Source organism: Pseudomonas sp. 2822-17 (genome assembly GCF_002742485.1).
Lineage (GTDB): Bacteria > Pseudomonadota > Gammaproteobacteria > Pseudomonadales > Pseudomonadaceae > Aquipseudomonas > Aquipseudomonas cyclaminis.
This window is the reverse complement of the sequence record NZ_LJRZ01000049.1, coordinates 1-112,926: the sequence shown is the minus strand read 5'-3', so window position 1 is coordinate 112,926 and position 112,926 is coordinate 1. Positions and strand designations below refer to the sequence as shown.

The following is a 112,926-nucleotide window of genomic DNA, read 5'->3' as shown; positions in this document are numbered from 1 at the left end:
GCGGTTGCTCGATGCGCGCTATGAAATGGCCGGCGACCGTGCCGAAGCCGTCACCGATGGCACGGCCCACGCTTACTATCAATGGAGCGCCTTGCTGCGGGCGTTGTCGTCGTTCGAGGCCTACACCGAGATTTATCGCGATGCTCCCGGCGCCCGGCAAGTGGCGGAGTTGCTGCTGTTGCGCGCCGATGTGCCGCGCTCACTGCGGGCGTGCAGCGAGGAAATCGACCAGATCCTCGCCAGCCTGCCTGGCCTCAACGGTCGACCGGCCCAGCGCTTGGCCGCCGAGATGGATGCCCGCCTGCGCTTTACGGCCATCGATGAAATCCTTGAGGAAGGCCTGCACGCCTGGCTGACCGACTTTATCCCCTTGGTCCGCCAGTTGGGCGACGCCATCTACAGTTCCTACCTGGAGGCTGCATGAGACTCTCCATCAGTCACGAAACCACCTACCACTATGACGACCAGGTGCGCGCCAGCATCCAGTATCTGCGCCTGACGCCCCATGACAGCGAGCGTCAGCATGTACTCAGTTGGCAACTCGACCTGCCGCGCCCGGTGCGTGCCCAGGTCGACCCCTTCGGCAACATCCTGCATGTGCTGACCCTGGACGAACCCCACGACGCCATCATCATCGGCGCCCGTGGCCAGGTGGATATCGACGAATTACGCGAGGCCGAGCACGAGAGTCAGTCGGCGTTCCCGTTCCTGCGTTGCACCCGCCTGACCGAGCCGGATGAAGCCTTGCGTGGCTTTGCCGCGCAGCATTGTCACCAGCGTCGCGACCGCACGGCGTTGATCGACCTGATGCACGCGCTCCACCAGGCGATGGTCTACACGCCGGGTGTCACCGAAGTCGACACCTGCGCCGCCGAGGCCTTTGCTGGTGCTGCGGGCGTGTGCCAGGACCATACCCACGCGTTCCTGGCCTGCGCACGCAGCCTCGGGATTCCTGCGCGGTATGTGTCGGGGTATTTGTACACCGAAGACAGCACGCACCTGGCCAGCCACGCCTGGGCCGAAGCCTGGCTCGATGACGCCTGGTACAGCTTCGACGTGACCAACCAACTGGCGCGCCCGGAGCGGCATCTCAAACTGGCGGTCGGCCTGGATTACCTGGATGCGTGCCCGGTTCGAGGCATGCGCCGTGGCGGCGGGCATGAGCAAATGCATGCCAAAGTGTTTGTGGCGCCGACGCCGCTGGTGTCCGTACAGCAGCAGTAAGCGACAAGTTGATAGCGGTTTCGGTGGTGACCAGGCTTTTGTGGTGAACGGGCTTTTGTGGTGAGTGGGCTTCTGTGGTGAGCAGGCTTCTGTGGTGAGCGGGCTTGCCCCGCGCTGGGGTGCGAAGCAGCCCCAAAACCATCCGCCGCCTAATGTCTGGCACACCGCATTCTGCTTTTATTGGGGCTGCTTCGCAGCCCAGCGCGGGGCAAGCCCGCTCACCACAGAAGCTCGCTCACCATCAACCTAACCAGCCAGTTCACTTGCTTCACGGCTGCTTACGGCTCGCCATATGCTTCAAATAGCCCACCAATAAATCCAGCTCGCTGTCAGGCAACACGCTGGCAGCGAAAGCTGGCATCTTCGCCTGTGGCCAATGCCTCAAGCTCTGTGGGTCACGGATATAGCGCTTGAGGAAATCTGCGCTGAAATATTCCGTAGGGCTGTAGGGAATATTCAGATCCGGACCCACCTGCGCATCGCCCGCGCCATTGAGGCGGTGACAGGCCAGGCAGTTTTTCTGGAAGAGTGCAAAGCCCTGGTTGATGGGATCATTCGCTGCCAGTTTCGGGTCGGGCAACAGCGCCGGAAACCGCTCCGCCACGGTCTTTAATTGTTTGATCGCCGAGACTTGGAACGGCCACTGCTCAGGGCTGATAGGCCCGGCTTGCGGGTCGGTCCACACCAGGTAAAACGGCCCGGCGCTGTGTTTGCCTTCGCCCAGGGCGGGCCACGGTTGGGCGGGGTCTTCCACCGCAAGCCAGGCGCGGGCGCCGTGCTGTTCCAGCAGCGGTGCGGCGCTGAGTTCGGCAGCGAAGCCATCCAGGGCAACCGCTTGCAGATGGCTCTGCGGTGTAAGGCCTGGTAGGAGCACCGCCAGCGGCACTGCACGATAGGTCATGCTGCGTTTGTAGGACACGTCATCGATGATTTGCACCATCTGCGCATCCGGGTGTTTGAGCAAGTCGGCGGTCTGCCAGGTCTTGCGGCTGTGGTCCAACTCGATGGTCAATTGCGCCGCAGCAGCGGGGAGGGCGAGCAGCAAGGCCAGGAGTGCGATGATCGGTTTCAAGACAGAGGCCCCGTGTTAAGTGGCGATAGGGCTCACGATACCGGAAAAACGCCCGTAAAAAGGCAGCCCCTGCAACGGGGTCGCTATGCACGAAGTCCCGGCGGGTGCTGCCAAAAGCTGCAATCCTGATGCAAAAAATGCGGAGGATAAGGAGGTTACCCAATGACCTTGGTCAAGTTGGGCAAGATCAGAATCAGTGTGGTGGCGAAAAGAATAAGTCCCGCCTGACGTACTTTCGAGTGCTTGAACATGGCTGACTGCCTTTTGTTGTTATTCCTGAGCGTCAAATACGTGCCATTTTATTTCAGTATGGCGCTTTGACGTGTCACTTTTCTTACAGCTGCTCCAGCAAAACCCGGCAGCAACCTCTTACTGATTGAACCTTAGAGCCCTCGTTCTTCGCGGCTTAGATCCATTTCATATCAGCTAATCAGTATTTCTGCTTAAAAGCGCATGAGGCAGAACGCCATCTTGGCGCCAATGCCTTGGCTAGACAGCTAAAACGATTAATCGGCTTCGGAGCTTAGGGACCTACCGTTCGTCCGAGCGTGGGGGTCAAAAGCAATGAGCGCATCCGTCATTGAAACCGTGTCAATCGGGCCTAAGGTAAGGGCACTACTGCGCAATGGTTCGAGGATGTCATGACCCAAGCTTTGATCTTTGATGCGATCCGCACGCCCCGAGGCAAGGGCAAGGCCGACGGCGCCCTGCACAGCGTCAAGCCGGTAAACCTGGTGGCGGGTTTGCTCACGGCGTTGGCGCAACGCAGCGACCTCGATACCCAGCAAGTCGATGACATCGTGCTCGGCTGCGTGACCCCGGTGGGCGACCAAGGCGCGGACATCGCCAAGACGGCCGCCCTGGTGGCGGACTGGGCCGTCAGCGTCGCGGGCGTACAGGTCAACCGTTTCTGCGCCTCGGGCCTGGAAGCAGTCAACCTGGGCGCGATGAAAGTGCGCTCCGGCTTTGAGGAACTAGTCGTGGTCGGCGGTGTGGAGTCCATGTCCCGCGTGCCCATGGGCAGTGATGGCGGTGCCTGGGTGCTGGACCCGCAGACCAATCTGCACAGTCACTTCACGCCCCAAGGCATCGGCGCGGACCTGATCGCCACCTTGGAGGGATTCAGTCGCGAAGACGTCGATACCTTTGCCCTACAGTCCCAGCAGAAAGCGGCCAGGGCCTGTGCCGACGGTTCCTTCAGCAAGTCGCTGATTGCAGTGCAGGACCAGAATGGGATTGTGCTGCTGGGCCATGACGAATTTATCCGTGGCGACTCGACGCTTGAAGGTCTGGGCAAGCTCAAGCCCAGCTTCGAGATGATGGGGCAGATGGGCTTCGACGCTACTGCACTGCGGGTCTACAGCCAGGTAGAGCGCATCAACCACGTACATACTCCAGGTAACAGCTCCGGCATTGTCGATGGCGCCGCACTGATGTTGATCGGCTCCGAAGCGAAGGGCCGCGAGTTGGGCCTGCAACCCCGGGCGCGCATTGTCGCCACGGCGGTCACCAGCACCGACCCCACCATTATGCTCACCGGCCCCGCGCCAGCCACCCGAAAAGCCCTGGCCAAGGCCGGTTTGCGCGTGGAAGACATCGATCTGTTCGAGGTCAACGAAGCCTTTGCCTCAGTGGTGCTCAAGTTCATCAAGGACATGGGCATTGATGCTGCACGGGTCAACGTCAACGGCGGTTCCATCGCCATGGGCCATCCGTTGGGGGCAACGGGCTGCGCGATCCTTGGCACCTTGCTCGACGAGCTTGAAGTGCGCCAGCAGCGCTACGGCCTGGCCACCCTGTGTGTTGGCGGTGGCATGGGCATCGCCACGATTATCGAACGCCTCTGAGCCTAAGGAATTTCTGATGACCGATGCCATTCGTTACGAAAAAGGCCAGGACCGGATCGTGGTGCTGACCCTCGACATGCCAGGCCAGAGCGCCAACACCATGAACAGTGTTTACCGCGAGGCCATGGCCGCCACGGTCCTGCGCCTGGAGTCGGAAAAGGACCACATCGCCGGTGTAATTATCACCTCGGCCAAGAAGACCTTTTTCGCCGGCGGTGACCTCAATGAACTGATCAAGGTCGACAAGGCCCACGCCAAGGATTTCTACGACAACGTGCAGCTGCTCAAAGCACAACTGCGCCGCCTGGAAACCCTCGGTAAGCCGGTGGTGGCTGCAATCAATGGTGCAGCCCTGGGCGGCGGCTGGGAGATTTGCCTGGCGTGTCATTACCGCGTCGCGCTGGACGACACATCGGTGCAGCTTGGCTTGCCGGAAGTCACCCTCGGCTTGCTGCCGGGCGGCGGTGGCGTGGTGCGTATGGTGCGCATGCTGGGATTGGAAAAAGCCCTGCCGTATTTGCTGGAAGGTAAAAAAGTACGGCCGCAGCAGGCGCTGCTGGCCGGGTTGATCAACGAGTTGGCGGTGGGCCGCGATGAGCTGCTGGCCAAGTCCCGCGCCTGGATTCTCGGCAATCCAGAGGCTAAACAACCCTGGGACAATAAGGCGTACCAGATTCCCGGCGGCACACCCTCGAACCCAAAAGTCGCGCAGATGCTGGCGATTGCACCGTCGATCCTGCGCAGCAAAACCAACGGCTGTTTCCCGGCCCCGGAGAAAATCCTCTGTGCCGCCGTTGAAGGCGCCCAGGTGGACTTCGACACCGCGCACCTGATCGAAACCCGTTACTTCACCGAGCTGGTCACCGGGCAAGTGGCGAAAAACATGATCGGCACCTTCTGGTTCCAGCTCAATGACATCAACGCCGGCCGCTCGCGGCCCCAGGGCTTTGCACCTTATGTGACTCGTAAAGTGGGTGTGCTGGGCGCCGGGATGATGGGGGCGGGAATCGCCTATGTCAGCGCCTGCGCAGGGATCGAGGTGGTGCTCAAGGACATCCACCTTGCTGCCGCCGAGAAGGGCAAGGCTCACTCGGCCGCGCTGCTGGACAAGCAGGTTGGCCGTGGGCAATTGACCGCCGAGCAGCGGGAAACCACTTTGGCGCGGATTTATCCTACGGATTCGGATGCTGATTTGGCAGGCTGCGACCTGATCATCGAGGCCGTCTTTGAAGACCGCGAACTCAAGGCCAAGGTGTCAGCCGCCGCCCAGAGCGTGGTCGGCGCCGATGCGGTAATCGCCTCCAATACCTCCACCTTGCCCATCAGCGGCCTGGCCAAGGCCGTGCCGGAGCAAGGCAGATTTATCGGCCTGCATTTCTTCAGCCCGGTGGACAAGATGCCCCTGGTAGAAATCATCAAGGGCGCGCAGACCTCGGACGAAACCCTGGCCCGAGGGTTCGATTTCGTCATGCAAATCAAGAAGACTCCGATTGTGGTCAACGACAGTCGCGGCTTTTTCACGTCGCGGGTGTTTGGCACGTTCACCAACGAGGGCATCGCCATGCTGGGTGAAGGTGTGGCTGCGCCGATGATCGAGACCGAGGCGCGCAAGGCCGGTATGCCGGTGGGGCCGCTGGCGGTTTCCGATGAAGTGTCCCTCAGCCTGATGAGCCATATCCGACAGCAGGCGGCGAAGGATCTGCAAGTCGAAGGTAAGTCGGTGCCCGGGCATCCGGCAACGGCGGTCATCGATCTGTTGGTGAATGAGTACAAGCGCACAGGCAAGGCGGCGGGAGGCGGTTTTTACGAATACCCCGCAGGAGGGCAGAAGTACTTGTGGCCTGAGTTGAAACACCGCTTTGAACGGCCCGGCCAGCGGATTTCAGCGCAAGATGTGCGCGACCGATTGCTGTTTATCCAGGCCATCGAAACCGTGCGCTGCGTGGAGGAGGGCGTGTTGATGTCCACGGCTGATGCCAACGTCGGTTCTATCTTTGGGATTGGTTTCGCGGCGTGGAGCGGCGGCGCGTTGCAGTTTATCAATCAGTACGGTTTGAATGATTTCATTGCCAGGGCGCGCTACTTGGCTGAACAGTACGGTGAGCGGTTTGCGCCGCCGGTGTTGTTGCTGGAGAAAGCGGCGAGGGGTGAAGTGTTTCGGTGATCAAGGGAGGGGCTTGCCTTGAAGGGGTGTTTCAAGGCAGGCTCTGGGTGTTCAATATTCCCATCGCCGTGTCAGGTATTTTTTATGTCGCTACGCGTCTGCATCCTGGAAACCGATATCCTGCGTCCAGGTTTGATCGATCAGTACCAAGGTTACGGGCAGATGTTCAAGCGCCTGTTCTCCAAGCAGCCGATTGCCGCCGAATTTGTGGTCTACAACGTGGTGCAGGGCGAATACCCGTCAGACGACGAGGTGTTTGACGCCTACCTCGTGACGGGCAGCAAGGCCGACTCCTTCGGCACCGACCCCTGGATCCAGACCCTCAGGACCTACCTGCTGAAGCGCTATGAACGTGGCGACAAATTACTCGGCATCTGCTTCGGCCATCAATTGTTGGCATTGCTGCTGGGCGGCAAGACCGAGCGCGCCAGCAAAGGCTGGGGCATGGGCATCCACGACTACAAACTCGACGCCAAGGCCCCGTGGATGAGCCCTGAGGTGCCCGAGTTGACGCTGCTGATCAGTCATCAGGATCAGGTCACCACCTTGCCGGACAATGCCACGGTGATTGCTTCCAGCGATTTTTGCCCGTTCGCCGCTTACCACATCGGCGATCAGGTACTGTGCTTCCAGGGCCACCCGGAGTTTATCCACGATTATTCCCGCGAACTGCTGGAGGTTCTTCAGACAACCCTGGGTGAAACGGTCTACACGAACGGCGTCGCCAGCTTGGAGCGCGACCACCACGGCGCCACCGTGGCGGAATGGATGATGCGCTTTGTCGCGCACAAAGCCTAAAGCCAGCCCGAGCGTTTGAAACTGGCCCACAGGCTGGTGCACCCCACCGCGATAAACCCGAGTACCGCAAAATAGCCGTAGTGCCATTGCAGCTCGGGCATGTTCTGGAAGTTCATCCCATAAATCCCTGCCACCGCGGTGGGGAATGCCAGGATCGCCGCCCATGCCGCGAACTTGCGCTGTACCACGCTCTGGCGCGACGCCTCCAGCAATACACCGATCTCGATGGTCTGGCTGGCGATGTCGCGCAGGGTGGTGAGGTCTTCCATCTGCCGGGTCACGTGGATCTGCACATCACGGAAGTACGGGCGCATGTTCTTGTCGATAAACGGGAAACTCAGCTTCTGCAACTCCTGGCTGATCTCCACCATCGGCGCCACATGGCGCTTGAGCCGCAGCACATCGCGGCGCAGGCCATGGATCTTCTGGATATCGCGCTCGCTCAATGAGCTGCACAGCACGTTGCGCTCCAGTTCATCGATCTCGGCGTGGATCGCCTCGCTGACCGGCTGGTAGTTTTCGGTGACGAAATCCAGCAACGCATACAGTACGAAATCTTCCCCGTGCTCCAACAACAGTGGCCGTGCCTCACAGCGTTGGCGCACAAAGCCGTAGGACGCCGAATGCCCATTGCGTGCGGTAATGATGTAGCCATTGCCGGCAAAGATATGGGTCTCGATAAACTCCAGCTTGCCGTTCTCGCGCACCGGTGAGTAAGTGACGATAAACAGCGCATCGCCGAAGGTTTCGAGCTTGGGGCGGCTGTGTTTTTCCAGCGCGTCTTCGATGGCCAGTTCATGCAGGTTGAACTGGCGTTGCAGGTTGGCCAGCTCCTGGGCGTCGGGCTCTTCCAGGCCGATCCACACAAAGTGCCCGGGCTTGGCGGCCCAGGCGGCGCCTTCATCAAGGGTGATATCAGTGACTTTCTTACCGGCGCTGTAGACGGCGGCCGCAACAACTCTACCCATGGTGCTGATCACTTCTTGTTAGGAGGACAGATGTTGGGCAGCTTAGCCTGAATGACGTTCCGTTGTAGCCGCCGTTGCGGTGCGCTTTGTGTGGCGAGCGAGCTGGCTCGTGCTGGGGTGCGAAGCGCGCCTCAACGGTGTTCAGGCGGATTGCACTTCGCGATCCATCTGCGCAATACATTCATCCATCTGCGCCTGACACGCCTGCATCAACGCCGGGACGTCATCCACCGTCAGCCCGGCTGTAGGAACTGGCGGCAACGAACGTATGAGCACATCACCACTGTTCCAGCGATTGAGCTTCATATGGACAACATAATTGCTGACGCACACCTGCACGATGGGTACGCCCGCCGCAATCGCCATGTGAAACGCGCCTTTCTTGAAGGGCAGCAGGCCCTTGCCCAGATTGCGCGTGCCTTCCGGGAACACCCAGATCGACGTGTCTTTGTGTTGCAGCGTATGGGTGGTGGTCAACATCGCACGACGCGCCTTGTGCGCATTGCCGCGGTCAATCAACACATTGCCCGCCAGCCAGAACAACTGGCCGAACAACGGCACCCATTTCAGGCTCTTTTTCGCGATACACACCGTGCGGTAGGGCACCACATTGCCGACCACGAACAGGTCATAGTTGGACTGGTGGTTGGCGATCACCACACAGGTGCCGGGCTTGTTGCGCAACGAGTCGACATCGGCCTTCACGTTCAGCCCCAAGATGCGCATTGCGGGCAGTGCATATAAACGCGCGCACAGCCGACTGTTGTCCGGGTTGAACGGCCGGCAGATACCCAGCAGCACCCCCAGCACGCCCGCCACCATAAAGTGCAGGCTCATCAACAACATACGCAGCAGAAAAAGCATCGACACGGCCTATCGGGACAAAAGGTGGCGCAGTGTACGGATGTGCACTGTCTTCGGCAATTAGCCGGGTAGAGGTCGGAGATAGGCGATGTTTAAGTGCATGTTTCAACATGTGCCAACACTGGCTGGCTAGAGCGGTTGAGGGCGTTTCGGATTTGCGTGTAAGAAAAAGCCCGACACAAGGTCGGGCTCTGGCACAGCAGGTGTGGGATTTAGCTCAGGTTGTGCCCCTGATCCTGAATAATCGCATCGTCCAAGGCTTCAAGCAGAGCCTTACGCACCTTCAGCTTAGTGTGCTTGTGGGCGTTCATATTGATCTTTTTCAACTGGCGCGCCGCTTCCAGTGCGGCCGCGTGCAACTCTTCAGGCGCCACCACCTTATCGAGGAAACCGGCCTGCAATGCGCCCTGCGGGTCAAACATCTCGGCATTGATCACCGAGCGGTGGAACGCCGACTTACGCAGGCGATCCCGCGCCAGCTCGATCCCGGCGTGGTGCATGGTCATGCCGATCGCCACTTCATTCAGGCCGATGCTGAACGGGCCCTCCACACCAATCCGGTAATCCGCCGACAGCAACAGGAACGCGCCCTTGGCCACCGCATGCCCAGGGCACGCCACAATCACCGGGAAGGGGTGCGACAACAGGCGGCGCGCCAACGTCGAGCCCGACGTCACCAGGCCGATGGCCTCTTTAGGGCCTGCCGTCATCACCTTCAAATCATAACCACCCGACAAAATCCCCGGCGTCCCGGTGATCACCACCACTGCCCGATCTTTCTCGGCCTGATCCAGCGCCGTATTAAACGCACTGACCACATCCGGAGAAATGGCATTCACCTTGCCATTGCTCAGGGTCAGGGTCGCAATACCGTCTTCGAGGTGGTAGGCAATCAACTCACTCATGACGCGGTTCCTTGTAGGACTTGTTATAGAAGAATGCAGCAGACGTTACCCACCACGCCTGCCCCGGTAAAGCGCCGTGACTGACTGGCCAGTCAGCCTTTTCCCGCATTCCCGGTCGCAAATGGCCTGCAACAGGGCACAGCACCCAGCCTAGACCATCAAAACCCTGCCCGAGATTGGCACAATCACCGCGCTGTACCGGGACCATTCCTGCATAACTGCCTAACCGCATGAAAATTCTCAAAAAAACCTTTGCCATCAGAAAGGCTTTCGACTACATTAGCGCGCCTCGACAGACTGAACTTGTTTGACGAGATACGGTGAAGTGTCCGAGTGGCTTAAGGAGCACGCCTGGAAAGTGTGTATACAAGAAATTGTATCGAGAGTTCGAATCTCTCCTTCACCGCCAAATTCGATATAAACAAAACCCCTGGTTTCGAAAGAAGCCAGGGGTTTTGTGATTTCTGGGGATTGAAAAGGCTTGGCGTCTGGATTGCCCTGTCGTCCTGTCCGTGCAGAGCGGTGCAATTTCACTGAGTACGGCAGCATCGCTTCTGGTTTCGCTGGCATAGAAGCCTGAAGGGTTTGGTATCCAGCATGTGAAACCGCTGTTGTGCTAGGGAAAATTTTTCTCTAGCATCTGCCCTCATGGCTACCCTTCACGGTGAACGAAACTGGAAAATAAAAATCTATCCCGACGACCACGCGCCGCCGCATTTTCATGTGCAGACGCCAAATGGTGAGTCGTTGGTTCAGATAGAAGGGCTGGTGGTGATCGGCTCGGGCGCTGACGCCAAGGCATTGAAAGCCGTCCTGCTTTGGGCAAAAGCCCATGTCGCTGATCTTAAGCGCGTATGGGATGAACAAAACCGGAGGAACTGACTTATGACCAGCAAGCTTCGCATCTCTGCTGTGCGACCAGTTGCCGGCAAGCATGCCTTAGAGATCGAGTGGAGTAACGGCAAGCGACACACGGTTGATCTCGTTGATCATATAAATACTTTTCCCGTTCTCAAGCCGCTTCTGGATCTGGCTCGATTCGGCCAAGCCGAGGTGGGGGAGTGGGGCTTTGATGTGACATGGGGTGATGACCTTGAACTGTCATCCGTCACGCTTCACCGTTTGGCGTTGGAGCAATCTGGCGAGGTCATGCTGACGCAGGATTTCAGAGCGTGGATGCTGAGTAACAATTTGTCCCTTTCCGCAGCGGCTGTGGAGCTGGGTTTCTCTCGCAGGACTATCACGGCTTATAGCAGTGGTGCTGCGTTGATTCCTAAGCACGTGGGTTTGGCGTGCAGGGGATGGGAGTATGAGCGCAAGGGTTATACGGGGCGCCACGCATAAGCCGGGCCTGTATTGCATAACGAAGGGCGGCCCATTGAGCCGCCTTGATTCATCCTGTGGTGACCCCGCTTCTAATGCCTATGCCGATGATGCACATCCGGAAAATGCGCATGACTATGCCTCACCGGGCTGTGCACATGCACATGGCTGTGGGGCACATCCGGATCCCACTCAAACCCATGCTCATGCTGATGATGTTCATCATGCACATGCCGATGTCCGTGTTCCGTCGCCTCATGCTGATGTTCATGGGCGTGCCGCTCCGTCAGGTGCAGCCACACGCCCACGGCCATCAGCGCTGAAGCGATCCAGAACGCCGTCGTCACCGATTCCCCCAACACCAGCATTGCAATCGCGGCACCCAGGAACGGTGCGGTCGAAAAGTATGCCCCGGTGCGTGCACTGCCCAGTCCACGCAATGCCAGTACAAACATGACCAGGCTGATGCCATACCCTAGAAATCCAACCAGCAAGATCGGCGCGAGTTGTGCCGCTCCGGGGATCTGCGCGCCGAGATAGAGCGCCACTGCCGCATTTACTACACCTGCGATCAACCCCTTGGTACTTGCGATAAACAACGCGTCGGATGCCGACACTTTGCGCGTCAGGTTGTTGTCGATGCCCCAACACAAGCAGGCGAGCGCGACTGCCAGGGGGCCTGTCCAGTCATGGCTGCTGCCACCGCCTTCGGGCCATGACAGCGCAACGCCGCCCAACACAATTGCGATCATCCCAAGCACGATTCGGCGGTCGGCGTTTTCTCTGAATACCAGCCAGGCGATCACGGCGGTCAACACCGATTCGAGGTTGAGCATCAGGGACGCGGTCGCGCCAGTGGTGCGGGTGAGGCCGAACATCAGGGCCACGGGGCCGAGGATGCCGCCGAAGGCGATGGCGCCGAGCAGCCATGGCCATTCGGTGGGGGTGAGGCCGGAGGATTTCCAGCCGCGGTCACGGACAAGGCGTACGCCGGCGAGTCCGATGCCGCTGCCGAGGTAGAGCAGGCCGGCGAGCAACACCGGTGAAAGACCCAGGCCGAGATTTTTGGCAAGCGGGGTACTGGCGCCGAACAGGGCGGCTGCCGCCAGCGCGTAAACAATGCTGAGGTTCATGGGCACTTCCTCGAAAGGTGGACCCATGATACGTCGCTCGCCCTGGTTAAATCTTCGGCAGTTAAGCGAGTAAGTCTTCGTAGAAAGCGCCGTAAGGTCTGCTCGGGTGCGCGATCTGGATCTCCAGGATCCACAACCTGGCATTGGGGTAGTGCTCGAAATCTCCCAGGTCGCCGCCGCGATGAATGGCCTGGGCGTAGCACATGCGGACACCGGTCTCTCCTTGATAGCGCTATGACATTTACTATATAGCGATTGAGGTAGCGGGCCCAAATGAAAATATCAAAGATGCAGCCCGGCCAGGCTGCCTAACACCACTGCCACGCCCGCCGCCGTATACGCCATGCGCTTCAACCACTCCTTGCGTGTGAGCAACGTAATCGCCGCCAACGAAATCGCGATCTGAATCGCGGTCATCGCCTGGGCCCAGCGGTGGTGCTGGTGCAAAGCCTGCTCTGATTTTTCATCCCATTCCCGCGAGGTGGCCTCAAGCTTTTCTGCCTGCTGGCGCACGTCTTCCTTCTGGCTTTTGTAGCGTTCGATTTCATCCTTGTAATGCGCGGCGTCCACGCCCGGAATATGGGTGGCCAGTTCCGCCAGGTTCTGGCGGCTGGATTTGGCCTGGTAGTAGTTCCACTGGTTGGCGGCTTCGGTCTTGAAGATGGCCGCGTTGTTTTTGTCCATCGCCGCTTCGCTTTCGGTGGAGCCGGCCTGGTAGCTGAGCATGGCGCCGAGGGTGGCCATCAGCGCGGTCATGACGGCGATGCGGCTGGCGAAATTGTCCCCGCGTGCGTGGGCATGTTCAGTGGTGTGTTCGATGTGTTTTTCGTGGGGGCTGGGGACTTCGAAGGCTTCGGACATGGTGGCGGCTATGAACGGACTGAGGGGGTCTGATTCTTCACCTCTGCGGCTGTCTCAAGCCTGTACGTAACGCCGAATCAGCTGCGTATACACCGCGATGTTGATCAACAACACCAAGGCACCCAGCCCCAGTTGAATCTGCGGGGTCAGCCCCGCTGGGTAGATGAGCGCAACAATGTAGTGTTCGATAAACCCGCCGCCATAGCCGTCTTGACCGGCGAGATGGCGAAGCAGGTTTTCCCAGCGCGTCAGTGGGCAGGGCAGGTGGAAAACCTCGACGGCCACGCCCCACGCGGCGGCGGGCAGGTGCAGCCAGATAACCGGCCGCCACTTTAGGGCCAGCAGCCCGCCGAACAAGACGAACAGGATGAAGCAAAGGTGGAACAGCACGAGGCTGTCGGCAGCTAGGCGGTAGAGCATTGTGTGTGCTTCAAAAGGGGGAGGGCATAGTCTAAAGGGTTGCCCGCAGGTAAGTGGGGCCGTTATTGTGCTGAATCCTTTTAGTCCTTCGCCCCAAGGATCTGTTGTGATGAATCCACCGCGTACCGTTGCCCCGATCAAGGCTGTGATTTTCGATATGGACGGGTTGTTGCTGGACACTGAAGGCATCTACACCGAAGTCACGCAGATCATCGCCGAGCGTTATGGCCGTACCTATGACTGGGGGATCAAACAGCACATTATTGGTCGCGGGGCGCAGGACTTGGCGGAGTACGTGGTCAAGGCCCTGGACTTGCCGATTACGCCGGCCGAGTTTCTGAAAATTCGCGAACCGTTGATGAGTGAACGTTTTCCCAGGGCTCTGGGCATGCCCGGTGCGGAGGCGTTGGTGCGGCATTTGAAGGCGCACAATATTCCGATTGCCGTGGGCACCAGTTCGTCGCGCAATTCGTTTGGTCACAAAACCACGTTGCACCGCGAGTGGTTCAGCCTGTTCGGTACCATTGTCACCGCCGACGACCCCGAGGTGGGCGCCGCGAAACCTGCGCCGGATATTTTCCTCACCGCCGCCCGCCGCCTGGGTGTGGCGCCGCAGGATTGCCTGGTGTTTGAAGATTCACCGTTCGGCGTCACCGCTGCGAAGGCCGCTCATATGACCGCCATCGCCGTGCCCGATGAAGCCATGGCTGACAGCAAGTACCACCACGCCGACCAGATCATCCGCAAGCTGGCGGACTTTGACCTGGCGGTTTATGGTTTGCCACCGATGTCCTGATTCACCGCAGGGCAGAAAATGTGGGACGGAGCCCCTCCCACATTTGATTTCATTGCTCCCGAACTATCAGGCGCTGAACCCGCCATCAATGGTCAGGCTGGCACCGGTGATATACCCCGCTTCCGGCCCGGCCAGGTACGCCACGAAACTGGCGATCTCTTCCACATGCCCGTAACGCCCCACCGCCATCAGCGCCATCAGGCTCTCGGCAAAATCGCTGTTCGCCGGGTTCATATCCGTGTCCACCGGCCCAGGTTGCACATTATTGATGGTGATGCCCCGCGGCCCCAGGTCCCGCGCCAGACCCTTGGTCAACCCCACCAGCGCCGCCTTGCTCATCGCATACGGCCCGCCACCGCCAAATGGCATGCGCTCGGCATTGGTGCTGCCGATGTTGATCACGCGGCCACCTTCACCCATATGTTTTGCCGCTTCCTGGGTAGCGATAAACACGCTGCGCACGTTGATTGCCAGGGTCTGGTCGAAGTCTTCCAGCTTGAAGTCTTCCAGCGGTGCGATGGCCAGTACGCCCGCGTTGTTCACCAGAATATCCAGGCGTCCAAAGGCTTCGACGGTGGCGTTGACTGCATTGCGAATCGCTGTCGCGTCTGCGCTGTCAGCGTGGATCGCCAGGGCTTTGCCGCCGGCACTGATCACGCTGTTTTGCAGTTCTTCGGCCTTGGCCGCCGAGCTGACGTAGGTAAAGGCGACGGTTGCACCTTGTGCGGCAAGGCGCTTGACGATGGCGGCGCCGATGCCGCGGGAACCGCCTTGAATCAAGGCGACTTTACCGCTGAGGTTGAGTGTGGTCATGTCGATCTCCTGGCTGTTCAAGGCGGTATGCCTTGTTGTTGGAGTCGAGTATCGACCTCACCCAACCCTACCGGTAGACCGTGGTTGCTATAGTCTGTGTAAACCAAAAGTTTAGAGTTGGTGCAGATGGAGAGCTTTGGCAGTATCGAATGCTTCGTGCGCAGCGCCGAAGGCGGCAGCTTTGCCGAAGCGGCGCGGCACCTTAGCCTGACTCCGGCAGCGGTCGGTAAAAGTGTCGCCAAGCTGGAAGCGCGCCTCGGTGTGCGGCTGTTCCAGCGCAGTACCCGGCGCCTTACGCTGACCGAAGCGGGCAAGCTGTTCCTCGAAGAGGTCAGCGGCAGCCTCACCACCATCCAGAACGCCGTGGCCAACCTGGCCAGTGCCGAAGGGCGGCCGGTGGGCACGCTCAAAGTCAGCATGGGCACGGTGTTCGGCAATCGTTATGTGGTGCCGCTGCTGGGGGAGTTTATGCGCCGCTTTCCGGATATCAGTCCGGACTGGCATTTTGATAACCGCCAGGTCGATCTGATCGACCAAGGCTTCGATGCTGCAATTGGCGGTGGTTTTGAGCTGCCCCAGGGCGTGGTGGCGCGCAGGTTGACCCCGGCGCATCGGGTACTGGTGGCGTCTGCTGCTTACCTGGCGCAGTGCCCGCCGGTAGTGGCGCCCGAGGACCTGGCGCACTGCGATGGCATCCTCATCCGCTCGCCGCAGACCGGCCGCGTACGCTCCTGGCAATTGACCAGCCGCGAGCGTGAACACCGCCCGCTGGTGCTCAAGCCCGGCATGACCATGAGCGACTCCGAAGCCGCCTGCTGTGCCAGCGCCCAGGGTCTGGGCGTTGCGCTGGTGAGCATGCCGATGGCCGTGCCGTTCCTCGGCAGCGGCGCGGTGGTGCGGGTGTTGCCGGACTGGTATGTCGACGACGGCAATATTTCCATTTACTACGCCGAGCACAAGTTACTGCCCGGTAAAACCCGGGCGTTTGTGGATTTCATCATTGAGCGGTTTGCCGAGCAGGGTTTGGCACAACAATTCAGCGCGATCTAATGTGGGACGATTCCACATTTTGGACCTTCAGCGGCCGAACATGCCGGGCCAACCAATGAACCTCTTCGGCCGTGGCGTCGCATAAGTCCTGACCTTCGACGTCGACAACCCCAACCGCACCAGCGACTCGGCAATGGTCACCGCCGCCGTCACCCCATCCACCACCGGTACTCCGGTGCGTTGTCTGATCTGCTCATCCAATCCCGCCATGCCGCCGCAGCCCAGGCAGATCACCTCCGCTTTGTCCTCGCGAATGGCCAGTTCCGCCTGGCGCACGATGGCTTCCATGGCGGCCAATGGGTCTTCTTCCAGCTCCAGGACCGCCATGCCACTGGCCCGCACTGAGGCGCAGCGTTGGTACAGACCGGCGAGTTTCAGGCGGTCTTCAATCAGTGGCACCGTGCGGTCCAGGGTGGTCACCACCGAATAGGCATGGCCCAGGAACATCGCCGTGCTGGCGGCGGCTTCGGTGATGTCCACCACCGGTACGTTCAACAACTCCTGCAGGCCTTCGCGGCCATGTTCGCCGTAGCCGGCCTGGATCACGGCATCGAACGGCTGGTCGTAGGCCATGACCCGGTCCATCACGGCAATGGCGGCCAGGTAGCTTTCAAAGTTGCCTTCCACCGATTCGGCGCCGAAGAAAGGCGTGAGCCCGACAATCTCGGTGCCCGGTGACGCCACGCCCCGCGCTTGCTGGGCGATGGTGTCGGTAATGGATTCGGTGGTGTTGACGTTGACCACGAGGATGCGCATGGAATGTCCTTGTTTAATGACTGACGTTATCGACTGCAATGCTTTCGCCGCTGACATCGGCGTAGAACGGCTGGCGTTTGGCGATCAGCAGGTACAGCAGCCCTGCAATACCGGCGCCAAACAACCAGGAAAACGGCGAGACGCTGGCAAACCCTGGCAGCAGCGCCAGCAGAATGGCGATCACGGCTGCAGGAACAAACGCTGCCACCGCGCGTAAATTGACCCCTCGGCTGTAGTAATAAACGCCTTTCGGGTCTTCGCTGTACAACTGCGGTACGTCCACCTGGCTTTTACGGATCAGCCAGTAGTCGACCATGATCACCCCGTACAACGGCCCCAGCAGCGCGCCCAGGCCGGAGAGGAAGTACACGATCACCAGCGGGCTGTTGTAGAGATTCCACGGCAGGATCAACACCGCCACAGTGGCGCTGATCAGGCCGGCACGACGGAAGTTCAGGTACTTGGGCGCCAGGTTGCTCAGCACAAAGGCGGGCGCAACGAAGTTGGCCATGATGTTTACCGCCACGGTGACGATCAGGAACGCCAGGCAGCCCAGCACGAGGAAGAAGGTATTGGGGATGGCCGCGATGATTTCGGTCGGGCTTTCGATCACCCGGCCGTTGAGTTGGAACTGCCCGCCGCACAACAGCACGGTGATCGCGGCGAACACCAGGATGTTCACCGGCAGGCCCCAGAAGTTGCCGATCTGGATCGTCCTGCGGCAGGGCGAGGAACGGGCGAAGTCGCAGAAGTTGAGGATCAGCGTGCCGTAGATCGACAGCCACAGTGCGCCACCGGCAAAGATATTGCGCCACATCTCGCCACCGCTCAGCGGCTCGCGGATCGACCAGGCAATGTTGCCGCCCGCCTGGAAGTACATCCAGCCGGCCAGCGCGGCCACCGTCAGCAAAATCACCGGTCCGGCGAAGCCTTCATAACGCCGCACCATCTCCATGCCGTAGGCCAGGATCACCAGTTGCACGAACCAGATGGCCACAAAACACGCCCAGCCAAGGGATGACAGGCCGAGGATCGAGTTGTGGTCATAGTCAGCAAACCCTGGATGAATCGCCGTCAGCAGCACGCGGAAAACCACCGAGGCCAGGTAGGTCTGGATACCAAACCAGGCAATCGCAATCACTGCCCGGATCAACGCGGGAATCTGCGCGCCGTGAATGCCGAAACTGATGCGGCTGATTACCGGGAACGGAACACCGGTCTTCTGCCCCATATACCCCGAAAGGTTCATGAAAAAGTACACCAGCGCCGCACCGATCCCCAGGGACAGCAGGATCTGCCAACCGCCCAGTCCCAACGCATATAGGCCTATCGCGAACGAATAGTTGGCGATGTTGTGCACGTCGTTGGTCCACAGCGCAAAGATGCTGTAGCGCCCCCAGCGTCGGCCTTCGACCTTGGTTGGCGCGAGGTCTTTGTTGTGCAGGCGTGGGCTGAGCACCAAGGGGCCGGGGCTTGCGGCGTCTGGGTTCAGGGCAGAGGAGGGCAGATCCAGTGCGATATTGTTCGAGAGGCTTGTACGCATTCCGGCAGGCTCCAGCACATCTGCTGGAAGTCCGCAGACGGCAAAGTGTATGTAGGTTTTGTATTTATTGTATACAAAGCGCATTTAACCTTAAGCCACATACGTGCCAGTTTCCGATCTATGAAAATCGTGGGTAATTTCGTTTTTATAGGATGGTTAAATAAATAGCTGAATTCAAAGAGATATAAATTGACCGTTTGAACAGCTATTTATTTTTTGGTTGCGAGCGGTGGATTCACCGGAGCAATCGATAAGCCGGGGAGAGTGTTACGTTATGGTGCGGGTCAAGGCAGATTGCACACATAAATGGCACCGATGGTTACATGCGTGTGTACATCTCTAACACTCCACCCAAAACAAAATGTGGGAGGGGGCTTGCCCCCGATAGCGGTGTGTCAGTCACTGATGCAGTGCATGACACTCAGCCATCGGGGGCAAGCCCCCTCCCACATTTTCCAACTGCGTCAGCCCTTAGGCCTTGCTGATGATATTCCCCGCATGCAGCCCGCATTCCTTCTGCGTGGCCTCTTCCCACCACCAACGACCCTCTCGCTCATGCTGGTTCGGCAGCACAGGCCGGGTGCACGGCTCGCAGCCGATGCTGATAAACCCACGCTCATGCAGGCTGTTGTAAGGCAATTCCAGCATGCGGATGTACCCCCAGATCTCCTCGCTGCTCATCTGCGCCAGCGGGTTGAACTTGTACAGGGTGCGTTCCGGGGTGGAAAAGGCGGTATCGATCTCCAGCGCCGCCACCTGGCTGCGCGTGCCTGGGCTCTGGTCACGGCGTTGGCCGGTGGCCCAGGCCTTCACGCCGGACAGCTTGCGACGGAGCGGCTCGATCTTGCGCACGCCACAGCATTCGCCATGGCCGTCCTTATAGAAGCTGAACAGGCCCTTTTCCTTGACGAAGGGTTCCAGCTTGCTCTGGTCCGGCGAGATCAGTTCGATATCGATCTTGTAGAAGTCACGCACCTGCTCGATAAACCGGTAGGTCTCCGGGTGCAGGCGGCCGGTGTCGAGGCTGAACACCTTGACGTTCTTGTTCAGCTTCCAGGCCATGTCCACCAGCACCACGTCCTCGGCACCGCTGAAGGAGATCCACAGGTCATCGCCGAACTGGCTGAACGCCAGTTTGAGAATGTCCTGGGCGGATTTGTTGGCGTAAGTCGCGGCGAGTTCAGCGACATCGAAGGCTTGGTTCATCAGGACGGTTCCTACAGGTCAGTGGCGCTGAGCGCTCTATAGGGGAGCGATGGTATCAAAATCCGCTCTGCGTTGCGGCGGGGAGCTTGAATCGCTAGAGTTCGGCAGTCCTTTTGCTCGCTCAACCAATAACATCCAATAGGAGTGTCTTGTGGAAATTGCCTGTCTTGACCTGGAAGGGGTGCTGGTTCCGGAAATCTGGATCGCCTTCGCCGAAAAAACCGGTATTGAATCGCTGCGGGCCACCACCCGGGACATTCCCGACTACGACGTGCTGATGCAGCAACGTCTGCGTATCCTCGACGAACATGGCCTCAAGCTCGCCGACATCCAGGCCGTGATCGCCACGCTCAAGCCACTGGACGGCGCCATCGAATTCGTCAATTGGCTGCGCGAGCGTTTCCAGGTGGTGATTTTGTCCGACACCTTCTACGAATTCTCCCAGCCGCTGATGCGCCAACTGGGTTTCCCGACTCTGCTGTGCCACCGGCTGATCACCGACGAAACCGACCGCGTGGTGAGCTACCAACTGCGCCAGAAAGACCCCAAGCGCCAGTCGGTGCTGGCGTTCAAGACGCTCTACTACCGCGTGATCGCCGCCGGCGATTCCTACAACGACACCACCATGCTGGGTGAAGCGGACCGTGGGATCCTGTTCCATGCGCCGGAAAATGTGATCCGTGAGTTCCCGCAGTTTCCGGCGGTGCACACGTTTGAGGATCTGAAGAAAGAGTTCATCAAGGCGTCGAATCGGCAGTTGAGCCTGTAAGTCATTTTGTGATGCTGATGGCCCTATCGGGGGCAAGCCCCGCCATCGCTTATCCCTCTGCCAGCAACCGCTCGTAAGGAATGCTCAAGCCTTCATGCAGCCGCTTGATCATCGACAGGCTGAGCTTGCGCTTATGGTTCAACACCTCTGACACCCGTCCGCTGGTGCCGATGAATGGCTCCAGGTCGCGAGCCGTCATGCCGAGCTGCTCCATGCGAAACCGAATGGCTTCCACCGGATCAGAAGGTGGCATTGGAAAATGTTCCGCTTCGTACTTTTCAATGAGTACGGCAAGAATCTCCAGCTCGTCACCCTCTGGCGAGCCGATCTGCGCCCCCCAGAGCTGCTCCACCCGTGCGAGCGCAGCCGTCAGGTCTTCCTGGGAATGTATGGGTTTGATGTTCATTACACGGTCTCCACATTGATCTGGTCGTACTGCGCATGGGTCCCCACGAAACGGATGAACCCAAGTTGTCGCTGATAATCGATCGCCATGATCACTCGATACTTGTTGCCGCCGACGTTGAATACAACCCTGCCGCCTTTGAGGATGCTCGCTGTCCTGAGCTCTGCCTTCAGTGCTTGTGGCGTGGGATAAGTGGTCCTCCCGTTTTGGGAGATATTGGAGGTGGTGGCGTGGAGATGCAATCTCGGAATAATTCCTGACGAATAGGCAGTCGCTTCATGTGATCCAGGAAGTAGCTGTGTACTACAGGCTTTCCAAAGTGTGTAACAAAACCCGCACCTTCGTCAGCGACTCCTGATACTCCGCCTCCCACTCGGAATCCGCCACGATCCCACCGCCGCCCCAGCAGCACACCTGGCCGTCCTTGACCAGCAAACTACGGATGGCAATGGAGCTGTCCATCTCGCCGCGCACGTCCAGGTACACCAGCGAACCGCAATACAAACCGCGTCGGGTCGGTTCCAGTTCGTCGATGATCTGCATGGCGCGAATCTTCGGCGCGCCGGTGATGGAGCCGCCGGGGAAGCTGCCGGCGATCAGGTCGAGGGCGTCTTTGTCGTCGGCCAATTCGCCGATCACGCTGCTCACCAGGTGGTGCACGTTGGGGTAGCTTTCCAGGCTGAACAACTCCGGCACGCTCACCGAGCCGGTGCGGCAGGTGCGGCCGAGGTCATTGCGCAGCAGGTCGACGATCATCAGGTTTTCCGCGCGATCCTTGGGGCTGGCCAGCAGTTCGGTGGCGTGGGCGGCGTCTTCTTCAGGCGTAGCTCCGCGGGGGCGGGTGCCTTTGATCGGGCGGGTTTCGACCTGGCGTTCGCTGATGCGCACGAAACGCTCGGGTGACAGGCTCACTACCGCGCCGTTATTCGGCAGGCTCTGGAACCCGGAGAAGGGCGTCGGGCAGGCTTCGCGCAAGGCGCAATAGGCGACCCAGGGATCACCGCTGCACGGTGCGCGAAAACGCTGGGCGAAGTTGACCTGATAGCAGTCGCCGGCCTGGATGTAGTCCTGGATGCGTTCAATGGCCAGGCGGTAAGCCGCGACGCTGAGATCCGCTGCCATGGGGCCCTGCAATGTGAAGCGTGCAGGGGCGGCGGCAACGTCACCGCTGAACAAGGTGATCAGCCGCTGCCGTTCGCTATCGGCCAGCGCCGGGTGAAATACCAGTTGGCTGGTCTGCGCCGAGTGATCACTGATCAGTGCCCAGGCATACAGCCCGAAACGCGCATCCGGCAGGTGCAAATCATCCACGGCCAGCTGGGGCAGCTGTTCCAAGTGTCGGCCAAAGTCGTAGCTCAGGTAGCCGATCAAGCCGCCGGCAAACGGCAACTCGTAGCCGTCGGGCAATCTCGCCTCACCCAGCTGTGAAAGGTTTTTCCGTAACCGCTGTAGGAAGTGGCTGCCGCTTTCGTCGGGATCCACCGCTAGAGTCGCCTCAGGCCAGGCGCTGAGCAGGTCATAACGACCGCGTTCGGCCGCCGGTCGACCGCTGTCGAGCAGCACCGCGCCGGGGGCATGGCGAATCGCCGCAAAGTACTCGGCGGGGTTGGCCCGATAGGGCAGCGGGTGTACGGAACAGGTCGACATGCGAGGGTGGATCAGCCAAGGCGCGGGGGAGGGGATTGTAGTCCCCCGTAGGGCTTGCTCCTAGGGGGGATGTCGGGGATAGACAGATTGAAGGCTGGATCAGCCCTCTACAGGGGGAATATGCCCAAACATTTCCTGCACGAACTTGACTCGCTCTTCCGGGGTTTCCGTCACGCCGGCGGCTTTCAGCGCTTCCAGTCGTGCTTCTACCGCGTGGGTGCGCAAGGTCAGGCCGCAGTCGTTGGCGATCTGGATGTTCAGCCCTGGCCGCGCATTCAGTTCGAGGATCAGCGGGCCTTTTTCCTGATCCAGCACCATGTCCACACCGATATAGCCCAGCCCGCACAGCTCGTAACAGCCAGCGGCCAGTTTCATGAAGCCGTCCCAGTTGGGCAGTTGCACGCCATCCACCGCATTGGTGGTATCGGGGTGTTTGGTGATGATGTTGTTCAGCCAGGTGCCGCGCAGGGTCAGGCCGGTGGCCAGGTCCACACCGACGCCAATCGCGCCCTGGTGCAGGTTGGCCTTGCCGCCGGATTGGCGGGTCGGCAAGCGCAACATGGCCATCACCGGGTAGCCCATCAGCACAATGATGCGGATATCCGGCACGCCTTCGTAACTGATGCTCTTGAAGATCTGGTCGGGCACCACGCGGTACTCGATCAGCGCACGGTCGCGGTGGCCGCCCAGGGAATACAGGCCGGTGAGGATGCTGGAAATCTGATGTTCGATTTCCTCATGGCTGATGATCTTGCCGGACACCGTGCGATAGCGCCCTTCGAAACGGTCGGCTACCACCAAAATACCGTCGCCGCCCGCGCCCTGGGCCGGCTTGATCACGAAGTCGCTGCGCCCGCCGATAATTTCATCGAGCTTGTCGATTTCTTTTTCGGTCGAGATCACCCCGTACATTTCCGGCACATGGATGCCGGCAGCGATCGCCCGTTCCTTGGTGATGATCTTGTCATCCACGATCGGGTACAGGCTGCGTTTGTTGTACTTGAGCACGTAGTCGGCATTACGCCGGTTGATGCCCATGATTCCCCGCGCTTCCAGGGCTTTCCAGGTCTTCCAGAAGCCGAACATTATGAGTCAGCCTTCAAGAACGCCTTGAAACGCACCAACTCGGTCAGGCGGTAGCCGCGATAACGACCCATGGCCAGCATGAAGCCCACCAGGATCAAAAGGATCGCGGGGAAGGTGAACACGAAGTACACCAGCTCGGGCACGCTCATGATCAGGTGCGCCAGGGAAGCAGCGAACAACGTACCAATCGCCACCTTGAGCGCATGGTTGGCCCCGCGCTCTTCCCAGGTGATCGACAGGCGTTCGATGGTCATGGTCAGGATCACCATCGGGAACAGCGCCACCGACAGCCCGCGTTCCAGGCCGAGTTTATGGCTGAACAGGCTGATGGCCGCGATAAGCACCACCACGAATGTCAGCACCACCGACAGTCGCGGCAGCATCTGCAACTTCAAGTGTTCCAGGTAGGACCGCAGCGACAGCCCCAGCGCCGTGATGATCGTAAACAGCACAATCCCGAAGCCCAGCTGCGTTTCGCGGAACGCCAGGGCAATCAGCACCGGCGTGAACGTGCCCAGGGTCTGCAGGCCGATCAAGTTGCGCAGGATCAGAATCACCAGCACGCCAATCGGGATCATCACCATGATCATGAACGTCTGCTGGGTTTGCAGCGGCAGGCCATACAGCGAGTATTCGAGGAAGTTGGCGTCGGTGTTCTCGTCGGTCAGCTTGGCCAGGCGAATTGCGTTCATTTCGCTGTTGTTCAGACTGAACGTCACCATGGCCTTCTTGCCGCCGTCGACCGTGATCAGGTTTTCATCGCCGGTCCACCACAGCAGGCGGTCGGTGGGCAGGCCCTGTTCGCCGGTTTCCGGATTGAAGTACAGCCAGTCATTGCCATTGAAGCTGCGCAGCCACAGTTCCGGGGATTGCGGCTGGTCGGCGACCAGGCGGATGGTGTGGACCTTTTCCACCGGCACATGGGCTATCGACAGCAGCAACTCGACGATCTTGGCCTTGTGCGGTACGGAAGGGTCGCCCGCCAGCAGCAGCTTCACATTGTCGTCGTTGAGGTTGTTGGTGCGCTTGATGGCTTCGGTAATAAAGGTTTCGACGTCGGCCGAGTGCTGGCGGATCGGCGCCAGCAGGGCTTCGGCGGCGATTTTTTCAGGGCCTTCCACGGCAATGCTGTCGCGGAAGGTCGGGCCCTTGATCTTGGTTTTTTCGCCGCTGTAACGCTTGGTCAGCACCAGGCGGTAATACAGGGTCTGGTTACCCTTGGCCCGGCGGGCAGACCAGGTGACCTTGCGGTTGCCGTCGGTACGGTTGACGCTCACCCCGTAGTTATTCGAGATAAAACTCTCATTGAGGCTGACAAAGTCGCGGCTCAACGGCGGCACGAACATCTGGATCTTTACCGGGTCCTTCGGGTTGGCGACGAACTCGACCTTGGCGTCGATGTTCCACAGGTCGTCGGTGGCGTCCTCGGTGACAGGAATGCCCAGCACGAAGATCTGGTAGGCGGTGACCGAAATACCCAGCACCACCAGGATGGCGATCAGGATTTTCAGGTGCAGGGTAAGAGAGCGCATTCGGTTTACTCGGCGGTATGAGCGTCGGCGGCGCAGGCGGGTTTGCCTGCTGCGTATTTAAGACTGGGGTCGACCAGCGCATCAAAGCGTTTCAACGCTTCGGAGCCGATCAGCAGCGGGTATTGGAATGCGCTGCGGTCAGTCAAGTTCACTTCGATGCTGCGTAAAGCGGTGCCCATGCAGATATCCAGGGCAATCACTGGTCGGGCGGTGTAGTTCTTGTCCTCATCGGGGTCGTAATCGCCGGCACGGCGCTTGATCTTGCTGACGCGGGCCAGGGGGCGTTCGATGGGGTGGGAATGGGCGGTGTCGATCGCCAGGTAGAAACGCACCCAGGATTCGCCGTTGCGCTTGAAACGCTTGATATCGCGGGCGCTGAGGGAGGCGGTCTTGGCGCCGGTGTCCAGCTTGGCGGCGACTTCCAGGTTGATGCCAGCCAATTGGGCGTATTCGTTGAGGCCATACACGGTCTTCTCGGCGGCAACGCCAAGGCCCGGTACGAACAGTAGGCAAAACAGGGAAAAGGGCTTGAGTCTCATAGATCCTGAGGCGATGCAGTGCGATGTTCAATTCAAGGCGACTGGCATTACTGCGCAAGCTCCCTCGTGCGCCGTTTCATCCAATGATGTCAGGCAAATTCGGCGGGCATTCTAACATGATGCTTTTTTGGCGCCAGCGCTGGCAGGCGGCCATGCCTTGAGAGAGGTTAGCCGTGGTTATTAGACGATTGTCGACAATGTGGATTTATTCTTTGACTATGCAGGTCTGATTAGCTAGTTTTTGCCACATTGCTTTTAAAGGTGTCGACAATATGCTGGATCAGCTGCAAACGCCGGTGGTGGCGCAGGACGATTCCCAGACCATGTCCGAGAACGTCTTCCGGCGCATCCAGGCCGCCATCGTCAAGGGTGAGATTGCCCCCGGCAGCAAGATTTCCGAGCCTGAGCTGGCGCGCACCTACGGCATCAGCCGTGGCCCGTTGCGCGAGGCGATCCATCGCCTGGAAGGCCAGCGCCTGCTGGTCCGCGTGCCTCACGTCGGCGCTAGAGTGGTGTCCTTGAGCCACGCCGAGCTGGTCGAGCTGTATGAGATCCGCGAGTCCCTGGAAGGCATGGCCTGCCGCCTAGCCGCCGAGCGCATGACTGACGCTGAAATCGAAGAGCTGCGCCAGGTGCTGCACACCCACGAACGGGATGCCGCGTTCCAGGCCGGTGTCGGCTATTACCAGCAGGAAGGCGACTTCGATTTTCATTACCGGATCATTCAAGGCGCCGGTAACCGCACCCTGACCCAAATGCTTTGCGGCGAGCTGTACCAGTTGGTGCGCATGTACCGCATCCAGTTCTCCGCCACTCCCAATCGTCCACGCCAGGCCTTTGCCGAGCACCACCGCATTCTTGATGCGATTGCCGATCGCGACGGTGAACTGGCCGAACTGCTGATGCGCCGTCATATCGGCGCGTCCAAACGCAACATTGCCCGTCACTTCCCGGACGGTGCCCCTGATAGAGGTGAGTCATGAGTTCGAATAATAAAAGCACACCCGGCCAGCGTTTCCGTGACGCGGTCGCCAGCGAACAGCCGTTGCAGGTCGTCGGCGCAATCAACGCCAACCATGCGCTGCTGGCCAAGCGTGCGGGCTTCAAGGCGATTTATCTGTCGGGCGGCGGCGTTGCGGCCGGCTCCCTGGGCGTGCCTGACCTGGGCATCACCGGCCTGGACGACGTGCTCACCGACGTACGCCGCATCACCGACGTGTGTGACCTGCCGCTGCTGGTGGACGTGGACACCGGTTTCGGCTCGTCGGCGTTCAACGTGGCGCGCACCGTCAAGTCGATGATCAAGTTCGGCGCCGCTGCTATTCATATCGAAGACCAGGTCGGTGCCAAGCGCTGCGGTCATCGCCCGAACAAAGAAATCGTGTCCCAGCAGGAAATGGTCGACCGCATCAAGGCCGCCGTGGATGCGCGCACGGATGACAGCTTCGTGATCATGGCGCGCACCGACGCCCTCGCCGTCGAGGGCCTGGAGTCCGCGCTGGAGCGCGCCGCCGCCTGTATCGAGGCCGGCGCCGACATGGTGTTCCCGGAGGCCATCACCGAACTTGAGATGTACAAGCTGTTTGCCGCCCGGGTGAAAGCGCCGATCCTGGCCAACATCACTGAATTCGGTTCGACCCCGCTGTACACCACCGAACAGTTGAAATCTGCCGATGTTTCCCTGGTGCTGTACCCGCTCTCGGCCTTCCGCGCCATGAACAAGGCCGCCGAGAACGTCTACACCGCGATCCGTCGCGACGGCACCCAACAGAACGTGATCGACACCATGCAAACCCGCATGGAGCTTTACGACCGCATCGACTACCACACCTTCGAGCAGAAGCTCGACGCGCTGTTCGCCGCGAAAAAGTAACGAACGGCCTCCCTGAATAACTACAAGATTGGAGAACGAACATGGCTGAAGCAAAAGTATTGAGTGGTGCCGGCCTGCGTGGTCAGGTAGCCGGGCAGACTGCATTGTCCACCGTGGGCCAGGCCGGTGCCGGCCTGACCTATCGCGGCTACGACGTGCGTGAACTGGCCGCCGAAGCGCAGTTTGAAGAAGTTGCCTACCTGCTGCTGTACGGCGAACTGCCGACCCAGGCCGAACTGGCCGCCTACAGCAAAAAGCTGAGCACGCTGCGCGACCTGCCCCAGGCCCTGAAGGAAGTGCTGGAACGCATCCCCGCCGACGCCCACCCGATGGACGTGATGCGCACCGGTTGCTCGTTCCTGGGCAATATCGAACCCGAGAAAGACTTCAGTGTGCAGCGCGATGTCACCGACCGCCTGCTCGCCGCCTTCCCGGCGATCATGTGCTACTGGTACCGCTTCAGCCACGACGGCAAGCGCATCGACTGCGTGACCGACGAGCCGAGCATCGGTGGCCACTTCCTGCACCTGCTGCACGGCAAGAAGCCGAGCGAGCTGCATGAAAAGGTCATGAACGTGTCGCTGATCCTTTACGCCGAGCACGAATTCAACGCCTCGACCTTCACCGCCCGCGTGTGTGCCTCGACCCTGTCCGACCTCTACTCCTGCGTCACCGCCGCCATCGGCTCCCTGCGTGGCCCGCTGCACGGCGGTGCCAACGAAGCGGCGATGGAAATGATCGAGCGCTTCTCCTCGGCCGAAGAGGCGGTGGAAGGCACCCTCGGCATGCTGGCGCGCAAAGACAAGATCATGGGCTTTGGCCATGCGATCTACAAAGACAACGACCCGCGCAATGAAGTGATCAAGGGCTGGGCGAAAAAGCTCGCCGATGAAGTGGGCGACACGGTGCTGTTCCCGGTCTCCGAAGCCATCGACAAGACCATGTGGGAGCAGAAGAAACTGTTCCCCAACGCCGACTTCTACCATGCCTCGGCGTACCACTTCATGGGCATCCCGACCAAGCTGTTCACGCCGATCTTCGTCTGCTCACGCCTCACCGGCTGGGCCGCGCATGTGTTCGAGCAGCGTGCCAACAACCGCATCATCCGTCCAAGCGCCGAGTACACCGGCGTAGAACAGCGCAAGTTCGTGCCAATCGAACGTCGCTGAAGACCGGCGATTCCAGGGTTGGAATGAGCTCAAAAGTGGGAGGGGGCTTGCCCCCGATAGCAGTGTGTCATTCAACACATGTATCAACTGATACACCGCCATCGGGGGCAAGCCCCCTCCCACATTTTGATTCCATTCCAGCCTCGGATCGGCGCAGGTCTTCCTTTTTGCAATTATCGTGACCGAGTCCTGACGATGAACACTGAATTCCGCAAACCGCTCCCCGGCAGCCGCCTGGATTTCTTCGATGCCCGAGCGGCCGTCGAAGCCATCACCCCCGGCGCCTACGCCACCTTGCCCTACACCTCCCGCGTACTCGCCGAGAATTTGGTGCGCCGTTGCGACCCGGCCACCCTTGACGCGTCCCTGAGCCAGTTGATCGAACGCAAGCGCGACCTCGACTTTCCCTGGTTCCCGGCCCGCGTGGTGTGCCATGACATCCTCGGCCAGACCGCCCTCGTGGACCTCGCCGGCCTGCGCGATGCCATCGCCCTGCAAGGCGGCGACCCGGCGCAGGTCAACCCGGTGGTGCCGACCCAACTGATCGTCGACCACTCCCTGGCCGTCGAAGCCGGTGGTTTTGACCCCGATGCGTTCGAGAAAAACCGCGCCATCGAAGACCGTCGCAACGAAGACCGTTTCCACTTTATCGAGTGGACCAAAAAGGCCTTCAAGAACGTCGACGTGATCCCGCCGGGCAACGGCATCATGCACCAGATCAACCTGGAGAAAATGTCCCCGGTGATCCAGGTGCGCGACGGCGTGGCGTTCCCTGATACCTGCGTCGGCACCGACAGCCATACGCCCCACGTGGATGCGCTGGGTGTGATCGCCATTGGCGTTGGCGGCCTGGAAGCGGAGAGCGTGATGCTCGGCCGCGCCTCGTGGATGCGCCTGCCGGAAAGTGTCGGTGTCGAGCTGACGGGCAAGCTGCTGCCGGGCATCACCGCCACTGATATGGTGCTGGCGCTGACCGAATTCCTGCGCAAACAGAAAGTCGTCGGCGCCTGGTTGGAGTTCTTCGGCGAAGGTGCCTCAGCCCTGACCTTGGGCGACCGTGCGACCATCTCCAACATGGCCCCGGAATACGGCGCCACGGCGGCGATGTTTTATATCGACCAGCAAACCATCGCCTACCTGAAACTTACCGGCCGTGAAGACGAACAGGTTGCGCTCGTCGAGCAATACGCCCGCCACACGGGTTTGTGGGCTGACGACCTGAAAGGCGCGCAATACGAGCGCAGCCTGACCTTCGACCTGTCCAGCGTCGTGCGCAACATGGCCGGCCCGAGCAACCCTCACGCCCGTGTTGCCACCCGCGACCTGGCGGCCCAAGGCATCAGTGGGCAATGGGATGACGTGCCAGGGCAAATGCCCGATGGCGCGGTGATCATCGCCGCCATCACCAGTTGCACTAACACCAGCAACCCGCGCAACGTGATCGCCGCCGGCCTGTTGGCGCGCAATGCCAACAAACTGGGGCTCAAGCGCAAGCCGTGGGTCAAGTCATCGTTGGCGCCCGGTTCGAAAACCGTGGCGATGTACCTGGAAGAGGCCGGCCTCGGGCATGAATTGGATCAGCTCGGTTTCGGCGTGGTGGCGTTTGCTTGCACCACCTGCAACGGCATGTCCGGCGCGCTCGACCCGGTGATCCAGCAAGAGATCATTGACCGCGACCTCTACGCCACCGCCGTGCTCTCGGGCAACCGTAACTTCGACGGGCGTATTCATCCCTACGCCAAGCAAGCGTTCCTTGCCTCGCCGCCGTTGGTGGTGGCCTACGCGATTGCCGGCACCATCCGTTTCGACATCGAGAAGGACGTGCTCGGCCTCGACGCCGACGGCAAGGAAATCCGCCTGCAGGACATCTGGCCGAGCGACGAAGAGATCGACGCCGTGGTCAAGGCTTCGGTCAAACCGGAGCAGTTCCGCGCCGTGTATATCCCCATGTTCGCCATCCACGAAGACACCGGCCCCAAAGTCGCGCCGCTGTACGACTGGCGCCCGCAAAGCACTTACATCCGTCGCCCGCCGTACTGGGAAGGCGCGCTGGCCGGGGCGCGTCCGCTCAAGGGCATGCGCCCGCTGGCGGTGCTGCCGGACAACATCACCACCGACCACCTGTCGCCGTCCAACGCGATCATGCTCGACAGCGCCGCCGGCGAATACCTCGCGAAGATGGGCCTGCCGGAAGTCGACTTCAACTCCTACGCGACTCACAGGGGCGACCACTTGACCGCGCAACGCGCAACGTTCGCCAACCCGAAACTGTTCAACGAAATGGTCGTGGAAAACGGCAAGGTCAAGCAGGGTTCCCTGGCGCGCATCGAGCCCGAAGGCAAGGTTACGCGCATGTGGGAAGCCATCGAAACCTACATGGAACGCAAGCAACCGCTGATCATCATCGCCGGCGCCGACTACGGCCAGGGCTCGTCCCGCGACTGGGCGGCCAAGGGCGTGCGCCTGGCCGGTGTGGAAGCGATTGCCGCCGAAGGCTTCGAGCGCATCCACCGTACCAACCTGGTGGGCATGGGCGTGTTGCCCCTGGAGTTTTTGCCGGGCACCGACCGTCACACCTTGCACATCGACGGCAGCGAAACCTATGACGTGGTCGGCGAGCGCACCCCGCGTGCGCAACTGACCCTGGTGATCAACCGCAAGAATGGCGAACGTGTCGAAGTGCCGGTGACCTGCCGCCTGGACACCGCCGAAGAAGTGTCGATCTACGAGGCGGGCGGCGTGTTGCAACGTTTTGCCCAGGACTTCCTGGAATCGGCGGCGACGGCTTAAGAGGACGACCATGGCACACGCACCGCAAATCAAGATCCCCGCCACCTACATGCGTGGCGGCACCAGCAAGGGCGTATTTTTCAGCCTCCAGGACCTGCCCGCCTCGGCGCAGGTACCGGGCGCGGCACGCGATGCCTTGTTGCTGCGGGTGATCGGCAGCCCCGACCCCTACGACAAACAGATCGACGGCATGGGCGGCGCCACGTCGAGCACCAGTAAAAGCGTGATCCTGGCCAAAAGCACCCGCGCCGACCACGACGTGGACTACCTGTTTGGCCAGGTCTCCATCGACAAGCCCTTTGTCGACTGGAGCGGTAACTGCGGCAACCTGTCGGCGGCGGTGGGCTCGTTCGCCGTCAGCGCGGGGCTGGTCGATCCGGCCCGCGTCCCGCACAACGGCGTGGCCGTGGTGCGGGTGTGGCAGGCCAATATCGGCAAGACCATCATTGCCCACGTACCGATTACCGACGGTGCAGTGCAGGAAACCGGCGACTTCGAACTGGACGGCGTGACCTTCCCGGCCGCGGAAGTGCAGTTGGAATTCCTGGACCCGGCGGCAGAAGAAGAGGGCGGCGGTGGCTCGATGTTCCCCACCGGCAACCTGATAGACGACCTTGAAGTGCCCGGTGTCGGCACCTTCAAGGCCACGCTGATCAATGCCGGTATCCCGACGATCTTCATCAACGCCGAAGACCTCGGTTACACCGGCACCGAGCTGCAAGGCGCGATCAACGGCGACCCCAAGGCCCTGGCCATGTTCGAGACCGTGCGTGCGTATGGCGCACTGCGCATGGGCCTGATCAAACACCTGGACGAAGCCGCCCAGCGCCAGCACACGCCAAAGGTCGCGTTTGTGGCCAAACCTGCGGATTACGTGGCGTCCAGCGGCAAAGCGATCAAGGCTGGCGATGTGGACCTGCTGGTGCGCGCACTGTCCATGGGCAAGCTGCATCACGCGATGATGGGCACGGCGGCGGTGGCGATTGGCACCGCGGCGGCGATTTCCGGAACCCTGGTCAACCTCGCCGCAGGCGGCATTGAGCGTAATGCGGTGCGCTTCGGGCATCCGTCGGGCACGTTGCGCGTGGGTGCCGAAGCTACCCAAGTGAACGGCGAATGGGTGGTGAAGAAAGCCATCATGAGTCGCAGTGCGCGGGTGTTGATGGAAGGCTTCGTGCGCGTACCCGGCGACGCCTTCTAAAACCCTGCACACATCCAATATGGGAGGGGGCTTGCCCCCTTCCACAGTCATAAACAGGCATTCAGACCTGCGAAACGATCAACCCTGACCCTGAGGATGCAACAACCCTAACTCACTTTGGAGATCTGCCATGAGCGCCAACGTCGACCAGAACAACCGCCCCGACTACGACCAGGTCCTGCAGGACATCGCCGACTACGTCCTCACCTACCGGATCGACTCCCCAGCCGCGCTGGACACCGCGCGCAACTGCCTGATGGACACCCTCGGCTGCGGTCTGCTGGCCCTGCGGTTTCCCGAGTGCACCAAGCACCTGGGGCCGATCATCGAGGGTACGGTGGTGCCGTTTGGTGCGCGGGTGCCGGGCACGTCGTTTCGTCTGGACCCGGTCAAGGCGGCGTGGGACATCGGCTGTATCGTGCGCTGGCTCGACTACAACGACACCTGGCTCGCCGCTGAATGGGGCCACCCTTCGGATAACCTCGGCGGCATCCTCGCCGTGGCCGATCACCTGTCGCAAAAACGCGTGGCCAATGGCGATGCGCCGCTGACCGTGCGTGCGGTGCTGGAAGCGATGATCATTGCCCACGAAATCCAGGGCGTGATCGCGCTGGAAAACTCCTTCAATCGTGTCGGCCTCGACCATGTGTTGCTGGTGAAAGTCGCGTCGACAGCGGTCACCGCCAAGCTGATGGGCGCCAACCGTGAGCAATTGCTGGCGGCCTTGTCCCACGCGTTTGTGGACGGACAGGCGCTGCGCACTTACCGCCATGCGCCGAATGCTGGCTCGCGCAAATCCTGGGCGGCGGGCGATGCATCGAGTCGAGGCGTGCGCCTGGCGGATATCGCGCTGCGTGGCGAGATGGGCATCCCCGGCGTATTAAGCGCGCCGCAGTGGGGCTTTTACGATGTGCTGTTCAGCCACACCAACAAGGACTTGGCGCTCAAGCCAGAGGACAAGCGCGTATTCAGCCTGTCACAGGCGTACGGCACTTATGTGATGGAAAACGTGCTGTTCAAGATCAGCTTCCCCGCCGAGTTTCATGCCCAAACGGCTTGCGAAGCGGCGGTGATGCTGCATCCGCAGGTGAAAAATCGGCTGTTCAACATCGATCGCATCGTGATCACCACCCATGAGTCGGCGATCCGCATCATCTCCAAGGTCGGCCCACTGGCCAACGCTGCCGACCGCGACCACTGCCTTCAATACATGACCGCCGTGCCGTTGGCGTTCGGCACCCTGGTGGCCGAGCAATACGAGGATGACTTCCACGCCGCACACCCGATCATTGATGTACTGCGCGACAAAATGGTCATCGTCGAAGATCCGCGCTACAGCCGCGAATACCTGGAAGCCGACAAGCGTTCCATTGCCAATGCGGTGCAGGTGTTCTTCAGTGATGGCACCTGCACCGAGCAGGTGGCGGTGGAATATCCGATTGGTCATCGCCGCCGTCGGATGGACGGTATTGCTTTGCTGGAAGACAAGTTCAAGGCCAACCTGGCCACACGGTTTACCGCGCATCGCAGCGCCGAGATTTTTGCGTTGTGCAAGGACCCGGCGCGGCTTGAGGCCACGCCGGTGAATCGCTTCATGGACCTGTTCGTGATCTAAAAACCTGTGCAGGACTAAAGTGTGGGAGGGGGCTTGCCCCCGATAGCGGTGTTTCAATCAGCATATGCAGTGACTGACACCCTGCTATCGGGGGCAAGCCCCCTCCCACATTGTCCTCCACTGTTGCGCTATTGAGTCAGGTTCAGGAATCACTCAAACCGCAGGATCACCCTGCGGTTGTGCTTGCTCTTCTTCTCGATCTTCTCGCAGAACACCCGGCCGATTTCCTCGGTGTTGATCACGTGGGTGCCGCCACACGGCTGGATGTCGATCCCGGCAATTTCAATCACCCGTACCGAGCCTTGGATCACCGGCGGCGCGACCGCCTGGGTGCGGGTTATCTGCAGCAGCGTGGAGTATTCCGTGGCGGCCATCGACAGGGTTTTCACCGAGTGAGCCTGTTCGATCAGCGCGTTGAGGTCGCGGGTGATGCTGTCTTTGTCGAGGGTCATTTCCGGCAGGTCGAAATCCAGGCGGCCCTTGTCGGCACTGATGCTGCAACCCGTCACCGGCGCATCGATGATCGAGCACAGCAAGTGCAGGCAGGTGTGCATTTTCATGTGCTGATAGCGCCGTTCCCAATCGAGGCCGGCATCGACCTGGACCCCCGCAGTCAACTGCTTGGGGCAGTGTTCCACCTGGTGCCAGATGATCGAACGCAGCACCGGGTCGCGTACGGTGCCGGTCACGGCCACCTGCGTCCCGTCGGGCAGGGTCAAGTGGCCGGTGTCGCCCGGCTGTCCGCCGCCGGTTGGGTAGAACAACGTGTGTTCCAGGGCAATGCCGTGTTCGCTGACGGCAATCACCCGGGCGCTGAAGGCGTTCTGGTAGGGCGCGCTGTCAAACAGCGCCAGGGTTTCCATGGTGTGCACAGACATGTTCAACCTCCGACGATCAGTGGGCTGGCTTGCAACAGGTGGCGCACCATTGCACTCAAGCCAGGGGGGGAAAGCAGGGTGATTTCAAACTCCGGACCGCAGATTTTCAGGTTCAGCGGCAGGCGTGGCAGCTGATTGCCGGCTTCAACGCGGTGCAGGCGAAACTGCAGGTGGTGACGCTCCTTCACCGTCGGTTCCAGCATCAGCCCCTGCAGAGGGTGGAAGTCGGCGTCCAGTACCGTGACCTTGTGGCTGGCATTGACCTCGCCGACCACATGCAAGCGCTCATCCAGGGCGAAGGCGCCGAGGTAGTTGCTGTGGTCCGATTCATCGTTTTTTTGCAGTTGGATCTGGTTCACCACCTTGACCTTGGTCCCGGCGGGTACGTCCTGGGTGATCACGCAGGACGGGCTGATAAACACGTTGTCGCCAATCAACACATACCCCAGCACACGGGCGCCGGAGCCGACTTCGACGTTGTTGCCCAAGCGTGGATGGCGCTTGCCGTCGGGGTTGTTGGCGATGCCCCGGGCGCCGAGGGTCACGCCGCAGAGGATGTAGCAGTCGTGGCCGATCTCGCAGGTTTCACCGATCACGGTGCCGTAGCCGTGGTCCAGCACAAAGCGGCGGCCGATGCGCGCCGCCGGATGAATCTCCGCACCGGACAGCACCTTGCCCTGATTACTGAGTTTGAGGGCGATGCGTGAAAACACGCCGTTGGTCTGGTCGGGGAAATTCCACACAAGGTGTGCAAGGCGGTAATACAGCACCGCCTTGAACGAGGCATAGGATTCCAGGATCAGCTCGCCGCGCCCGCGTGATGCCGGATCGCGGTAGGCGTAGGCGATCAGGTCTTCGGCCACCGCCTGGGCGGCGTTCTGGATCAGCGGCGCCAGGTGCGGTTCCAACTGCTTCATCTGCGCAGGCGTGAGGGTCTTGATGAGCTGGGTGAGCAACTCATCATGCAGCTGTTGCATGTCGATAAAGCCACCCATGGAGGCACCCCCGCATTCTGGCTGGTTGGAAAACCGGTTATTCAAAACTGGGAAGGTAGCTGTCGGCATTGTCGTAGACCATGGTCAACACCACCGTTTCGGGTGGCAGTTCGGGGGCGAGCCGGGCGATGGCGACCATGTTGGCAGCGGACGACAGGCCCAGGCTGATGGCGTCGGTACGCATGATGCGTTTCATCATGTCGATGCAGTCCTGGCGCGAAACCTTGAGCATGCCGTCGATCACATTGAGGTTGAGGATGCTCGGGATCAGGCCAATCGACAGGCCCTGGATATGGTGCGGCGCGTGCTGGTTCTTCAGCAGGTCGCATTCCTCCGGTTCCACGCCCATGACGCGGATCGCCGGCCAGGCGGCTTTGAGGGTTTCGCCGATACCGGTGATATGGCCACCGGTGCCGATGCCGCTGACAAAGTAGTCCACACGGCGCTCGCCAAAGGCGCGAAGGATTTCCGGCGCGGTGGTGTCGCGGTGGGTCTGCGGGTTGGCGCCGTTGCGTTGCTGGTTGAGCATCACGTAGCTGGGGTTTTCCAGCTGCAGCTCCATGCACTTTTCGCCATGGGAATTGTTGCCCCGGCGGCTGTCCGACAGCACCACCTTGGCGCCGTACAGGCGCAGCAGCTTCTGTTTTTCGGGGCTGTAGTTGTCGGGGATCACCAGCACCACTTTGTAGCCCAGCACATTGCCGGCCATCACCAGGCCGATGCCGGTATTGCCGCCGCTGGGCTCAATGATGGTTTGCCCGGAATCGCGTATCAGCACGCCCCGGCGCTCGGCGTCGAGGATCATGCCCAGGGCGATGCGCGCCTTGTGGCTGCCACCGGGGTTGAGGGATTCGAGCTTGGCGTAGACCTCGATGCCGAGGTCTTCGGAAAACTGCGCCAGCCGCACGATGGGCGTGTGGCCGATGGCGTCGAGGATCGAGTTATGCAACATCAGTCGGTCCTCGGCTCAGTACAAGGGCATGTCAGGTTCGACGTCGCGAACCCAATGTTTCATGCCGCCTTGCAGGACTTTGGTGTTGGCAAAGCCCGCCGCCAGCAGCGTACTGGCCGCTTGCTCGGCGCGGGTGCCGGCGTAGCAGATCAAGTAATGGGTGTTGTCGCGGTTGAGGCGGTCGAGTTGATCGTCCAGCTCGGCGAGGGGGATATGCAGCACCCCCGGCAACTTGCACACCTCCAGTTCGCTGGCGTCGCGCACGTCCAGCAGCACGTCGGCGCTGCGTGGGTGTTCGAGCAGTTGCTTGAGGACGCGAGGCTTGATGTAGCGTTCTTCGGCCAGTGACGGGGCGCTGGGCAGGGCGTCGGCGCACACGGCCGGCGCGATCGTTTCACTGTGGCGCAGTTCGGAACAGCACGGGCAGTCGGCGCGGCGCTTGAAGCGGATTTCGCTGAACTTCATCGCCAGCGCATCGAAACGCATCAAACGCCCGGACAGCGGCTCGCCAATGCCGATCAGCAGCTTGATGGCCTCGGTCGCCTGGATCATCCCGACCACGCCGGGCAGCACGCCGATCACGCCACCGGCGCTGCAATTGGGTGCCAACTCTGCGGGCGGTGCGCTGGGGAACAGGCAGCGGTAGCACGGCCCGCCCTTGTAGTTGAGCACGCTGATCTGCCCGTCGAAACGGTAGATGGCGCCATACACCAAGGGTTTTCCAAGCTGGACGCATGCGTCATTGACCAGGTAGCGGGTGTCGAAATTGTCGGTGCCGTCGATCACCAGGTCATAGGCGCCCACCAGTTCCAGGGCGTTATCGGCATTCAGCGCGGTGTTGTGGGCATTGATCTGGATGTGAGCATTGAGGTCTTGCAGGCGCTGTTTGGCGGACTCGACCTTTGGCAGGCCCAGCGTGCTGTTGCCGTGGACGATCTGGCGTTGCAGGTTGCTGCTTTCCACCACGTCGAAATCCACCAGGCCCAAAGTGCCGACGCCGGCCGCCGCCAGGTACAGGCTGATGGGCGAGCCCAGGCCGCCGGTGCCGATGATCAGTACCTTGGCTTTCTTCAGGTTCAACTGACCCTCGCGGCCCACGCCCGGCAGGGTGATATGGCGCACGTAGCGCTGGACTTCTTCGTTGCTCAGGGGTTCGACGTCGATGCCGCCGGACGTGGCGAGCAGCACTTCGATCCTGGCTTTTTCCGGCAATGGTTCGTCGGCCTCGATCAGCGCTTCCTCGGCGGTAAACAGGAAGTGTTCCTTGAGCTGGTTGTTCTTCTCGTGAAACAGATGCGTGCGCAACTGCGGGTGGCTGTTGCAGAGGTTTTCAATGACTTCGCGCAATGTCGATCCGGTGCTCTCAAGGGTCGATTCCGGCAGCTTTGCCACGCGAACCAGGATATCGGGGAAAGAGACAGCGTTCATGGACAACTCCGTGTGCAGGTCGTTGAAGGGTTGAAGGGCGAACTGTGTGCCATCCCAGGCAAACAGCTTGGAACCGAGAGCCTGGCCCTGGCGAACATCGACTACCAGGTAGCTCACGGGGTAGATCGGTTCACCCAGGAACAGCGCCTTGTCCTGGTCCTCATCGCTGAAATAGGCGCCGACGTCAGGGTGAGAGTGGTAGATCACCACCACGGGGTTGTCGCTGCGAAACGCCTTGTTCAACAGTAGGGTGTCGGCCACCGAGAAGGTGTAGCCGTTGGCTGCGCTGCGTGGGTACATCTCGGGGTTCTTGCGGTGCAGTTCATTCTGGATATTGCTGCCCAGGTACACGCTGCCGTCGGCGAAGACGTAGCCGCAGCATTCCTCGGGATAGCTGCGGCTGGCGTGGGCGTAGATCTGTTCCAGGGCGGTGTGGCGGAGGACGTCCATGTTTCTCTCGCGTTGGTGGGTGGTCAATTTTTCTTGGCCATGAGTTTTTCGATGGGCAACTTGGTGATCGCAAAACCGGCCAGCAGGATGGCCGAGTACAGCATCAGGTCGCGGGAAATCGCCACGCCTTCGTACCAGGCGCCGATGATCACCGCGAACACCGGGAAGACAATGAATACGAACGACAGGATGATCGGGCTCAAGCGCTTGAGCAGCATGAAGTACACGATGAACCCGCCCACCGAGGCCACCAGTCCGAGGTAGAACAGGGCGCTCCAGGAGCGCAGGGTGATGTCTTCAAAGGTGGGTGTTTCAAACCACAGCCCCGCGACGAACAGCATCAACCCGGCAATGCCGATGGGCAGGGTGTTGTAGGTGATCACGCTGATGGCGCTGCCTTTCTGCTTGGTAATCACATAGCACAAGGCATGCATGATCGCGGCCGTCAGAATCGCCAGCACCCCGAAAAACTCGGCGTGGTCCAGGTGCAGGCCCTGGCTGCGGATGATCATGTACAGGCTGCCGAAGCCGATGCCGATGCCGACCACCTGGGAAAAGTAGATGCGCTCGCGCAGGAACAGCGCGGAGAAAATCAGGATGAATACCGGCATGCAACTGAAGAGCAGGGCGGTGAGGCCGGACGAGACGTGCATCTCGCCGTAGTTGAGCAGGTAGTAGGGCACGCTGAAGTAGGACAGGGTCACGAACACGAAAAACCAGCGGCTTTCGCGAGGGAACAGGATCGGCTCGCGGCGCACCATGGCGAAACACAGGAACAGCGGGAAGGCGATGAGGAAGCGCAGGCCGGCGGAGGTCAGAGGTGGCACGCTTTCCACGGCAATCTTGATGCCCAGCCAGGTCGTGCCCCAACTCAGGCACACGATCAGGAACATCACACTGGTGATCAGCCCGGCCAGCCACTGCTTTTGGGTTTTGGTTTTGGCGGTGTTTTCGATAACGGCGGACATTGGCATCGTTTATTGCTTCCCTGAGCCGGAATTGAACTCTATATTGAACTTGTAATGAGTGATTAAATTCGGCGATTGAACCCGTAAAAGCACACTATTAGGGCGAAAGATGGCTGTCAAAACAAATATTGACATGGTGTCAATTATGCGTGAGGGCTTGTCCAACGGTCAGGGCGTGAAGTACAAGCGCCTGTCCGATGTCATGGAACGGGGCATCCTCGAAGGCTTGATTGAACCGGGACGAAAACTGCCGCCCCATCGGGTGCTTTCCGACAATCTCGGGGTGACCATCGGCACCATCAGCCGGGCCTACGGTGAGTTGGAACGCCTGGGTCTGGTGGTCGCCCGCGTTGGTGACGGAACATTCGTGCGCAAGCGTGGGATGGAGCGCCAGCGCGATGAAGGCTTTCGCAACGTCAGCGAGGAGCCGCGCCAGTACTTCGATATGAGCCGCAACATGCACATCCCCGGGCAGGAGACGGCCTTCCTGGCCCAGAGCTTCCAAACCCTGTCGACCAACGCCAAGTTCCTCCAGGACATCAGCGCCTACACCCCGGACGCTGGCCTGCCGCGCTACCGCGAAGCCGGTGCGCAATGGTTGGTGCAGCGTGACTTTCATCCCATCCCTGAACAGGTCATTTGCGTGAATGGCGGCCAGCACGGCCTGCTCTGCGCGATGATGGCGCTGCTGCGGGCAGGCGATACGGTGGTGACCGAACAACTGACGTACCCAGGCCTGATCACCGCAGCGCGCATGCTCGGCATACGCTTGATCGGCCTGGAGATGGATGACGAAGGCGTGCTGCCGAATGCGCTGGATGAAGTCTGTCGAAACCACCGGATTTCGGCGCTGTACTGCACGCCGACGATCCAGAACCCCACCACCGCCGTATTATCGGTGGCGCGTCGCGCTGCGCTGGTCAAGGTATGCCGCGAGCACAATTTGCTGATCCTGGAAGACGAAGCCCACGGTGTATTGGTAGAAGATCGGCCGCCGCCTCTCAGCCATTTCGCCCCCGAGCGTACGATTTTGATCAGTAGCCTGAGCAAGGCGGTATCCGCCGGACTGCGCGTGGGGTACGTACATGCACCGCCGGCGCTGGTCAGCCGGATCTCGGCAGCCCTGCGCTCAACCTGCTGGATGGCCACGCCAGTGACCCTGGAACTGGCCACCCAGTGGATCGAAAACGGCACGGCGGAGTACTTGCTGCGCCAGCAGATCAACGAGATCAGTCGGCGTAAAGCCCTGGTGCGTGACCTGCTCGAAGGCCTGCAATATCGCACTCACCTCAACAGCCCGCACTTCTGGATTGAGGTGCCCGAGCCGTGGCGTGCGTCGGAAATCGAGGCTGAACTCAAGCAGAACAACTACCTGATCGCCACCGCCGAGGCATTTGCCGTGGGGCAGACGGCAGTGCCGCAGTTTATTCGGGCGAGTATCTGCAATACGTCAGGCGACGATCAGTTGTTGCGCGAGGGGTTTGACGCGTTGGCGACGGCGTTGGGGCAGGGTGGTGGCCGGTTTCACCTGTAGGCCTTGGTCTTTGTGGTGAGCGGGCTTGCCGCGCGAGGCAAGCTCGCTCACCACAAAAGTGCCAGGCAGAAAATATTACTTGAAGCGCCGCTCCACACCCTTCTCCACCAGAATCTTCGCTGAAATCTCTTCAACCGAAAAATGCGTGGAATTGATGTGCGCAATATTCTCGCGACGGAACAGATTTTCCACTTCACGCACTTCGAACTCGCACTGGGCATAGCTTGAGTAGCGGCTGTTGGGCTTGCGCTCGTTGCGGATGGCCGTCAGGCGGTCCGGGTCGATGGTCAGGCCGAACAGCTTGTGGGAGTGGGCGCGCAGGGCGGCCGGCAGCGTCAGGTGCTCCATGTCGTCTTCGGTCAGCGGGTAGTTGGCTGCGCGGATGCCGAATTGCATGGCCATGTACAGACAGGTAGGCGTTTTGCCGCAGCGCGACACGCCCACCAGGATCAGGTCGGCCTTGTCGTAGTAGTGCGTGCGGGCGCCATCGTCGTTGTCGAGGGCGAAGTTCACCGCCTCGATACGCTCCATGTAGTTGGAGTTATGCCCAATGGAATGGGACTTTCCGACGGAGTAGGAGGAGTGCTCGCTCAACTCCTGCTCCAGTGGCGCCAGGAAGGTCGAGAAAATGTCGATCATGAAACCATTCGACGTTGCGAGAATCTCACGGATGTCTTGATTGACGATGGTGTCGAAAATGATCGGCCGAAAACCGTCTTTTTCAGCCGCCAGATTGATTTGTTGTACCATGGCCCGCGCTTTATCCACGCTGTCGATATAGGGCCGCGTGAATTTGGCGAAGGTAATGTTTTCGAACTGCGCGAGCAGGCTTTGACCCAATGTTTCGGCTGTGATGCCGGTGCCGTCGGAGATAAAGAAAGCAGATCGTTTCATTTGAGCCCTGGGCCTTAAGCTGATGGCGAATCTTGGATATGATAGGCGCGATTTTGCCGTCCCGCAGTGGGCCGCATTCTCACTTATTTTCCAGGTCCAGGCCACAAGCGCTGGCGAACGCTCCTACTGAGCAGCCGGCGTCCTGAGCTTTTCCAACACAGAAAGTGGAGAGATCACCTTGGTAGAGTACGTAGTTTCCCTCGATAAGCTCGGCGTCCATGATGTAGAGCACGTAGGGGGCAAGAACGCATCCCTCGGCGAGATGATCAGTAATCTTGCAGGCGCTGGTGTCTCGGTGCCCGGTGGTTTCGCCACCACGGCCCAGGCTTACCGCGATTTTCTCGAACTGAGCGGCCTCAACGCCCAGATCCACGCCGCGCTGGACGCCCTGGACGTCGATGACGTCAACGCCCTGGCCAAGACCGGCAGCCAGATCCGCCAATGGATCATGGACGCCGAGTTCCCCGAGAAACTCAACGAAGAAATCCGCACCGCCTTCGCCGCTCTGTCGGCCGGCAACCCGGATATGGCCGTTGCCGTGCGCTCCTCCGCCACTGCCGAAGACTTGCCGGACGCCTCCTTCGCGGGTCAGCAAGAGACCTTCCTTAACATCCGTGGCGTAGAAAACGTGATCCGCGCCGCCAAGGAAGTGTTTGCCTCTCTGTTTAACGACCGCGCCATTTCCTACCGCGTACACCAAGGTTTCGACCACAAGCTGGTGGCTTTGTCTGCCGGTGTGCAGCGCATGGTGCGTTCGGAAACCGGCACCGCCGGCGTGATGTTCACCCTGGACACCGAGTCAGGCTTCCGTGACGTGGTGTTTATCACCGGTGCCTACGGCCTGGGCGAAACCGTCGTACAAGGCGCGGTCAACCCGGACGAATTCTACGTACACAAGCACACTCTTGAAGCCGGCCGCCCGGCCATCCTGCGCCGCAATCTGGGCAGCAAGGCAATCAAGATGATCTACGGCGACGAGGCCAAGGCCGGTCGTTCGGTCAAGACCGTTGATGTGGACAAGGCCGAGCGCGCACGTTTCTGTCTGTCCGACGCTGAGGTCAGCGAATTGGCCAAGCAAGCGATGATCATCGAAAAGCACTACAAGTGCCCGATGGACATCGAATGGGCCAAAGACGGTGACGACGGCAAGCTGTACATCGTGCAGGCCCGCCCGGAAACCGTGAAGAGCCGCACTTCGGCCAATGTCATGGAACGCTACCTGCTGAAAGAAACCGGCACCGTACTGGTGGAAGGCCGTGCCATCGGCCAGCGCATCGGCGCCGGCAAGGTGCGCATCATCAAGGACGTGTCCGAGATGGACAAGGTCCAGCCAGGTGACGTACTGGTCTCCGACATGACCGACCCGGACTGGGAACCGGTGATGAAGCGTGCGAGCGCCATTGTCACCAACCGCGGCGGGCGTACCTGCCACGCGGCGATCATCGCCCGTGAGCTGGGGATTCCGGCCGTCGTGGGTTGCGGCAACGCCACCCAGCTGCTGAAAGATGGCCAGGGCGTGACCGTGTCCTGCGCCGAAGGCGACACCGGTTTCATCTTTGAAGGTGAGTTGGGCTTCGATATCAAGCAAAACTCCATCGACGCCATGCCCGACCTGCCGTTCAAGATCATGATGAACGTCGGCAACCCGGACCGCGCCTTCGACTTCGCGCAGTTGCCGAACGCCGGTGTGGGCCTGGCCCGCCTGGAATTCATCATCAACCGCATGATCGGCGTGCACCCCAAGGCCCTGCTGAACTACGACGGCCTGCCGCTGGACATCAAGGAAAGCGTCGACAAGCGCATCGCCGGTTACAACGACCCGGTGGGCTTCTACGTCGAGAAGCTGGTTGAAGGCATCAGCACCCTGGCGGCGGCGTTCTACCCGAAAAAGGTCATCGTGCGCCTGTCGGACTTCAAGTCCAATGAATACGCCAACCTGATCGGCGGCAAGCTCTACGAGCCGGAAGAAGAAAACCCGATGCTGGGTTTCCGCGGCGCCTCGCGTTACATCAGCGAAGCGTTCCGTGATTGCTTCGAGCTGGAATGCCGCGCGCTCAAACGTGTACGCAACGAGATGGGCCTGACCAACGTCGAGATCATGGTGCCGTTCGTCCGCACCCTGGGCGAAGCGAGCCAGGTGGTCGACCTGCTGGCTGAAAACGGCCTGTCCCGTGGCGAAAACGGCCTGCGCGTGATCATGATGTGCGAACTGCCGTCCAACGCCATCCTGGCCGAAGAGTTCCTGGAGTTCTTCGACGGCTTCTCCATTGGCTCCAACGACCTGACCCAGTTGACCCTGGGCCTGGACCGCGATTCGGGGATCATCGCCCACTTGTTCGACGAGCGTAACCCGGCCGTCAAGAAGCTGCTGGCCAACGCTATCCAGGCCTGTAACAAGGCCGGCAAGTACATCGGCATCTGCGGCCAAGGCCCTTCCGACCACCCGGACCTGGCCAAATGGCTGATGGAACAGGGTATCGAAAGCGTCTCGCTGAACCCCGATTCCGTGCTGGAAACCTGGTTCTTCCTGGCGGAAGGCCAAGCGCCCGCTTAAGGTCGTTACGTCAAAAGTGCCGGTCACTCGTTGTGGGTGACCGGCATTCTTATCTGTACAGGGCGGAATCCTTGCGGACGTCGCCCTTTTTTGTGCAAGAGCATTATGCAAAGCAGCAGCAACCTGTTTCCCGTCGCCCTGATCAGCGCTGAACGTCGTGGCGACCTGAGTGAAGACGTGTACCGCCTCAAACCCGGTAACAGCCCCGACGGCACTGTCGAGCTGGCGGTTACCCGTTTAGGCTTGGCCGATGTCCCGGAAAACCGGGGCATTCCGGTTATTTTGTTGCACGGCAGTTTTTCCAACCGGCGCTTCTGGTATTCGCCCAAAGGCATCGGCCTGGGCGCTTATCTGGCGCGCCAGGGGTTTGATGTGTGGATCCCGGAAATGCGCGGCCATGGCCTGTCCAAGCGCAACCATGACTATGCGAAAAATCGGGTTGCCGACTACGCGCGCTATGATTTGCCGGCCATCGGCGCGTTTGTGCGCGAGCAAAGTGCCCAGATCCCCCATTGGATCGGCCACTCCCTGGGCGGTACAGCCTTGGCGGCGGCGCTGGGTGGTCAGCACCTGGGCGCACCGGCAGTGGCGTCGGTGGCCTTGTTTGGTTGCCAGGTCAGTCGCACCCACTGGCCCCTGAAACTGCCGCCGGTGGAATGGACCGGTCGATTGCTTCTGAAGCGCTTTGGAGAGCTGTCCGGCTCACGCCTCAAGCGCGGCCCGGAGGACGAACCGGCGGGCGTGCTGATCGAAGCCATGCGTTGGAATGGCCTGTTTGGACGCTTTGGCGAGGGTAAGCAGGATTGGTGGAAAGGCCTGGCAGACGTCGATGTGCCAGTGTTGGCCGTCAGTGCGGCCGGTGATCATCAGGACCCTGACTGGGCCTGTCGCAAGCTGTTCGAGCAAATCGGTTCTGAGCATCGCCAATACCTTTGCCTGGGTCGCCAGCAAGGGTTTACCGGTGATTTCGGGCATGTGGAAATGCTTGTGAGCAAGGCCGCCCAAACCGAAGTATGGCCACTGGTGGCGCAATGGTTGAAAGACCCGCTCACACCGTTGTTTGGCGCCCCGGCCGAGGTGCTGGCGACGGTTTGACGCAGCGCTCTGCCAAGGGCGTTTCGCTCGTGCTAGGTTGCGGCTAAGATATGACGCGCTGAACGCTTCTGGTCATATTCAGTCGCGCAGTGGCTCTTGCGTTGCGGCGAAGCGAATGGGATGTTCCCCGTCCGCTCCGACCGATACTTCTTTGAAAGACACTTCTTTGGCAGAAAGGAATTTTTCGATGAACCATTACGTGACCCCCGACCTGTGCGACGCCTACCCGGAACTGGTGCAGGTGGTCGAGCCGATGTTCAGCAATTTCGGCGGCAGAGACTCCTTCGGTGGCGAGATCGTCACCATCAAGTGCTTCGAAGACAACTCGTTGGTCAAGGAGCAAGCCGACCAGCCGGGCGCCGGCAAGGTGCTGGTGGTCGACGGCGGCGGTTCCCTGCGACGTGCGTTGTTGGGCGACATGATTGCCGAAAAGGCCGCGAAAAACGGCTGGGAAGGGCTGGTGATCTACGGTTGCATCCGTGATGTCGATGTCATAGCGCAGACCGATCTTGGCGTGCAGGCCCTGGCCAGCCATCCAATGAAGACCGACAAGCGCGGTATCGGTGACCTGAACGTGGTGGTCACGTTTGCCGGCGTGACCTTCCGTCCGGGTGAGTACATCTATGCGGACAATAATGGCGTGATCGTGTCGCCAAGTCCGTTGAAAATGCCTGAATAAACCGCAATAAACGACGGGGTGAGGATGTTCGAGGAAGAAAACGCGCAGTGGGGCCTGGTGCATGCCCTGGTGCTGGACGGTAAAGGCGGTGCGCGTTCGATTGCCCGGACTGAGCTCGATGACTTGCAACTGCAGCCCCAGGAAAGCCTGTGGCTGCATTGGGATCGCAGCCACCCGCAAACGCAGACCTGGCTGCGTAAATCCAGTGGCCTGAGCGAGTTCGCCTGTGACCTGCTGCTGGAGGAGAACACCCGCCCGCGCCTGTTGCCGTTGCCGGAGGCCGAGCTGCTGCTGTTCCTGCGTGGGGTTAACCTCAACCCCGGCGCGGAGCCGGAAGATATGGTTTCGGTGCGTATCTTCGCCGCCGCGAGCCGTGTGATTTCACTGCGTCTTCGCCCGTTGCGGGCGACCGATGAACTGCTGGTGCAACTGGCAGAGGGCAAAGGGCCGAAAACCGCGTCCGAACTCATCCTTTATATGGCGCAGTACCTGACCAACAAGGTGCAGGATCTGGTCACGGACCTGTCTGAAATCGTGGATACCGAGGAAGAAAAACTCGATACCGACGAACGGTACACTCCGGAGCACGGCAGCGTGTTGCAGATCCGCCGGCGAGCGGCCGGGCTCAAGCGATTCCTGGCACCGCAGCGGGACATCTTTGCCCAACTGACGCGGATCAAATTGCCGTGGTTCTGCGACGACGATGCCGACTACTGGAACGAATTGAATAACAGCCTGACCCGCTATCTGGAAGAGCTCGAATTGACCCGCGAGCGCGTGGGGCTGGTGCTGGAGGCCGAAGACAGGCGCTTGAGCGTGCGCATGAACCGCACCATGTACCGCTTCGGGATCATCACCGGGATCTTTTTGCCCATGAGCTTTTTGACGGGGTTGCTGGGTATAAATGTGGGCGGTATACCGTTCTCTGAGAGCCCTTACGGATTCATGGTGGCGTGCCTGTTAATGGTGTCTGTAGCGCTCGGACAATGGTGGCTATTTCGACGATTACGCTGGGTTTGAGCTGAATATCAGCTGAACGTAGGAAGGGTCCTATGTGACCCCAGGAATTTTACCCTCGTCTTTTAAATCACTTGCGAGAGGTCTCTATGCACGATCCGTTCGAACAGTCTTTACGTGACATGCTCAATGCCTCGCCGTCCAACCGTGACGACGATGCCTGCCTGGGCCGCGTGTTGAAAACCGCTAACCGCCAGGTGGGCGCGGGTGACCTGTTCGGTCTGCTCGGCCGCTGGGTGCCGGCCTTGATGATGGCCCTGAACAACGGTTCGGCCCACGTATCGCCGGTTTCTCGTCGTAAACCTCTTGCTCGCACTGCTGATAAGGCTGATTGAATATGGAACTTGATCTCTGGACCCAGAGCCTGGTCACCGCGATGACCGCATTGTGGACCAAGGTGGCGAATTTCATTCCCAACCTGTTTGGTGCGCTGGTCCTGGTATTGCTGGGTTTTGTCGTCGCCAAATTGCTCGACACCCTGTTGTCCAAATTGCTTGCAAAACTCGGCCTCGACCGCCTGATGGCAGGCACCGGCCTGACCAAGCTGCTGGGACGCGCCGGGCTGCAGGTGCCGATCTCCACGTTGATCGGCAAGATCGTTTATTGGTTCGTTTTGCTGATTTTTCTGGTTTCTGCGGCTCAATCCCTTGGACTTGAGCGAGTTTCAGCTACGCTCGACATGCTGGCGCTGTATTTGCCGAAGGTTTTCGGTGGTGCGCTGGTGCTGCTGGTAGGTGTTCTGCTGGCGCAACTGGCCAATGGGCTGGTGCGCGGCGCTGCCGAAGGCGTGGGGCTGGACTATGCTGCTGGCCTGGGGCGGATCGCTCAGGGGCTGGTGATCATCATCAGTATTTCGGTCGCGATCAGCCAGTTGGAGGTCAAGACTGACCTGCTCAACCATGTGATCGTGATCGTTTTGATTACCGTTGGTCTGGCCGTTGCGCTGGCCATGGGCTTGGGAAGCCGGGAAATTGCCGGCCAGATTCTTGCGGGAATCTATGTGCGTGAGCTGTATCAGGTAGGGCAACAGGTGCGTGTAGGCGAGGTCGAAGGGCAAATCGAAGAGATCGGCACAGTCAAGACAACAGTGCTGACCGATGACGGTGACCTGGTGTCGTTGTCCAATCGGATTCTCCTTGAGCAGCAGGTCAGTAGCCGCTAACCCGGTAAACCCTGCTAATGTACGCCGCCGCAAACCCGGCTGACCGGGCTGTAGCGGACATTGACCTGACTGTCGGCACGACTTGTTTTGAATAAAGCCCAAACGCTGTCCACGCGCTACGACCCCCGTGAGCTCTCTGATGAGGAGTTGGTCGCGCGCTCGCACACGGAGCTGTTTCACGTAACTCGCGCGTACGAAGAATTGATGCGCAGGTATCAACGCACTCTGTTCAACGTTTGTTCAAGGTATTTAGGGAACGATAGAGATGCGGACGATGTCTGTCAGGAAGTGATGCTGAAGGTGCTGTACGGCCTGAAGAACTTCGAGGGCAAATCGAAGTTCAAGACATGGCTGTACAGCATCACCTACAACGAGTGCATCACGCAGTATCGGAAGGAACGGCGAAAGCGTCGCTTGATGGACGCTTTGAGTCTGGACCCCCTTGAGGAGGCGACCGAAGAGAAGGCGCCGGCACCCGAGGAAAAGGGCGGACTCGATCGCTGGCTGGTGTATGTGAACCCGATTGACCGGGAAATTCTGGTGCTACGTTTCGTCGCAGAGCTCGAATTTCAGGAAATCGCTGACATCATGCACATGGGTTTGAGTGCTACAAAAATGCGTTACAAACGTGCTCTAGATAAATTACGTGAGAAATTTGCGGGCGAGACTGAAACTTAGTGCGTGGCAAATATCTCTTACGTGTAGGCAAGTTCTGTTAGACTTGTCGCCGAGTTGTCCCCCGGTTTGTGGGACTGCTTTACAATCACCAGATGGGGATTTAACGGATGAAACTGAAAAACACCTTGGGCTTGGCCATTGGTTCTCTTATTGCCGCAACTTCTTTCGGCGTTCTGGCACAAGGCCAAGGCGCAGTTGAAGGCGAGCTGTTCTACAAGAAGCAGTACAACGATAGCGTCAAGCACATCGAAGACGGCTTCAATCCTGGCGCTCGCATCGGTTACTTCCTGACCGACGACCTGTCCTTGAACCTGTCCTACGACAAAACCAACCACACCCGTTCGAACGACGGTACTGGTAACCAGAAGATCAAAGGCGATACCGGCAGCCTGGTTGCCCAGTATCACTTCGGTCAAGCTGGCGTTGACAGCCTGCGTCCATACGTAGAAGGCGGTTTCGGCCACCAGAGCCGTACCAACGTTCAAGCTGACGGCCACAGCGGTCGCGACCAGACTACCTTCGCTACCGTTGGTACTGGCGTGAAGTACTACTTCACCAACAACCTGTACGCTCGTGCCGGTGTTGAAGCTGACTACGGTCTGGACAACGGCAAGTGGGACTACTCCGCACTGGTCGGCCTGGGCGTAAACTTCGGCGGTAACGCTGGCGCAGCTGCTCCAGCTCCTACCCCAGCACCAGCTCCAGAGCCAACTCCAGAGCCAGAAGCTCCAGTTGCTCAGGTTGTTCGTGTTGAGCTGGACGTTAAGTTCGACTTCGACAAGGCCGTTGTTAAGCCTAACAGCTACGGCGACGTGAAAAACCTGGCCGACTTCATGGCTCAGTACCCAGCTACCAACGTAGAAGTTGCTGGTCACACTGACTCCGTAGGTCCAGACGCTTACAACCAGAAGCTGTCCCAGCGTCGTGCTGACGCTGTTAAGCAAGTCCTGGTTAAAGACGGCGTTGCTCCTAGCCGTGTAACTGCTGTTGGTTACGGCGAATCCCGCCCAGTTGCTGACAACGCAACTGAAGCAGGTCGTGCTGTTAACCGTCGCGTAGAAGCGTCGGTTGAAGCTCAAGCTCAGTAATTACTGAGTAGAAAAAAGCCCGGCTCAGGCCGGGCTTTTTTTCGCCTGGAATTTGCCTCAGGCACTGGCCTGTGCTGCAAAGTGAGCAGCCTGCTCCGTGGCGGCAACGCTGCCGATCACCAGGATTGCCGGGCTCTTCAACGCGAAGGCGTGGGCATCCTCGTGCATCCGCGACAGCTCGCTGCGGCATTCGCGCTGCTGGGGCAGTGATGCATTTTCGATCATCGCCACCGGCATATCCGCTGCCATCCCACCTTCGAGCAATTGCTGGCGAATCTCCTCCAGCTTGGCCACCCCCATATACACCACCAATGTCGTGCCACCTTCAGCCAGCGCGCGCCAATTGAGCCGGCTGTCGTCCTGAGTGTGCGCCGTGACCAGGGTCACACCTCGGCTGACACCGCGTAACGTCAGAGGAATCGCGCAGTTCGTCGCTCCCGCCAACCCTGCGGTGATCCCATTGACCAATTCCACCTCGACGCCGCGCTCGCGCAACCATATGGCCTCTTCGCCACCCCGTCCGAAAATGCACGGGTCGCCGCCTTTGAGCCGAACTACGCATTTTCCTTGGCGGGCATAACGCAGCATCAGGCGGTGGATAAAGTCCTGCGGTGTAGAACGGCAGCCGCCGCGTTTGCCCACGGTAATCACGCGAGCCCCGGCGCAGTGCTCCAGCACGGCCGGGTTGACCAGATCATCGATCAACACCACATCGGCTTCGTTCATGGCTCGTACGGCCTTGAGGGTCAGCAACTCCGGGTCGCCGGGGCCTGCGCCCACCAGCCAGACTTTTGCGTTCATGTGTTTTCCCTCGCGTTGAGACTGCGTCAGCTGTGAAAGAGTGAGTAGAGGAGCACCAGATTGAGGAACATCGACAGCAGCGCCAGGGTTCGCCAGACCTTCAACGGCTCTCGCTCCAGCAACGGCCGGGGACGAATGTTCAATTCCTGGCGATCCGCCTGCTCCAATACCCGCAACCACTCTTCGGCGGTTTCGTAGCGTTGCGCGGGTTGAGCGGCCACGGCCCGTTCCAGGCTCAGCGGTAGCCAGTCCGGCAGGTCGGGGCGATAACGGCTGGCGCTGACCGCCTGGGTAAACCGGGGCCGTTGGAAGGCTTCGATTTCACCGTAGGGGTAATGCCCGGTCAGCAGGTAATACAAGCTGACGCCTACGCTGTATAAATCCTGCTGGGGCGTAGGACTGTCGCCATTAAACGCTTCGGGCGCGATAAAACTAGGGGTGCCAGGCAGCACATGGGCGCGGTCCTCTGAAAGGCCGGGGCAGTAGGCCAGACCGAAATCCAGCACGCGCAATTCACCGTCATCCCCCAGCAGCAGGTTTTCCGGTTTGATATCGCGGTGCAGAATCTGCCGTCGATGCAGCATGCCCACTGCGCGCAGCAAGCGCTCGGCCACCGCCTGCCATTGCGCCAGAGGCAGCGGGCCTTGCCGCTCAAACAGCTCGGCGAGGGTCTGCCCTGGGTATTCACGCATCACGTAGTACAAATGCTGACGCCCGCTGGCCGCATGGACTTCAGGAAACGCCCGACCGGCGACCCGCCGCAAAAACCACTCTTCCGACAGCAATGCCTGGCCGGCGTCGCTGTCATCGTCGCGGCTCAAGGGCAGGGTTTTCAGCAGCCAGGGTTGCTGCTGGGCGTCGCGTACCCGGTACAACAATGACTGCCTGCTTTGCGCCAGCACGGCGTCCACTTGCCAGCCTTCAAAGTGTTGCCCGGCTTTCAAAGGCGGTGGCAAGGGCCATTGCTGCAACTGCACCAAAGCATCGCCGAGGGTGGCTTCGCCGAGGGTGTCGACACGCACCAACAGCGCGCTGGCATTGTCCTGACTACCTGCTAGATGCGCGGCGTTGACTAGAGTGTTTACCGCCAGATCCAGGTCACTTTGTTCACGCAGGATTGCGCTGATGCTGTGATCGCCCAGGGTCGCCCACACGCCATCGCTGAGCAGCAGGAAACAATCACCCTCGCGCAATTGACCGTCGAGAAAATCCAGCACCAAGTGCTGATCCAGGCCCAGCGCGCGCTTGAGCACATGCTGCATGCCCGGCTGCTCCCACACATGGTCTTCGCTGATGCGCTGCAACTCGCCGTCCAGCCAGCGATACACCCGGCAATCGCCGACATGGGCCAGGGTGAAGCGCTGCCCGCGAAAGACCAGGGCACTGAGGGTGGTCAGCAACGGCTGACCACCGCCATTGGCCTGCAGCCAGCGGTTCTGTGCGAGCAGCAAGCGCTCCAGTGCCTGGGCCACGCCCCAGGTTTGCGGCGTGGCGTAGTAATCCAGGGCCAGGGCCTGCAGGGTCGAGCGGGCGGCCAGGCCACCGTCAGCACACTGGCTCACGCCGTCGGCCATGGCGCACAGGTAGCCTTTGCTCGCCGCCAGTTCCGCGGCGGGGGTCACCACCCGCAGCGCGTCCTGGTTTTCCGCCCGTGGGCCGATGGCGCTGGCGTGGGCGACGCTCAGTTGCAGGCTCATCAGACGCGCGCGGCGGTCACGGCCGCCGAACCCCAGGTGGTCCTCCAGCGGCGCTTGACGCCATGCAGGCCGAACCAGGCCAGCACGCCCAGGCTCGCGAACAACCACAGGGCCAATTGATAGCTTCCGGTGCTCTGCTTGATAGCACCCATGCCCGCCGCCAGGGCGAAACCGCCGATGCCGCCGGCCATGCCGATCAGGCCGGTCATCACGCCGATCTCACGACGAAAACGCTGTGGCACCAACTGGAACACGGCGCCATTGCCCGCGCCCAGACCGAGCATGGTGCAGACGAAAAGAGCCAGTGCCGCGTAGGAGCTGGGCAGGTTGAAGCCGACTGCCGCAATGCAGATGGCAGCGACGCTGTACATGCCGAGCAGCGTGCGAATCCCGCCGAAACGGTCGGCCAGTGCGCCGCCCAGAGGGCGCATCAGGCTGCCACCGAACACGCAGGCGGCGGTGTAGTAGCCGGCGGTCATGGGGCTCAGGCCGTATTGGTCGTTGAAATAGCCGGGCAGGGCGCTGGCCAGGCCGATAAAGCCGCCGAAAGTCACGCTGTAGAAAAACATGAACCACCAGCTGTCGCGGTCGCCCAGGGCCTTGAAGTAATCAGCCATGGACTTGGCTTTTGGCCGCTCAGGGGCATTTTTTGCGAGCCAGGCGAAGACGATCAGGGTCAGGATCAGCGGGATCAGCGCAAAGCCGAACACGTTGCTCCAGCCGAATGCCGCCGCCAGTACCGGGGCCAGCAACGCCGCGAACACCGTGCCCGAATTACCGGCACCGGCAATGCCCATGGCCTTGCCCTGGTGCTCGGCCGGGTACCACTGGGACGCCAGCGGCAATGCCACGGCAAAGGATGCGCCGGCCATGCCGAGGAACAGTCCCAGCAACAAGGCTTGTTCGTAGCTGTGAACGCCTAGTTTCCAAGCGCCGAACAACGCCACGATCACGATCACCTGGCCAATCAGCCCGGCTGTCTTGGGCGACAGTTTGTCGGCCAGCATGCCCATCAAGAAGCGCAACACAGCGCCCGCCAGGATCGGCGTCGCTACCATCAGGCCGCGTTGTTGCGTGGTCAGGTGCAGGTCGGCGGCAATCTGCACTGCCAGCGGGCCCAACAAATACCAGACCATGAAGCTCAGGTCGAAATACAGGAACGCGGCAAACAGGGTCGGGGTGTGCCCGGATTTCCAGAAGCTTGATTTCATCACGCACCTCAACGGTTGGGAGTCTTGTAAGAAGGCCTGGTGATGGAACAGCCAGCTAAGGCCGCCCCACCGGCCCCGTGCTGCGGGGGCCAAAACGAAAAAACGCCGCCACCGGGTTCGCGAGGGCAAACCGGATGTGCGACGTCTTTGTCGTGGAGGGGCAACCGCCGTTGGTTACCTGTGATGATTACTTAGCAAGTCCTGCGCCAACCTTCTACGAGTGTTCAGCCGAGCAACTCACTCATGGCGATAATCTGCTCGGCCACCTGGATCAGTTTCTGCTGGCGGCTCATGGCTTGGCGGCGCATCAGGGTGTAGGCCTCTTCCTCATTGCAGGCTTTCATTTTCATCAACAGACCTTTGGCCAACTCGATACGCTTGCGCTCGGCCAGTTGCTGATCACGCTCGTGAAGCTGGGCGCGCAAGGCCTGGTCGCTTTCAAAGCGGGCCATGGCCACGTCGAGGATCGGTTGCAGGCGCTGGGCCTGTATGCCCTCGACGATGTAGGCACTGACCCCGGACTTGATGGCCTGGCGCATCACATTCGGGTCGTGCTCATCGGTAAACATCACGATCGGCCGGGGCTGGTCGCGGCTGACCAGCACCACTTGCTCCATCACATCGCGGCCCGGTGACTCGGTATCGATCAGAATCACATCTGGGCGCACTGTTTCGACGCGTGCTGGCAGGTCGATGGTCAGTCCGGATTCATCGATCACCTCGAAGCCGGCTTCGATCAGTGCTGTGCGCAGGCGCCCGACCTTGCGCGGAGTGTCATTGATCAACAGGATTCGCAGCATAGATGTGCTCCTGTCAGCGCAAGGCTTGGCGGTTGGCGTGGTCGGCGAGGGCATGCAGCCGGAAGCTGTGGGCGTAGCCGACGGGATCCGAGCCGTCCCAGACCTTGCCGTCGATCAACTGGCTGCTGCGCATGTCCTGGCTTTGCGGGGTGATGCCCAAGGCGTCGGCCGCCTGGCGATAAAGCGCCAATTGCTGGACCTGGCGGGCAACGCCTAGATAGTCAGGGTCATCGCGCAGCAGGCCCCAGCGTCGAAACTGGGTCATGAACCACATGCCATCGCAGAGGTACGGCAGGTTCACTTCGCCACCGGCAAAAAAACGCAGGGCATGGGGGTCCTGCCAGTGGTTGCCCAGGCCGTCATCGTAAGTACCCAGCAGACGGGGTTCGATGCAGTCGAGCGGTGCGTCAAGGTACTCGCGGCCGCTGAGCAATTGCGCGGTGGAACGCCGGTTCTCGGTACTTTCTTCAATAAAACGGCTGGCTTCGAGAATGGCCATGACCAACACACGGGCAGTGTTGGGGTATTGGTCGACGAAGGCCTGGGTACAGCCGAGCACTTTTTCCGGATGGTTCGGCCAGATCGTTTGGGTGGTTGCCAGGGTAAACCCCTGATTTTGTGCGACTGCGCTGGCACTCCAGGGCTCTCCGACGCAAAAGCCATCAATCCGTCCGGCCTGCAGGTGCGCGACCATTTGCGGGGGCGGTACCACCACGCTGTCCACATCCTGTAACGGATGAATGCCCTGACTCGCCAGCCAGTAGTACAGCCACATGGCGTGGGTACCTGTGGGAAAGGTCTGGGCAAAGGTCAGTTTTGTTCGGCTTTGGTGCACGTGACGGTCCAGCGCCTCAGGAGTGACCACTCCTTGCTGTTGCAGGCCGTGGGACAGGTTGATGCTTTGACCGTTCTGGTTCAATCCCATCAACACGGCCATGTCGGTGGGCGCAACGCCGCCAATGCCCAGGTGAACGGCATAGATCAGCCCGTACAGACTGTGGGCGGCGTCCAATTCACCACTGACCAGTTTGTCCCGCAGGTTGGCCCACGAAGTTTGGCGCTTGAGGTTGAGTGTCAGGCCATAGGGTTGTGCGAAGCCCTGGGTGGCGGCCACCACCAGTGAGGCGCAATCGCTCAGAGCCATGAAGCCCAGGTCGAGGCTGCTCTTTTCCGGAGCATCACTGCCGTTGACCCAGGCCCGCGGGTCGTTCGTCGGGCTGCTGCCTACCGAATCGTTCATCAACACCTACCTTTTCTTTCAAAAAAAAGCGTCGTTCCCTCAGATGGCGATGCGAGGCCATTGCGGGTAACGACGCCTTTGTCCGTAAGCCCGTTCCGCCGTTGGAGTGGGCTCTGATACAGAGTGCAAAGCAAGGCACATGCCACGGGCCGACAAGGACGGTCGGCCGTCAACTTTTCATCAAGATTGAAAGTGGGCGCCCTCTCAGTATGGCCGCTTCTCACTGCCGGACCGGCCAGGAAACCCAAGGTGTACGCTGACTTCACCGTAATGATGCCCCGCTTCTGGCTCCTGCTTGCCGCATTGATGCTGGGCGGCAACGGCGCCTGGGGGGATACCTATCAGGCACAGGACGAAAGCCTGCATACCGTCTTTACCGTCTTGTCCGTGCCTTTAGGCCTGCCCATCGTTGTGAGCCGTGACGTAGCGCGGACACGCATCAGTGAACTCATTGATCTCGATACGCCTCAACACGCGCTGGAGACGCTTGCATTGCAATACAGCTTGATCTGGTACAGCGATGGCCAGGTGCTTTATCTCTATGACGCAAGTGAGGAAAAAAGCTCGGCAGTGGCGTTGCGGCATATCTCCGTTGACAGGTTTCGCAGCCTCATGCGTCGCGCGGGGATTGATGAAACACGCTATCCGTTGCGGGTGAGTGGGGCGCGGACGTTTTACGTGTCAGGCCCGCCCAATTATGTCGACCACGTATTGCACCTGGCCCAATTGATGGACCGCGAGCGTGCCGATTTACGCGCAGGTACCCAGGCGTTCGCAGTGGTGCAGGTGCTCAATACGCATGTGGCAGACCGCGAGTACGGCATGGGCAACGAAACGGTCACCGTGCCGGGAATCGCGTCGACGATCAAAACCGTGCTGGCTGCTGAACAGAAGGGGCCGCTGGCAGACAAGAGTCTGGCCGTAATCGCCTACCCGGATACCAACAGCCTGCTGATCAAGGGCAAACCTGCGCAGTTGAGTGTTATCGAGCGACTGGTGGCAGAACTGGATACACCCAAGCGGTCTGTCGAGGTTTCGTTATGGATGGTGGATGTCGATCGTGACGAACTGAAAAAGCTCGACCCTGCCTGGGATAAGGACGCCAAAACTCAGGCCACGCGAATTCTGGCGCCGCTGGACGATAAGCGTCTGATGGCGCAAATCGCCGCTCTGGAACGCCGGCGGCGAGCGAGGGTGACGACGTTACCGGTGATCCTCACCCAGGAGAACGTGCCGGCGGTGTTTCAGGACAACCACACCTTTTACCTGCCCCATCCCGGAGATGACTCAGCCGACTGGAGGCCTGTGCGTTATGGCGCACAAGCGTGCTGCCGCGTTTCGCCGAAGCGAACCAGATCGAGATGCTGCTCCACATTGAGGATGGTCGCCAACTGAGCGAAGCAGGGCGGGGCGCAAAACCGGCTGCGGTCGCGAGGGTGGGTATCAGCAGCGTGGTGCGGGTGCCACAGGGCAAGCGCCTGTGGCTGGGCGCGTTTAGCCGCGAGGCGCGCGAGTCGAGCCGTAGCACGGTAGCGTCGGGAGCCGCCAAGGTTCGCCTGTTTGTGATTCAGGCCAGGGCCGTGGACAGCGAGTTGAAGTCGCCGGGATCAGGCCTTGGTGCGCCCCCGTTGACGGCGGCTCAATACGAGCGGGTGCAGCGTGCGTTTGTGCGTCCGGGTCGCGATATCTCTCCGTGAACAAGGTGTTAGCCCATGCATTTGGAAATTCTTCTACAGGAACAACGGGTCAGTCGCAGGCGCCTGGCAGCCTTTGCGCCTGGGAAGGTGCTGCCGTTGGCGCCTGAGGTTATTCACTGTGTGGAATTACGGGTTGATGGCCTGTTGTTCGCCTTGGGTGAACTGGTGCAGTTGGAGGACCGACTAGGGGTAGAACTGCACGAAGTTTACGAGGGGGTGGGAGCCGCTGGCGGGTAGAGAAAAGTCTTACGGGTAGGCCCTGAAAAGTCCTGAATATATGGGCTTTTTCTTACGGTGGAATGTAAGGCAGGTTTTTATAGTTGTGAGATGGGCGCTAGAGCCGGTAGTGGAAATAGGGGCTTCAATGTCAGTAGTCGGATGCCGAGGTAGATATGGCCGTCGTGAGTGATGGAGTGACGGTGAATTCCCAAGTCTTTTCCCAGTGGACCCTGCATGGCGATGGCCGTCTCACCGGCGAGGGCGTTGATGTGCAACTGCCGCCCAAGGAGTGGCATGTGTTGCGTTTGCTGCTGGTCTCAGGTGGCGTGCTGATGACCAAGGATCAATTGCTGGAGCTGGCCTGGCCCCAAGGGGAGGTCGCCGAAGAATCGCTGACGCGGTGCATTTATTCGTTGCGCAAGCACTTGGGTGCAGACAAGGGGTTTATCAAGACGATATACGGTCGAGGGTATCGCTTTACCTGCCCGGTGAGGGCTGTGTCGCCAGTTCAAGGTCGCACCGGGCACCAGGAGCATGTGTGTTCGGCCTGTGGTCAAGTCAACCATGGGTAAGGTGTGGCGCGCAGTGCTGTTGCTTGGGGTCTTGATGAATGGCAATCAGGCCTTGGCCTTTTGCTGGGAGGAAACGGCCCGTCGCTACGATATCGAGCCGGAGTTGCTGCAAGCGATCGCTGCCGTGGAGTCGGGCTATCGACCAGACGCGATGAATAACGCCAACAGTAATGGCACCCGGGATATTGGTCTGATGCAGATCAACAGCATCCACTTGCCTCGTTTGCTCAAGCTGGGCATCACCGAAGAGCGGCTGTTGAGTGAACCCTGCCTCTCGGTGGAAGTGGCGGCGTCGATACTGGTCGAGTTCATCCAGCGCTTTGGTTATAACTGGACGGCGGTGGGGGCCTACAACGCCGGACCAGGTCCCGGGCCACTGCGTGAGGCGCTGCGCATGCGCTATGCAGAAAAAGTCTGGGGGCGTTATGAGGCTTTGGTACAGCAGCGCTATTGACGTTTGGGCGGCACGCCTCGCGTGCAGCCCGTCACCCCGGCTATAATCGCCGCCACCTTTCGCCGCCATCCGAGTCTAGCCCGCCCATGTATACCCTGGCCCGCCAGCTGTTGTTCAAACTCTCCCCGGAAACCTCCCACGATCTGTCCCTGGACCTGATCGGCGCCGGTGGCCGTCTGGGGCTTAATGGCCTGGTATGCAAGGCCCCGGCAAAGATGCCGGTGTCGGTAATGGGGCTCGACTTCCCTAACCCGGTCGGACTGGCCGCCGGCCTGGACAAGAACGGCGCGGCCATTGATGGTTTTGCACAACTGGGCTTTGGTTTTGTCGAGATCGGCACCGTGACGCCGCGACCGCAACCGGGTAACCCCAAGCCGCGTATTTTCCGTTTGCCGGAAGCGGAGGCGATCATCAATCGCATGGGGTTCAACAACCTCGGCGTCGATCACCTGCTGTCGCGGGTTGAGGCAGCGAAGTACAAGGGCATCCTGGGCATCAATATCGGCAAGAATTTCGATACACCGGTCGAGCGTGCAGTCGATGACTACCTGATCTGCCTGGACAAGGTCTACGCCCACGCCAGCTACGTCACCGTCAACGTCAGCTCGCCCAACACGCCGGGCCTGCGTAGCTTGCAGTTTGGTGATTCCCTCAAGCAATTGCTCGAAGCGTTGCGTCAGCGCCAGGAAGACTTGGCTCTGCGCCATGGCAAGCGCGTACCGCTTGCAATCAAGATCGCCCCGGACATGAGCGACGAAGAAACTGTGCTAGTGGCTCAGGCCCTGGTGGATTCCGGTATGGACGCGGTGATCGCCACCAATACCACCCTCAGCCGTGTTGGCGTCGAAGGGTTGGCCCATGGCGATGAAGCAGGTGGCCTGTCGGGTGCGCCGGTGCGGGACAAGAGCACTCACATCGTCAAGGTACTGGCTGCTGAGCTGGCCGGGCGTCTGCCCATTATTGCGGTGGGTGGTATTACCGAAGGCAAGCATGCGGCCGAGAAGATCGCCGCCGGCGCAAGCCTGGTGCAGCTGTACTCCGGCTTTATCTACAAGGGCCCGGCGCTGATTCGTCAATCGGTGGATGCCATCGCCGCATTGCGTTGAAGGATCGCCCATTAAAAAGGGCTCCATAAAGGAGCCCCCTGGGCCGAAGCCCGCCGCCCGGATAGGACGTGCGTGGTTAAGTCGTTACATATTCGTGGTGATGTCGGAATTAAGTGCCCTTGATTAGCCGACGGCGTGAAGTTCGTTGAGTCTGTGGATTCCCGCAGTGCCAGTCATACCGTCCCAGTTGTCGCCGCGTCCTTCTCGCCAGCCGTTGATCCAGGCTTGGCGTACCGACGGTAGAGTAAATGGGCAAAGCTCACGGGATTTGCCATGAACGCCATATTGATATCCGCGTAAAAATGCTCTTTCCAACGGATCACGCTTAAGTCTTCTCATAGGGTGTTTCCCTCACTTGTTGACTGTCTTGATATCCTTCGGCCTCGTCTGAGGCCGGGCAGAGTTTTTCTGCCGTTGGTGGGCCCGCTGCCGGCGTGGCGAGCCTAGGTGTCGACGTCGTTACGGCGCCAACCTGTGTTGAGTTCTAACCAATAGGTCACATGGATTCAATGATCGTTTTGTCATAAGCACGTAACGATAACGATGCTATAGCCATAAGCTGGGATGGCTTTTCGCCCCATTTGTGCAGCAAAGCCAGCTATGATGCACCCTGCACAGAGGAAGGATTTAATCCTTTAGTGAGAATGTCCCCCTGTTGCGGTCGGTTACTATTCGACGAAGGGTCGGAATATTTCTTTTTGTTGCTTCAAAAATTCACTCTGCCCCGTCAATAAAGGCTCAAGGGCCCGTCAGACGGGGTGGGACGGCACATTCGTGCCACGCGGGCACTCTTCAAGAAAAGTGCTTGATTGAAAACCGAGCCGGCGATGCGTCGCCCGTTCATTTATTGCTGAAAAGCTTGGATTGCCCCATGTCGGACCGTTTTGAACTCTTCCTCACCTGCCCCAAGGGCCTCGAAGGCCTGCTGATCGAGGAAGCCGTCGGGCTTGGCCTTGAGGAAGCCCGCGAGCACACCTCGGCCGTGCGCGGCATGGCCGACATGGAAACCGCCTACCGCCTTTGCCTCTGGTCGCGCCTGGCCAACCGCGTGTTGCTGGTACTCAAGCGCTTCCCGATGAAGGACGCCGAAGACCTTTACCACGGCGTGCTGGATATCGAGTGGGCCGACCATATGGTCAGCGACGGCACCCTGGCCGTGGAATTCAGCGGTCACGGCTCGGGCATCGACAACACCCACTTCGGCGCGCTGAAGGTCAAGGATGCAATCGTCGACAAGCTGCGCACCCCGACCGGTGAGCGCCCGTCCATCGACAAGATCAACCCGGACCTGCGCATCCATCTGCGCCTGGACCGTGGCGAAGCGATCCTCTCCCTCGACCTTTCCGGCCACAGCCTGCACCAACGCGGCTACCGCCTGCAGCAGGGCGCAGCACCGCTGAAGGAAAACCTGGCGGCCGCGATCCTGATCCGTGCCGGCTGGCCGCGCATCGCTGCCGAAGGCGGCGCGCTGACCGACCCGATGTGTGGTGTGGGTACGTTCCTGGTCGAAGGCGCGATGATTGCCGCCGACATGGCGCCCAACCTCAATCGCGAACTGTGGGGCTTCACCACCTGGCTTGGCCACGTGCCGGCGCTGTGGAAGAAACTGCACACCGAGGCCACTGAACGTGCCGCCATCGGCATGAACAAGACCCCGCTGTGGGTGCGTGGCTACGAAGCTGATCCACGGCTGATCCAGCCTGCGCGCAATAACATCGAGCGTGCTGGCCTGAGCCATTGGATCAAGGTGTACCAAGGCGAAGTCGGCACTTTCGAGCCGCGCCCGGACCAGAACCAGAAAGGCCTGGTGATCTGCAACCCACCCTACGGCGAGCGCCTGGGTGACGAAGCCAGCCTGTTGTACCTCTACCAGAACCTCGGCGAGCGGCTGCGCCAGGCGTGCATGGGTTGGGAGGCGGCGGTGTTCACCGGCGCGCCGGACCTGGGCAAGCGCATGGGCATCCGCAGCCACAAGCAGTATTCGTTCTGGAACGGCGCCTTGCCGTGCAAGCTGCTGCTGATCAAGGTCAACCCAGACCAGTTTGTCACCGGCGAGCGCCGCACCCCGGAGCAGCGCCAGGCCGAACGTGAGCAAGCCGCTTACGATCAGGCCCCGGTGGAGCCACAAGAGCGCCAATACAACAAGAACGGCAATCCGATCAAGCCAGCCCCGGCCCCCGTGGTCGAGCAGGCGCGCCTGAGCGAAGGCGGGCAGATGTTCGCCAACCGCCTGCAGAAGAACCTCAAGCTGCTGGGCAAGTGGGCCAAGCGTGAAGGCGTGGATTGCTACCGTGTGTACGACGCCGACATGCCGGAATACTCCATGGCCATCGACCTCTACCACGATTGGGTGCACGTACAGGAATACGCCGCACCGAAGTCCATCGACCCGGAAAAAGCCTCCGCACGCATGTTCGATGCCTTGGCGGCTATCCCCCAGGCGCTGAACATCGATAAGAGCCGTGTGGTGGTCAAGCGTCGCGAGCGCCAGAGCGGCACCAAGCAGTACGAGCGCCAGAGCGCCCAAGGCAAGTTCACCGAGGTCAGTGAAGGCGGCGTGAAGCTGCTGGTCAACCTCACCGATTACCTGGATACCGGTCTGTTCCTCGACCACCGCCCGATGCGCATGCGCATTCAGAAGGAAGCGGCCGGCAAGCGCTTCCTCAACCTGTATTGCTACACCGCTACCGCCAGCGTGCACGCTGCCAAGGGCGGCGCGCGCAGCACCACCAGCGTTGACCTGTCCAAGACCTATCTGGACTGGGCACGTCGCAACTTCTCCCTCAACGGTTTTTCCGACAAAAACCGCCTGGAGCAGGGCGACGTGATGGCGTGGCTGGAAGCCAGTCGTGATGAGTTCGACCTGATCTTCATCGACCCGCCGACCTTCTCCAACTCCAAGCGCATGGAAGGTATCTTCGACGTGCAGCGTGACCACGTGCAGTTGCTGGATCTGGCCATGGCGCGCCTGGCACCGGGTGGCGTGCTGTACTTCTCGAACAACTTCCGCAAGTTCGTATTGGAGGACAACCTCAGCGAACGCTACGCCGTCGAGGAAATCAGCGACAAGACCCTCGACCCGGATTTTGCGCGCAACGCCAAGATCCACCGCGCCTGGAAAATCACGGCGCGCGGATAACCAACAACCTAAAGCCGCAAGCCTGGTTTATTCCGGTCTTGCGGCTTTTTTGCGCTGGTCAAACCCTGGGCCGATGGCTATAACTTAAGGCCTAGCCAAAGTGACACCCCCGCACGCTGGCGTTGTGAGTGTTGCTTATGCCGATGCAAGCCGTTCGCCCGAAAATCCTAGGTTTTATCAGTGAGCAGGCGTCGGCTTGGCTGGTGGCATTGGTGGTGTTTCTGGCCGGCGGTGCGCTGACGCTCATAGTCGCCTGGGCGGCCTCCGACCTCTATCAACAACAGGTGCGCCAGCGTTTTCAGTTGCTGGTCAACGAGCGCTATACCCGTCTGCAGGAACGCTTCGACGATCAGGAGCAGCGCCTCAACAGCATTCGGCGGTTTTTCGTCAATTCCGACGAAGTGTCTCGCGAAGAATTCGATGGTTTCGCCCAGCCTTTACTGTTGCGCACCCGTGCCTATTCTTGGGCGCCGCGGGTGTTTCGCGATCAGCGCAGCCAGTTTGAACACGCGGTGTCCCAGCAGCGCGGCGTGTCTTTTGTCATCCGTGAATTAAATACTGCCGGTGAGCTGGTTCCGGCGCGCGAACGCGATGAATACGTGCCGGTGCTCTACAGTCAGACCCAAAGCCTGCTGGGCTCACCCCTGGGTTTTGATCTGCTGGCTCAACCGCTGCGGCGTTCAGCCCTTGAACGTGCACAAAAGAGCGGCAAGCTGGCGGTGTCCCAGCCCATGCAACTGGTCGGCGTCGAGCCTGCCTACGCTACCGGTGTGTTGCTGGTGGCGCCGGTCAGCCACCTGCCCACCTCCGATCAGTCCCAGAACGAGCCCTTTGGCTACGTGATGGCGGTGATCAGCATGCGTCAGTTAGTGGCCGATGGTTTGCCCAAGCCGGAACGGGACAACCTGGTGATGCAGATCGTCGATACATCCGACCTGGACAAACGCGTGCTCTATGAGACCAGCAATACCGTGGGAAGCAGCGACCTGCTCGGTGCGCGACGTCTTACCCTGGGTGACCATGTATATGCCCTGACCTTGCGTCCGAGCCAGGTGTTCGACCAGTCCAACCATTCCTCCCTGACCACTATCCTGACCATGGGCGGCTTGCTCAGCCTGTTGCTCGGCGCTTTGCTCTATGTGCTGGTCAGTCAGCGTCAGCGCGCCGTGAAACTGGTGGAGCAGCGCACCGTGCAGTTGCGTCTGCGTGAGCAGGAGTTGCGCGGTGCCCACGGTCAATTGCGCAGCGTGCTGAATGCTGCGACCCAGGTGGCAATCATTGCCACCGACTTGCGCGGTGTTATCAATACCTTCAACGCCGGTGCCGAGCAGATGCTCGGGTTATGCGCCCAGCAGGTGGTGGGCAAATTGACCCTTGAAAGCCTGCACCTGGCGCCGGAACTGGAAGCCCGTGCTGCCAGCCTGAGCGTGGCCCTGGGCAAGCGAATCCCGGCCAGCCAGGCGATGCTGGTGGAGAGCCCCGACAACCTGCACGAAGCCCGCGAATGGACCTTGGTGCGCGAGGACCGCAGCCAGTTGACCGTGACCATGCTGGCCACGGTGCTGCTGGATGATCACGGTTTGTGGATCGGGCACCTGGCGATCTACCTGGACATTACCGAGCAGAAACGGGCGTACGAAGCGTTGGCGGCCCGCGACCGCCTGCTCAAGAAACTCAGCGCCCATGTGCCGGGCGGGATCTTCCAGTTCACCCTTGAGCCCCACGAAAACTGGCGGTTTATCTATGCCAGCGATGGCATGCGCGACATTTATGAAATCGAAACCGGGGTGTTGCAGCAGGACGCGAAGAAGGTCTTCGAGCGTATCCACCCCCTGGACCTGGAGCGGGTACGCGCCTCGATTCGCCTGTCGGCATTGCAGTTGAGCCATTGGCGTGAAGAATACCGGGTGCTGTTGCCGCAGCGCGGTTTGCGCTGGATTCGCGGCGAGGCCACCCCTGAAGAATTACCGGGTGGCGGTACGCTGTGGCATGGCTATGTGTCGGACATTTCCGATTTGAAGCGGGTTGAAGAGGAGTTGCGTGCGCTGTCCATCACTGACTCACTGACCGGGATCCACAACCGCCGCTACTTCCAGGACCGCCTCAGGGCCGAAATGGCGCGACTCAACCGGACCAATGGGGCGTTGTCGGTGATCATGCTCGATATTGACCACTTCAAGCGCATCAACGACAAGCACGGGCACGCGGTCGGCGACGCAGTGTTACAGGAGTTGTGCAAGCGCATCAGCGAACGCTTGCGCCGCACCGATGTGTTCTGCCGGCTGGGTGGTGAGGAGTTCATGGTGCTGTGCCCCCACACGGATGGGGAGCACGCCTATAGCTTGGCGATGGAGCTGTGGCAGTCACTACGCAACGAGCCGATGGAAACGGTGGGCATCGTCACCGCCAGCTTTGGCGTGGCCAGTTGGCGGATCGACGAGTGTATTGACGGGTTGTTGCTGCGCGCCGACTCGGCTGTGTATGTGGCCAAGCAGGCGGGCAGGGATCGGGTGGAGGCGGAGCGGCTTCGGGCTTGATTAACAGGGTCTTTCAGGCAAGCCAGCTCCCACCTTGGATCGATGTCGTTATTTAGAGCACAGGCGCAGCCGCTGCCAGTTTAGGCTGGCGATACAGGTCCAGCAGCACCTGATCCAGCACCGACGAGGCGCCCCATGGCTTCGGATCGTTGAGAATCGCCACCACCGCCCAGGTATTGCCGTTGTTGTCGCGGCTGAACCCGGCAATGGCGCGCACGGTGTTCAGGGTGCCGGTCTTGACGTGGGCTTCGCCGCGCATGGCCGTGGTCTTCAGGCGTTTGCGCATGGTGCCGTCGGTGCCGGCAATCGGCATCGAACTGATGTACTCCGCAGCGTAGGGGCTTTTCCAGGCGGCTTGCAGCATCGCCGCCATCTCACGGGCGCTGACCCGTTCGGCACGGGACAGGCCGGAGCCGTTCTCCATCACCAGATGTGGCGCAGTAATGCCTTTTTTCGCCAGCCATTGGCGCACTACGCGCTGCGCGGCCTTGGCATCATCGCCGTCGGCATCGTTGCGAAACTGGGCGCCCAGGCTCAAGAACAGCTGCTGGGCCATGGTGTTGTTACTGTACTTGTTGATGTCGCGGATGATTTCCGCCAGGTCCGGCGAGAATGCACGGGCCAGCACCTTGGCATCCTTGGGCACGGGCGCCTGGATATCACGGCCCTGGATGCTGCCGCCCAGTTCCTGCCAGATTGCCCGCACGGCGCCGGCGGTGTACGTGGCATGGTCGAGCAGCGACAGGTACGTCTGCGAGCTGCAGCCTTCGGCCAACTGTCCGCTGACGGTCACTGTCATGCTGCCATCGGCGGCAGTGACCGGGTTGTAGCGCACGTCGCCGGTGCACTGCTTGGCGTTGGAGACTTTGACCTGGTTGTCGATGCGGATGCTGGCAATGGGGGGCTCGACCGACACAATCACGCGGCCCGAGTCGTTGCGGGTCACAAAGCGCAGGGCCTTGAGGTTGACCAGCAGCGCATCCGGCTTGACCAGGAACGGTTTGTTCTCGTCGTTACCGTCGTCATTGAATTCAGGCAATTGCGGTTGGTTGAAGAAACTGCGGTCTAGCACCAGGTCGCCGGTGACTTGCTGCACTCCATTGGCGCGCAGGTCACGCATCAGCAGCCAGAGTTTTTCCATGTTCAGCTTGGGGTCGCCGCCGCCCTTGAGGTAAAGGTTGCCGTGCAACACGCCACCACTGAGCGTGCCGTCGGTGTAGAACTCGGTTTTCCACTGGTGGTTGGGGCCGAGCATCTCCAGAGCCGCGTAAGTGGTGACCAGCTTCATGGTCGAGGCGGGGTTCACCGAGACGTCAGCATTGAAAACCGTGGGGGTGCCGGGGCCATTCAGAGGAATCATGACCAGGGACAGGGCGGTGTTTTGCAGCTTGGCTTTGGCAAGTGCCTGCTGGACATTTGGTGGCAGGGTGGTGTTGACGGGGGCAGCGGAGACGGAAAACGCCAGTGGCAGAATAAAACCGGCAAAAAATACGGAACGCAAAGATTTGATCATAAGAAGTAAAACCCTACTGCTGAGGAGGGTGAAAAAGGTGAGGGGTAAATAAGAAAAATCCCTCATTGGTCATGAAAGTGTCGGCATTATGCCCCAAGGTGGGCGCACTTGTAGCTGAACCATAGCTGGAAATCGGCGTTTTTTTGCAGGCATTGCACCGCCTGTCCCAGAGAGTCGGGCAATTGCCGCCTTAAACTGCTAAAGTGCCGCCCGTTATTACTTATGAGGATTGTTCCAATGGCGACTAACCGTTCCCAGCGTCTGCGCAAAAAACTGTGCGTTGATGAATTTCAAGAGCTGGGTTTCGAACTGAACCTGGACTTCAACGAAGGCCTGAGTGAAGAAGCTATCGACGCTTTCCTCGAAGCATTCATCAAAGAAGCCATGGAAGCCAACGGTCTGGGCTATGTCGGCGGCGATGACTTCGGTCTGGTTTGCCTGCAGAAGCGTGGTTCGGTCTCCGAAGAGCAGCGCGCTGCCGTCGAAGCCTGGCTGAAAACCCGTTCCGAGCTGACCAAGGCTGAAGTCAGCCCGTTGCTGGACGTGTGGTATCCGGAAAAGCCGATCAACGCGGCTAAGTGATACTGAAAAAAACGGCGACCTGAGGGTCGCCGTTTTTTTATGCCTTGCGCCAGTTCAGAATCAGCAGCGTCAACACCCCCGCCACAATTCCCCAGAACGCCGACCCGATGGAAAACAACGTCAAGCCTGACGCGGTGACCATAAAGGTGATCAGCGCCGCTTCCCGTTCCTTCGGCTCATTCATGGCGATACTCAAGCCATTGATGATCGAGCCAAACAATGCCAAGGCCGCAATCGACAGCACCAGTTCCTTGGGCAGTGCTGCGAACAATGCCGCCAATGTGGCGCCGAACACGCCTGCAATCCCGTAGAAAACCCCGCACCACACCGCTGCGGTGTAGCGTTTATTGCGGTCTTCATGGGCATGAGGTCCGGTGCAGATGGCGGCGCTGATCGCCGCCAGGTTGATGCCGTGGGAGCCGAACGGTGCCAGCACCAGCGAGGCCAGGCCGGTGGCCGTGATCAGTGGCGAGGCGGGCACGTTGTAGCCGTCGGCGCGCAGTACCGCGACGCCGGGCATGTTCTGCGAGGTCATCGCCACCACGAACAGCGGAATGCCGATGCTGATCGTCGCCGCCAACGAGAAGTGCGGCGTGGTCCAGACCGGCGTCGCCACTTCCAGGTGGAAGCCGCTGAAATCCAGCAAGCCCATCAGCCCTGAAAGCGCGGTGCCGATCACCAGCGCGGCCAGCACCGCATACCGTGGCGAAAGGCGTTTGATGATCAGGTAGGTGAAGAACATCCCCAGCACCAGGCCGGTGCGATGCTGCGCCGCGACGAAAATCTCGCTGCCGATCTTGAACAGGATCCCCGCCAGCAAGGCTGCCGCCAGTGAAGCCGGAATGCGCTTGACCAGCTTTTCAAAGCTGCCGGTCAACCCGCAGAGGGTCACCAGCACCGCGCAGGTGATGTAGGCACCGATGGCCTCGCCATAACTCACGCCGCCCAGGCTGGTGATCAACAGCGCCGCGCCCGGTGTGGACCAGGCAATGGTGATCGGGGTGCGGTAGCGCAGGGACAGGCCGATGCTGCATACCGCCATGCCGATGGAGATTGCCCAGATCCACGAGGAAATCTGTGCGGTGGTCAAGCCGGCAGCCTGGCCGGCCTGGAACATCAGCACCAATGAGCTGGTGTAGCCGGTCATCATCGCGATAAAGCCTGCGACAATGGCCGAGGGAGAAGTGTCGGCCAGTGGGCGCAAAGGCGCTTGGGTGGCGTCGGTCATGGAGAGGCGTTCCTTTTACCTGGGTGTTTGCCGGTGAAGGCGCAGATTCAAGCCTAAACTCAAACGTAACGACTCATTGCAATACAGCCGCCGGCGCAAACAGCCGTACAGTGTGTTGGCGCATTCGGTTGTGTACAATGTGCCCTGTTTTTAGGTGATACTTGCCAGCGACCGTCGCTTGCCGTATTACCGTTAATTCGCCGCCGTTCTCCAAACCCGAGTGCCCATGAACGAACAGTTGCAACCTCTCAAGAAACAACCGCGAGCCGGCAAGGCCGGTCGCAGCGGAACCCAGGACGATATTGTCTACGCGCATATCTTCGAGGCCATCCTCGAACAACGCCTGGCGCCCGGCACCAAATTGAGCGAAGAGGCACTGGGCGAAATCTTCGGCGTCAGCCGCACCATCATTCGTCGCGCCCTGTCGCGCCTGGCCCATGAAGGCGTGGTGCTGCTGCGGCCCAATCGCGGTGCGGTGGTGGCGAGTCCAAGCGTCGAGGAAGCACGCCAGGTATTCCTCGCCCGGCGCCTGGTGGAGCGGGCGATCACGGAGTTGGCGGTACAGCATGCGACCGCCGAACAACTGGCCGAGCTGCGCCAGATGGTCAACGACGAGCGCGACAGTTTCTCCCGTGGTGATCGAGGTGCGGGTATCCGCCTCTCCGGCGAATTCCACCTCAAGCTGGCCGAAGCGGCGAAGAACGCGCCGCTGATCAGCTTCCAGCGCAGCCTGGTGTCCCAGACTTCATTGATCATCGCCCAGTACGAAAGCGGCAATCGCTCGCACTGCTCCTACGATGAGCACACCCAGTTGATCGACGCGATTGAAGCGCGGGACGCGACACTGGCGGTGAATTTGATGATGCACCACATGGATCACATCGACAGCAAGCTCAACCTCGATGAGGAAAGCGCGTCGGATGATTTGCATGCGGTGTTTTCTCACCTGCTACAGACTAAAAAGCCTGGGCGCTCTTCTGTAAAACTGTAATTTCCCTGATTCACTTGGGACAAAAATGTGGGAGGGGCTTGCCCCCTCCCACATTGGTTTTGTGTTGTGGCTGAGATCAGCGTTGGTGTACGAGCTGGCCCGCCGCATACGTCTGCAACACCGTCCGATCATCCCCCAGCGTCATCAGCACAAACAACCTCTCGGCGATGTCGTTCGCCTGTTTCAAGCGATAGCTGAGCAGCGGCGTGGCGTTGTAGTCCAGCACCAAAAAGTCCGCATCCGTACCCCGCTGCAACGTACCGATCTTGTCCTCCAGGCGCAGCGCCCGCGCACCACCCAGCGTCGCCAGGTACAGCGACTTGAACGGGCTCAACCGCGCGCCCTGCAACTGCATGACCTTGTACGCTTCGTTCAAGGTTTGCAGCAGCGAGAAACTGGTGCCGCCGCCCACGTCCGTACCCAAGCCCACATTCAGTTTGTGCTTCTCAGCCATCGGCAGGTTGAACAAACCGCTGCCGAGGAAGAAGTTCGAGGTCGGGCAGAACGCGACAGCCGAACCGGTCTGCGCCAACCGCGCACATTCGTCATCACACAGGTGCACGCCATGGGCAAACACCGAACGCTCGCCCAGCAGTTTGTAGTGGTCGTACACGTCCAGATAGCCTTTGCGCTCCGGGAACAGTTCCTTCACCCACTCGACTTCCTGCTTGTTCTCACTGATGTGAGTCTGCATGTACAGGTCCGGGTATTCCCCCAACAGTTGCCCAGCCAGCGCCAGTTGCTCGGGTGTGCTGGTCGGTGCAAAACGCGGGGTGACCGCGTAGTGCAGGCGGCCCTTGCCGTGCCAGCGTTCGATCAGCGCCTTGCTTTCCTGGTACCCGGATTCGGCTGTGTCTGTCAGGTAGTCCGGCGCATTGCGGTCCATCATCACTTTGCCGGCAATCATGCGCAGGTCGAGTTTCTCGGCCGCTTCGAAGAACGAGTTCACCGACTGCGGATGCACGCTGCCGAACACCAACGCCGTGGTGGTGCCGTTGCGCAGCAGTTCCTTGATGAAAATATCCGCGACTTCCTCGGCGTGGGCCTTGTCGGCGAACTGGCTTTCACACGGAAAGGTGTAGGTGTTGAGCCAGTCCAGCAGTTGCTCGCCATAGGCGCCGACCATGCCGGTTTGCGGCAGGTGGATATGGGTGTCGATCAGGCCGGGAGTGATCAGCGCGTCCTGGTAATGGGTGACTTCAATATCGGCCGCCAAGGTCGGCAGTAGGTCGCTAGCATGGCCGACGGCGCTTATCTGGCCGTTGTCGATTACCAGCAGGCCGTCTTCAAAATACTCGTAGGACGCTTCGATCCCAACGATGGCGGGGTCGGCGATGCTGTGCAGGATGGCGGCGCGGTAGGCTTTGCGAGTCAAAGGCATGGTGATCTCAATTTGTGGCTTGGCTGCGGCGTGACACCGGCAGCAGTTTGGCAATCGGTTCGGCGCTCGCAGTGTGCTGGCCGAAATTGGCGTTATAGGTGGCGATGATTTCGCCGGCGATGGAGATGGCGATTTCCACCGGTAATTTGCCCTTCACCTCGGTGAGGCCCATAGGGCAGCGCATGCGTTGCAACTGCGCGGCATCGAAGCCACGGTCACGCAGGCGGTGTTCGAACTTGACGCGTTTGGTCTTGGATCCGATCAGGCCAAAGTAGGTGAAGTCGTTGCGCTTGAGCAGAGCGGCGGTGAGTTCCAGGTCCAGCGCGTGATTGTGGGTCATGACGATGCAGTAACTGCCCACGGGCAAGTCGGCAATTTCGTCGACCGGTTCTTCGCTGACGATTTTACGCACGCCCTGGGGGATATGTTCCGGGAACTCCTGATCACGGGAATCGATCCAGCGCACGCGGCACGGCAGGCTCGCCAGCAGTGGCACCAGTGCGCGGCCGACGTGGCCGGCGCCAAATACCGCAATCTGTGCCTGCACCTGGCCCATGGGTTCGAACAGCAGCACGGTCACGCCGCCGCAGCACTGGCCCAGGCTGGCGCCGAGGCTGAAGCGCTCCAGATGGGTGCTTTGCTGGCCGCGCACGAGCATGTCCCGGGCGATTTGCATCGCCTTGTATTCCAGATGCCCGCCGCCAATGGTGTCGAAGGTCTGCGCGGCGCTGATCACCATCTTCGAACCGGCATTGCGCGGCGTGGAGCCGAGCTCTTCGATGATGGTCACCAGTACGCAGGGTTCGCCCTGGTTTTGCAGGTCGGCGAGGGCGCTGATCCAGTTGTTCATAGTCACCTCTTGTGGTGTCTGTCAGGCCGTCATCGGGGGCAAGCCCCCTCCCACATTTGATGGCATTCACATCTCAAAATGTGGGAGGAGGCTTGCCTCCGATGGCAGCGCCTCGGTCCTAAAGCGGAGCCATCTCGGTTTCGGTTTCAACCGGCACAACCGCCTGCAACTTGCGCATCTGCTCACACCCCCATAGCACCCGCTCCGGCGTTGCCGGCGCATCAATCTTCGGCTGATGGCGATAGTCACCCAGGCTCGCCACCGCATCCTTGATTGCACACCAAGACGCGATCCCGAGCATGAACGGCGGCTCACCCACGGCCTTGGAATGGAACACCGTGTCTTCCGGGTTTTTGCGGTTTTCCACCAGCTTCACCCGCAGGTCCAACGGCATGTCCGCCACCGCCGGGATCTTGTAACTGGCCGGGCCGTTGGTCATCAGCTTGCCCTTGTTGTTCCACACCAACTCTTCCATGGTCAGCCAGCCCATGCCCTGGATAAAGCCGCCTTCCACCTGGCCGATGTCGATGGCCGGGTTCAGCGAGGCGCCCACGTCATGCAGGATGTCGGTGCGCAGCATTTTGTATTCGCCGGTGAGGGTGTCGACGATCACTTCGCAGCAGGCCGCGCCGAATGCGAAGTAATAGAACGGCCGCCCGCGTGACTGGCTGCGGTCGTAGAAGATTTTCGGGGTCTTGTAGAAGCCAGTGCTCGACAGCGAGACCTGGGCGAAATACGCCTGTTGAATCAACGCCTCAAAGGTCAGGATCTGGTCGCGCACGCGCACATGGCCGTTGTGGAATTCCACGTCCGCCTCACTCACGTCGTATTTGCGCGCGGCAAACTCCACCAGCCGTTGCTTGATGGTTTCGGCGGCATTCTGTGCGGCTTTGCCGTTCAGGTCCGCACCGCTGGAGGCAGCGGTCGGCGAGGTGTTGGGCACCTTGTCGGTGTTGGTGGCGGTGATCTGTACGCGGTCGATTTCCACCTGGAACACTTCGGCCACCACCTGCGCGACCTTGATATTCAAGCCCTGGCCCATCTCGGTGCCGCCGTGGTTCAGGTGGATGCTGCCGTCGGTGTAGATGTGGATCAGCGCACCGGCCTGATTGAGAAAACTGGCGGTGAACGAGATGCCGAATTTCACCGGGGTCAGCGCCAGGCCCTTTTTCAGGATCGGGCTGTGGGCGTTGTACAGGCGGATCGCTTCGCGGCGCTCGGCGTATTGGCTGCTGGCTTCCAGTTCGGCGGTCATCTCTTCGAGCATGTTGTGCTCGACGGTCTGGTAGTAGTGGGTGACGTTGCGCTCGGTCTTGCCGTAGTAGTTGGCCTTGCGCACCGCCAGCGGGTCCAGCGCCAGATGGCGGGCGATGGCGTCCATCACTTCTTCGATGGCGACCATGCCTTGGGGGCCGCCAAAACCACGATAGGCGGTGTTGGACGCGGTGTTGGTCTTGCAGCGATGGCCATTGACCGTGGCATCGCCCAGGTAATACGAGTTGTCGGCGTGGAACATGGCGCGGTCGACAATCGAGTTGGACAGGTCCGGCGAGCAGCCGCAGTTTCCGGCCAGCTCCAGGTTGATCCCATGCAGGCGGCCGCTGTCGTCGAAGCCCACGTCGTATTCGATATAGAAGGGGTGGCGCTTGCCGGTCATCAGCATGTCTTCCACACGCGGCAGGCGCATCTTGGTCGGCTGGCCGGTGAGGCGTGCGACCACCGCACACAGGCACGCCGGGCTCGCGGCCTGGGTTTCCTTGCCGCCGAAACCACCGCCCATGCGGCGCATGTCGACGACGATTTTGTTCATCGACACATCCAGCACTTCGGCCACCAGCTTCTGCACTTCGGTGGGGTTTTGCGTGGAGCAGTAGACGATCATGCCGCCGTCTTCGGTGGGCATCACCGAGGAAATCTGGGTTTCCAGGTAGAAGTGCTCCTGGCCACCGATGTGAAGGGTGCCCTGGATGCGGTTTTTCGCCGTGGCGAGTGCGCCGGCCGAATCGCCACGCTGGTGTGTGTGGCTGTCGAGCACGAAGTGTTTGTTGCGGTACGCCTCGACCACATCCAGCACCGGCTCCAGGTCTTCGTATTCGATCACGGCGGCCATGGCGGCCTTGCGTGCGGTGTCCAAATCCCGGGCGGCTACGGCGAGCACCACTTGGCCGACAAACTGCACCGTGTCGATGGCCAGCAGCGGGTCGCCGGGCATCAGCGGGCCGATGTCTTTCAGGCCCGGCACGTCTTCGTGGGTGATGGCGATGCGCACGCCTTCGAAGGCGTAGCAAGGCGCGGTGTCGATGCTGATGATCCGGGCGTGGGCGCGGTCGGACATGCGCGCATACAGGTGCAATTGGTTGGGGAATTCCAGGCGGTCATCGATGTACTGCGCCTCACCGCTGACGTGCTTGGCGGCGCTGTCATGCTTGACGCTGCGACCGACCCCGGACGTCAGGTCCTGGGCGAACAGTTCGGCGAGTTCGGCCTGGGTTTTTTCCACGGCGTGATGGTTAGACATAAGCGGTCACCCGAGTCTCGATGTGCGGCGTTTGCAGCTCGATGAAGTATTTGCGCAGCAGGTTCTGTGCGCTGAGCAGGCGGTATTCCTTACTGGCGCGGAAGTCCGACAGCGGGGTGAAATCCTCGGCCAGGGCGGCGCAGGCTTTCTCCACGGTGGCAGCGTTCCAGGTGGCGCCGACCAATGCGGCTTCGCAGCGCTTGGCGCGTTTAGGCGTGGCGGCCATACCGCCGAAGGCCACGCGAGCTTCGCCGATCACGCCGTTATCGAGCTTCAGGTTGAAGGCTGCGCACACGGCGGAAATATCATCGTCCAGGCGCTTGGAAACCTTGTACGCCCGGAACAATGTGTGGCCCTTCGGCACGATGATTTTCTCGATGAATTCGCTGTCCTGGCGTGCGGTCACACGGTAATCGATGAAGTAGTCTTCCAGGGCCAGGGTACGGCGCACATCGCCTTTGCACAGCACAATCTGCGCGCCGAGGGCGATCAGCAGCGGCGGCGAATCGCCAATCGGCGAGGCGTTGCCGATATTGCCGCCCAAGGTGCCCTGGTTGCGGATTTGCAGGGACGCGAAGCGGTGCAGCAACTCGCCGAAGTCCGGGTATTCGTGGTGCAGCGCGGTGTAGCAGTCGGACAAAGCGGTGGCGGCGCCGATTTCCAGGCGGTCGTCGAAGGCTTCGATGCGCTTCATTTCTTCGATGTTGCCGACATAGATCATCACCGGCAGCGTGCGATGGAACTGGGTGACTTCCAGCGCCAGATCGGTGCCGCCGGCCAGCAGGCGGGCTTGCGGGTAGGCGTCATAGAGGTCGGCCAGGTCGGCCACGGTCAGCGGCACCAGGCAGCGTTTGTCGCCGCTGTTGAGTTCGCCGGTCTGGGTCGGCGCAATGGCTTTGAGGCGCGCGATGGTCTCGGCCTGGCGGCTGTCGAACTGATCCACGGGTTTGTTGCAGCAGGCCTGCTCGGCGGCGGCCAGAATCGGGCGGTAGCCGGTGCAGCGGCACAGGTTGCCGGCCAGGGCTTCGTGGGCCTTTTGGCTGTCGGGGGCGTCGCTGTTCTTTTGCAGGGCGAACAGCGACATCACAAACCCAGGGGTGCAAAAGCCGCACTGCGAACCGTGGCACTCGACCATGGCCTGCTGCACGCTGTGCAGTTGGCCCTGGTGCTTGAGGTCTTCGACGCTGATCAGTTGCTTGCCGTGCAGCGACGACACAAAGGTCAGGCACGAGTTAAGGCTGCGATAACGAATCTGCTCGACGCCTTGATCGTCGCGATGCAACTCGCCGACCACTACGGTGCACGCACCACAGTCGCCGCTGGCGCAGCCTTCCTTGGTACCGGATTTGCCCACGTGCTCGCGCAGATAGTTGAGCACGGTCAGGTTGGGGTCCAGGGCGTGCTCGCTACGGAGTTCCTGGTTAAGTAAAAACTGGATCACGGAAGGCCTCGCAGACTCATTATTGTTGTTAACCGCTTTGCGCCGAATCTAGTCATGTCTGACTTTTCGGTCAATGGTTTTCTGACCTAAGGGTCAAGAAAAAGCGATCACAACACATTCAATTATGGTCCAGTCTTCTAGAACCGGCGTTTTTTGCGGGCTGGCGCCGCTCAACCGCTGCTTGTTTCATGCCAAATTCGCCACGGTGGGCGTAGCGCCATCAGCCAGCCAATGCGCTACACTGCCGCGCTTGTACCGATAGAAGATTTTGAAGGGAAAACATGACGTTCAAGGCGCCGGACAGTCTCGCCGAGCAAATCGCTCACCACCTCGCCGAACGCATCATTCGCGGCGATCTCAAGCCTGGGGAACGCATCCAGGAACAGAAAGTCACGCTGGCGCTGAATGTCAGCCGTGGTTCCGTGCGCGAAGCCTTGCTGATCCTCGAACGGCGCCACCTCATCGCGATCCTGCCGCGCCGTGGTGCCCATGTAACCGAGCTCACCGCACACAAGGTCCAGAGCCTGTGCACGCTGATGAGCGAGCTGTACATCCTGCTCGGCAATGCCGTCGCTGAAGGCTGGCAGACCCAGGCCGACATGGCGCCGTTCGTGCAGATCCAACAGCGCCTGGTGACCAATTTCGAGCGTGAGGACATCCGCGCCTTCGTCGAAGAATGCTTCAACGTGATGCGCGCCGCGTACCCCTTTGCCAATAACCCGTACCTGCAGGAAACCGTCGAGAACCTGCAACCGGCGATGAACCGTGCCTATTACCTGGCCCTGGATCAGCGCAAGGCGTCCATGAGCGAGTACCTGGCGCTGTTCGAGCAACTGCTCGCCGCCGTGCTGGCCCGTGACGTGCCGCAGATTCGCCAAGTGCTGTCGGCCTACTGCCAGCGCAGCAGCTCGCTGGTCATCGCAGCGTTGGCGGACGCCTAAGCGTGCGGCTCAAGTGCATCAAGCTGGCGGGGTTCAAATCCTTCGTCGACCCGACCACGGTGAACTTCCCCAGTAACATGGCGGCAGTGGTCGGGCCCAATGGTTGCGGCAAGTCGAACATCATCGACGCCGTACGTTGGGTGATGGGCGAGAGCTCGGCCAAAAACCTGCGCGGCGAGTCGATGACCGACGTCATCTTCAACGGCTCCACTAGCCGCAAGCCGGTGAGCCAGGCCAGTATCGAGCTGGTGTTCGATAACTCCGACGGCACCCTGATCGGCGAATACGCGGCCTACGCGGAAATCTCCATCCGCCGCAAAGTCACGCGCGACAGCCAGAACAGCTACTTCCTCAACGGCACCAAGTGCCGTCGACGCGACATCACCGATATCTTCCTCGGCACCGGCCTGGGCCCGCGCAGTTACTCGATCATCGAGCAGGGCATGATCTCCAAGCTGATCGAAGCCAAGCCCGAAGACCTGCGTAACTTCATCGAAGAAGCGGCCGGCATCTCCAAGTACAAGGAGCGCCGCCGCGAGACTGAAAACCGCATCCGCCGTACCCACGAAAACCTCGCCCGCCTCACCGACCTGCGCGAAGAGCTGGAGCGCCAGTTGGAACGCCTGCACCGCCAGGCCCAGGCAGCCGAGAAGTATCAGGAATACAAGGGCGAAGAACGCCAGCTCAAGGCGCAACTCTCGGCCCTGCGCTGGCAGGCGCTGAATGAGCAGGTGGGGCAGCGCGAAGCGATCATCGGCACCCAGGAAATCAGTTTCGAAGCACTGGTGGCCGAGCAGCGCAACGCCGATGCCAGCATCGAGCGACTGCGCGACGGGCACCATGATCTGTCCGAACGCTTCAATCTGGTGCAAGGCCGCTTCTATTCGGTGGGCGGCGATATCGCCCGCGTCGAGCAAAGCATCCAGCACGGCCAGCAGCGCCTGCGCCAATTGCAGGACGATCTCAAGGAAGCCGAACGTGCGCGGCTGGAGACTGAATCCCACCTGGGCCACGACCGCACCTTGCTGCTGACGCTGGGTGAAGAGCTGGACATGCTCACCCCCGAGCAGGAAATTACCAGCGCTGCTGCCGAAGAAGCCGCAGCGGCGCTTGAAGAATCTGAAACCACCATGCACGGCTGGCAGGAGCAGTGGGACGCTTTCAACCTGCAATCTGCCGAACCGCGTCGCCAGGCCGAGGTGCAGCAGTCGCGCATCCAGCAACTGGAGACCAGCATGGAGCGCCTGGCCGAGCGCCAGCGTCGTCTGCAGGAAGAGCGTGTGCTGCTCGCCGCCGACCCGGAAGACGCGGCGATCATGGACCTCAGCGAGCAGCTCGCCGAAAGCGAGATGACCCTCGAAGAGCTGGAAGCCAGCGAAGAGCAGCAAGTGGAGCGCCTGGAGCAATTGCGTCAGCAACTGCAACAGGCAACCCAGGCCCAGCAACAGGCCCAGGGCGATTTACAGCGGCTTAACGGGCGGCTGGCGTCCCTTGAAGCCTTGCAGCAAGCCGCGCTGGACCCTGGCACCGGCACCGCCGAATGGCTGCGCGACCAGCATCTGGCCGAGCGCCCGCGCCTGGCGGAAGGCCTGAAGGTCGAAGCCGGTTGGGAGCTGGCGGTGGAAACCGTGCTCGGCGCCGATCTGCAAGCAGTGCTGGTGGATGATTTCGGCGGCTTTGACCTGGCCGGGTTTGCCCAGGGCGACCTGCGATTGCTTAGCCCCGCCGCCGATGGCACGCGGGTGCCGGGTAGCCTGCTGGACAAGGTCGAGGCCGCGATTGACCTGTCGCCATGGCTGGGCCAGGTCAAACCGGTGGATTCCCTGGAGCAGGCCCTGGCCCAGCGCGGTCAGTTGGCGGCCGGCGAAAGCCTGATCAGCCGCGACGGCTACTGGGTCGGCCGGCATTTTTTGCGGGTGCGCCGCGCCAGTGAAGCCGAGAGCGGCGTGCTGGCCCGTGGCCAGGAAATCGTCAGCCTGATCGCCGAGCGCGAAGAGCGTGAAGCCACCCTCGAAAGCCTGGAAACTGAATTGCAGACCCTGCGCGCCACCCAGCGCCAGCAAGAGACCGGTCGCGAACACCTGCGCCGCCTGTTGCAGGACGAGGCGCGCCAGCAAGGCGAACTCAAGGCGCAGCTGTCGGCGAGCAAAGCCAAAGTCGAGCAACTGACCCTGCGCCGCACCCGTCTTGATGAAGAAGTCGCCGAGATGGGCGAGCAACGCGCCCTGGAACACGAACAGATTGGCGAGGCGCGCCTGCACTTGCAGGAAGCCCTCGACAGCATGGCCCTCGACACCGAGCAGCGCGAACTGCTGCTGGCCCAGCGCGACAGCCTGCGCGAACGCCTTGACCGCGTGCGCCAGGAAGCCCGGCAGCACAAGGATCACGCGCACCAACTGGCGGTACGCCTTGGCTCGCTGCGTGCCCAGCATGATTCGACACGCCAGGCCCTGGAGCGCCTGGAGATGCAATCCGAACGCCTCACCGAAAAGCGCGAGCAACTGAGCCTCAACTTGGAGGAGGGCGAAGCGCCGCTGGAAGAGTTGCGCCTCAAGCTCGAAGAGTTGCTCGACAAGCGCATGGCCGTCGACGAAGAACTCAAGACCGCACAGATCGCCCTGGAAGATGCCGACCGCGAGTTGCGCGATGCGGAAAAGCGTCGGACTCAAGCCGAGCAGCAATCCCAACTGATCCGCGGCCAGCTCGAACAACAGCGCATGGAATGGCAAGCCCTGACCGTGCGCCGCAAAACCCTGCAAGACCAGTTGCTGGAAGACGGCTACGACCTGCACGGCGTGCTCAACACCCTGACCGCCCAGGCCAACGAGAAAGACGCCGAAGAAGAGCTTGAGCGCATTGCTGCACGGATCCAGCGCCTGGGCGCGATCAACCTCGCGGCCATCGATGAATATCAGCAGCAGTCCGAGCGTAAACGTTATCTGGATGCTCAGGACGCCGATCTGGTCGAAGCCCTGGACACCCTGGAAAACGTGATCCGCAAGATCGACAAGGAAACCCGTAACCGCTTCAAAGATACCTTTGATCAGATTAATAGCGGTTTACAGGCGTTATTCCCAAAAGTTTTCGGCGGTGGCAGCGCTTACTTGGAACTGACGGGCGAAGATCTACTCGATACAGGGGTAACGATCATGGCGCGGCCTCCGGGCAAGAAGAACAGCACCATCCATTTGTTGTCCGGCGGCGAAAAAGCCCTGACCGCACTGGCCCTGGTATTTGCCATCTTCAAGTTGAACCCGGCGCCGTTCTGCATGCTCGACGAAGTTGACGCACCGTTGGATGACGCGAACGTTGGACGCTACGCACGACTGGTCAAAGAGATGTCCCAGACCGTGCAGTTCATCTATATCACCCACAACAAGATCGCCATGGAAATGGCTGATCAGTTGATGGGCGTGACGATGCATGAACCGGGCTGTTCGCGTTTGGTCGCGGTGGATGTCGAAGAAGCGATGGCGATGGTGGAATCTTGAGTTGCGCCATGACAGAAAGTTTTCAGCGCGTTGAAGGGTGATTTACCGGTCTAGGGAAAGTGGCAAATGGACATATTTGTTCAAGGCATTTTGACAGACGGTGTAAAGTTATCTTTGGTCGTGCTAGTTTAATGTCAATTTTTCGTGTGCGTGGGCAAAACGTCAGTCAGAACATAGAGTTGGCGCCACGTTTTAAAGCGGTTTGCACGGTGCTAAACCCCTTATTTTTCAGCATTTTTTATTAGAGGCACGGGATTACATGGAAATCGGTCTGCGCGAGTGGCTGATCGTCATCGGCATTATTGTCATTGCCGGTATTCTTTTTGATGGCTGGCGCCGCATGCGCGGTGGCAAGGGCAAGCTCAAATTCCGTCTGGACCGCAACCTGTCCAACTTGCCTGACGACGACGGCAGCGCCGAGCTGTTGGGGCCGCCCCGTGTGCTGGATACCCATAAAGAGCCGCAGCTGGACGAACACGACTTGCCGTCGATGAGCGCGCCGTTGCGTGAAGCCCGTGAACCGTCTTCCAAGCGTGGCAAGCGCGCCAACGCCGCCGTGGCCGAGCCCCATCAGGGTGACCTGAACCTCGACGTCGACGAAGGCCCGAGCTTCAGCAGCCGCGACGATGATTTCCCGGACGAAAACGTCGGCAAGACCAGCAGCGCCGCGCGCCAGTCGGTCAATGATCAGCCGGCCGCCGAAGAAGTCCTGGTGATCAGCGTGATCTGCCGCGACGCCGCCGGCTTCAAAGGCCCTGCGCTGTTGCAGAACATCCTCGAAAGCGGCCTGCGTTTTGGCGAGATGGATATCTTCCACCGTCACGAAAGCATGGCCGGCAACGGCGAAGTGCTGTTCTCCATGGCCAACGCGGTCAAGCCGGGCACTTTTGATCTGGACGACATCGACCTGTTCAGCACGCCGGCGGTAAGCTTCTTCCTCGGCCTGCCAGGCCCGCGTCACCCGAAACAAGCGTTCGACGTGATGGTGGCCGCAGCCCGCAAGCTGTCCCAGGAACTCAACGGCGAGCTCAAGGACGACCAACGCAGCGTCCTGACTGCCCAGACCATCGAACATTACCGTCAGCGTATCGTCGAGTTCGAGCGTCGCGCCCTGACACAGAAACGCTGAGGTTCGATCTTAAGCGTTGTCTGTAGAATCCGTGCACTAACATATTGAGCAGCTTCGGCTGCTCTTTTGCTTTATGAGAGAACACCCATGACCGCCGCCCATACCCGCATCCTCGAACTGCGCGCTGAACTGGATCAGCACAACTACCGTTACCACGTCCTCGACGAGCCGAGCATTCCGGACGCCGAGTACGACCGGCTGTTCCACGAGCTCAAGGCTCTGGAGGCCGAGCATCCGGACCTGGTCACGCGGGATTCGCCGACGCAGCGGGTCGGCAGTGCGGCGTTGTCGGCGTTTACTCAGGTCAAGCACGAGATTCCGATGCTCAGCCTGGGCAATGCCTTTGATGAAACCACCATGCTGGAGTTTGATCGCCGGGTGACCGAAGGGCTCGACCTGCCGGTGGGTGATCTGTTTGGCAGTGGCGCAGCGGTGGAATACAGCTGCGAACCCAAGCTCGATGGCCTGGCGGTCAGCCTGCTGTATCAGGATGGTGAGCTGGTACGCGGCGCCACCCGTGGCGATGGCACCACGGGTGAGGACATCAGCGTCAACGTGCGCACGGTGCGCAACATCCCGCTGAAGCTGCATGGCACCGGCTGGCCGGCGACCCTGGAAGTGCGCGGTGAAGTGTTCATGTCCAAGGCCGGTTTCGAGCGGCTCAACGCCTCGCAGCTGGAAGTCGGTGGCAAGACCTTCGCCAACCCGCGCAACGCCGCCGCCGGCAGCCTGCGTCAGTTGGATTCGAAGATCACCGCCAGCCGCCCGCTGGAATTTTGCTGCTATGGCGTGACCACGGACATCAGCGACACCCATATCGGCAACCTGCAACAGTTGCAGAAATGGGGCATGCCGATCAGCCATGAGCTGAAGCTGGCCAAGGGTATCCAGGATTGCCTCGACTACTACCGGGATATCGGCGAGCGGCGTAACAGCCTGCCCTATGAAATCGACGGCGTTGTCTTCAAGGTCAACAGCATTGCCGCCCAGCGTGAACTGGGCTTCCGCGCCCGTGAACCGCGCTGGGCCATCGCCCATAAATTCCCGGCCCTGGAAGAGCTCACCGAACTGCTCGACGTGGAATTCCAAGTCGGCCGCACCGGCGCCGTCACCCCGGTGGCGCGCCTGAAGCCGGTCAAGGTCGCGGGTGTGACCGTGTCCAACGCCACCTTGCACAACATGGACGAAGTGGCGCGCCTGGGCGTGATGATCGGCGATACAGTGATCATCCGCCGCGCCGGTGATGTGATCCCGCAAGTGGTGTCCGTGGTGCTTGAGCGCCGTCCGGTCGATGCCCGCGCAGTGCCGATCCCCGAGCGTTGCCCGGTGTGCGGCTCCCACGTGGAGCGCACGCAACTGGTCAAGCGCAGCAAGGGTAAGGAAACCATCAGTGAGGGCGCGGTGTACCGCTGCGTTGGGCGCCTGGCCTGTGGGGCGCAGCTCAAGCAGGCGATCATTCATTTCGTCTCGCGCCGGGCCATGGACATTGATGGCCTCGGCGACAAGACCATCGAGCAACTGGTGGATGAAAAACTCATCGGTTCGCCAGCCGACCTCTACAAACTAAAGTACGAGCAGATCATCGACCTGGAAGGCTTCGCCGATGTTTCCAGCAAGAAGCTGATCGCCGCCATCGAAAACAGCAAGACGCCGACCCTGGCGCGCTTTATCTACGCCCTGGGCATTCCGGATGTGGGCGAGGAGACCGCCAAGGTGCTGGCGCGCTCCCTGGCTTCACTGGAGCGCGTGCAGCAGGCCTTGCCGCAAGTGCTCACGTACTTGCCCGACGTGGGTCTTGAAGTGGCGCACGAGATCCACAGCTTCTTTGAAGACAGTCATAACCAGCAGGTAATCGGCGCACTCCTGTCGCCAAACGAGTGTGGGCTGCAATTGCAGGATCAGGGCGACCTCAGTGCCGAGTTCGCCGCCAGCACCACACTGGGCGGTTTGCTCGACAAACTGCACGTACCGTCCGTGGGCCCTGGCGCCGCGCAGAAACTGGCGGACAAGTTCGGCACCCTGGAAGGTGTGATCAAGGCCGACTGGCTGGACATGCGCCAGGCATTGCCCGAGAAGCAGGCCAAGGCTGTGCGCGAGTTCTTCGACAACCCGGACAACGCTAACCTTGCCCTGGCCATCGAGCAGCAGCTCAAGGACTTCGGCATGCACTGGCAAAGCGAGAAAAAGGTCGTCGAAGGTTTGCCGGAGGCCGGACACACCTGGGTCCTCACCGGCTCCCTGGAGCTGATGAGCCGCGACGTGGCCAAGGAGAAACTCGAAAGCCTCGGCGCCAAGGTGGCCGGTTCTGTCTCGGCGAAAACCCACTGCGTGGTGGCGGGGCCGGGCGCGGGTTCGAAGTTGGCCAAGGCCAGCGAGCTGGGCCTCAAGGTACTCGATGAAGAAGCCTTCGTAGCCTTCCTGGCCAAGCACAACATCACCGTCTGACGTGGCATGGTTTTCTGTAGTGAGCGGGCTTGCCCCGCGCCGGGCTGCGCAGCAGCCCTGTAGGAAAGTGGAACGATCCCAAGCGCTAAATGATCTAGTCTCAGTCACCTAGGGAGAGATCGCCATGTTCCGCTACTTCGAGCAACTCAGTTCGCGCATCGCCGCACCGTTCATGGCCGAATCCTCGCGTAACAGCAAGGTCTGGCAGTGCCGTTGCGGCCAGTCCTTGTTCTTTCGCAACAGCCAATGCCTGGCCTGCGCGGCGCTGCTGGGCTACCAACCCCAGCAAAGCCGCCTTTCCTCATTGCAGCCCGGCCCCGTCGATGGCACCTGGTTGCAGGACGACAATCTGGACGCCGGCGCCTTTCGCCGTTGTGCCAACCTCGACACCCCGGCCGCCTGCAACTGGCTGATCCCGGCCCACAGCACCGCACCGCTGTGCGTGGCCTGTAGCCTCAATCGCACCATTCCCGACCTGTCGATCCCGGAAAACCCCGAACGCTGGCGCAAGGTGGAAACCGCCAAGCGCCGGTTGGTGGCGCAACTGATCAGCCTGGGCCTGCGCGTCGTGCCCAAGAGCGTTGACGAAGACACCGGCCTGGCCTTCGACTTCGTCGGTATCGACCTGGAAGGCAACGCGCCCATGACCGGCCACGCCAACGGCCTGATCACTCTCGACATCAAGGAAGCCGACGACGCCCACCGCGAGAAAATCCGTGTACAGATGCGCGAGCCGTACCGCACCTTGCTCGGTCACTTTCGCCATGAAGTTGGCCATTATTACTGGGATCGCCTGATTGCCAATACCCACTGGCAGCAACCTTTTCGCACCCTGTTTGGCGACGAACGCGCCAGTTACGCCGACGCCCTCGACCAGCATTACCAGAATGGCCCGCGTCCGGACTGGCAGCAAACCTGCGTCAGCGCCTACGCCACCATGCACCCGTGGGAAGACTGGGCCGAAACCTGGGCCCACTACCTGCACATGATGGACGCCGTCGACACCGCCCTGGGCTTTGGCATGAGCGCCCGTGAGATGGACCTGGATTATCAACCGTTCCCCCTCACCACGCTGTATGACCCCGAACACCCCAGCGGCCCGGCATTCCTGTCGTTCGTCAACGCCTGGATCGAACTGGCCGGCATGCTCAATGAACTGTCACGCGCCATGGGCCAGCCGGATTTCTACCCGTTCGTGCTGCCACCGGCGGTGATCGCCAAGCTGCACTTCATCCACCTGGTGATCCAGGAAGAGGGCGGCCGGGCGGATGAGGTACTGCAGGCACAATGATCAGCCAATGAGGGAGAAGCTGGTGACCATGGCAAGTGCTTGAACCCCTTCATATTTTTAATCCGTCACCAACGGTTGTAACTTCCGATGAGATCGGTACAATGGCCCCGCTTGCCGAGAGGCAGGCGTCGTTATGGTGACCCCATCGGTCCCCCCGCAACGATTACCCGTGAACCTGGTCAGAGCCGGAAGGCAGCAGCCACAGCGGGAACATTGTGTGCCGGGGTGTGGCTGGTGGGGTTGCCTCCATAACGCTCTTCCTTGCAATACCCCCTTCGATTCAAATCCAAATTATTTATTTTCAGTCAACTGCCATTGTTTTATTGCGCGGTCGATGACGGCTGTTTCACAACTTTCCAAACCCTCTCTGGACAACCCCAGACCGCCTTGTTAGTTTGCGCCGGCCACTTGTTTCAGAGTGTGACAAGGGTACTGATTTGATATTGAAGTGCTATCACTTCTTTAACTAACAAGGATGTCTGTGATGAAAAGCCTGCAAGGGTTACCCCGTCTTATCACTGCGTCGGTAGGTGCGGCCGGTAAAGCCCGAAACTTGCCTGCCGATGTTCAGTGCATCCAGTATTTATTCAATTTGATCATTCCCAAGATGGGGTTCCCGCTGGCTGAAAACGGCAAGTGCGACGGCCAGTTGGTGCAGTGCATCAGCCAGTATCAATTCCGTCATCTCAAGTACGCCCACCCTGATGGCGTGATCGACCCCACCGGCCGCACCTTCAACAGCCTGATCGAAGAAGCGGTGAAAGTGCCGGTGAAGGCCTTTCCGAGCATGCGCATCCCGACTTTTCTCAACGTGTTCGGCAACAATCAGGGCGATGCGGTGCAGGCCACGGTCAACGTGTACCTGGACCGCATGCGCGCGATGATCGAGGCCGAGCGGCGTAACCGGCAATTGATGCTCCAGGCCACGTGCGACGGGGGCATGACCCTCAGCGAAACGGACTTCCAGAACGCCGCCACGCAACTGGGCAGCGGTATTTCGGTGAATATCATCAAGGCGTTCGCAACCGTGGAGTCGGGCGGGCGCTCCGGCTTCGGGCCGGCCAAGTTGCCGGTGATCGCCTTTGAAGGGCACCTGTTTCGCAAATACACCAAGCACATCTACGACCAGGCGCACCCGCTGCTGTCCTACCCCTACAAGAAAAAGGCCGGGCCGCAGTGGCAGGCGAACAACAAGGACCAGGCCAAGGCTTGGGAAACCATGGCCACCGCATTTGCCCTGGACCAGGAAGCCGCCTTGATGTCGGCTTCGTGGGGCATGTTCCAGATCATGGGCTTCAACTTTGCGTCGTGCGGTTACAAGACGGTGTTTGAGTTTTCGGCGGCATTAAAGGTCAATGCCGGCAATCAACTAAAGGCATTCCTCGGTTTTTGCAGCAAAAGCCCTGCGTTGATGAAAGCCATGAAGGCCAAAGACTTTACCGGCATGGCGCGTAACTATAACGGTGAGGACTACGGCAACTACGACGTCCTTATGCAAAAAGCCTACGAAAAACTTGAAGGGAAAAAATAGGATGATCCGTTTACTCGCGATAGGTGTGTTGTCGTTGTGCGCTGTGGCGCCAGCCATGGCCGGTTCGGCCGCGCTGCATTCGGGCAAGTACGAAGGGCTGATGCTGGCGGTGACGCCGGAACATCAGGTCGAAGGTTTCTACGCAGAATCAATGGGTGAGGGCGTAACACGCAGTTGTGCGTTCTACCTGCAAGGCAAGCCCGGCGCGCTCACCACCTGGCTCGACGACGCCTACCCTGGCAGCGTGGCGCCGTCGTCCGACGGCGTGACCCTGACCGTGGAGGAAGGCCGTCAGCATCCCGGCTGCATCAACGTCCTGATGCCGGAGATCGCCACGGGCCTGGACCTGACCCAGACCGCCAGCAAGCAGTGGATCGGTCTGGTCACCGTATCTGCCGACAAGGCTTACTTGCAGAAAACACCGGGCGCCAAGGTGGCCAAGCGTCCTTATATCGTCAAGAACGATGTGGTCGGTGTGCTGGCGTTCAAGGATGGCTGGGCCCAGGTTGAGTTCATCAATGCTGACGACCGCTCGTTCAAGGGCTGGATCAGTCAGGATCAGTACGCGCGGTTGGCTGCACCCAAAAGCTGATCTCCATCAGCCGAACGTTTCGCGCAACAGCCCCGCAAACGCATCCCGCGCCAAGTGGCGCTGGGTGTCCTTGTGCCAGAACAGCAGGTTGTCCACGGCCTGCAGTTCGTCAAACCGATAGGACGCCAATTGATTGGCCTGCTCATAGCGGGCCAGGATGCCTTCCGGTGCCAGCGCCACGCCAATTCCCGCACTCACGCAGCCGATAATCGTGCCCCAGCTGGCATAACTGGCGATGGCCGGCTTGACGTCGTGGGGCTTGAGCCAGTTTTCCAGCGCCGCCCGGTAAGGGCAGCCCGATGGCCACACCAGCAGGGTACGGCCCGCCAGGTCTTCGGCACTGTGGATCGGCGCGCTGGACGCGCTGGCGATCAGCACCAGGCGTTCGCTGTAGACCACGCTGTGTTCAAGTTTGGAGCGCTTGTTGCTGGCGGCCACCAGTGCCACATCCAGGCGATGGTGTTGCAGATCGTCGAGTAACTGAGCCCAGGCGCCGGTCACCAGTTCCAGGCTGACATCCGGGTAGCGTCGATGGTATTCCGCCAGCAGCGGTGGCAGGCGGCCGCTCGCGCTGGACTCCACGGCGCCGATGCGCAAGGTGCCACGGGGGATGGCATTGGCGTCCACCGCGCGCTTGGACTCCTCCACCAACGCGAGAATGCGTTCGCAGTAGTCCAGGAAAATTTCGCCGGCCGCGCTGATGGCCAACCCACGCCCGGCACGGATAAACAGCGGCGTGCCCAACTCGCTTTCCAACTGCTTGATGCGTGTGGTGATGTTGGACGGCACGCAGTGCAGTTGCACGGCCGCCTGGGCCACGCTGCCGGTTTGCGCGACGGCTCGCACCATTTTCAGTTGGGCCAGTTCCATTGCTCAGTTCCGCTGATTTCAGAAGTCAGAAACACTTAATTGTCCTACGGCATGCCGGGGCCAAGACTGATGGCATTCCTTCTTAGTTTCTGGACGCCATCGATGAACACCCCGTCACCCGTGAAGCTTACGCTAGTCATCGCCAGCGTGATCCTCTGTTGGGCCTATTCGCCGATTGGTGTGCACATGGGCTTGCACAGCTACAGCCCCGGTCATCTGGCGTTGCTGCGGTTTCTGATTGCCTCGGTGTTCATGGGCGGTGTGGCGCTGGTGGTCGGTATCGGTCGGCCGCGCCTGCGGGATGTACCGTGGTTGTTGGTACTGGGTTTTTTCGGCGTTTTCTTGCACCACATGAGCCTCAATGCCGGGCAGCAATGGGTGACGGCGGCGGCGTCCAGTGTATTGGCGCAGTCGGCGCCCTTGTTCAGCGTGCTGATCGCGTTTTTCTGCTTGAAGGAGCGGGTCAGCGCCTGGCGTTGGGGCTGCGTACTCTCGGGGTTGTTCGGTGTGCTGGTGGTGATCTGGGGCGACCAGGGCGTAGGTGATATCGACGCGCGGGGATTGCTGATCCTGCTGGCGGCGTTGTCGTGGAGCGTGTATTTCGCCATTCAGAAGCACTACGCCCTTCGCTACAGCCCGCTGACCCTGGCGTGCTACATGGTGTGGGTGGGCACCCTGATGCTTTGCGTCAATTTGCCTGGCTTGCCGGCGGCCGTTGTGCGAGCGCCGTTGCCGGAGAACCTGGCGGTGCTGGTGCTGGGTATTTTCCCCAGCGCCCTGGCCTACCTGGCCTGGGGCTATGTGCTCAAGTATGTCGAGGTGAGCCGCGCATCGGTGGCGATGTACCTGATTCCGCCGGTGGCGATGGTGATGGCCGCAACGCTGCTGGGTGAACAGATTGCACGGCAGGTGGTGCTCGGTGGGGTGATGGTGCTGGCCAGTGTGGCCGCCATCAGTCTGGAAGGGCGCTGGAGGCGGGCTGTCCGGTATACAACTGGATAATGTCGTCGATCTCCCCCGACATCTTCATCTGCAACAACGTGCGCAAAATCCTCTGCACCGGCACGTCCGGGTCATTGCGCACGATGCAGCCCAGGTTTTGCTCGTCGATCACCACCACTTTGTGCAGCCGTCGGCCGACGGGCATGTTCTGGTTGAACCGGTCCAGGATCCACTCATTGATAACCGCATACTTGAAGCGCCCGGCCACCAGCTTGTGCAGCACCTGCTCTTCACTGCGGGCATCGTCGCGGGTGAGTTGGCCGCTGGCAAACAGCGGGTCGAGGGTGGCGTAGCGGTAATTGAGCACCGTGCCGATGGCCTGGGGCGCCAACTGGGTGAGGGACACCGCCTGCACTGGGATGTGCGTGCTCACCAGTACGTTGCGCTGCACCATCAGCGGCAGGCTCCAGATGTAATTGCCGGAAAAATTATCGACCCACGCCTGGGTGACATAACAGCGCACATCAACCTCGCCGTGTTCCATGGCGGCTGCGATGCGTGCCCGGGCCAGCACCTTGAACTGCGCCGGGTGGCCGACCTGGGTGGCCAGGCTCAACATCACGTCATACAAAATACCCTGGGTTGGCCGACCGTTCTCCAACTGCACCATGGGCATCGCCCAACTGTCGGAAACCGAGAAACGCAACGGTGCAGGCGCCGCCAGGCAGGCCGTGGTCATCATCCATAAAGCGCCCAGGACTACGCGCATACACTCTCCGGGTTCAGGCCTTTGAGGGGCCAGTCAGGACAGCTTAGTCAGATTAGGCGAGCGTGCCGGATGCAATTTCCCCCTTGCTCCGCTAGCATTACCGGCTTCCGCTTCCCAGTTGCGACGGTTTTCGATGAGTTATCAGGTTCTTGCACGTAAATGGCGTCCGCGCTCGTTCCGCGAAATGGTCGGCCAGACCCATGTGCTCAAGGCTCTGATCAATGCCTTGGACAGCCAACGGCTGCACCACGCGTACCTGTTCACCGGTACGCGCGGGGTGGGCAAGACCACCATTGCGCGCATCATCGCCAAATGCCTGAACTGTGAAACCGGTATCACTTCGACGCCCTGCGGGACTTGCTCGGTGTGCCGGGAAATCGACGAAGGGCGTTTTGTCGACCTGATCGAAATCGACGCCGCGAGTCGCACCAAGGTCGAAGACACCCGCGAACTGCTCGACAATGTGCAGTACGCGCCGAGCCGCGGCCGCTTCAAGGTCTACCTGATCGACGAAGTGCACATGCTGTCCAGCCATTCCTTCAACGCGCTGTTGAAAACCCTGGAAGAGCCGCCGCCCTACGTCAAATTCATCCTGGCCACCACCGACCCGCAGAAACTTCCCGCAACGATTCTGTCGCGGTGCCTGCAGTTCTCCCTGAAAAACATGACCCCCGAGCGTGTGGTCGAGCATTTGACCCACGTGCTGGGCGTCGAGAACGTACCGTTCGAAGACGACGCGTTGTGGCTGCTCGGCCGCGCCGCCGATGGCTCGATGCGTGATGCCATGAGCCTCACCGACCAGGCCATCGCCTTTGGTGAAGGCAAGGTCATGGCTGCCGATGTGCGCGCCATGCTCGGCACCCTCGACCATGGCCAGGTGTTCGATGTGCTGCACGCCCTGATCGAAGGTGACGCCAAGGCCTTGCTCGAAGCCGTGCGCCACCTCTCCGAGCAAGGCCCGGACTGGAACGGCGTGCTCTCGGAAATCCTCAATGTGCTGCACCGCGTTGCCATCGCCCAGGCCTTGCCTGAAGGTGTCGACAACGGCCATGGCGACCGCGACCGCGTGTTGGGTCTGGCTCAGGCGTTGCCGGCCGAAGATGTTCAGTTCTACTACCAGATGGGCCTGATCGGCCGTCGCGACCTGCCCCTGGCGCCGGACCCTCGCGGTGGCTTTGAGATGGTCTTGCTGCGGATGCTGGCCTTCCGGCCCGCCGATACGGCCGACGCGCCGAGACAGCCGCTAAAGCCAGTGGGGATCAGCCAGGCCACAGTTGATTCCGCCAAACCAGTGGCTGGCGCGGCGGTGGTTGCGCCAGTGGTCGCGGCCCCTGCGCCTGTTGCGCAGGTTCCTGAGCCTGAGCCCGTTGTGGTCGCGCCAGTGGTCGAGCCGGCACCGGTGGTGGAGCCGGAACCTGCGCCCGTGGTCGATCTGCCCTGGAACGACCCGGTGGAGGCCGAAGCCGAGCCCGAGCAGCAGCCCGCCGTGGAGCCTGTACTGGAAACCACTGGCGAGCAGCCCGAATTGACCCCGATGCCCGCGCCAACGCCGGACAGCGTGGTGCCGGATGCCCCGGAGTGGGTGTCCGCACCGGTCCCTGAGCCGACCGTCGCTCAGGTTGAAGCCGCAACCCCAGGCATCGACCTCGACGACGAGCCGCCGCTTGATGAAGACTACATCGAGCCGGACATGGATTCGGCCTACAGCTACCTGGACGACCTTGCCAGCGAACACACTGCCGAGCCGGCCCCCGAGCCCGAAGCAGAGCCTGCCGCAGCCCCGGCCACCGGCCTGGCGTTGCAATGGCTGGAACTGTTCCCGAAACTGCCGATCTCCGGCATGACCGGCAGCATCGCCGCCAACTGCACACTGATTTCCATTGATGGCGACCACTGGCTGTTGCACCTGGACCCGGCCCACAGCGCCCTGTTCAACGCGACCCAGCAGCGTCGCCTCAACGATGCGCTGAACCAGTACCATGGGCGCACGCTGACCATCGCCATCGAGTTGATCAAGCCCGAGCAGGAAACCCCGGCCCAGGCCGCGACCCGCCGGCGTATCAACCGTCAGCGCGAGGCTGAGGATTCGATCCACGCAGACCCGCTCATCCAGCAAATGATGCAACAGTTTGGGGCGGTCGTCCGTCACGATACTATTGAACCTGTCGAAGCCCCGGTGCCCCAAGCGTCATGACACCGGGCTACTAACTTGATCCACGTACTTTTGAGGTGATTCCCATGATGAAAGGTGGCATGGCCGGCCTGATGAAGCAGGCGCAGCAGATGCAGGAAAAGATGGCCAAGATGCAGGAAGAACTGGCCAACGCCGAAGTCACCGGTAAAGCCGGTGGCGATATGGTCAGCGTGGTGATGACCGGTCGTCACGACATCAAACGGGTGAGCATCGACCCAAGCGTGCTGCCGGGCGTGGGTGAAGATGACCTGGAAATGCTTGAAGCGCTGTTCGCCGCGGCCGTCAACGACGCCGTGCGCAAGATCGAAGCCAACAGCCAGGAAAAAATGGGCGCCGCGACCGCCGGCATGCAACTGCCGCCGGGCATGAAGATGCCGTTCTGATTATCCAGCGTTAGCTAGACTCCAATGCCAGGCCCAGTGCCTGGCATTTTTGTTTGTGCCGCTTTCAATCAAACCCCGATCGAACCCTGGCACGGCACCGATGGTCTGCACCCTATACCGATCAATTCGATAAGGAGCCCCCTGATGCCTCAAGAACTCACCCTGAACCAGCGCATCGTGCTGGTCTCGCGGCCCCAAGGCGCGCCCACTCCGGAAAACTTTCGCCTGGAACGCGTGAGCCTGCCGGAGCTGGCGGACGGCCAGGTCCTGCTCAAGACCCTCTACCTGTCCCTCGATCCCTACATGCGCGGACGCATGAGCGACGCACCTTCCTATGCCGCACCGGTGGAAATCGACGAGGTGATGACCGGTGGTGCTGTCAGCCGTATCGAGCAGTCGCGTAATCCAAAATTCGAAGTGGGTGATCTGGTGGTCGGCGCCACGGGTTGGCAGAGCCACAGCATTTCCGACGGCCGCAACCTCATTCCGGTGCCCAAGGGGCTGGCGAGCCCATCCATGGCACTTGGTGTGCTGGGCATGCCCGGCATGACCGCCTACATGGGCCTGATGGACATCGGCCAGCCCAAGGCCGGCGAAACCTTGGTGGTGGCTGCGGCATCCGGTGCGGTCGGCTCGGTAGTGGGGCAGGTGGCCAAGCTCAAGGGCTTGCGTGTGATCGGTATTGCGGGCGGCGCCGACAAGTGCCGCTATGTGGTGGACGAGCTGGGCTTCGATGCCTGTATCGACCACAAGAGCGCAGACTTCGCCGATCAACTGGCCCAGGCCTGCTTCAAGGGCGTGGACATCTATTTCGAGAACGTCGGCGGCAAGGTATTCGACGCCGTGCTGCCCTTGCTCAACCCCAAGGCGCGCATTCCCCTGTGCGGCCTGATTGCCGGCTACAACGCCCATGAAGCCCCCAGCGGCCCTGATCGCCTGCCGGCGCTGCAACGCACCTTGCTGACCAAGCGGGTACGCATCCAGGGCTTTATCGTGTTCGACGACTACGGTGATCGCCAGCCCGAGTTCCTCAGTGCCATGGCGCCTTGGGTGCGTGATGGCAAGATCAAGTTCCGCGAGGACGTGGTCGATGGCCTGGAGCAGGCGCCCGAAGCCTTTATCGGTCTGCTTGAAGGGCGCAACTTCGGCAAGTTGGTGGTGCGGGTCGCGCAGGATTGAGGATTTGACGCTAATCCGGGGCGCGGGTATAAACCGCGTCTCGTTGTTTTGTCGGACCAATGCCCATGAGCTTCAGCCCCCTGATTCGCCAACTGATCGACGCCCTGCGCACGTTGCCGGGCGTCGGCCAGAAAACCGCCCAGCGCATGGCGCTGCAACTGCTGGAGCGTGATCGCAGCGGCGGCACCCGGTTGGCCCAGGCCCTGAGCCAGGCCATGACGGGCGTCGGCCACTGCCGCCAGTGCCGCACCCTCACCGAAGAAGACCTCTGCCCGCAATGCGCCGACCCGCGCCGCGACGACACGTTGCTGTGCGTGGTGGAAGGCCCGATGGACGTCTACGCGGTGGAGCAGACCGGCTATCGCGGGCGCTACTTTGTGCTCAAGGGGCACCTGTCGCCGCTCGACGGCCTGGGCCCGGAAGCCATCGGCATTCCGCAACTGGTAGCGCGGATTGAAGAGCAGGGCACCTTTACCGAGGTGATCCTGGCCACCAACCCGACCGTGGAAGGCGAAGCCACCGCCCATTACATCGCTCAACTGCTGAGCAACAAAGGCCTGATCACTTCGCGTATCGCCCATGGCGTTCCGCTGGGGGGCGAGCTGGAATTGGTGGATGGCGGCACCCTGGCCCACTCCTTTGCCGGTCGCAAGCCCATCGCCCTCTGACGATCAGCGCAGGGCTGAAAATGTGGGTGTCTCAGTCAGTCAACACATTCTTTGACTGAGACACTGCATCGGGGGCAAGCCCCCTCCCACATGTTGAATGTATTCACAGATCAAAGGTGGGAGGGGGCTTGCCCCCGATGGGGCCCGCGCCGACAACCACTACCTTTCAGTCAACGCAAACTGCGTCAGGCAAAACGTCGGAATCCCCATGTCTTCCAACCGCTGCGAGCCACCCAGCTCCGGCAAATCAATAATCGCTGCCGCTTCAAAAATCTTCGCGCCCATGCGTCGCACCAGGTTCGCCGCGGCAATCAGGGTGCCGCCCGTGGCGATCAGGTCATCGAACATCAACACCGAGTCGCCTTCGCACAGGCTGTCGGCGTGCACTTCCAGGAAGGCTTCGCCATATTCGGTCTGGTAACCCTCGGCCAGCACGTCCGCCGGCAGCTTGCCTTGCTTGCGGAACAGGATCAGTGGTTTGTTCAGTTGATAGGCGATGATCGAGCCGATCAGGAAGCCGCGGGCATCCATTGCGCCGATGTGGGAGAACTCGGCTTCGACATAGCGATGGGCAAAGGTGTCGGCCACCAGGCGCAGGGCCTTGGGCGACTGGAACAGCGGCGTGATGTCACGGAAGATCACCCCAGGCTTGGGGAAGTCGATGACGGGGCGGATCAGGGATTTGATGTCGAACGAATCGAAGGTCATCGTCGAAGAGTCCTGGGAGGAAAACGGACCCGAAGTATACCTGCGGCCTTGCCAAATGGCCCGGCCGCAAGTGTCTGTATCAGCCCTCTAGAGAACCACCCGCCAGCGCGCACAGCTGGATCGGGTCGAGGATGTGCACTTCCTTGCCTTCGGCGGCAATCAACTCGTTCTGCTGGAAACGGGTGAACACGCGAGACACGGTTTCCACCGCCAGGCCCAGGTAGTTGCCGATTTCATTGCGCGACATGCTCAGGCGGAACTGGTTGGCCGAGAAACCACGGGCCCGGAATCGCGCCGAGAGGTTGACCAGGAATGTCGCGATGCGCTCGTCGGCGGTTTTCTTCGAAAGCAGCAGCATCATCTGCTGATCGTCACGGATTTCGCGGCTCATCACGCGCATCAGCTGACGGCGCAGTTGAGGCAACTGTATGGCCAGTTCATCCAGGCGTTCGAAGGGGATTTCGCACACCGACGTAGTTTCCAGCGCCTGGGCAGACACGGGATGCATCTCGGTGTCCATGCCCGACAAACCCACCAGTTCGCTAGGCAGGTGGAAACCGGTGATCTGCTCTTCGCCGTTGTCGCTCAGGCTGAAGGTCTTCAGCGCGCCCGAACGTACTGCATAGACGGAGTCGAACCTGTCGCCCTGGCGAAACAGAAACTCGCCTTTTTTCAGCGGGCGCCCGCGTTTAACGATGTCGTCCAGCGCATCCATGTCTTCCAGATTCAGCGAAAGTGGCAGGCAGAGGGGGGCCAGGCTGCAATCCTTGCAGTGAGCCTGGCTGTGAGCGCGCAGTTTGACTGGCTCGGACATTTCTTAAATCCTTGTGGGAAAACACACATAAGACGTAAGGGTAACGCACTGGGGTGCGGTCAGGCCAGCCTGTACAAAAAACCGGCAGCGGTATAAAGCTTTTTGTACCGATGCCGATACAAGGGCATTCCCATACGCCGGAGCTCGTACGATGTCTGTCATCGCCGCCTACAATCCTGCCATACGAGTTCCTACAGTGTCGGGCGCGAAGTCAGCGGCCGAAACCGCCGTAAAAGATCAGGCTGCTGCACCCGCTGCCGAAACCAACGTGCTGGAAGGCGTGAAGGTGACGATTTCCGGCGCGGCGTTCAAGGCGGTGGCGGTGGCGAGTAAAGCCAACTCCGATATTGATGGCAGTGGCCTGGACGACAGCGTTAAACAGATCCTCAAAATGATCCGCAAGCTCAAGCAACAGATCGCCGAGAAAATGGCTGAGCTTCAGGCGGTCGCGAATGACAATAGCCTGACGCCGGAGCAGGCCCGGGTTAAGACCAACAACATCCAGGGCGCTATCAGTTCGCTGCAGGCCGGGTTGATGACCTCCCAGGGCTCCCTGCTCAAGGCGATGAAAAGCATGAGCGCTGATGGTGCCCTCAAGGCCGCTTCGTTGTCGATGTAACTAGATCACCCGTGAAAATCGTTGCCTGTTCTGGTGCTCCAGGTAGGCATCGAACACCATGCACACCGAGCGCACCAGCAAGCGGCCGGCGGGCAGCACCCGAATGCTTTGGGCGTCGAGCTCGATCAGGCCGTCCTCGGCCATGGCCTCAAGTTGCGGCCAGATCTCGTCGAAGTACCCACGAAAATCAATGTTGAAGGCCTGTTCGACGGGTTCGAATGCCAGGCTGAACGTGCAGATCAACTGCTGAATCCCCTCCCGCCTCAGCCGATCATCCGTGGTGCAGACCAGGCCGCGGCTGGTGGCCAACTGCGCACCGGCCAAGGTGTTCTGGTAGCCGTTGAGGTCACTGCTGTTCTGGCAATACAGGTCGCCGATCTGGCTGATCGCCGACACACCGAGGCCGATCAGGTCGCAATGGCCGTGGGTGGTGTAGCCCTGGAAGTTGCGTTGCAGGGTACCTTCCTCCTGGGCGATGGCCAGTTCGTCATCCGGCAGCGCGAAGTGGTCCATGCCGATGTAGCGATAGCCGGCCTGGGTCAATTGCTCGATGGTGGTTTGCAGCATCAGCAACTTTTCCGCCGGCGCCGGCAGCTCGTCGCCGTTGATGCGCCGCTGGGGCATGAAGCGCTCCGGCAGGTGCGCATAGTTGAACACCGACAGGCGGTCCGGTTGCAGTTTGATCACCTCTTCCACAGTGCGCGCGAAGTTGATCGGGGTCTGCTTGGGCAGGCCGTAGATCAGGTCGATATTGATCGAGCGAAACTGCAGGGTGCGCGCCGCATCAATCACCGCACGGGTCTCTTCCAGGCTTTGCAGGCGATTGACCGCCCGCTGTACCTCGGGGTCGAGGTCTTGCAGGCCGATACTGACGCGGTTGAAGCCCAGCTCACGCAGCAGGCCCATGGTGGCCCAGTCGGCTTCGCGTGGGTCGATCTCGATGCCGTAGTCGCCGGAATCATCATCGAGCAAATGGAAATGCTGGCGCAGGCGGCCCATGACCTGGCGCAGTTCGTCGTGGCTGAGAAACGTCGGGGTGCCGCCGCCGAAATGCAGCTGTTCCACCGGCTGTTTCGGGTCAAGGTGGCAGGCCACCAATTGGATTTCCTGCTCCAGGCGTTGCAGGTACGCCTGGGCGCGGCCACGGTCCTTGGTGATCACCTTGTTGCAGGCGCAGTAGTAGCAAATGTTGGCGCAGAACGGCACATGCACATACAGCGACAAGGGGCGCACGGCCTTGCGACTGTCGCGCAGGGCGTGGAGCAGGTCGAAGGTGCCGACCTGGCTGTCGAATTGTACGGCGGTGGGGTAGGACGTATAGCGTGGTCCCGCCAGGTCGTAGCGATGAATCAGATCGGTGTCCCAACGAATGGCGTCGAGCATGCGGGCGTCCCCCGGATAGGCTAATGGGCCGAGTCTAGGGGCGGGGCGGGGATGGCATCTTGATTTGCATCAACGGGGAGCGGCGCTATGCCACATGGCGATTCAATGGCCCATCAGCCAGTGCTGGTGCGGTCCTGGCAAGGTCCAGATCCCGAACACGATGACCAGCAAGCCACCGGCCATGCGCACGCTGCGTTTGCGCAATAACGCGGTAACGCGCTCGGCTGCCAGCCCGGTCGCCAGCAGCACCGGCCAGGTACCCAGCCCGAACGCGAGCATCAGCAGTGCACTGTCCAGCGCATTGCCCTGGCTCGCGGCCCACAGCAGGGTGCTGTAGACCAAACCGCACGGCAACCAGCCCCAGAGCGCGCCCAGCAGCAAAGCGCGGGGCAGGCTCGACACCGGCAGCAAGCGCGTGGCAACCGGCTGGATATGCCGCCACAGGCCGCGTCCGAGGCTTTCAATGCGGGTAAGGCCGCTCCACCAACCCGCCAGGTACAGGCCCATGCAGATCAGCAGTAAGCCGGCGAGCACGCGCATGAACATCGCCGCCGGGCTATTGGCCACGGCCCAGCCGGCCAGGCCGACCAACAGCCCGGCCGTGGCGTAACTGAGGATGCGCCCCAGGTTGTACGCCAGCAGCAGGCGAAACCGGCGGCTGCGTTGTTCCTTGGGAATCGCCAGGGTCAGCGCGCCCATCAGCCCGCCGCACATGCCCAGGCAATGGCCGCCGCCCAGCAGGCCGAGGATCAGCGCGGAGACCAGCAGCGGCGCCAATTCAAGCATGAGGCGGGTCTTTGGGCGGTTGATCCGGGCCGTTGGCTTCGTCGATGGCGGCCAGGTGGTTCGGGTCCTGGTCGTCGAACAGCACGCTGTGGGCCGGGCCGTCGAGGTCGTCGTACTGGCCGCTGTCCACGGCCCAGAAGAAGATGTAGATGGCGATGGCCACTATCAGCAGCGCCGCCGGAATCATCACGTATAAAGCTGGCATCTGCACTCCAGGCCCGCGCGGCTCATACGGGCAGCGGGCGGGTGATTGAGGGCGCGCTGACGGCCTGCGCGCTCGGCAGGCGAGTCAGGCGCAGGGCGTTGAGCACCACGGTCAACGAACTGATGGACATGCCGACCGCCGCCCAGATTGGCGTGATCCAGCCCAAGGCAGCAAACGGCAACATCAGGCCATTGTATAGTCCTGCCCACAGCAGATTTTCAATAATCACCCGTCGAGTGCGCCGCGCCAGGCTGAAGGCCTGCACCAGGGCGTCGAGGCGATTGGAGAGCAGCACCGCATCGGCGCTGGTCTTGGCCAGGTCGGTGGCCGAGCCCATGGCCACGCTGATATCGGCGGCGGCGAGCACGGGGACGTCGTTGACCCCATCGCCGAGCATCAGCACCTTGCGGCCTTCCTTGTGCAACTGTTGCAGCACCTGCAGCTTGTCGTCGGGGCGCAGGCCGCCGTGGGCTTCGTCGATGCCCAACTCAAGGGCGACACTGGCGACCATCGGCGAACTGTCCCCGGACAGCAGCAATGTGCGCCAACCGCGCGCCTTGCACGCGGCGAGCAGCGCCGGGGCGTCGCTGCGCAGGCGGTCATCCAGCACGAACCAGGCGAGGGCGCCGCTGCGGTCGCCGAGCAGCAGCCATTGCCCAGCATCGTCCGGCGAGGCGGGGATCGGGCAGCCACTGAGTGCGCAGACAAACGCCGGCTGGCCGATACGCAGCAGACGCTCGCCCACGCGACCTTCCAGGCCCAGGCCGGGGGTGCTGAGTACTTCGTCAGCGGCCAATGGCGCACGGCCAAAGGCGCGGGCAATCGGGTGTTCGGAGCGGTTTTCCAGGGCGGCGGCGAGGCCCAGGCAATCGTCGCTGCCCAGCTCGCCCAAGGGACGGATGGCGCGTAGGGCCAGGCGGCCTTCGGTCAGGGTGCCGGTCTTGTCGAAAATCACCGTGTCGATCTGGTTCAGGCCTTCCAGCACATGCCCACGGGTCAGCAGCAGCCCGAGTTTGTGCAGGGTGCCGGTGGCGGCGGTCAGGGCGGTTGGTGTCGCCAGGGACAACGCACACGGGCAGGTCGCTACCAGCATGGCCAACACGATCCAGAACGCCCGTGATGAGTCCAGCTCCCACCACAGCAGGCCGATCAATGCGGCGGCGATCAGCGAACACAGCAGAAACCATTGCGCGGCGCGGTCGGCGATTTGCGCCAGGCGCGGTTTCTCGGCCTGGGCGCGCTCCAGCAGACGCACGATGGCGGACAGGCGTGTCTCGTGGCCGAGGGCGCGCACTTCGACGGTCAGCGCGCCTTCGACGTTGAGGGTGCCGGCGGTGACGCTGTCGCCGACCCGGCGCGGTTGCGGCAGGTATTCGCCAGTGAGCAGGGACTCATCGATGCTGGACTGGCCGTCGAGGATCACGCCATCCGCTGGCAATACCGCGCCCGGATGCACCAGCACGCAGTCGCCCAGGGCCAGCTCGCTCAACAGGATGCGTTCGCTCTGGCCGTCGCCTTTCAAGCGCAGGCACGAAGCCGGCAGCAGGTTGACCAGTTGGGCAGTGGCCGCCGCTGTGCGCTCGCGGGCGCGCCGCTCCAGGTAGCGACCGGCCAGCAGGAACAGCGCAAACATGCCCACGGCATCGAAATACAGCTCGCCGACCCCCGTGATCGCGGTCCAGATACCCGCCAGGTAAGCCCCGCCAATGGCCAGGGACACCGACACGTCCATGGTCAGGTGGCGCGTGCGCAGGTCACGCATGGCGCCCTTGAAGAACGGCGCACAGCTGTAGAACACGATGGGGGTTGTCAGAAACATCGCCACCCAGCGCAGGATCACATGCAGTTCCGGGCTCAGGTCGATATTGAATTCGGGCCAGGTGGCCATGGTTGCCATCATCGCCTGAAACCACAGCAATCCGGCCACGCCGAGTTGGCGCAAGGCCAGGCGGTTTTCGCTGGCCAGTTGCTCGGCGGCGCGGTCGGCTTGATACGGGTGGGCGGCATAGCCGATATGGCGCAATTCGCTGAGCACCTGGCTCAACGGCAGTTGCCCGTCGGCCCAGCGCACCTGCAAGCGATGGTTGGACAGGTTCAACCGCGCCTCGGCCACGGCGGGCAGGCTGCGCAGGTGTTTTTCGATCAGCCAGCCACAGGCGGCGCAGCTGATGCCTTCCATCAGCAGGGTGGTTTCGGCCAGTTCGCCCTGGTGGTGCACGAAGGGTTTTTGCACATCGGCGCGGTCGTATAGCGCCAGTTCGTCCACCAGTTGCACCGGTAGCGACTCGGGATTGGCCGAAGCTTCGCTGCGGTGCTGGTAGTAGCTTTCCAGGCCGCCGGCCACAATCGCTTCGGCTACGGCCTGGCAGCCCGGGCAGCAGAGCTCGCGGCGCTCGCCGAGGATGTCGGCGGTGAACCGGCTGCCGGGCGGGACGGGCAGGGCGCAGTGGTAGCAGGGGGTTGGGCTGGTCATGGTCAGGGATCTTGGTTGGCTGGGAGGGCCTCATCGGGGGCAAGCCCCCTCCCACCTTTGATCTGTGAATACATTCAAAATGTGGGAGGGGCGGTGCGACGATTCGACTTGCCCCCGATGCGCGAAGCGCGGCTTTATTTTTTCAGGTCTTCGGCGCCCTGCAACGGCTCATCCCCCAACAGCAAGTCCTTGTCGTGGCTGACCTCTTCTTCTTCGAACAGGCGCCAGGTCTTGTCGCCTTCCACGCCGAGCAGTTCCACGAAGCGGCGGCCTTCGACTTTGTCGGTGACTTGGCCGATGTAGCGGCCAGGTTCGCTGTCGCTGCGGGCCAGGTTGATCTTGCGGTCCTTCTCCGGCTGGGTCGGGGAGATCAGGTTCAGTTCCAGGGTGTTCGGGTTGCTGTAGCCGGTGAGGTTCAGTTCGACTTCGCCGGTCAGTTCATCCAGGTGCAGCTTGGCCCGCAGTTGCAGGGTCTGGGCCAGGCGTTCGCGGTCGAGGGAGCGGTTGATGCCTTTGCCGGCCTCGTAGTAGTTGTCGTTGACCAGGTTGTCCGGGTTGTTCACCGCGATGGTCACCATGGACAAGGTCAAGGTCACCGAGCAGGCGAGGATGCCGATGATGATCCAGGGCCAGAGGTGCTTGTACCAAGGGCTTGCGGCAGTGGCTAGGGGCATCGTTCCGTTCTCTCTTTATCGGACTTGTGGGCCGATGAATCGGCTCTTGGCTTCAATGTGGACGCTGGCGTCATCGGCATCGGTGAGGATGAACTTCACCTCGTTGGTGCTCGATGGCAGTTGTTCCGGCGCACTCGACAGCTCCACCGGCATGCTGACGATATCGCCGGCCGCCACCTTGATTTCGCGGCGGCCTTGCAGCTTGAGGTCGGGCAGGCCGGCGGCGTCGAGCACGTAGGTGTGGTCTCGTTGGTCCTTGTTCATGATCTTCAGGCTGTAGACGTTTTCGATGCGGCCTTCGGCGTTCTCGCGGTAGAGCACGCGGTCCTTGCTCACGTCGAAGCCCACCAGCGAGCGCATGAAAAACGCAGCGGCCAACAGGCTGATCATCGCCAGCAACACCAAGGCGTAACCGATCAGGCGTGGGCGCAGCTTATGGGTTTTTTGCCCGGACAGATTGTGTTCGGTGGTGTAGCTGATCAGGCCGCGCGGGTACTCCATCTTGTCCATGATGTTGTCGCAGGCGTCGATGCACGCGGCGCAACCGATGCACTCGATCTGCAGGCCGTCGCGGATGTCGATGCCGGTGGGGCACACTTGCACGCACATTGTGCAGTCGATGCAATCGCCCAGGCCCTGGGCCTTGTAGTCGATCCCTTTTTTACGCGGGCCACGCAGTTCGCCACGGCGTGGGTCGTAGGAGACGATCAGGGTGTCTTTGTCGAACATCACGCTCTGGAAGCGCGCGTACGGACACATGTAGATGCACACCTGTTCGCGCAGCCAGCCGGCGTTGCCATAGGTGGCGAGGGTGAAGAAGCCGACCCAGAAATACGACCAGCCGTCGGCCTGGCCGGTGAAGAAGTCGAACACCAGTTCGCGAATCGGCGAGAAGTAGCCAACGAAGGTCATGCCGGTAGTAAAGCCGATCAGCAGCCACAGGCTGTGCTTGCTGAATTTACGCAGGAACTTGTTGGCGCCCATCGGCGCCTTATCCAGTTTGATGCGTTGGTTACGGTCGCCTTCGGTGACTTTTTCGCACCACATGAAGATCCACGTCCACACGCTTTGCGGGCAGGTATAACCACACCACACGCGGCCGGCGTACACCGTGATAAAGAACAGGCCAAACGCGGCGACGATCAGAATGCCCGACAGCAGAATGAAGTCCTGGGGCCAGAAGGTCGCACCAAAAATGAAGAACTTGCGCTCCGGCAGGTTCCACCATACGGCCTGGTGACCACCCCAGTTCAGCCACACCGTGCCGAAGTAGAGCAGGAACAACGCAGCGCCGCCGAGCATGCGCAAATTGCGGAACAGGCCGGTGAACGCGCGGGTGTAGATTTTCTCGCGCGGGGCATAGAGATCGACGGTGGTGGTCGAGTGTTTGGCAGGCGGGGTAACGTCATGTACCGGTATTTGGTCGCTCATCATTGCATCCCACGGCGGTGGAGATTTGCCTCGGCCAGTACGTGCCAACCGGGGTCAAATTAGGGGTCTTGCAGTGGCGTAATGATACGCCCCCGATGCGGCGCAAAGGGTGCGACCTTTGGTCGCGTTGGGAGAAATCAATTGATGGTGTACGTGATCTGGATCAATTGACTTGGCAAGTATGGTCGGTTTTTGCGAGTGGGACGGTCATTCGTCCCACGGATTAATCAGCGGGACACCGCTGGATTTGAAATCGCTGACGTTGCGCGTGACCACCGTGAGCCCATGGACCAGGGCGGTCGCAGCGATCAGTGCGTCACTTTCATTGGCGCGGTCGGGTACATGCAGGCGCGCACAACGTAAGGCGACGGCGGCGTCGATTGGCAGGATCCGGGCATCGAACGCGGGCATCACATGCCGCTTGAGCCAGGTGCGCAGTACCTTCCCTTGCGTGGGGTCGCGGCGCTCAATGCGCAGCACTCCGGTTTCCAATTCCTTCAACGTAATCGCTGAAATAAACAGGTGGGACGCGATGACACTTTTTGCCCAGGCCACGACATTCGCATCCGCCTGGGGTTTACGAAGTTCAGAGATCACGTTGGTGTCGAGTAGATACATCAAGAGAGGTCCACGGGTCGATGAGTGATCACGGCACGTTCGGTTTCGAATTCCATATCGGCCGCTTCCGGCATCACCAGCAGGTCCACGATGTCGGCGTTGAGACCTGTCAATTTCTGGTAGTCCTCAATGCTTAGCAGTACATGGGCAGGTTTGCCGCGATCGGTGATGAAAACCGGCCCTTGCCGGGCCGCTTTTTTGGCACCGCTTGTGTCTTGATTGAATTCGCGGCTGGAAATAGTGGTGATGGTCATGGGGGAACCCCCTTTATCAGATGCAATGTAGGTACGTTACTACTTAGTCAGCAGGGACCACAACCCGGGGTTATCAACGGTCGCCCAGGTCCTGGCCCAGGCTGCAGAAATAACAAAGCCCCGCCAGCGTTCGCCAGGCGGGGCTCGGTTGTGTCCGAGGCCTTTACTGTTCCTCGGCCTTCTTGTCCCCATGGGACAAACTGTAAACATACGCCGCGAGCAGGTGCACCTTGTCATTGCCTTGCAGTTGTTCCTGCGCCGGCATCTGGCCCTGACGGCCGAAACGGATGGTCTGCTGCAGTTGGGCGTAGCTCGAACCGTAGATGAAGGCGCCGGGGTGGGTCAGGTCTGGCGCACCCATCGCCGGGGTGCCTTTGCCGGCCGGGCCGTGGCAGGCCACGCAGTTGGCGGCAAAGAGTTTTTCGCCGTTGGCCACGTCGGCCTTCACACCCTCCGGCAGCTTGCGACCGTCAAGTTGGGTGACCACGTAGGCGGCCACGTCGCTGACGCCTTCTTCATGAATGACTGGCAACCAGCCCGGCATCACGGCATGGCGGCCCTTCATGATGGTTTCCTTGATGGTGGCCGGCTCGCCACCCCAACGCCAGTCGGCGTCGGTCAGGTTGGGGAAACCGTAAGCGCCCTTGGCGTCGGAACCGTGGCACACCGAGCAGTTGGAGGCGAACAGGCGGCCACCCATCTTCAGGGCTTGCGGGTCCTTGGCGACTTCCTCAATCGGCATCGAGGCGAACTTGGCGAAGATCGGTCCGAACTTGGCGTCCGACCTGGCCATTTCCTTTTCCCATTCGTGCACGCCGGTCCAGCCGGTCTGGCCGTTGGCGAAGGGGGTTTGCTTGTCGTTGTCGAGGTAGTTGTAGCCCGGCAGCAGGCCTTTCCAGTTGCCCAGGCCGGGGTACAGCACGAGGTAGCCGAGGGCGAAGATGATGGTGCCGACGAAAAGCATGAACCACCACTTGGGCAGCGGGTTGTCATACTCCTCGATGCCATCGAACGAGTGGCCGACAGTCTCGTCGGTTTGCTCGGCGCGCTGGCCCTTGCGGGTCGACAGCAGAAGCCAGGTCAGGGCGAAAATGGTACCCAGACTGAGGACTGTGACGTACAGACTCCAGAACGTAGTCATTCTTTGTTACTCCTAGAAGCTTGCTCGACGTGCTTGATGGCTTCGGGATCATCCGCAAAGGGCAGCAAGGTCGCGTCCTCAAACTCCGACTTGCGCTTGGGGCTGAACACCCACAACGCCAGGCCGATAAAGGCCACCATCACCACAACGGTGCCCAGGCCACGAATCATCCCGATATCCATGTAGGTCACCGTTTGCTTTTGATGATGGTGCCAAGGCCTTGCAGGTAGGCCACCAATGCGTCCATTTCGGTCTTACCCTTCACGGCTGCGGCTGCACCGGCGATGTCTTCGTCGGTGTACGGCACGCCCAGGGTGCGCAAGACTTCCATCTTCTTCGCGGTGTCCTTGCCGTCGAGCTTGTTTTCCACGAGGAACGGGTACGCCGGCATTTTCGACTCAGGCACCACGTTGCGCGGGTTGTACAAGTGCGCACGCTGCCAGTCGTCGGAGTAACGCCCGCCCACGCGGGCCAGGTCCGGGCCGGTGCGCTTGGAGCCCCACAGGAACGGGTGGTCCCACACGCTTTCACCGGCCACCGAGTAGTGGCCGTAGCGTTCGGTTTCGGCGCGGAACGGGCGGATCATCTGCGAGTGGCAGCCCACGCAGCCGTTGGCGATGTAGACGTCGCGGCCTTCCAGTTCAAGGGCGGTGCGCGGCTTCATGCCTTCGACCGGCTTGTTGGTCACGTCCTGGAAAAACAGCGGAACGATTTGGGTCAGGCCGCCGATACTCACGGCGATGACCATGAAGAAGGCCAGCAGGCCGATGTTCTTCTCGACTACTTCATGCTTCATCAGTGGGCTCCCACAACGGCGATCTGGGCGGCGGCTTCGGCTTGCACCGGGTCGGAGGCACGCACGGTGCGCCAGACGTTGTAGGCCATGAACAGCATGCCGGTGGCAAAGAACGCACCGCCCAGGGCGCGGACGATGTAGCCCGGATGGCTGGCTTGCAGCGCTTCGACGAAGGAGTAGGTGAGGGTGCCGTCATCGTTGATCGCACGCCACATCAGGCCTTGGGTGATGCCGTTGACCCACATCGAGGCGATGTAGAGCACGGTGCCGATGGTGGCCAGCCAGAAGTGCGTGTTGATCAGCCCGACGCTGTGCATCTGCGCACGGCCGAACAGTTTGGGGATCATGTGGTACAGCGCGCCGATGGAGATCATCGCCACCCAACCGAGGGCGCCGGCGTGTACGTGGCCGATGGTCCAGTCGGTGTAGTGGGACAGCGAGTTGACGGTCTTGATCGCCATCATCGGCCCTTCGAAGGTCGACATGCCGTAGAACGCCAGGGAGACCACGAGGAAACGCAGGATCGGGTCGGTGCGCAATTTATGCCAGGCGCCCGAGAGGGTCATCATGCCGTTGATCATGCCGCCCCAGCTTGGCGCCAGCAGGATGATCGACATCGCCATGCCCAGGGACTGCGCCCAGTCCGGGAGCGCGGTGTAGTGCAAATGGTGCGGACCGGCCCAGATGTACAGGGTGATCAGCGCCCAGAAATGCACGATGGACAAGCGGTAGGAGTAAATAGGACGTTCGGCCTGTTTCGGCACGAAGTAGTACATCATCCCCAGAAAACCCGTGGTCAGGAAAAAACCTACGGCGTTGTGCCCGTACCACCACTGGATCATCGCATCCGTCGCACCGGCATAGGCCGAGTAGGACTTGAACAGGCTGACCGGCAACGATGCGTGGTTGACGATGTGCAGCATCGCCGTGACCACGATGAATGCACCGTAGAACCAGTTGCCCACGTAGATGTGCTTGGTCTTGCGCTTGACGATGGTGCCGAAGAACACCGCACCGTAGGTCACCCACACAATCGCCAGCAAAATGGCGATCGGCCATTCCAGCTCGGCGTATTCCTTGGTGGTGGTGTAGCCCAGCGGCAGGCTGACGATGGCGCCGACGATGACTGCTTGCCAACCCCAGAAGGTAAAGGCGGCGAGGCCGTCGGAGATCAGTCGCGTCTGGCAGGTGCGTTGCACGACATAGTAGGAGGTGGCAAACAAGGCACATCCGCCGAAGGCGAAAATCACCAGGTTGGTGTGCAGCGGGCGCAGGCGACCGAAGGTCGTCCATGGCAAGTCGAAATTCAATTCCGGCCAAACCAGTTGCGAGGCGATGAACACCCCGAGCCCCATGCCAAGGATCCCCCAGACCACCGTCATGATGGCGAACTGGCGGACTACCTTATAGTTATAAGCAGTCGGACTGATTGCTGTGCTCATTCTAAGGTTCCACGGTTTAGGTTTTTTTATAGGTAAAATCGGCCGCAAGTATGTAGAAAGCGAGGGGCCATTGCAACGCAATGGCTGACCTGGATCAATGCGTTCAACGCCAGATTCTGCGCCCTTTCCATGTTTGGCGTAAGGACAAAATCAGAAATCGAAAGCTGATCGAGTGGACAGGAAATTTACGGGGTCGCAACGCTAGCCGTTGCGTACGCCGGAATCGGTCCGCTGTGGGTCAAGCGTAGACCCGAATGGCGAGGGGGGAAAGTTGTGCTTTGGAAGGGTGTGACACTCGGTCACACGGCTCGGTCACTGTGGAGAGGGAGCAAGCACCCTCTCCACAAGTAACAGTTATTGAGGTTGGCTTTCTGGCGTTGCGCCATCAGCGTTGTGGGACAGGCTGTACACGTAGGCGGCCAGCAGATGCACCTTGTCATTGCCTTGCAGCACTTCCTGCGCCGGCATCTGGCCTTGACGGCCATGGCGAATGGTCTGTTGCAACTGCGCCAGGCTGGTGCCGTAGATATAGCCGCCTGGCAGCGTCAGGTTCGGCGCCCCCATGACTTCCATGCCGTGGCCTTCCGGCCCGTGGCACGCCACGCAAGTGGTGTTGAACGCGGCTTTGCCCGCATCCAGGTCGGCAGTGCTGTTGGCCGGCAGCGGCAACTTGGCCAAATCGTGGCGGACATAGGCAGCAACGTTCTTCACACCGTCATCACCCAGCATCTCACCCCAGGCCGGCATCGCCGCGTGGCGACCGTTCAGGATGGTGGTCTTGATCGCCTCAGCCGAACCGCCCCAGCGCCAGATGTTGTCCGCCAGGTTGGGGAAGCCGAACGCGCCCTTGGCATCCGAGCCGTGGCACACCGCGCAGTTGGAGGCGAACAGGCGACCGCCCATCTTCAGCGCCTGCGGGTCCTTGGCCACTTCTTCCACGGGCATGGCCGAGAATTTGGCGAAGATCGGCCCGAACCTGGTGTCGGCCTTGGCCATTTCCTTGTCCCATTCCTTGGCCGACGTCCAGCCGTCTTCATAACCCGGCAGCACGCCTTTCCAGTTGCCCAGGCCGGGGTAGAGGACCAGGTAGCCGACCGCGAACACCAGAGTGCCGGCGAACAGCATGAACCACCACTGGGGCAGCGGGTTGTCGTATTCCTCGATGCCATCGAAGGCGTGGCCCATGGTCTGGTCCACGCTGCCTTTGGTCTCGCCCTTGCGGGTGCCGATCAACAGCCAAGTCAGGCCGATCAGGCTGCCGAGGGTCAGTACGCAGATCCATGTACTCCAGAATAGGGTCATGGCCGGTTGCTCCTTGTTGCAGGCGCTTCTTGAGCGTCGGATGGAGAAGGTTCATCGGCGAAGGGCAGCAGGCGCGCCTGCTCGAATTCCTCATTGCGCCGGTTGTTGAACACCCACAGCGACAGGCCGATAAAGGCAATGGCGACGACCAGCGTGCCAAGGCCGCGGATGGTGCCCGCATCGAATTCAAATCCCATGGCTCACCTCTTGCTCTTGATGGCAGTGCCGAGCACTTGCAGGTATGAAACCAGCGCGTCCATCTCGGTCTTGCCCTTGAGGCTGGCGACCGCAGCAGTGATGTCGTCGTCGGTGTACGGCACGCCGAGGGTGCGCATCACCTTCAACTTGGTCTCGGTGTGGCTGCTGTCGACCTGGGCCGTGACCAGCCACGGGTAGGCCGGCATTTTCGACTCGGGCACCACGTTGCGCGGGTTGTACAAATGCGCGCGGTGCCAGTCGTCCGAGTAGCGGGCGCCGACGCGTGCCAGGTCCGGACCGGTGCGCTTGGAGCCCCACAGGAACGGGTGATCCCACACGCTCTCGCCCGCCACGGAGTAGTGGCCGTAGCGTTCGGTTTCGGCGCGGAACGGGCGGATCATCTGCGAGTGACACTGCACACAGCCTTCGCGGATGTAGATGTCGCGGCCTTCCAGTTGCAGCGCGGTGTAGGGTTTCATGCCTTCCACCGGCTTGTTGGTCACATCCTGGAAGAACAGCGGGACGATCTGGGTCAGGCCGCCGATGCTCACAGCAAGCACCATGAGCAGCATCAGCAGGCCGACGTTCTTTTCAATCGTTTCGTGTTTCATCACAGACTCCTCAGGCCAACTGCGCAGTGGTAGTGGCTTCGACTGGCTGCGGCGAACGCACGGTGCGCCAGGTGTTGTAAGCCATCAGGAACATGCCGCTGAGGAACACCGCACCGCCCACCAGCCGCACGATGAAGCCTGGGTGACTGGCCACCAGGGTTTCGACGAAGGAGTAGGTCAAGGTGCCGTCTTCGTTGATCGCCCGCCACATCAGGCCTTGGGCAATGCCGTTGACCCACATCGAGGCGATGTAGAGCACGGTGCCGATGGTGGCCAGCCAGAAGTGCGCGTTGATCAGGCCGAGGCTGTACATCTGCTCGCGACCGAAGATTTTCGGGATCATGTGGTACAGCGCGCCGATGGAAATCATCGCCACCCAACCGAGAGCGCCGGCATGTACGTGGCCGATGGTCCAGTCGGTGTAGTGGGAGAGGGCGTTGACGGTCTTGATTGCCATCATCGGGCCTTCGAAGGTTGACATGCCGTAGAACGCCAGGGAGACCACGAGAAAACGCAGGATCGGGTCGCTGCGCAACTTATGCCAGGCGCCCGACAGGGTCATCATGCCGTTGATCATGCCGCCCCAGCTCGGTGCCAGCAGTACCAGCGACATCACCATGCCCAGGGACTGTGCCCAGTCCGGCAGCGCGGTGTAGTGCAAGTGGTGCGGGCCGGCCCAGATGTACAGGGTGATCAGCGCCCAGAAGTGCACAATGGACAAGCGATAGGAATACACCGGACGTTCGGCCTGCTTGGGCACAAAGTAGTACATCATCCCCAAGAAGCCAGCGGTGAGGAAAAAGCCTACCGCGTTGTGCCCATACCACCACTGCACCATGGCATCCGTCGCACCGCCGTAGAGGCTGTAGGACTTGGTCAGGCTGACCGGGATTTCCAGGTTGTTGACGATATGCAGAATCGCCACGGTGATGATGAACGCACCGAAGAACCAGTTGCCGACATAGATATGCTTGGTGTTGCGCTTCATTACCGTGCCGAAGAACACGATGGCGTAGGCCACCCAGACAATGGTGATCAGGATGTCGATCGGCCATTCCAGCTCGGCGTATTCCTTGGAACTGGTGTAGCCCAGCGGCAAGGTGATCGCGGCCAGCAGGATGACCAGTTGCCAGCCCCAGAAGCAGAACGCGGCGATTTTCGGCGCGAACAGTTGAGTCTGGCAGGTGCGTTGCACCGAATAGAACGAGCTGGCAAACAGCGCGCAGCCGCCGAAGGCGAAGATCACCGCGTTGGTGTGCAGTGGGCGCAAACGGCCAAAGCTGGTCCAGGGCAAATCGAAGTTGAGCGCGGGCCAAACCAATTGGGCGGCGAGAAAAACCCCGAGCCCCATGCCGACGATGCCCCACACCACCGTCATAATGGCGAATTGGCGGACCACCTTGTAGTTATAGGCGGTACTTAAAGTAGTGTTCATGGTTCCCCATCCACGGTTCAACCCAAGCAAGTGCGGCACTTGGGCTGGAGTTATAGGCAGACTAAATAGCGAGGCAAGCATGGGCAAAGAGCACAAGGCCAGTATTGACGGGGATCAATGGGCGCAGTGTGTGCGGGAACGCGGCTGGTTGTGGGATGGGGCGAAAGGGTCTATCGCGCGTCCGCCGGTGACGCTGATCCTGGCCCACGGCGCCGGTGCGCCGATGGACTCATCCTTCATGAACGACATGGCTGCACGCCTTGCCGGGCATGGCGTCAACGTGCTGCGCTTCGAGTTTCCCTACATGGCCCAACGCCGGTTGGACGGCGGCAAACGCCCGCCGAACCCGGCACCGAAACTGCTGGAAGCCTGGCGCGAGGTATATGCCGAGGTGCGACGTCATGTCGCTGGGGCGCTGGCTATTGGCGGCAAGTCCATGGGCGGGCGCATGGCCAGTTTGTTGGCCGATGAACTGGGCGCAGAAGGGCTGGTGTGCCTGGGCTATCCGTTCTATGCCGTGGGCAAGCCGGAAAAACCACGGGTCGAACATTTGGCGGGGCTGAAAACGCCGACGCTGATCGTGCAGGGAGAGCGCGATGCGTTGGGCAATCGGGCGGCGGTGGAGGGGTATGTGCTGTCACCGAGCATCGAGGTGATTTGGTTGGTGGCGGGAGATCATGACTTGAAGCCGTTGAAGGCGTCGGGGTTCAGTCACGAGCAGCATCTGGAGGCTGCGGCGGTGCAAGTTGCCGGGTTTCTCGGCGGCTGTTAGGGCCTTATCGGGGCATAGGTATCTACACTGAATCTATGGCAACTGGGCTGTTGTGGTGAGCGGGCTTGTCCCGCGCTGGGCTGCGAAGCAGCCCCATCAAAGCCACCGCGTTTTTTCAGA

General features: G+C 60.8%; 102 protein-coding genes, 1 tRNA gene, 1 other RNA gene and 2 pseudogenes (1 of these 106 only partly in view). 50 read left to right on the top strand and 56 right to left on the bottom strand.

Going from position 1 to position 112,926, the window contains the following annotated elements:
* A protein-coding gene (locus AOA60_RS00675; protein WP_065909369.1) for an alpha-E domain-containing protein crosses the window boundary here: on the top strand, positions 1-424 show its 3' end. It extends 527 nt beyond the left edge of the window; only the last 424 of its 951 coding nucleotides appear in the window; its start codon lies off the left edge, out of view; the stop codon is at positions 422-424.
* Positions 421-1,224, top strand: coding sequence for a transglutaminase family protein (locus AOA60_RS00670; protein WP_099582740.1), 804 nt, complete (start codon positions 421-423; stop codon positions 1,222-1,224). The genes AOA60_RS00675 and AOA60_RS00670 overlap by 4 nt, the downstream gene beginning before the upstream one ends.
* A 268-nt stretch (positions 1,225-1,492) precedes the next feature.
* Here AOA60_RS00670 and AOA60_RS00665 read toward each other — a convergent pair whose 3' ends face one another.
* A complete protein-coding gene (locus tag AOA60_RS00665; RefSeq protein ID WP_099582739.1) occupies positions 1,493-2,296 on the bottom strand; it encodes a cytochrome c in 804 nt (267 codons plus the stop codon).
* A 641-nt stretch (positions 2,297-2,937) separates the two neighbouring features.
* On the opposite strand from AOA60_RS00665, the gene AOA60_RS00660 reads away from it, so the two are divergent.
* The 3 genes from AOA60_RS00660 to AOA60_RS00650 all read left to right on the top strand — a co-directional run bounded on the left by AOA60_RS00660 (position 2,938) and on the right by AOA60_RS00650 (position 7,105).
* Positions 2,938-4,143 carry an acetyl-CoA C-acetyltransferase gene (locus tag AOA60_RS00660; RefSeq protein WP_099582738.1) on the top strand — a complete coding sequence of 402 codons (1,206 nt, stop codon included), beginning with the start codon at positions 2,938-2,940 and terminating at the stop codon, positions 4,141-4,143.
* A 16-nt stretch (positions 4,144-4,159) separates the two neighbouring features.
* On the top strand, positions 4,160-6,307 hold the full coding sequence (locus tag AOA60_RS00655; protein WP_099582737.1) for a 3-hydroxyacyl-CoA dehydrogenase NAD-binding domain-containing protein: 2,148 nt from the start codon (positions 4,160-4,162) through the stop codon (positions 6,305-6,307).
* A gap of 84 nt (positions 6,308-6,391) precedes the next feature.
* The gene (locus tag AOA60_RS00650; RefSeq protein ID WP_099582736.1) at positions 6,392-7,105 is read left to right on the top strand and encodes an amidotransferase; all 714 of its coding nucleotides are present in this window, start codon (positions 6,392-6,394) and stop codon (positions 7,103-7,105) included.
* On the opposite strand, the gene AOA60_RS00645 is transcribed toward AOA60_RS00650, so the two are convergent.
* The 3 genes from AOA60_RS00645 to AOA60_RS00635 all read right to left on the bottom strand — a co-directional run bounded on the left by AOA60_RS00645 (position 7,102) and on the right by AOA60_RS00635 (position 9,842).
* On the bottom strand, positions 7,102-8,073 hold the full coding sequence (locus AOA60_RS00645) for a magnesium and cobalt transport protein CorA (protein ID WP_099582735.1): 972 nt from the start codon (positions 8,071-8,073) through the stop codon (positions 7,102-7,104). The genes AOA60_RS00650 and AOA60_RS00645 overlap by 4 nt on opposite strands.
* Before the next feature lie 141 nt (positions 8,074-8,214).
* Entirely contained in the window at positions 8,215-8,937 is a 723-nt protein-coding gene (locus tag AOA60_RS00640; RefSeq protein WP_099582734.1) for a 1-acylglycerol-3-phosphate O-acyltransferase, read from the bottom strand.
* Positions 8,938-9,149: 212 nt separating this feature from the next.
* Positions 9,150-9,842: a crotonase/enoyl-CoA hydratase family protein gene (locus AOA60_RS00635; RefSeq protein WP_032887461.1), complete on the bottom strand. Its 693-nt coding sequence runs from the start codon at positions 9,840-9,842 to the stop codon at positions 9,150-9,152.
* Between the two features lie 319 nt (positions 9,843-10,161).
* Here AOA60_RS00635 and AOA60_RS00630 point away from each other — a divergent pair.
* From AOA60_RS00630 to AOA60_RS00620, 3 genes are all read left to right on the top strand, one after another.
* A tRNA-Ser gene (locus AOA60_RS00630) sits at positions 10,162-10,251 on the top strand.
* A gap of 239 nt (positions 10,252-10,490) precedes the next feature.
* A complete protein-coding gene (locus AOA60_RS00625) occupies positions 10,491-10,724 on the top strand; it encodes a DUF4160 domain-containing protein (protein ID WP_099582733.1) in 234 nt (77 codons plus the stop codon).
* A 3-nt stretch (positions 10,725-10,727) separates the two neighbouring features.
* Entirely contained in the window at positions 10,728-11,186 is a 459-nt protein-coding gene (locus tag AOA60_RS00620) for a DUF2442 domain-containing protein (RefSeq protein ID WP_099582732.1), read from the top strand.
* A gap of 71 nt (positions 11,187-11,257) precedes the next feature.
* On the opposite strand, the gene AOA60_RS00615 is transcribed toward AOA60_RS00620, so the two are convergent.
* The 4 genes and pseudogenes from AOA60_RS00615 to AOA60_RS00600 all read right to left on the bottom strand — a co-directional run bounded on the left by AOA60_RS00615 (position 11,258) and on the right by AOA60_RS00600 (position 13,579).
* Positions 11,258-12,298 (bottom strand): DMT family transporter, encoded by a 1,041-nt coding sequence (locus AOA60_RS00615; protein WP_099582731.1) that lies wholly within the window; start codon positions 12,296-12,298, stop codon positions 11,258-11,260.
* Positions 12,299-12,359: 61 nt separating this feature from the next.
* A pseudogene (locus AOA60_RS00610) lies at positions 12,360-12,488 on the bottom strand ((Fe-S)-binding protein); the annotation flags it as partial.
* Between the two features lie 92 nt (positions 12,489-12,580).
* Positions 12,581-13,159 carry a DUF4337 domain-containing protein gene (locus tag AOA60_RS00605; protein WP_099582730.1) on the bottom strand — a complete coding sequence of 193 codons (579 nt, stop codon included), beginning with the start codon at positions 13,157-13,159 and terminating at the stop codon, positions 12,581-12,583.
* Positions 13,160-13,213: 54 nt separating this feature from the next.
* Entirely contained in the window at positions 13,214-13,579 is a 366-nt protein-coding gene (locus tag AOA60_RS00600) for a DUF2784 domain-containing protein (protein WP_099582729.1), read from the bottom strand.
* Between the two features lie 109 nt (positions 13,580-13,688).
* Here AOA60_RS00600 and AOA60_RS00595 point away from each other — a divergent pair, with 109 nt between their 5' ends.
* Entirely contained in the window at positions 13,689-14,375 is a 687-nt protein-coding gene (locus AOA60_RS00595; RefSeq protein ID WP_099582728.1) for an HAD-IA family hydrolase, read from the top strand.
* A 66-nt stretch (positions 14,376-14,441) separates the two neighbouring features.
* Here the strand turns inward: AOA60_RS00595 and AOA60_RS00590 are convergent, their stop codons facing one another.
* Positions 14,442-15,188: a 3-oxoacyl-ACP reductase family protein gene (locus AOA60_RS00590; protein WP_099582727.1), complete on the bottom strand. Its 747-nt coding sequence runs from the start codon at positions 15,186-15,188 to the stop codon at positions 14,442-14,444.
* 126 nt (positions 15,189-15,314) lie between these two features.
* Between AOA60_RS00590 and AOA60_RS00585 the strand changes: the two genes are divergently transcribed.
* On the top strand, positions 15,315-16,238 hold the full coding sequence (locus AOA60_RS00585; RefSeq protein ID WP_099582726.1) for a LysR family transcriptional regulator: 924 nt from the start codon (positions 15,315-15,317) through the stop codon (positions 16,236-16,238).
* A gap of 27 nt (positions 16,239-16,265) precedes the next feature.
* Here the strand turns inward: AOA60_RS00585 and AOA60_RS00580 are convergent, their stop codons facing one another.
* From AOA60_RS00580 to AOA60_RS00570, 3 genes are all read right to left on the bottom strand, one after another.
* The gene (locus tag AOA60_RS00580) at positions 16,266-16,994 is read right to left on the bottom strand and encodes an aspartate/glutamate racemase family protein (protein ID WP_099582725.1); all 729 of its coding nucleotides are present in this window, start codon (positions 16,992-16,994) and stop codon (positions 16,266-16,268) included.
* Positions 16,995-17,007: 13 nt separating this feature from the next.
* Positions 17,008-18,537 carry an NCS1 family nucleobase:cation symporter-1 gene (locus AOA60_RS00575; RefSeq protein ID WP_099582724.1) on the bottom strand — a complete coding sequence of 510 codons (1,530 nt, stop codon included), beginning with the start codon at positions 18,535-18,537 and terminating at the stop codon, positions 17,008-17,010.
* A 471-nt stretch (positions 18,538-19,008) separates the two neighbouring features.
* On the bottom strand, positions 19,009-19,743 hold the full coding sequence (locus tag AOA60_RS00570; protein ID WP_099582723.1) for a phosphoadenylyl-sulfate reductase: 735 nt from the start codon (positions 19,741-19,743) through the stop codon (positions 19,009-19,011).
* A 151-nt stretch (positions 19,744-19,894) separates the two neighbouring features.
* On the opposite strand from AOA60_RS00570, the gene thrH reads away from it, so the two are divergent.
* Positions 19,895-20,512, top strand: coding sequence for a bifunctional phosphoserine phosphatase/homoserine phosphotransferase ThrH (gene thrH / locus AOA60_RS00565; protein WP_099582722.1), 618 nt, complete (start codon positions 19,895-19,897; stop codon positions 20,510-20,512).
* Between the two features lie 49 nt (positions 20,513-20,561).
* Here thrH and AOA60_RS00560 read toward each other — a convergent pair whose 3' ends face one another.
* The 6 genes from AOA60_RS00560 to AOA60_RS00535 form a co-directional block, all read right to left on the bottom strand.
* Positions 20,562-20,918, bottom strand: a complete 357-nt coding sequence (locus AOA60_RS00560) for a type II toxin-antitoxin system HigA family antitoxin (RefSeq protein WP_099582721.1) — start codon at positions 20,916-20,918, stop codon at positions 20,562-20,564.
* Positions 20,918-21,160 carry a type II toxin-antitoxin system HigB family toxin gene (locus tag AOA60_RS00555; RefSeq protein WP_256592775.1) on the bottom strand — a complete coding sequence of 81 codons (243 nt, stop codon included), beginning with the start codon at positions 21,158-21,160 and terminating at the stop codon, positions 20,918-20,920. Before AOA60_RS00555 ends, AOA60_RS00560 begins: the two co-directional genes overlap by 1 nt.
* A gap of 61 nt (positions 21,161-21,221) precedes the next feature.
* On the bottom strand, positions 21,222-22,565 hold the full coding sequence (gene pabB, locus AOA60_RS00550) for an aminodeoxychorismate synthase component I (protein WP_099582720.1): 1,344 nt from the start codon (positions 22,563-22,565) through the stop codon (positions 21,222-21,224).
* Positions 22,566-22,664: 99 nt separating this feature from the next.
* The gene (locus AOA60_RS00545; protein WP_032887562.1) at positions 22,665-23,651 is read right to left on the bottom strand and encodes an alpha-L-glutamate ligase-like protein; all 987 of its coding nucleotides are present in this window, start codon (positions 23,649-23,651) and stop codon (positions 22,665-22,667) included.
* Positions 23,651-25,183, bottom strand: a complete 1,533-nt coding sequence (locus AOA60_RS00540; RefSeq protein ID WP_099582719.1) for an inactive transglutaminase family protein — start codon at positions 25,181-25,183, stop codon at positions 23,651-23,653. Before AOA60_RS00540 ends, AOA60_RS00545 begins: the two co-directional genes overlap by 1 nt.
* Before the next feature lie 5 nt (positions 25,184-25,188).
* A complete protein-coding gene (locus tag AOA60_RS00535; protein WP_099582718.1) occupies positions 25,189-25,722 on the bottom strand; it encodes an ATP-dependent zinc protease in 534 nt (177 codons plus the stop codon).
* A gap of 272 nt (positions 25,723-25,994) precedes the next feature.
* Between AOA60_RS00535 and AOA60_RS00530 the strand changes: the two genes are divergently transcribed.
* The 6 genes from AOA60_RS00530 (at position 25,995) to prpD (ending at position 34,370) form a co-directional block, all read left to right on the top strand.
* Entirely contained in the window at positions 25,995-26,705 is a 711-nt protein-coding gene (locus AOA60_RS00530) for a GntR family transcriptional regulator (protein ID WP_099582717.1), read from the top strand.
* Positions 26,702-27,595 carry a methylisocitrate lyase gene (prpB, locus tag AOA60_RS00525; protein WP_099582716.1) on the top strand — a complete coding sequence of 298 codons (894 nt, stop codon included), beginning with the start codon at positions 26,702-26,704 and terminating at the stop codon, positions 27,593-27,595. Before AOA60_RS00530 ends, prpB begins: the two co-directional genes overlap by 4 nt.
* A gap of 41 nt (positions 27,596-27,636) precedes the next feature.
* The gene (gene prpC, locus AOA60_RS00520) at positions 27,637-28,764 is read left to right on the top strand and encodes a 2-methylcitrate synthase (protein WP_099582715.1); all 1,128 of its coding nucleotides are present in this window, start codon (positions 27,637-27,639) and stop codon (positions 28,762-28,764) included.
* Between the two features lie 195 nt (positions 28,765-28,959).
* Positions 28,960-31,554, top strand: a complete 2,595-nt coding sequence (acnD, locus tag AOA60_RS00515) for a Fe/S-dependent 2-methylisocitrate dehydratase AcnD (protein WP_099582714.1) — start codon at positions 28,960-28,962, stop codon at positions 31,552-31,554.
* Between the two features lie 10 nt (positions 31,555-31,564).
* On the top strand, positions 31,565-32,755 hold the full coding sequence (gene prpF, locus AOA60_RS00510) for a 2-methylaconitate cis-trans isomerase PrpF (protein WP_099582713.1): 1,191 nt from the start codon (positions 31,565-31,567) through the stop codon (positions 32,753-32,755).
* 130 nt (positions 32,756-32,885) lie between these two features.
* Positions 32,886-34,370 carry a 2-methylcitrate dehydratase gene (prpD, locus tag AOA60_RS00505; RefSeq protein WP_099582712.1) on the top strand — a complete coding sequence of 495 codons (1,485 nt, stop codon included), beginning with the start codon at positions 32,886-32,888 and terminating at the stop codon, positions 34,368-34,370.
* Positions 34,371-34,519: 149 nt separating this feature from the next.
* Here the strand turns inward: prpD and AOA60_RS00500 are convergent, their stop codons facing one another.
* The 5 genes from AOA60_RS00500 to AOA60_RS00480 are packed head-to-tail and all read right to left on the bottom strand — an operon-like array spanning position 34,520 to position 39,990.
* Entirely contained in the window at positions 34,520-35,248 is a 729-nt protein-coding gene (locus tag AOA60_RS00500) for an alanyl-tRNA editing protein (protein ID WP_099582711.1), read from the bottom strand.
* 2 nt (positions 35,249-35,250) lie between these two features.
* Entirely contained in the window at positions 35,251-36,243 is a 993-nt protein-coding gene (locus AOA60_RS00495; RefSeq protein WP_099582710.1) for a serine O-acetyltransferase, read from the bottom strand.
* 37 nt (positions 36,244-36,280) lie between these two features.
* Entirely contained in the window at positions 36,281-37,195 is a 915-nt protein-coding gene (locus AOA60_RS00490; RefSeq protein WP_099582709.1) for a PLP-dependent cysteine synthase family protein, read from the bottom strand.
* Positions 37,196-37,210: 15 nt separating this feature from the next.
* On the bottom strand, positions 37,211-39,073 hold the full coding sequence (gene moeB, locus AOA60_RS00485) for a molybdopterin-synthase adenylyltransferase MoeB (RefSeq protein ID WP_099582708.1): 1,863 nt from the start codon (positions 39,071-39,073) through the stop codon (positions 37,211-37,213).
* Positions 39,074-39,096: 23 nt separating this feature from the next.
* Positions 39,097-39,990, bottom strand: coding sequence for a DMT family transporter (locus tag AOA60_RS00480; RefSeq protein WP_178075293.1), 894 nt, complete (start codon positions 39,988-39,990; stop codon positions 39,097-39,099).
* Between the two features lie 160 nt (positions 39,991-40,150).
* On the opposite strand from AOA60_RS00480, the gene AOA60_RS00475 reads away from it, so the two are divergent.
* On the top strand, positions 40,151-41,575 hold the full coding sequence (locus AOA60_RS00475) for a PLP-dependent aminotransferase family protein (RefSeq protein ID WP_099582706.1): 1,425 nt from the start codon (positions 40,151-40,153) through the stop codon (positions 41,573-41,575).
* A gap of 75 nt (positions 41,576-41,650) precedes the next feature.
* Here AOA60_RS00475 and AOA60_RS00470 read toward each other — a convergent pair whose 3' ends face one another.
* The gene (locus AOA60_RS00470; protein ID WP_003193298.1) at positions 41,651-42,469 is read right to left on the bottom strand and encodes a pyruvate, water dikinase regulatory protein; all 819 of its coding nucleotides are present in this window, start codon (positions 42,467-42,469) and stop codon (positions 41,651-41,653) included.
* A 178-nt stretch (positions 42,470-42,647) separates the two neighbouring features.
* Between AOA60_RS00470 and ppsA the strand changes: the two genes are divergently transcribed.
* From ppsA to AOA60_RS00430, 8 genes are all read left to right on the top strand, one after another.
* On the top strand, positions 42,648-45,023 hold the full coding sequence (gene ppsA, locus AOA60_RS00465; RefSeq protein WP_099582705.1) for a phosphoenolpyruvate synthase: 2,376 nt from the start codon (positions 42,648-42,650) through the stop codon (positions 45,021-45,023).
* A gap of 105 nt (positions 45,024-45,128) precedes the next feature.
* Complete coding sequence (locus AOA60_RS00460; RefSeq protein ID WP_099582704.1) at positions 45,129-46,118, top strand: alpha/beta fold hydrolase; 990 nt, start codon at positions 45,129-45,131, stop codon at positions 46,116-46,118.
* A gap of 187 nt (positions 46,119-46,305) precedes the next feature.
* Positions 46,306-46,797, top strand: coding sequence for a ribonuclease E activity regulator RraA (gene rraA, locus AOA60_RS00455; protein ID WP_017527456.1), 492 nt, complete (start codon positions 46,306-46,308; stop codon positions 46,795-46,797).
* Positions 46,798-46,821: 24 nt separating this feature from the next.
* Entirely contained in the window at positions 46,822-47,817 is a 996-nt protein-coding gene (locus AOA60_RS00450) for a zinc transporter ZntB (RefSeq protein ID WP_099582703.1), read from the top strand.
* Positions 47,818-47,903: 86 nt separating this feature from the next.
* Positions 47,904-48,149: a hypothetical protein gene (locus tag AOA60_RS00445; RefSeq protein ID WP_025854229.1), complete on the top strand. Its 246-nt coding sequence runs from the start codon at positions 47,904-47,906 to the stop codon at positions 48,147-48,149.
* A gap of 2 nt (positions 48,150-48,151) precedes the next feature.
* Positions 48,152-48,976 carry a mechanosensitive ion channel domain-containing protein gene (locus AOA60_RS00440; RefSeq protein ID WP_003175519.1) on the top strand — a complete coding sequence of 275 codons (825 nt, stop codon included), beginning with the start codon at positions 48,152-48,154 and terminating at the stop codon, positions 48,974-48,976.
* A gap of 87 nt (positions 48,977-49,063) precedes the next feature.
* A complete protein-coding gene (gene sigX / locus AOA60_RS00435) occupies positions 49,064-49,654 on the top strand; it encodes an RNA polymerase sigma factor SigX (protein WP_099582702.1) in 591 nt (196 codons plus the stop codon).
* 107 nt (positions 49,655-49,761) lie between these two features.
* Positions 49,762-50,742, top strand: coding sequence for an OmpA family protein (locus AOA60_RS00430; RefSeq protein ID WP_003175517.1), 981 nt, complete (start codon positions 49,762-49,764; stop codon positions 50,740-50,742).
* A 57-nt stretch (positions 50,743-50,799) separates the two neighbouring features.
* Here AOA60_RS00430 and cobA read toward each other — a convergent pair whose 3' ends face one another.
* From cobA to AOA60_RS00405, 5 genes are all read right to left on the bottom strand, one after another.
* Positions 50,800-51,543: a uroporphyrinogen-III C-methyltransferase gene (gene cobA / locus AOA60_RS00425; protein ID WP_099582701.1), complete on the bottom strand. Its 744-nt coding sequence runs from the start codon at positions 51,541-51,543 to the stop codon at positions 50,800-50,802.
* A gap of 26 nt (positions 51,544-51,569) precedes the next feature.
* Positions 51,570-53,240 (bottom strand): bifunctional protein-serine/threonine kinase/phosphatase, encoded by a 1,671-nt coding sequence (locus AOA60_RS00420; protein ID WP_099582700.1) that lies wholly within the window; start codon positions 53,238-53,240, stop codon positions 51,570-51,572.
* On the bottom strand, positions 53,240-54,451 hold the full coding sequence (locus AOA60_RS00415; RefSeq protein ID WP_099582699.1) for a NarK/NasA family nitrate transporter: 1,212 nt from the start codon (positions 54,449-54,451) through the stop codon (positions 53,240-53,242). The genes AOA60_RS00420 and AOA60_RS00415 overlap by 1 nt, the downstream gene beginning before the upstream one ends.
* A gap of 224 nt (positions 54,452-54,675) precedes the next feature.
* Complete coding sequence (locus AOA60_RS00410) at positions 54,676-55,251, bottom strand: ANTAR domain-containing response regulator (protein ID WP_099582698.1); 576 nt, start codon at positions 55,249-55,251, stop codon at positions 54,676-54,678.
* A 13-nt stretch (positions 55,252-55,264) separates the two neighbouring features.
* Positions 55,265-56,491 carry a CmpA/NrtA family ABC transporter substrate-binding protein gene (locus tag AOA60_RS00405; RefSeq protein ID WP_099582697.1) on the bottom strand — a complete coding sequence of 409 codons (1,227 nt, stop codon included), beginning with the start codon at positions 56,489-56,491 and terminating at the stop codon, positions 55,265-55,267.
* Between the two features lie 273 nt (positions 56,492-56,764).
* Between AOA60_RS00405 and sctC the strand changes: the two are divergent.
* From sctC to AOA60_RS00380, 5 genes and pseudogenes are all read left to right on the top strand, one after another.
* Positions 56,765-58,188: pseudogene (gene sctC, locus AOA60_RS00400) on the top strand (type III secretion system outer membrane ring subunit SctC).
* A gap of 15 nt (positions 58,189-58,203) precedes the next feature.
* Entirely contained in the window at positions 58,204-58,425 is a 222-nt protein-coding gene (locus AOA60_RS00395) for a FliM/FliN family flagellar motor switch protein (protein ID WP_099582696.1), read from the top strand.
* Between the two features lie 155 nt (positions 58,426-58,580).
* Positions 58,581-58,979: a winged helix-turn-helix domain-containing protein gene (locus tag AOA60_RS00390; RefSeq protein WP_099582695.1), complete on the top strand. Its 399-nt coding sequence runs from the start codon at positions 58,581-58,583 to the stop codon at positions 58,977-58,979.
* The gene (locus AOA60_RS00385; RefSeq protein WP_178075292.1) at positions 58,972-59,433 is read left to right on the top strand and encodes a transglycosylase SLT domain-containing protein; all 462 of its coding nucleotides are present in this window, start codon (positions 58,972-58,974) and stop codon (positions 59,431-59,433) included. The genes AOA60_RS00390 and AOA60_RS00385 overlap by 8 nt, the downstream gene beginning before the upstream one ends.
* 86 nt (positions 59,434-59,519) lie before the next feature.
* Complete coding sequence (locus tag AOA60_RS00380; protein ID WP_099582694.1) at positions 59,520-60,539, top strand: quinone-dependent dihydroorotate dehydrogenase; 1,020 nt, start codon at positions 59,520-59,522, stop codon at positions 60,537-60,539.
* A 123-nt stretch (positions 60,540-60,662) separates the two neighbouring features.
* Here the strand turns inward: AOA60_RS00380 and AOA60_RS00375 are convergent, their stop codons facing one another.
* Entirely contained in the window at positions 60,663-60,878 is a 216-nt protein-coding gene (locus tag AOA60_RS00375) for a ribosome modulation factor (RefSeq protein WP_002553055.1), read from the bottom strand.
* Between the two features lie 532 nt (positions 60,879-61,410).
* On the opposite strand from AOA60_RS00375, the gene rlmKL reads away from it, so the two are divergent.
* Positions 61,411-63,678 carry a bifunctional 23S rRNA (guanine(2069)-N(7))-methyltransferase RlmK/23S rRNA (guanine(2445)-N(2))-methyltransferase RlmL gene (gene rlmKL / locus AOA60_RS00370; protein ID WP_099582693.1) on the top strand — a complete coding sequence of 756 codons (2,268 nt, stop codon included), beginning with the start codon at positions 61,411-61,413 and terminating at the stop codon, positions 63,676-63,678.
* A gap of 137 nt (positions 63,679-63,815) precedes the next feature.
* Positions 63,816-66,215: a diguanylate cyclase gene (locus tag AOA60_RS00365; RefSeq protein WP_099582692.1), complete on the top strand. Its 2,400-nt coding sequence runs from the start codon at positions 63,816-63,818 to the stop codon at positions 66,213-66,215.
* Between the two features lie 52 nt (positions 66,216-66,267).
* Here AOA60_RS00365 and dacB read toward each other — a convergent pair whose 3' ends face one another.
* Complete coding sequence (gene dacB, locus AOA60_RS00360) at positions 66,268-67,728, bottom strand: D-alanyl-D-alanine carboxypeptidase/D-alanyl-D-alanine-endopeptidase (RefSeq protein ID WP_099582691.1); 1,461 nt, start codon at positions 67,726-67,728, stop codon at positions 66,268-66,270.
* Between the two features lie 237 nt (positions 67,729-67,965).
* Here dacB and AOA60_RS00355 point away from each other — a divergent pair, with 237 nt between their 5' ends.
* Complete coding sequence (locus AOA60_RS00355; RefSeq protein WP_016979277.1) at positions 67,966-68,310, top strand: YggL family protein; 345 nt, start codon at positions 67,966-67,968, stop codon at positions 68,308-68,310.
* A 37-nt stretch (positions 68,311-68,347) separates the two neighbouring features.
* Here AOA60_RS00355 and AOA60_RS00350 read toward each other — a convergent pair whose 3' ends face one another.
* Positions 68,348-69,538, bottom strand: coding sequence for a benzoate/H(+) symporter BenE family transporter (locus AOA60_RS00350; RefSeq protein WP_099582690.1), 1,191 nt, complete (start codon positions 69,536-69,538; stop codon positions 68,348-68,350).
* 226 nt (positions 69,539-69,764) lie between these two features.
* On the opposite strand from AOA60_RS00350, the gene AOA60_RS00345 reads away from it, so the two are divergent.
* Positions 69,765-70,529 carry a GntR family transcriptional regulator gene (locus AOA60_RS00345; RefSeq protein ID WP_017134778.1) on the top strand — a complete coding sequence of 255 codons (765 nt, stop codon included), beginning with the start codon at positions 69,765-69,767 and terminating at the stop codon, positions 70,527-70,529.
* Between the two features lie 76 nt (positions 70,530-70,605).
* On the opposite strand, the gene guaD is transcribed toward AOA60_RS00345, so the two are convergent.
* From guaD to xdhA, 4 genes are all read right to left on the bottom strand, one after another.
* Complete coding sequence (gene guaD / locus AOA60_RS00340; RefSeq protein ID WP_099582689.1) at positions 70,606-71,910, bottom strand: guanine deaminase; 1,305 nt, start codon at positions 71,908-71,910, stop codon at positions 70,606-70,608.
* Positions 71,911-71,917: 7 nt separating this feature from the next.
* The gene (gene xdhC, locus AOA60_RS00335) at positions 71,918-72,760 is read right to left on the bottom strand and encodes a xanthine dehydrogenase accessory protein XdhC (protein WP_099582688.1); all 843 of its coding nucleotides are present in this window, start codon (positions 72,758-72,760) and stop codon (positions 71,918-71,920) included.
* Between the two features lie 118 nt (positions 72,761-72,878).
* Positions 72,879-75,278, bottom strand: a complete 2,400-nt coding sequence (xdhB, locus tag AOA60_RS00330; RefSeq protein ID WP_099582687.1) for a xanthine dehydrogenase molybdopterin binding subunit — start codon at positions 75,276-75,278, stop codon at positions 72,879-72,881.
* Positions 75,271-76,719: a xanthine dehydrogenase small subunit gene (gene xdhA / locus AOA60_RS00325; RefSeq protein WP_099582686.1), complete on the bottom strand. Its 1,449-nt coding sequence runs from the start codon at positions 76,717-76,719 to the stop codon at positions 75,271-75,273. Before xdhA ends, xdhB begins: the two co-directional genes overlap by 8 nt.
* A 281-nt stretch (positions 76,720-77,000) precedes the next feature.
* Here xdhA and AOA60_RS00320 point away from each other — a divergent pair, with 281 nt between their 5' ends.
* The 8 genes from AOA60_RS00320 to AOA60_RS00285 all read left to right on the top strand — a co-directional run bounded on the left by AOA60_RS00320 (position 77,001) and on the right by AOA60_RS00285 (position 88,139).
* On the top strand, positions 77,001-77,660 hold the full coding sequence (locus AOA60_RS00320; protein WP_099582685.1) for a GntR family transcriptional regulator: 660 nt from the start codon (positions 77,001-77,003) through the stop codon (positions 77,658-77,660).
* 2 nt (positions 77,661-77,662) lie between these two features.
* On the top strand, positions 77,663-81,151 hold the full coding sequence (gene smc, locus AOA60_RS00315; RefSeq protein WP_099582684.1) for a chromosome segregation protein SMC: 3,489 nt from the start codon (positions 77,663-77,665) through the stop codon (positions 81,149-81,151).
* A 259-nt stretch (positions 81,152-81,410) separates the two neighbouring features.
* On the top strand, positions 81,411-82,280 hold the full coding sequence (gene zipA, locus AOA60_RS00310; RefSeq protein WP_099582683.1) for a cell division protein ZipA: 870 nt from the start codon (positions 81,411-81,413) through the stop codon (positions 82,278-82,280).
* Between the two features lie 87 nt (positions 82,281-82,367).
* Complete coding sequence (gene ligA / locus AOA60_RS00305) at positions 82,368-84,725, top strand: NAD-dependent DNA ligase LigA (RefSeq protein WP_099582682.1); 2,358 nt, start codon at positions 82,368-82,370, stop codon at positions 84,723-84,725.
* A 124-nt stretch (positions 84,726-84,849) separates the two neighbouring features.
* Positions 84,850-86,016: a putative zinc-binding metallopeptidase gene (locus AOA60_RS00300; protein ID WP_099582681.1), complete on the top strand. Its 1,167-nt coding sequence runs from the start codon at positions 84,850-84,852 to the stop codon at positions 86,014-86,016.
* Between the two features lie 143 nt (positions 86,017-86,159).
* Positions 86,160-86,256: signal recognition particle sRNA small type (gene ffs, locus AOA60_RS00295), an RNA gene on the top strand.
* A 244-nt stretch (positions 86,257-86,500) separates the two neighbouring features.
* The gene (locus tag AOA60_RS00290) at positions 86,501-87,547 is read left to right on the top strand and encodes an N-acetylmuramidase family protein (protein ID WP_099582680.1); all 1,047 of its coding nucleotides are present in this window, start codon (positions 86,501-86,503) and stop codon (positions 87,545-87,547) included.
* Between the two features lies 1 nt (position 87,548).
* Positions 87,549-88,139: a hypothetical protein gene (locus tag AOA60_RS00285; protein WP_099582679.1), complete on the top strand. Its 591-nt coding sequence runs from the start codon at positions 87,549-87,551 to the stop codon at positions 88,137-88,139.
* A 6-nt stretch (positions 88,140-88,145) separates the two neighbouring features.
* Here the strand turns inward: AOA60_RS00285 and AOA60_RS00280 are convergent, their stop codons facing one another.
* Positions 88,146-89,009 (bottom strand): LysR family transcriptional regulator, encoded by an 864-nt coding sequence (locus AOA60_RS00280; RefSeq protein WP_099582678.1) that lies wholly within the window; start codon positions 89,007-89,009, stop codon positions 88,146-88,148.
* 102 nt (positions 89,010-89,111) lie between these two features.
* Here AOA60_RS00280 and AOA60_RS00275 point away from each other — a divergent pair, with 102 nt between their 5' ends.
* Entirely contained in the window at positions 89,112-90,011 is a 900-nt protein-coding gene (locus tag AOA60_RS00275) for a DMT family transporter (RefSeq protein WP_099582677.1), read from the top strand.
* On the opposite strand, the gene AOA60_RS00270 is transcribed toward AOA60_RS00275, so the two are convergent.
* Positions 89,962-90,720, bottom strand: coding sequence for an ABC transporter substrate-binding protein (locus AOA60_RS00270; protein ID WP_099582676.1), 759 nt, complete (start codon positions 90,718-90,720; stop codon positions 89,962-89,964). The genes AOA60_RS00275 and AOA60_RS00270 overlap by 50 nt on opposite strands.
* 133 nt (positions 90,721-90,853) lie before the next feature.
* On the opposite strand from AOA60_RS00270, the gene dnaX reads away from it, so the two are divergent.
* The 4 genes from dnaX to recR all read left to right on the top strand — a co-directional run bounded on the left by dnaX (position 90,854) and on the right by recR (position 95,144).
* Positions 90,854-92,914 carry a DNA polymerase III subunit gamma/tau gene (gene dnaX / locus AOA60_RS00265; protein WP_099582675.1) on the top strand — a complete coding sequence of 687 codons (2,061 nt, stop codon included), beginning with the start codon at positions 90,854-90,856 and terminating at the stop codon, positions 92,912-92,914.
* Between the two features lie 44 nt (positions 92,915-92,958).
* The gene (locus AOA60_RS00260; RefSeq protein WP_099582674.1) at positions 92,959-93,297 is read left to right on the top strand and encodes a YbaB/EbfC family nucleoid-associated protein; all 339 of its coding nucleotides are present in this window, start codon (positions 92,959-92,961) and stop codon (positions 93,295-93,297) included.
* Between the two features lie 144 nt (positions 93,298-93,441).
* A complete protein-coding gene (locus AOA60_RS00255) occupies positions 93,442-94,476 on the top strand; it encodes an NADP-dependent oxidoreductase (protein WP_099582673.1) in 1,035 nt (344 codons plus the stop codon).
* A gap of 65 nt (positions 94,477-94,541) precedes the next feature.
* Complete coding sequence (recR, locus tag AOA60_RS00250; RefSeq protein ID WP_032887656.1) at positions 94,542-95,144, top strand: recombination mediator RecR; 603 nt, start codon at positions 94,542-94,544, stop codon at positions 95,142-95,144.
* 159 nt (positions 95,145-95,303) lie between these two features.
* Here recR and AOA60_RS00245 read toward each other — a convergent pair whose 3' ends face one another.
* Together AOA60_RS00245 and fnr are read right to left on the bottom strand one after the other, a co-directional pair.
* A complete protein-coding gene (locus tag AOA60_RS00245) occupies positions 95,304-95,852 on the bottom strand; it encodes an adenine phosphoribosyltransferase (RefSeq protein ID WP_099582672.1) in 549 nt (182 codons plus the stop codon).
* A gap of 79 nt (positions 95,853-95,931) precedes the next feature.
* The gene (gene fnr / locus AOA60_RS00240; RefSeq protein WP_099582671.1) at positions 95,932-96,666 is read right to left on the bottom strand and encodes a fumarate/nitrate reduction transcriptional regulator Fnr; all 735 of its coding nucleotides are present in this window, start codon (positions 96,664-96,666) and stop codon (positions 95,932-95,934) included.
* A gap of 151 nt (positions 96,667-96,817) precedes the next feature.
* On the opposite strand from fnr, the gene AOA60_RS00235 reads away from it, so the two are divergent.
* Positions 96,818-97,285, top strand: coding sequence for a hypothetical protein (locus AOA60_RS00235; protein WP_099582670.1), 468 nt, complete (start codon positions 96,818-96,820; stop codon positions 97,283-97,285).
* Here the strand turns inward: AOA60_RS00235 and hemN are convergent, their stop codons facing one another.
* From hemN to ccoN (AOA60_RS00155), 16 genes are all read right to left on the bottom strand, one after another.
* Positions 97,286-98,668 carry an oxygen-independent coproporphyrinogen III oxidase gene (gene hemN / locus AOA60_RS00230; RefSeq protein WP_099582669.1) on the bottom strand — a complete coding sequence of 461 codons (1,383 nt, stop codon included), beginning with the start codon at positions 98,666-98,668 and terminating at the stop codon, positions 97,286-97,288.
* Positions 98,669-98,770: 102 nt separating this feature from the next.
* Positions 98,771-99,454, bottom strand: a complete 684-nt coding sequence (locus AOA60_RS00225) for a sulfite exporter TauE/SafE family protein (protein WP_099582668.1) — start codon at positions 99,452-99,454, stop codon at positions 98,771-98,773.
* On the bottom strand, positions 99,447-99,659 hold the full coding sequence (gene ccoS / locus AOA60_RS00220; RefSeq protein WP_099582667.1) for a cbb3-type cytochrome oxidase assembly protein CcoS: 213 nt from the start codon (positions 99,657-99,659) through the stop codon (positions 99,447-99,449). Before ccoS ends, AOA60_RS00225 begins: the two co-directional genes overlap by 8 nt.
* Before the next feature lie 22 nt (positions 99,660-99,681).
* Positions 99,682-102,132: a heavy metal translocating P-type ATPase gene (locus AOA60_RS00215; RefSeq protein ID WP_099582666.1), complete on the bottom strand. Its 2,451-nt coding sequence runs from the start codon at positions 102,130-102,132 to the stop codon at positions 99,682-99,684.
* 134 nt (positions 102,133-102,266) lie between these two features.
* A complete protein-coding gene (locus tag AOA60_RS00210; RefSeq protein ID WP_099582665.1) occupies positions 102,267-102,806 on the bottom strand; it encodes a FixH family protein in 540 nt (179 codons plus the stop codon).
* 15 nt (positions 102,807-102,821) lie between these two features.
* Positions 102,822-104,237 carry a cytochrome c oxidase accessory protein CcoG gene (gene ccoG / locus AOA60_RS00205; protein WP_099582664.1) on the bottom strand — a complete coding sequence of 472 codons (1,416 nt, stop codon included), beginning with the start codon at positions 104,235-104,237 and terminating at the stop codon, positions 102,822-102,824.
* A gap of 207 nt (positions 104,238-104,444) precedes the next feature.
* Positions 104,445-104,855, bottom strand: coding sequence for a type II toxin-antitoxin system VapC family toxin (locus tag AOA60_RS00200; RefSeq protein ID WP_099582663.1), 411 nt, complete (start codon positions 104,853-104,855; stop codon positions 104,445-104,447).
* A complete protein-coding gene (locus AOA60_RS00195) occupies positions 104,855-105,109 on the bottom strand; it encodes a type II toxin-antitoxin system Phd/YefM family antitoxin (protein ID WP_099582662.1) in 255 nt (84 codons plus the stop codon). Before AOA60_RS00195 ends, AOA60_RS00200 begins: the two co-directional genes overlap by 1 nt.
* A gap of 163 nt (positions 105,110-105,272) precedes the next feature.
* Positions 105,273-106,250, bottom strand: coding sequence for a cytochrome-c oxidase, cbb3-type subunit III (gene ccoP / locus AOA60_RS00190; protein ID WP_099582661.1), 978 nt, complete (start codon positions 106,248-106,250; stop codon positions 105,273-105,275).
* On the bottom strand, positions 106,247-106,432 hold the full coding sequence (locus tag AOA60_RS00185; protein WP_003175465.1) for a CcoQ/FixQ family Cbb3-type cytochrome c oxidase assembly chaperone: 186 nt from the start codon (positions 106,430-106,432) through the stop codon (positions 106,247-106,249). The genes ccoP (AOA60_RS00190) and AOA60_RS00185 overlap by 4 nt, the downstream gene beginning before the upstream one ends.
* Positions 106,433-106,437: 5 nt before the next feature.
* Positions 106,438-107,046 (bottom strand): cytochrome-c oxidase, cbb3-type subunit II, encoded by a 609-nt coding sequence (ccoO, locus tag AOA60_RS00180; RefSeq protein WP_003193167.1) that lies wholly within the window; start codon positions 107,044-107,046, stop codon positions 106,438-106,440.
* Positions 107,046-108,488, bottom strand: coding sequence for a cytochrome-c oxidase, cbb3-type subunit I (gene ccoN, locus AOA60_RS00175; RefSeq protein ID WP_099582660.1), 1,443 nt, complete (start codon positions 108,486-108,488; stop codon positions 107,046-107,048). Before ccoN (AOA60_RS00175) ends, ccoO (AOA60_RS00180) begins: the two co-directional genes overlap by 1 nt.
* 354 nt (positions 108,489-108,842) lie before the next feature.
* The gene (ccoP, locus tag AOA60_RS00170; RefSeq protein ID WP_099582659.1) at positions 108,843-109,790 is read right to left on the bottom strand and encodes a cytochrome-c oxidase, cbb3-type subunit III; all 948 of its coding nucleotides are present in this window, start codon (positions 109,788-109,790) and stop codon (positions 108,843-108,845) included.
* A complete protein-coding gene (locus AOA60_RS00165; protein ID WP_099582658.1) occupies positions 109,787-109,987 on the bottom strand; it encodes a cbb3-type cytochrome c oxidase subunit 3 in 201 nt (66 codons plus the stop codon). The genes ccoP (AOA60_RS00170) and AOA60_RS00165 overlap by 4 nt, the downstream gene beginning before the upstream one ends.
* Before the next feature lie 3 nt (positions 109,988-109,990).
* Positions 109,991-110,599 (bottom strand): cytochrome-c oxidase, cbb3-type subunit II, encoded by a 609-nt coding sequence (gene ccoO, locus AOA60_RS00160; RefSeq protein WP_099582657.1) that lies wholly within the window; start codon positions 110,597-110,599, stop codon positions 109,991-109,993.
* Between the two features lie 10 nt (positions 110,600-110,609).
* Positions 110,610-112,034: a cytochrome-c oxidase, cbb3-type subunit I gene (gene ccoN / locus AOA60_RS00155; protein WP_099582656.1), complete on the bottom strand. Its 1,425-nt coding sequence runs from the start codon at positions 112,032-112,034 to the stop codon at positions 110,610-110,612.
* 79 nt (positions 112,035-112,113) lie between these two features.
* Between ccoN (AOA60_RS00155) and AOA60_RS00150 the strand changes: the two genes are divergently transcribed.
* Entirely contained in the window at positions 112,114-112,806 is a 693-nt protein-coding gene (locus tag AOA60_RS00150) for an alpha/beta family hydrolase (RefSeq protein WP_099582655.1), read from the top strand.
* Positions 112,807-112,926 lie beyond the last annotated feature (120 nt).

Excerpts from the sequence above, each read along its gene's own strand:
- AOA60_RS00345 (WP_017134778.1), top strand. The coding sequence starts at position 69,765 with ATGAACGAACAGTTGCAACCTCTCAAGAAACAACCGCGAGCCGGCAAG.
- AOA60_RS00420 (WP_099582700.1), bottom strand. The coding sequence starts at position 53,240 with ATGAGCCTGCAACTGAGCGTCGCCCACGCCAGCGCCATCGGCCCACGG.
- AOA60_RS00640 (WP_099582734.1), bottom strand. The coding sequence starts at position 8,937 with ATGCTTTTTCTGCTGCGTATGTTGTTGATGAGCCTGCACTTTATGGTG.
- AOA60_RS00545 (WP_032887562.1), bottom strand. The coding sequence starts at position 23,651 with ATGTTCGGCTTCTGGAAGACCTGGAAAGCCCTGGAAGCGCGGGGAATC.
- AOA60_RS00275 (WP_099582677.1), top strand. The coding sequence starts at position 89,112 with ATGAACACCCCGTCACCCGTGAAGCTTACGCTAGTCATCGCCAGCGTG.
- AOA60_RS00405 (WP_099582697.1), bottom strand. The coding sequence starts at position 56,491 with ATGAACGATTCGGTAGGCAGCAGCCCGACGAACGACCCGCGGGCCTGG.
- AOA60_RS00470 (WP_003193298.1), bottom strand. The coding sequence starts at position 42,469 with ATGAAACGATCTGCTTTCTTTATCTCCGACGGCACCGGCATCACAGCC.
- AOA60_RS00255 (WP_099582673.1), top strand. The coding sequence starts at position 93,442 with ATGCCTCAAGAACTCACCCTGAACCAGCGCATCGTGCTGGTCTCGCGG.
- AOA60_RS00650 (WP_099582736.1), top strand. The coding sequence starts at position 6,392 with ATGTCGCTACGCGTCTGCATCCTGGAAACCGATATCCTGCGTCCAGGT.
- AOA60_RS00290 (WP_099582680.1), top strand. The coding sequence starts at position 86,501 with ATGAAAAGCCTGCAAGGGTTACCCCGTCTTATCACTGCGTCGGTAGGT.
- AOA60_RS00385 (WP_178075292.1), top strand. The coding sequence starts at position 58,972 with ATGGGTAAGGTGTGGCGCGCAGTGCTGTTGCTTGGGGTCTTGATGAAT.
- hemN (WP_099582669.1), bottom strand. The coding sequence starts at position 98,668 with ATGCTCGACGCCATTCGTTGGGACACCGATCTGATTCATCGCTACGAC.
- AOA60_RS00500 (WP_099582711.1), bottom strand. The coding sequence starts at position 35,248 with ATGTCTGTGCACACCATGGAAACCCTGGCGCTGTTTGACAGCGCGCCC.
- AOA60_RS00410 (WP_099582698.1), bottom strand. The coding sequence starts at position 55,251 with ATGCTGCGAATCCTGTTGATCAATGACACTCCGCGCAAGGTCGGGCGC.
- ccoG (WP_099582664.1), bottom strand. The coding sequence starts at position 104,237 with ATGAGCGACCAAATACCGGTACATGACGTTACCCCGCCTGCCAAACAC.
- dacB (WP_099582691.1), bottom strand. The coding sequence starts at position 67,728 with ATGATCAAATCTTTGCGTTCCGTATTTTTTGCCGGTTTTATTCTGCCA.
- AOA60_RS00300 (WP_099582681.1), top strand. The coding sequence starts at position 84,850 with ATGTTCCGCTACTTCGAGCAACTCAGTTCGCGCATCGCCGCACCGTTC.
- AOA60_RS00625 (WP_099582733.1), top strand. The coding sequence starts at position 10,491 with ATGGCTACCCTTCACGGTGAACGAAACTGGAAAATAAAAATCTATCCC.
- recR (WP_032887656.1), top strand. The coding sequence starts at position 94,542 with ATGAGCTTCAGCCCCCTGATTCGCCAACTGATCGACGCCCTGCGCACG.
- rraA (WP_017527456.1), top strand. The coding sequence starts at position 46,306 with ATGAACCATTACGTGACCCCCGACCTGTGCGACGCCTACCCGGAACTG.
- fnr (WP_099582671.1), bottom strand. The coding sequence starts at position 96,666 with ATGTCCGAGCCAGTCAAACTGCGCGCTCACAGCCAGGCTCACTGCAAG.
- AOA60_RS00225 (WP_099582668.1), bottom strand. The coding sequence starts at position 99,454 with ATGCTTGAATTGGCGCCGCTGCTGGTCTCCGCGCTGATCCTCGGCCTG.
- guaD (WP_099582689.1), bottom strand. The coding sequence starts at position 71,910 with ATGCCTTTGACTCGCAAAGCCTACCGCGCCGCCATCCTGCACAGCATC.
- AOA60_RS00635 (WP_032887461.1), bottom strand. The coding sequence starts at position 9,842 with ATGAGTGAGTTGATTGCCTACCACCTCGAAGACGGTATTGCGACCCTG.
- ligA (WP_099582682.1), top strand. The coding sequence starts at position 82,368 with ATGACCGCCGCCCATACCCGCATCCTCGAACTGCGCGCTGAACTGGAT.
- AOA60_RS00575 (WP_099582724.1), bottom strand. The coding sequence starts at position 18,537 with ATGCGTACAAGCCTCTCGAACAATATCGCACTGGATCTGCCCTCCTCT.
- xdhC (WP_099582688.1), bottom strand. The coding sequence starts at position 72,760 with ATGAACAACTGGATCAGCGCCCTCGCCGACCTGCAAAACCAGGGCGAA.
- AOA60_RS00530 (WP_099582717.1), top strand. The coding sequence starts at position 25,995 with ATGCTGGATCAGCTGCAAACGCCGGTGGTGGCGCAGGACGATTCCCAG.
- AOA60_RS00195 (WP_099582662.1), bottom strand. The coding sequence starts at position 105,109 with ATGACCATCACCACTATTTCCAGCCGCGAATTCAATCAAGACACAAGC.
- AOA60_RS00165 (WP_099582658.1), bottom strand. The coding sequence starts at position 109,987 with ATGGGATTTGAATTCGATGCGGGCACCATCCGCGGCCTTGGCACGCTG.
- AOA60_RS00590 (WP_099582727.1), bottom strand. The coding sequence starts at position 15,188 with ATGACCACACTCAACCTCAGCGGTAAAGTCGCCTTGATTCAAGGCGGT.
- AOA60_RS00285 (WP_099582679.1), top strand. The coding sequence starts at position 87,549 with ATGATCCGTTTACTCGCGATAGGTGTGTTGTCGTTGTGCGCTGTGGCG.
- AOA60_RS00535 (WP_099582718.1), bottom strand. The coding sequence starts at position 25,722 with ATGAGACTCAAGCCCTTTTCCCTGTTTTGCCTACTGTTCGTACCGGGC.
- AOA60_RS00620 (WP_099582732.1), top strand. The coding sequence starts at position 10,728 with ATGACCAGCAAGCTTCGCATCTCTGCTGTGCGACCAGTTGCCGGCAAG.
- AOA60_RS00185 (WP_003175465.1), bottom strand. The coding sequence starts at position 106,432 with ATGGATATCGGGATGATTCGTGGCCTGGGCACCGTTGTGGTGATGGTG.
- AOA60_RS00490 (WP_099582709.1), bottom strand. The coding sequence starts at position 37,195 with ATGTTGCATAACTCGATCCTCGACGCCATCGGCCACACGCCCATCGTG.
- prpF (WP_099582713.1), top strand. The coding sequence starts at position 31,565 with ATGGCACACGCACCGCAAATCAAGATCCCCGCCACCTACATGCGTGGC.
- AOA60_RS00215 (WP_099582666.1), bottom strand. The coding sequence starts at position 102,132 with ATGACCAGCCCAACCCCCTGCTACCACTGCGCCCTGCCCGTCCCGCCC.
- AOA60_RS00670 (WP_099582740.1), top strand. The coding sequence starts at position 421 with ATGAGACTCTCCATCAGTCACGAAACCACCTACCACTATGACGACCAG.
- AOA60_RS00655 (WP_099582737.1), top strand. The coding sequence starts at position 4,160 with ATGACCGATGCCATTCGTTACGAAAAAGGCCAGGACCGGATCGTGGTG.
- ccoS (WP_099582667.1), bottom strand. The coding sequence starts at position 99,659 with ATGCCAGCTTTATACGTGATGATTCCGGCGGCGCTGCTGATAGTGGCC.
- acnD (WP_099582714.1), top strand. The coding sequence starts at position 28,960 with ATGAACACTGAATTCCGCAAACCGCTCCCCGGCAGCCGCCTGGATTTC.
- AOA60_RS00375 (WP_002553055.1), bottom strand. The coding sequence starts at position 60,878 with ATGAGAAGACTTAAGCGTGATCCGTTGGAAAGAGCATTTTTACGCGGA.
- AOA60_RS00475 (WP_099582706.1), top strand. The coding sequence starts at position 40,151 with ATGGCTGTCAAAACAAATATTGACATGGTGTCAATTATGCGTGAGGGC.
- AOA60_RS00235 (WP_099582670.1), top strand. The coding sequence starts at position 96,818 with ATGTCTGTCATCGCCGCCTACAATCCTGCCATACGAGTTCCTACAGTG.
- cobA (WP_099582701.1), bottom strand. The coding sequence starts at position 51,543 with ATGAACGCAAAAGTCTGGCTGGTGGGCGCAGGCCCCGGCGACCCGGAG.
- AOA60_RS00600 (WP_099582729.1), bottom strand. The coding sequence starts at position 13,579 with ATGCTCTACCGCCTAGCTGCCGACAGCCTCGTGCTGTTCCACCTTTGC.
- AOA60_RS00365 (WP_099582692.1), top strand. The coding sequence starts at position 63,816 with ATGCCGATGCAAGCCGTTCGCCCGAAAATCCTAGGTTTTATCAGTGAG.
- AOA60_RS00615 (WP_099582731.1), bottom strand. The coding sequence starts at position 12,298 with ATGAACCTCAGCATTGTTTACGCGCTGGCGGCAGCCGCCCTGTTCGGC.
- AOA60_RS00270 (WP_099582676.1), bottom strand. The coding sequence starts at position 90,720 with ATGCGCGTAGTCCTGGGCGCTTTATGGATGATGACCACGGCCTGCCTG.
- AOA60_RS00660 (WP_099582738.1), top strand. The coding sequence starts at position 2,938 with ATGACCCAAGCTTTGATCTTTGATGCGATCCGCACGCCCCGAGGCAAG.
- AOA60_RS00350 (WP_099582690.1), bottom strand. The coding sequence starts at position 69,538 with ATGACCGACGCCACCCAAGCGCCTTTGCGCCCACTGGCCGACACTTCT.
- pabB (WP_099582720.1), bottom strand. The coding sequence starts at position 22,565 with ATGTCGACCTGTTCCGTACACCCGCTGCCCTATCGGGCCAACCCCGCC.
- ccoP (WP_099582661.1), bottom strand. The coding sequence starts at position 106,250 with ATGACTACGTTCTGGAGTCTGTACGTCACAGTCCTCAGTCTGGGTACC.
- AOA60_RS00605 (WP_099582730.1), bottom strand. The coding sequence starts at position 13,159 with ATGTCCGAAGCCTTCGAAGTCCCCAGCCCCCACGAAAAACACATCGAA.
- ccoN (WP_099582660.1), bottom strand. The coding sequence starts at position 108,488 with ATGAGCACAGCAATCAGTCCGACTGCTTATAACTATAAGGTAGTCCGC.
- prpB (WP_099582716.1), top strand. The coding sequence starts at position 26,702 with ATGAGTTCGAATAATAAAAGCACACCCGGCCAGCGTTTCCGTGACGCG.
- AOA60_RS00645 (WP_099582735.1), bottom strand. The coding sequence starts at position 8,073 with ATGGGTAGAGTTGTTGCGGCCGCCGTCTACAGCGCCGGTAAGAAAGTC.
- AOA60_RS00150 (WP_099582655.1), top strand. The coding sequence starts at position 112,114 with ATGGGCAAAGAGCACAAGGCCAGTATTGACGGGGATCAATGGGCGCAG.
- AOA60_RS00210 (WP_099582665.1), bottom strand. The coding sequence starts at position 102,806 with ATGCCCCTAGCCACTGCCGCAAGCCCTTGGTACAAGCACCTCTGGCCC.
- AOA60_RS00595 (WP_099582728.1), top strand. The coding sequence starts at position 13,689 with ATGAATCCACCGCGTACCGTTGCCCCGATCAAGGCTGTGATTTTCGAT.
- AOA60_RS00440 (WP_003175519.1), top strand. The coding sequence starts at position 48,152 with ATGGAACTTGATCTCTGGACCCAGAGCCTGGTCACCGCGATGACCGCA.
- AOA60_RS00450 (WP_099582703.1), top strand. The coding sequence starts at position 46,822 with ATGTTCGAGGAAGAAAACGCGCAGTGGGGCCTGGTGCATGCCCTGGTG.
- AOA60_RS00415 (WP_099582699.1), bottom strand. The coding sequence starts at position 54,451 with ATGAAATCAAGCTTCTGGAAATCCGGGCACACCCCGACCCTGTTTGCC.
- rlmKL (WP_099582693.1), top strand. The coding sequence starts at position 61,411 with ATGTCGGACCGTTTTGAACTCTTCCTCACCTGCCCCAAGGGCCTCGAA.
- ccoP (WP_099582659.1), bottom strand. The coding sequence starts at position 109,790 with ATGACCCTATTCTGGAGTACATGGATCTGCGTACTGACCCTCGGCAGC.
- AOA60_RS00355 (WP_016979277.1), top strand. The coding sequence starts at position 67,966 with ATGGCGACTAACCGTTCCCAGCGTCTGCGCAAAAAACTGTGCGTTGAT.
- AOA60_RS00570 (WP_099582723.1), bottom strand. The coding sequence starts at position 19,743 with ATGAACCAAGCCTTCGATGTCGCTGAACTCGCCGCGACTTACGCCAAC.
- AOA60_RS00380 (WP_099582694.1), top strand. The coding sequence starts at position 59,520 with ATGTATACCCTGGCCCGCCAGCTGTTGTTCAAACTCTCCCCGGAAACC.
- AOA60_RS00560 (WP_099582721.1), bottom strand. The coding sequence starts at position 20,918 with ATGAACATCAAACCCATACATTCCCAGGAAGACCTGACGGCTGCGCTC.
- AOA60_RS00245 (WP_099582672.1), bottom strand. The coding sequence starts at position 95,852 with ATGACCTTCGATTCGTTCGACATCAAATCCCTGATCCGCCCCGTCATC.
- AOA60_RS00260 (WP_099582674.1), top strand. The coding sequence starts at position 92,959 with ATGATGAAAGGTGGCATGGCCGGCCTGATGAAGCAGGCGCAGCAGATG.
- prpD (WP_099582712.1), top strand. The coding sequence starts at position 32,886 with ATGAGCGCCAACGTCGACCAGAACAACCGCCCCGACTACGACCAGGTC.
- AOA60_RS00460 (WP_099582704.1), top strand. The coding sequence starts at position 45,129 with ATGCAAAGCAGCAGCAACCTGTTTCCCGTCGCCCTGATCAGCGCTGAA.
- AOA60_RS00200 (WP_099582663.1), bottom strand. The coding sequence starts at position 104,855 with ATGTATCTACTCGACACCAACGTGATCTCTGAACTTCGTAAACCCCAG.
- AOA60_RS00585 (WP_099582726.1), top strand. The coding sequence starts at position 15,315 with ATGGAGAGCTTTGGCAGTATCGAATGCTTCGTGCGCAGCGCCGAAGGC.
- AOA60_RS00540 (WP_099582719.1), bottom strand. The coding sequence starts at position 25,183 with ATGCGCTCTCTTACCCTGCACCTGAAAATCCTGATCGCCATCCTGGTG.
- AOA60_RS00320 (WP_099582685.1), top strand. The coding sequence starts at position 77,001 with ATGACGTTCAAGGCGCCGGACAGTCTCGCCGAGCAAATCGCTCACCAC.
- AOA60_RS00445 (WP_025854229.1), top strand. The coding sequence starts at position 47,904 with ATGCACGATCCGTTCGAACAGTCTTTACGTGACATGCTCAATGCCTCG.
- AOA60_RS00390 (WP_099582695.1), top strand. The coding sequence starts at position 58,581 with ATGGCCGTCGTGAGTGATGGAGTGACGGTGAATTCCCAAGTCTTTTCC.
- AOA60_RS00395 (WP_099582696.1), top strand. The coding sequence starts at position 58,204 with ATGCATTTGGAAATTCTTCTACAGGAACAACGGGTCAGTCGCAGGCGC.
- dnaX (WP_099582675.1), top strand. The coding sequence starts at position 90,854 with ATGAGTTATCAGGTTCTTGCACGTAAATGGCGTCCGCGCTCGTTCCGC.
- zipA (WP_099582683.1), top strand. The coding sequence starts at position 81,411 with ATGGAAATCGGTCTGCGCGAGTGGCTGATCGTCATCGGCATTATTGTC.
- AOA60_RS00580 (WP_099582725.1), bottom strand. The coding sequence starts at position 16,994 with ATGCGCATCCTCGTGGTCAACGTCAACACCACCGAATCCATTACCGAC.
- ccoO (WP_003193167.1), bottom strand. The coding sequence starts at position 107,046 with ATGAAGCATGAAGTAGTCGAGAAGAACATCGGCCTGCTGGCCTTCTTC.
- ccoO (WP_099582657.1), bottom strand. The coding sequence starts at position 110,599 with ATGAAACACGAAACGATTGAAAAGAACGTCGGCCTGCTGATGCTGCTC.
- AOA60_RS00495 (WP_099582710.1), bottom strand. The coding sequence starts at position 36,243 with ATGGGTGGCTTTATCGACATGCAACAGCTGCATGATGAGTTGCTCACC.
- prpC (WP_099582715.1), top strand. The coding sequence starts at position 27,637 with ATGGCTGAAGCAAAAGTATTGAGTGGTGCCGGCCTGCGTGGTCAGGTA.
- moeB (WP_099582708.1), bottom strand. The coding sequence starts at position 39,073 with ATGGACGTCCTCCGCCACACCGCCCTGGAACAGATCTACGCCCACGCC.
- AOA60_RS00430 (WP_003175517.1), top strand. The coding sequence starts at position 49,762 with ATGAAACTGAAAAACACCTTGGGCTTGGCCATTGGTTCTCTTATTGCC.
- ccoN (WP_099582656.1), bottom strand. The coding sequence starts at position 112,034 with ATGAACACTACTTTAAGTACCGCCTATAACTACAAGGTGGTCCGCCAA.
- AOA60_RS00280 (WP_099582678.1), bottom strand. The coding sequence starts at position 89,009 with ATGGAACTGGCCCAACTGAAAATGGTGCGAGCCGTCGCGCAAACCGGC.
- xdhB (WP_099582687.1), bottom strand. The coding sequence starts at position 75,278 with ATGTCTAACCATCACGCCGTGGAAAAAACCCAGGCCGAACTCGCCGAA.